106 protein-coding genes, 1 other RNA gene, 1 pseudogene and 1 riboswitch (2 of these 109 cut by a window edge) are annotated in these 115,343 nt (G+C 38.9%); of the genes and pseudogenes, 40 read left to right on the top strand and 68 right to left on the bottom strand.

Annotated elements, in window-relative coordinates; genetic code table 11:
• The 7 genes from QH639_RS13940 to QH639_RS13910 all read right to left on the bottom strand — a co-directional run.
• Window positions 1–2,545, bottom strand: the 5' portion of a protein-coding gene (locus tag QH639_RS13940; protein WP_131519741.1) for a M14 family metallopeptidase. Its footprint begins 281 nt before the window's first position; only the first 2,545 of its 2,826 coding nucleotides appear in the window; the start codon lies at window positions 2,543–2,545; its stop codon lies off the left edge, out of view.
• Between the two features lie 8 nt (window positions 2,546–2,553).
• Entirely contained in the window at window positions 2,554–3,456 is a 903-nt protein-coding gene (locus tag QH639_RS13935) for an ABC transporter permease (protein ID WP_016991918.1), read from the bottom strand.
• Window positions 3,456–4,388, bottom strand: a complete 933-nt coding sequence (gene nikB, locus QH639_RS13930; RefSeq protein WP_066037685.1) for a nickel ABC transporter permease — start codon at window positions 4,386–4,388, stop codon at window positions 3,456–3,458. Before nikB ends, QH639_RS13935 begins: the two co-directional genes overlap by 1 nt.
• Before the next feature lie 67 nt (window positions 4,389–4,455).
• Window positions 4,456–6,036, bottom strand: a complete 1,581-nt coding sequence (locus QH639_RS13925; protein ID WP_066037684.1) for an ABC transporter substrate-binding protein — start codon at window positions 6,034–6,036, stop codon at window positions 4,456–4,458.
• A gap of 32 nt (window positions 6,037–6,068) precedes the next feature.
• On the bottom strand, window positions 6,069–6,860 hold the full coding sequence (locus QH639_RS13920; protein WP_066037683.1) for an IclR family transcriptional regulator: 792 nt from the start codon (window positions 6,858–6,860) through the stop codon (window positions 6,069–6,071).
• Complete coding sequence (locus QH639_RS13915; protein ID WP_066037682.1) at window positions 6,857–7,834, bottom strand: ABC transporter ATP-binding protein; 978 nt, start codon at window positions 7,832–7,834, stop codon at window positions 6,857–6,859. Before QH639_RS13915 ends, QH639_RS13920 begins: the two co-directional genes overlap by 4 nt.
• Window positions 7,809–8,822, bottom strand: coding sequence for an ABC transporter ATP-binding protein (locus QH639_RS13910; protein ID WP_193767300.1), 1,014 nt, complete (start codon window positions 8,820–8,822; stop codon window positions 7,809–7,811). Before QH639_RS13910 ends, QH639_RS13915 begins: the two co-directional genes overlap by 26 nt.
• A gap of 483 nt (window positions 8,823–9,305) precedes the next feature.
• On the opposite strand from QH639_RS13910, the gene QH639_RS13905 reads away from it, so the two are divergent.
• From QH639_RS13905 to QH639_RS13890, 4 genes are all read left to right on the top strand, one after another.
• Window positions 9,306–9,767, top strand: coding sequence for a chemotaxis protein CheX (locus QH639_RS13905; RefSeq protein WP_004269332.1), 462 nt, complete (start codon window positions 9,306–9,308; stop codon window positions 9,765–9,767).
• A gap of 332 nt (window positions 9,768–10,099) precedes the next feature.
• Window positions 10,100–10,222 (top strand): hypothetical protein, encoded by a 123-nt coding sequence (locus QH639_RS13900; RefSeq protein ID WP_009370491.1) that lies wholly within the window; start codon window positions 10,100–10,102, stop codon window positions 10,220–10,222.
• A 24-nt stretch (window positions 10,223–10,246) separates the two neighbouring features.
• Window positions 10,247–10,738: a cupredoxin domain-containing protein gene (locus tag QH639_RS13895; protein ID WP_004269330.1), complete on the top strand. Its 492-nt coding sequence runs from the start codon at window positions 10,247–10,249 to the stop codon at window positions 10,736–10,738.
• Window positions 10,725–12,386: a b(o/a)3-type cytochrome-c oxidase subunit 1 gene (locus QH639_RS13890; protein WP_066037680.1), complete on the top strand. Its 1,662-nt coding sequence runs from the start codon at window positions 10,725–10,727 to the stop codon at window positions 12,384–12,386. Before QH639_RS13895 ends, QH639_RS13890 begins: the two co-directional genes overlap by 14 nt.
• Before the next feature lie 174 nt (window positions 12,387–12,560).
• Here the strand turns inward: QH639_RS13890 and QH639_RS13885 are convergent, their stop codons facing one another.
• The 28 genes and pseudogenes from QH639_RS13885 to QH639_RS13750 form a co-directional block, all read right to left on the bottom strand.
• On the bottom strand, window positions 12,561–12,827 hold the full coding sequence (locus QH639_RS13885; protein WP_066037679.1) for a hypothetical protein: 267 nt from the start codon (window positions 12,825–12,827) through the stop codon (window positions 12,561–12,563).
• A 361-nt stretch (window positions 12,828–13,188) separates the two neighbouring features.
• Entirely contained in the window at window positions 13,189–14,685 is a 1,497-nt protein-coding gene (locus QH639_RS13880) for a carboxypeptidase M32 (protein WP_281114683.1), read from the bottom strand.
• 76 nt (window positions 14,686–14,761) lie between these two features.
• Window positions 14,762–15,855, bottom strand: a pseudogene (locus QH639_RS13875) (helix-turn-helix domain-containing protein).
• 268 nt (window positions 15,856–16,123) lie between these two features.
• Window positions 16,124–17,071: a malate dehydrogenase gene (gene mdh / locus QH639_RS13870; RefSeq protein WP_016991928.1), complete on the bottom strand. Its 948-nt coding sequence runs from the start codon at window positions 17,069–17,071 to the stop codon at window positions 16,124–16,126.
• Window positions 17,071–17,439, bottom strand: coding sequence for a BMC domain-containing protein (locus QH639_RS13865; RefSeq protein ID WP_016991930.1), 369 nt, complete (start codon window positions 17,437–17,439; stop codon window positions 17,071–17,073). Before QH639_RS13865 ends, mdh begins: the two co-directional genes overlap by 1 nt.
• The gene (locus tag QH639_RS13860) at window positions 17,432–17,716 is read right to left on the bottom strand and encodes a EutN/CcmL family microcompartment protein (protein WP_004269324.1); all 285 of its coding nucleotides are present in this window, start codon (window positions 17,714–17,716) and stop codon (window positions 17,432–17,434) included. The genes QH639_RS13865 and QH639_RS13860 overlap by 8 nt, the downstream gene beginning before the upstream one ends.
• A 36-nt stretch (window positions 17,717–17,752) precedes the next feature.
• Window positions 17,753–18,622 carry a phosphate propanoyltransferase gene (locus tag QH639_RS13855; protein WP_009370493.1) on the bottom strand — a complete coding sequence of 290 codons (870 nt, stop codon included), beginning with the start codon at window positions 18,620–18,622 and terminating at the stop codon, window positions 17,753–17,755.
• Window positions 18,623–18,634: 12 nt separating this feature from the next.
• Window positions 18,635–19,225, bottom strand: coding sequence for a phosphate propanoyltransferase (locus QH639_RS13850; RefSeq protein WP_281114682.1), 591 nt, complete (start codon window positions 19,223–19,225; stop codon window positions 18,635–18,637).
• Window positions 19,226–19,353: 128 nt separating this feature from the next.
• The gene (locus tag QH639_RS13845) at window positions 19,354–19,632 is read right to left on the bottom strand and encodes a BMC domain-containing protein (protein WP_004269321.1); all 279 of its coding nucleotides are present in this window, start codon (window positions 19,630–19,632) and stop codon (window positions 19,354–19,356) included.
• 20 nt (window positions 19,633–19,652) lie between these two features.
• Complete coding sequence (locus QH639_RS13840; RefSeq protein WP_009370494.1) at window positions 19,653–21,143, bottom strand: aldehyde dehydrogenase family protein; 1,491 nt, start codon at window positions 21,141–21,143, stop codon at window positions 19,653–19,655.
• Window positions 21,144–21,158: 15 nt separating this feature from the next.
• Window positions 21,159–21,809 carry an ethanolamine utilization microcompartment protein EutL gene (gene eutL / locus QH639_RS13835; protein ID WP_036077522.1) on the bottom strand — a complete coding sequence of 217 codons (651 nt, stop codon included), beginning with the start codon at window positions 21,807–21,809 and terminating at the stop codon, window positions 21,159–21,161.
• An 11-nt stretch (window positions 21,810–21,820) separates the two neighbouring features.
• Window positions 21,821–22,831 (bottom strand): ethanolamine ammonia-lyase subunit EutC, encoded by a 1,011-nt coding sequence (eutC, locus tag QH639_RS13830; RefSeq protein ID WP_281114680.1) that lies wholly within the window; start codon window positions 22,829–22,831, stop codon window positions 21,821–21,823.
• A gap of 9 nt (window positions 22,832–22,840) precedes the next feature.
• Window positions 22,841–24,205 carry an ethanolamine ammonia-lyase subunit EutB gene (locus QH639_RS13825; protein ID WP_004269317.1) on the bottom strand — a complete coding sequence of 455 codons (1,365 nt, stop codon included), beginning with the start codon at window positions 24,203–24,205 and terminating at the stop codon, window positions 22,841–22,843.
• A gap of 11 nt (window positions 24,206–24,216) precedes the next feature.
• Window positions 24,217–25,638: an ethanolamine ammonia-lyase reactivating factor EutA gene (locus tag QH639_RS13820; RefSeq protein ID WP_281114679.1), complete on the bottom strand. Its 1,422-nt coding sequence runs from the start codon at window positions 25,636–25,638 to the stop codon at window positions 24,217–24,219.
• A gap of 17 nt (window positions 25,639–25,655) precedes the next feature.
• A complete protein-coding gene (locus tag QH639_RS13815; RefSeq protein ID WP_004269315.1) occupies window positions 25,656–26,156 on the bottom strand; it encodes a EutP/PduV family microcompartment system protein in 501 nt (166 codons plus the stop codon).
• Between the two features lie 10 nt (window positions 26,157–26,166).
• Window positions 26,167–26,508 (bottom strand): ethanolamine utilization microcompartment protein EutS, encoded by a 342-nt coding sequence (eutS, locus tag QH639_RS13810; protein ID WP_004269314.1) that lies wholly within the window; start codon window positions 26,506–26,508, stop codon window positions 26,167–26,169.
• 26 nt (window positions 26,509–26,534) lie between these two features.
• The gene (eutH, locus tag QH639_RS13805; protein ID WP_048389995.1) at window positions 26,535–27,779 is read right to left on the bottom strand and encodes an ethanolamine utilization protein EutH; all 1,245 of its coding nucleotides are present in this window, start codon (window positions 27,777–27,779) and stop codon (window positions 26,535–26,537) included.
• Window positions 27,780–27,862: 83 nt separating this feature from the next.
• Window positions 27,863–28,441 carry an ANTAR domain-containing response regulator gene (locus QH639_RS13800; RefSeq protein WP_004269312.1) on the bottom strand — a complete coding sequence of 193 codons (579 nt, stop codon included), beginning with the start codon at window positions 28,439–28,441 and terminating at the stop codon, window positions 27,863–27,865.
• Window positions 28,434–29,894, bottom strand: coding sequence for a sensor histidine kinase (locus QH639_RS13795; protein WP_026023345.1), 1,461 nt, complete (start codon window positions 29,892–29,894; stop codon window positions 28,434–28,436). Before QH639_RS13795 ends, QH639_RS13800 begins: the two co-directional genes overlap by 8 nt.
• Window positions 29,895–30,121: 227 nt before the next feature.
• Window positions 30,122–32,029 (bottom strand): ATP-dependent DNA helicase, encoded by a 1,908-nt coding sequence (locus QH639_RS13790; RefSeq protein ID WP_237900171.1) that lies wholly within the window; start codon window positions 32,027–32,029, stop codon window positions 30,122–30,124.
• Between the two features lie 85 nt (window positions 32,030–32,114).
• Window positions 32,115–33,251 (bottom strand): THUMP domain-containing class I SAM-dependent RNA methyltransferase, encoded by a 1,137-nt coding sequence (locus tag QH639_RS13785; protein ID WP_048389991.1) that lies wholly within the window; start codon window positions 33,249–33,251, stop codon window positions 32,115–32,117.
• A 3-nt stretch (window positions 33,252–33,254) separates the two neighbouring features.
• Window positions 33,255–35,000: a GGDEF domain-containing phosphodiesterase gene (locus QH639_RS13780; RefSeq protein WP_237900169.1), complete on the bottom strand. Its 1,746-nt coding sequence runs from the start codon at window positions 34,998–35,000 to the stop codon at window positions 33,255–33,257.
• A gap of 486 nt (window positions 35,001–35,486) precedes the next feature.
• Window positions 35,487–35,867, bottom strand: an RNA gene (gene rnpB, locus QH639_RS13775) — RNase P RNA component class B.
• A 60-nt stretch (window positions 35,868–35,927) separates the two neighbouring features.
• The gene (gpsB, locus tag QH639_RS13770) at window positions 35,928–36,224 is read right to left on the bottom strand and encodes a cell division regulator GpsB (RefSeq protein ID WP_004269307.1); all 297 of its coding nucleotides are present in this window, start codon (window positions 36,222–36,224) and stop codon (window positions 35,928–35,930) included.
• Between the two features lie 121 nt (window positions 36,225–36,345).
• Complete coding sequence (locus tag QH639_RS13765) at window positions 36,346–37,593, bottom strand: ribonuclease H-like domain-containing protein (RefSeq protein ID WP_281114678.1); 1,248 nt, start codon at window positions 37,591–37,593, stop codon at window positions 36,346–36,348.
• Between the two features lie 159 nt (window positions 37,594–37,752).
• A complete protein-coding gene (locus QH639_RS13760; RefSeq protein WP_281114677.1) occupies window positions 37,753–40,020 on the bottom strand; it encodes a DEAD/DEAH box helicase in 2,268 nt (755 codons plus the stop codon).
• Window positions 39,995–40,378: a YppE family protein gene (locus QH639_RS13755; protein ID WP_237900165.1), complete on the bottom strand. Its 384-nt coding sequence runs from the start codon at window positions 40,376–40,378 to the stop codon at window positions 39,995–39,997. The genes QH639_RS13760 and QH639_RS13755 overlap by 26 nt, the downstream gene beginning before the upstream one ends.
• 207 nt (window positions 40,379–40,585) lie before the next feature.
• Complete coding sequence (locus tag QH639_RS13750) at window positions 40,586–40,783, bottom strand: hypothetical protein (protein WP_004225568.1); 198 nt, start codon at window positions 40,781–40,783, stop codon at window positions 40,586–40,588.
• A gap of 379 nt (window positions 40,784–41,162) precedes the next feature.
• Here QH639_RS13750 and recU point away from each other — a divergent pair, with 379 nt between their 5' ends.
• The gene (gene recU, locus QH639_RS13745) at window positions 41,163–41,807 is read left to right on the top strand and encodes a Holliday junction resolvase RecU (protein ID WP_004225567.1); all 645 of its coding nucleotides are present in this window, start codon (window positions 41,163–41,165) and stop codon (window positions 41,805–41,807) included.
• 2 nt (window positions 41,808–41,809) lie between these two features.
• On the top strand, window positions 41,810–44,473 hold the full coding sequence (locus QH639_RS13740) for a penicillin-binding protein 1A (RefSeq protein ID WP_281114676.1): 2,664 nt from the start codon (window positions 41,810–41,812) through the stop codon (window positions 44,471–44,473).
• 183 nt (window positions 44,474–44,656) lie between these two features.
• Here the strand turns inward: QH639_RS13740 and QH639_RS13735 are convergent, their stop codons facing one another.
• From QH639_RS13735 to QH639_RS13705, 7 genes are all read right to left on the bottom strand, one after another.
• Complete coding sequence (locus tag QH639_RS13735; RefSeq protein ID WP_112117716.1) at window positions 44,657–44,971, bottom strand: YpoC family protein; 315 nt, start codon at window positions 44,969–44,971, stop codon at window positions 44,657–44,659.
• Window positions 44,968–45,630, bottom strand: coding sequence for an endonuclease III (gene nth / locus QH639_RS13730; protein ID WP_237900160.1), 663 nt, complete (start codon window positions 45,628–45,630; stop codon window positions 44,968–44,970). The genes QH639_RS13735 and nth overlap by 4 nt, the downstream gene beginning before the upstream one ends.
• 12 nt (window positions 45,631–45,642) lie before the next feature.
• The gene (locus QH639_RS13725) at window positions 45,643–46,371 is read right to left on the bottom strand and encodes a DnaD domain-containing protein (protein ID WP_237900158.1); all 729 of its coding nucleotides are present in this window, start codon (window positions 46,369–46,371) and stop codon (window positions 45,643–45,645) included.
• A gap of 77 nt (window positions 46,372–46,448) precedes the next feature.
• Complete coding sequence (asnS, locus tag QH639_RS13720) at window positions 46,449–47,744, bottom strand: asparagine--tRNA ligase (protein ID WP_281114675.1); 1,296 nt, start codon at window positions 47,742–47,744, stop codon at window positions 46,449–46,451.
• A gap of 28 nt (window positions 47,745–47,772) precedes the next feature.
• On the bottom strand, window positions 47,773–48,966 hold the full coding sequence (locus tag QH639_RS13715) for a pyridoxal phosphate-dependent aminotransferase (protein ID WP_048389971.1): 1,194 nt from the start codon (window positions 48,964–48,966) through the stop codon (window positions 47,773–47,775).
• Window positions 48,967–48,982: 16 nt separating this feature from the next.
• Window positions 48,983–49,465 (bottom strand): cell wall elongation regulator TseB-like domain-containing protein, encoded by a 483-nt coding sequence (locus QH639_RS13710; protein ID WP_259419155.1) that lies wholly within the window; start codon window positions 49,463–49,465, stop codon window positions 48,983–48,985.
• A 318-nt stretch (window positions 49,466–49,783) separates the two neighbouring features.
• Complete coding sequence (locus QH639_RS13705) at window positions 49,784–51,208, bottom strand: tetratricopeptide repeat-containing diguanylate cyclase (protein WP_131519729.1); 1,425 nt, start codon at window positions 51,206–51,208, stop codon at window positions 49,784–49,786.
• 316 nt (window positions 51,209–51,524) lie between these two features.
• On the opposite strand from QH639_RS13705, the gene QH639_RS13700 reads away from it, so the two are divergent.
• A complete protein-coding gene (locus tag QH639_RS13700; RefSeq protein WP_481817302.1) occupies window positions 51,525–53,378 on the top strand; it encodes a multicopper oxidase family protein in 1,854 nt (617 codons plus the stop codon).
• Between the two features lie 61 nt (window positions 53,379–53,439).
• Here QH639_RS13700 and QH639_RS13695 read toward each other — a convergent pair whose 3' ends face one another.
• Together QH639_RS13695 and QH639_RS13690 are read right to left on the bottom strand one after the other, a co-directional pair.
• Window positions 53,440–54,690, bottom strand: coding sequence for an MFS transporter (locus QH639_RS13695; protein ID WP_281114674.1), 1,251 nt, complete (start codon window positions 54,688–54,690; stop codon window positions 53,440–53,442).
• 193 nt (window positions 54,691–54,883) lie between these two features.
• Window positions 54,884–55,765, bottom strand: a complete 882-nt coding sequence (locus tag QH639_RS13690; RefSeq protein ID WP_131519727.1) for a LysR family transcriptional regulator — start codon at window positions 55,763–55,765, stop codon at window positions 54,884–54,886.
• 129 nt (window positions 55,766–55,894) lie between these two features.
• Here QH639_RS13690 and QH639_RS13685 point away from each other — a divergent pair, with 129 nt between their 5' ends.
• On the top strand, window positions 55,895–57,097 hold the full coding sequence (locus QH639_RS13685) for an MFS transporter (RefSeq protein WP_237900154.1): 1,203 nt from the start codon (window positions 55,895–55,897) through the stop codon (window positions 57,095–57,097).
• A 108-nt stretch (window positions 57,098–57,205) separates the two neighbouring features.
• On the opposite strand, the gene QH639_RS13680 is transcribed toward QH639_RS13685, so the two are convergent.
• The 8 genes from QH639_RS13680 to QH639_RS13645 all read right to left on the bottom strand — a co-directional run bounded on the left by QH639_RS13680 (window position 57,206) and on the right by QH639_RS13645 (window position 66,038).
• Window positions 57,206–58,441: a Zn-dependent hydrolase gene (locus QH639_RS13680; protein WP_131519725.1), complete on the bottom strand. Its 1,236-nt coding sequence runs from the start codon at window positions 58,439–58,441 to the stop codon at window positions 57,206–57,208.
• A 169-nt stretch (window positions 58,442–58,610) separates the two neighbouring features.
• Window positions 58,611–59,069 carry a nucleoside deaminase gene (locus tag QH639_RS13675; RefSeq protein WP_054550759.1) on the bottom strand — a complete coding sequence of 153 codons (459 nt, stop codon included), beginning with the start codon at window positions 59,067–59,069 and terminating at the stop codon, window positions 58,611–58,613.
• A gap of 13 nt (window positions 59,070–59,082) precedes the next feature.
• Window positions 59,083–60,033, bottom strand: coding sequence for a carbamate kinase (gene arcC, locus QH639_RS13670; protein ID WP_048389956.1), 951 nt, complete (start codon window positions 60,031–60,033; stop codon window positions 59,083–59,085).
• A 2-nt stretch (window positions 60,034–60,035) separates the two neighbouring features.
• Window positions 60,036–61,514, bottom strand: coding sequence for a cytosine permease (locus QH639_RS13665; RefSeq protein ID WP_281114673.1), 1,479 nt, complete (start codon window positions 61,512–61,514; stop codon window positions 60,036–60,038).
• A 31-nt stretch (window positions 61,515–61,545) separates the two neighbouring features.
• Entirely contained in the window at window positions 61,546–62,973 is a 1,428-nt protein-coding gene (locus QH639_RS13660) for a YlbE family protein (RefSeq protein ID WP_281114672.1), read from the bottom strand.
• Window positions 62,966–64,519: an acyl-CoA synthetase FdrA gene (fdrA, locus tag QH639_RS13655; protein WP_281116201.1), complete on the bottom strand. Its 1,554-nt coding sequence runs from the start codon at window positions 64,517–64,519 to the stop codon at window positions 62,966–62,968. Before fdrA ends, QH639_RS13660 begins: the two co-directional genes overlap by 8 nt.
• Window positions 64,520–64,521: 2 nt before the next feature.
• Window positions 64,522–65,397: an oxamate carbamoyltransferase subunit AllH family protein gene (locus tag QH639_RS13650; RefSeq protein ID WP_131519721.1), complete on the bottom strand. Its 876-nt coding sequence runs from the start codon at window positions 65,395–65,397 to the stop codon at window positions 64,522–64,524.
• A 32-nt stretch (window positions 65,398–65,429) separates the two neighbouring features.
• Window positions 65,430–66,038, bottom strand: a complete 609-nt coding sequence (locus tag QH639_RS13645) for an ankyrin repeat domain-containing protein (RefSeq protein WP_081011059.1) — start codon at window positions 66,036–66,038, stop codon at window positions 65,430–65,432.
• 214 nt (window positions 66,039–66,252) lie between these two features.
• Here QH639_RS13645 and QH639_RS13640 point away from each other — a divergent pair, with 214 nt between their 5' ends.
• The 4 genes from QH639_RS13640 to QH639_RS13625 all read left to right on the top strand — a co-directional run bounded on the left by QH639_RS13640 (window position 66,253) and on the right by QH639_RS13625 (window position 71,622).
• Window positions 66,253–67,971 (top strand): PucR family transcriptional regulator, encoded by a 1,719-nt coding sequence (locus QH639_RS13640; RefSeq protein ID WP_281114671.1) that lies wholly within the window; start codon window positions 66,253–66,255, stop codon window positions 67,969–67,971.
• 131 nt (window positions 67,972–68,102) lie between these two features.
• Window positions 68,103–69,860, top strand: a complete 1,758-nt coding sequence (locus QH639_RS13635; protein ID WP_237900148.1) for an ABC transporter ATP-binding protein — start codon at window positions 68,103–68,105, stop codon at window positions 69,858–69,860.
• A gap of 14 nt (window positions 69,861–69,874) precedes the next feature.
• Window positions 69,875–70,552 carry a response regulator transcription factor gene (locus QH639_RS13630; protein ID WP_237900145.1) on the top strand — a complete coding sequence of 226 codons (678 nt, stop codon included), beginning with the start codon at window positions 69,875–69,877 and terminating at the stop codon, window positions 70,550–70,552.
• A complete protein-coding gene (locus tag QH639_RS13625; protein WP_281114670.1) occupies window positions 70,549–71,622 on the top strand; it encodes a sensor histidine kinase in 1,074 nt (357 codons plus the stop codon). Before QH639_RS13630 ends, QH639_RS13625 begins: the two co-directional genes overlap by 4 nt.
• Before the next feature lie 24 nt (window positions 71,623–71,646).
• On the opposite strand, the gene QH639_RS13620 is transcribed toward QH639_RS13625, so the two are convergent.
• Window positions 71,647–72,234 carry an NAD(P)H-dependent oxidoreductase gene (locus QH639_RS13620; protein WP_054550751.1) on the bottom strand — a complete coding sequence of 196 codons (588 nt, stop codon included), beginning with the start codon at window positions 72,232–72,234 and terminating at the stop codon, window positions 71,647–71,649.
• 121 nt (window positions 72,235–72,355) lie between these two features.
• On the opposite strand from QH639_RS13620, the gene QH639_RS13615 reads away from it, so the two are divergent.
• Both QH639_RS13615 and QH639_RS13610 read left to right on the top strand, forming a co-directional pair.
• Window positions 72,356–72,793, top strand: a complete 438-nt coding sequence (locus QH639_RS13615; RefSeq protein WP_131519717.1) for a MarR family winged helix-turn-helix transcriptional regulator — start codon at window positions 72,356–72,358, stop codon at window positions 72,791–72,793.
• Window positions 72,794–73,317: 524 nt separating this feature from the next.
• Window positions 73,318–74,124: a YqcI/YcgG family protein gene (locus tag QH639_RS13610; protein ID WP_131519716.1), complete on the top strand. Its 807-nt coding sequence runs from the start codon at window positions 73,318–73,320 to the stop codon at window positions 74,122–74,124.
• On the opposite strand, the gene QH639_RS13605 is transcribed toward QH639_RS13610, so the two are convergent.
• Window positions 74,071–75,384, bottom strand: a complete 1,314-nt coding sequence (locus QH639_RS13605) for an amino acid permease (RefSeq protein WP_131519715.1) — start codon at window positions 75,382–75,384, stop codon at window positions 74,071–74,073. The two genes, QH639_RS13610 and QH639_RS13605, sit on opposite strands and share 54 nt — an antisense overlap.
• Window positions 75,385–75,401: 17 nt before the next feature.
• Entirely contained in the window at window positions 75,402–76,337 is a 936-nt protein-coding gene (locus QH639_RS13600; RefSeq protein WP_131519714.1) for an arginine deiminase family protein, read from the bottom strand.
• Between the two features lie 187 nt (window positions 76,338–76,524).
• Between QH639_RS13600 and QH639_RS13595 the strand changes: the two genes are divergently transcribed.
• Window positions 76,525–76,653, top strand: coding sequence for an NUDIX domain-containing protein (locus QH639_RS13595; protein WP_227744828.1), 129 nt, complete (start codon window positions 76,525–76,527; stop codon window positions 76,651–76,653).
• 281 nt (window positions 76,654–76,934) lie between these two features.
• Here the strand turns inward: QH639_RS13595 and splB are convergent, their stop codons facing one another.
• A complete protein-coding gene (gene splB / locus QH639_RS13590; protein ID WP_131519713.1) occupies window positions 76,935–77,963 on the bottom strand; it encodes a spore photoproduct lyase in 1,029 nt (342 codons plus the stop codon).
• A 12-nt stretch (window positions 77,964–77,975) separates the two neighbouring features.
• A complete protein-coding gene (locus QH639_RS13585) occupies window positions 77,976–78,164 on the bottom strand; it encodes a transcriptional regulator SplA domain-containing protein (RefSeq protein ID WP_281116200.1) in 189 nt (62 codons plus the stop codon).
• 213 nt (window positions 78,165–78,377) lie between these two features.
• Between QH639_RS13585 and QH639_RS13580 the strand changes: the two genes are divergently transcribed.
• On the top strand, window positions 78,378–79,766 hold the full coding sequence (locus QH639_RS13580; protein ID WP_237900139.1) for a TldD/PmbA family protein: 1,389 nt from the start codon (window positions 78,378–78,380) through the stop codon (window positions 79,764–79,766).
• 3 nt (window positions 79,767–79,769) lie between these two features.
• A complete protein-coding gene (locus QH639_RS13575; protein WP_281114669.1) occupies window positions 79,770–81,113 on the top strand; it encodes a TldD/PmbA family protein in 1,344 nt (447 codons plus the stop codon).
• A 130-nt stretch (window positions 81,114–81,243) separates the two neighbouring features.
• Here the strand turns inward: QH639_RS13575 and QH639_RS13570 are convergent, their stop codons facing one another.
• The 3 genes from QH639_RS13570 to QH639_RS13560 form a co-directional block, all read right to left on the bottom strand.
• On the bottom strand, window positions 81,244–82,089 hold the full coding sequence (locus QH639_RS13570) for a GNAT family N-acetyltransferase (protein WP_281114668.1): 846 nt from the start codon (window positions 82,087–82,089) through the stop codon (window positions 81,244–81,246).
• 13 nt (window positions 82,090–82,102) lie between these two features.
• Window positions 82,103–82,651, bottom strand: coding sequence for a histidine phosphatase family protein (locus QH639_RS13565; RefSeq protein WP_281114667.1), 549 nt, complete (start codon window positions 82,649–82,651; stop codon window positions 82,103–82,105).
• Between the two features lie 98 nt (window positions 82,652–82,749).
• Window positions 82,750–84,057: an ATP-binding protein gene (locus tag QH639_RS13560; protein ID WP_103117740.1), complete on the bottom strand. Its 1,308-nt coding sequence runs from the start codon at window positions 84,055–84,057 to the stop codon at window positions 82,750–82,752.
• Window positions 84,047–84,220: riboswitch (cobalamin riboswitch) on the top strand. It overlaps the preceding gene by 11 nt.
• Window positions 84,221–84,250: 30 nt before the next feature.
• Here QH639_RS13560 and QH639_RS13555 point away from each other — a divergent pair.
• From QH639_RS13555 to QH639_RS13525, 7 genes are all read left to right on the top strand, one after another.
• Entirely contained in the window at window positions 84,251–84,373 is a 123-nt protein-coding gene (locus QH639_RS13555; RefSeq protein WP_281114666.1) for a hypothetical protein, read from the top strand.
• Between the two features lie 62 nt (window positions 84,374–84,435).
• Window positions 84,436–84,603, top strand: coding sequence for a hypothetical protein (locus tag QH639_RS13550; RefSeq protein ID WP_167444835.1), 168 nt, complete (start codon window positions 84,436–84,438; stop codon window positions 84,601–84,603).
• Window positions 84,604–84,772: 169 nt separating this feature from the next.
• Complete coding sequence (locus QH639_RS13545; RefSeq protein WP_237900300.1) at window positions 84,773–86,134, top strand: PepSY-associated TM helix domain-containing protein; 1,362 nt, start codon at window positions 84,773–84,775, stop codon at window positions 86,132–86,134.
• 181 nt (window positions 86,135–86,315) lie between these two features.
• Window positions 86,316–87,794 carry a sensor histidine kinase gene (locus QH639_RS13540; RefSeq protein WP_279494622.1) on the top strand — a complete coding sequence of 493 codons (1,479 nt, stop codon included), beginning with the start codon at window positions 86,316–86,318 and terminating at the stop codon, window positions 87,792–87,794.
• The gene (locus tag QH639_RS13535; protein WP_281114665.1) at window positions 87,772–88,458 is read left to right on the top strand and encodes a response regulator transcription factor; all 687 of its coding nucleotides are present in this window, start codon (window positions 87,772–87,774) and stop codon (window positions 88,456–88,458) included. The genes QH639_RS13540 and QH639_RS13535 overlap by 23 nt, the downstream gene beginning before the upstream one ends.
• Before the next feature lie 115 nt (window positions 88,459–88,573).
• Window positions 88,574–89,284 (top strand): ankyrin repeat domain-containing protein, encoded by a 711-nt coding sequence (locus QH639_RS13530; protein ID WP_281114664.1) that lies wholly within the window; start codon window positions 88,574–88,576, stop codon window positions 89,282–89,284.
• Window positions 89,285–90,001: 717 nt separating this feature from the next.
• Window positions 90,002–91,084 carry a hypothetical protein gene (locus QH639_RS13525; RefSeq protein ID WP_259419101.1) on the top strand — a complete coding sequence of 361 codons (1,083 nt, stop codon included), beginning with the start codon at window positions 90,002–90,004 and terminating at the stop codon, window positions 91,082–91,084.
• Window positions 91,085–91,194: 110 nt separating this feature from the next.
• On the opposite strand, the gene QH639_RS13520 is transcribed toward QH639_RS13525, so the two are convergent.
• From QH639_RS13520 to QH639_RS13505, 4 genes are all read right to left on the bottom strand, one after another.
• A complete protein-coding gene (locus tag QH639_RS13520) occupies window positions 91,195–91,800 on the bottom strand; it encodes a response regulator transcription factor (protein ID WP_004229368.1) in 606 nt (201 codons plus the stop codon).
• A complete protein-coding gene (locus QH639_RS13515; protein ID WP_281114663.1) occupies window positions 91,797–92,909 on the bottom strand; it encodes a sensor histidine kinase in 1,113 nt (370 codons plus the stop codon). The genes QH639_RS13520 and QH639_RS13515 overlap by 4 nt, the downstream gene beginning before the upstream one ends.
• 13 nt (window positions 92,910–92,922) lie before the next feature.
• Complete coding sequence (locus QH639_RS13510) at window positions 92,923–94,050, bottom strand: DUF418 domain-containing protein (protein WP_281114662.1); 1,128 nt, start codon at window positions 94,048–94,050, stop codon at window positions 92,923–92,925.
• Window positions 94,051–94,202: 152 nt separating this feature from the next.
• A complete protein-coding gene (locus tag QH639_RS13505; protein ID WP_237900307.1) occupies window positions 94,203–94,814 on the bottom strand; it encodes a class I SAM-dependent methyltransferase in 612 nt (203 codons plus the stop codon).
• A gap of 230 nt (window positions 94,815–95,044) precedes the next feature.
• Between QH639_RS13505 and QH639_RS13500 the strand changes: the two genes are divergently transcribed.
• Window positions 95,045–95,287 carry a hypothetical protein gene (locus tag QH639_RS13500; protein ID WP_004229360.1) on the top strand — a complete coding sequence of 81 codons (243 nt, stop codon included), beginning with the start codon at window positions 95,045–95,047 and terminating at the stop codon, window positions 95,285–95,287.
• 51 nt (window positions 95,288–95,338) lie between these two features.
• Here QH639_RS13500 and QH639_RS13495 read toward each other — a convergent pair whose 3' ends face one another.
• Window positions 95,339–96,388, bottom strand: coding sequence for an NAD(P)/FAD-dependent oxidoreductase (locus tag QH639_RS13495; protein ID WP_131519845.1), 1,050 nt, complete (start codon window positions 96,386–96,388; stop codon window positions 95,339–95,341).
• A gap of 147 nt (window positions 96,389–96,535) precedes the next feature.
• Here QH639_RS13495 and QH639_RS13490 point away from each other — a divergent pair, with 147 nt between their 5' ends.
• The 10 genes from QH639_RS13490 (at window position 96,536) to QH639_RS13445 (ending at window position 107,268) form a co-directional block, all read left to right on the top strand.
• On the top strand, window positions 96,536–97,324 hold the full coding sequence (locus tag QH639_RS13490) for an ABC transporter ATP-binding protein (protein ID WP_281114661.1): 789 nt from the start codon (window positions 96,536–96,538) through the stop codon (window positions 97,322–97,324).
• Window positions 97,325–97,337: 13 nt separating this feature from the next.
• The gene (locus QH639_RS13485; RefSeq protein WP_281114660.1) at window positions 97,338–98,264 is read left to right on the top strand and encodes an iron-hydroxamate ABC transporter substrate-binding protein; all 927 of its coding nucleotides are present in this window, start codon (window positions 97,338–97,340) and stop codon (window positions 98,262–98,264) included.
• 23 nt (window positions 98,265–98,287) lie between these two features.
• A complete protein-coding gene (locus tag QH639_RS13480) occupies window positions 98,288–99,289 on the top strand; it encodes a FecCD family ABC transporter permease (RefSeq protein WP_048390305.1) in 1,002 nt (333 codons plus the stop codon).
• Window positions 99,282–100,289, top strand: a complete 1,008-nt coding sequence (locus QH639_RS13475; RefSeq protein ID WP_281114659.1) for a FecCD family ABC transporter permease — start codon at window positions 99,282–99,284, stop codon at window positions 100,287–100,289. The genes QH639_RS13480 and QH639_RS13475 overlap by 8 nt, the downstream gene beginning before the upstream one ends.
• A 146-nt stretch (window positions 100,290–100,435) precedes the next feature.
• The gene (locus QH639_RS13470) at window positions 100,436–101,377 is read left to right on the top strand and encodes a nuclease-related domain-containing protein (protein ID WP_281114658.1); all 942 of its coding nucleotides are present in this window, start codon (window positions 100,436–100,438) and stop codon (window positions 101,375–101,377) included.
• Window positions 101,378–101,646: 269 nt separating this feature from the next.
• Window positions 101,647–102,066 (top strand): MarR family winged helix-turn-helix transcriptional regulator, encoded by a 420-nt coding sequence (locus QH639_RS13465; protein WP_259419097.1) that lies wholly within the window; start codon window positions 101,647–101,649, stop codon window positions 102,064–102,066.
• An 11-nt stretch (window positions 102,067–102,077) separates the two neighbouring features.
• Window positions 102,078–103,277 (top strand): MFS transporter, encoded by a 1,200-nt coding sequence (locus tag QH639_RS13460; RefSeq protein ID WP_281114657.1) that lies wholly within the window; start codon window positions 102,078–102,080, stop codon window positions 103,275–103,277.
• Window positions 103,278–103,439: 162 nt separating this feature from the next.
• Window positions 103,440–104,309, top strand: a complete 870-nt coding sequence (efeO, locus tag QH639_RS13455) for an iron uptake system protein EfeO (RefSeq protein WP_281114656.1) — start codon at window positions 103,440–103,442, stop codon at window positions 104,307–104,309.
• Between the two features lie 9 nt (window positions 104,310–104,318).
• The gene (efeB, locus tag QH639_RS13450; protein WP_131519848.1) at window positions 104,319–105,578 is read left to right on the top strand and encodes an iron uptake transporter deferrochelatase/peroxidase subunit; all 1,260 of its coding nucleotides are present in this window, start codon (window positions 104,319–104,321) and stop codon (window positions 105,576–105,578) included.
• A complete protein-coding gene (locus tag QH639_RS13445; protein WP_281114655.1) occupies window positions 105,553–107,268 on the top strand; it encodes an FTR1 family iron permease in 1,716 nt (571 codons plus the stop codon). The genes efeB and QH639_RS13445 overlap by 26 nt, the downstream gene beginning before the upstream one ends.
• Window positions 107,269–107,309: 41 nt before the next feature.
• Here the strand turns inward: QH639_RS13445 and QH639_RS13440 are convergent, their stop codons facing one another.
• Window positions 107,310–108,155, bottom strand: a complete 846-nt coding sequence (locus tag QH639_RS13440) for a pentapeptide repeat-containing protein (protein ID WP_237900315.1) — start codon at window positions 108,153–108,155, stop codon at window positions 107,310–107,312.
• Between the two features lie 138 nt (window positions 108,156–108,293).
• Between QH639_RS13440 and QH639_RS13435 the strand changes: the two genes are divergently transcribed.
• The 4 genes from QH639_RS13435 to QH639_RS13420 all read left to right on the top strand — a co-directional run bounded on the left by QH639_RS13435 (window position 108,294) and on the right by QH639_RS13420 (window position 113,939).
• Complete coding sequence (locus QH639_RS13435; RefSeq protein ID WP_281114654.1) at window positions 108,294–109,898, top strand: PucR family transcriptional regulator; 1,605 nt, start codon at window positions 108,294–108,296, stop codon at window positions 109,896–109,898.
• A 129-nt stretch (window positions 109,899–110,027) separates the two neighbouring features.
• Window positions 110,028–111,296 carry a cytosine permease gene (locus QH639_RS13430; protein ID WP_281114653.1) on the top strand — a complete coding sequence of 423 codons (1,269 nt, stop codon included), beginning with the start codon at window positions 110,028–110,030 and terminating at the stop codon, window positions 111,294–111,296.
• Window positions 111,293–112,396: an S-methyl thiohydantoin desulfurase family protein gene (locus tag QH639_RS13425; protein ID WP_281114652.1), complete on the top strand. Its 1,104-nt coding sequence runs from the start codon at window positions 111,293–111,295 to the stop codon at window positions 112,394–112,396. Before QH639_RS13430 ends, QH639_RS13425 begins: the two co-directional genes overlap by 4 nt.
• Window positions 112,389–113,939: a hydantoinase/oxoprolinase N-terminal domain-containing protein gene (locus tag QH639_RS13420; protein WP_054550891.1), complete on the top strand. Its 1,551-nt coding sequence runs from the start codon at window positions 112,389–112,391 to the stop codon at window positions 113,937–113,939. The genes QH639_RS13425 and QH639_RS13420 overlap by 8 nt, the downstream gene beginning before the upstream one ends.
• A 17-nt stretch (window positions 113,940–113,956) precedes the next feature.
• Here the strand turns inward: QH639_RS13420 and QH639_RS13415 are convergent, their stop codons facing one another.
• Together QH639_RS13415 and QH639_RS13410 are read right to left on the bottom strand one after the other, a co-directional pair.
• The gene (locus QH639_RS13415) at window positions 113,957–114,631 is read right to left on the bottom strand and encodes an HAD family hydrolase (RefSeq protein ID WP_281114651.1); all 675 of its coding nucleotides are present in this window, start codon (window positions 114,629–114,631) and stop codon (window positions 113,957–113,959) included.
• Window positions 114,632–114,637: 6 nt separating this feature from the next.
• Window positions 114,638–114,871, bottom strand: coding sequence for a cyclase (locus QH639_RS13410; RefSeq protein ID WP_281114650.1), 234 nt, complete (start codon window positions 114,869–114,871; stop codon window positions 114,638–114,640).
• A gap of 190 nt (window positions 114,872–115,061) precedes the next feature.
• Between QH639_RS13410 and QH639_RS13405 the strand changes: the two genes are divergently transcribed.
• A protein-coding gene (locus tag QH639_RS13405; protein WP_237900324.1) for a hypothetical protein crosses the window boundary here: on the top strand, window positions 115,062–115,343 show its beginning. 495 nt of this gene lie beyond the right edge of the window; the window shows 282 of its 777 coding nt (coding positions 1–282); its start codon is at window positions 115,062–115,064; the stop codon falls past the right edge of the window.

Here is a 115,343-nt window from a genome sequence, read left to right as displayed (position 1 = left end):
TTTGCGGATCCCACTTTGTGCCATATTTATAGTAGCGTTCACGCCAATAAGTATTTTCTTGGGCAAATATTGTACCCTCAAAAATCATATTCACTTTTTCAGCTACTTGTTCTAGATTTGTAGCCTGGACTTCCCTCGTATCATAATCCGCATAACGACCAATTCCGTAGATCTTGGCACTTGGAAGCGTGTAAGAAACAGGGAAAATAGGTGGACATGCATATCCTGCGAATGGTTGAACCCATTCACGAGCAGGGATACCATGATCATCAATCACTATATCAGGTGCCCATTTTTTTAAGATGAGTGGTAAAACATTTGCTTCACCAAATACACTTTCTTGGAATTTGACATAGGCAAACTCTAAACCTACCGCATTAAATCTTGCAGCATGATGTTTCCATTTTGGATGTTCTTTTGTCAAGCTCTCCATTATTTCATAACCATCTGGATTTGATAGCGGAATAATGATTATATTAATCTTTTTTAAGATTTCAGGATGGTGACAAATAATATCTTCCATAAGCTCTAATATTGCAGGTGTACTAGATACTTCGTTTGGATGATGGCCAGCTTCAAAGACAATCGTATGCTTTTCATCCGATTTTTTAAGTCCTGAATAAAAGTCACTAGTAATAGGCTCAGTTACTTCAAAAAATGGAATGACATTCCCTTTGTAAGATATATCCCCATAATTTAGTTTGACCTCAGAATAATTTTGATACCGAGTGGATAGTTGATAAACATTTTTAATATTGTATTTTAAATTATCATTCATTTCCATTACTTTCAGATAATTACCTAAATACATTTCTACTGTTTCAAATTGCCCCTCTTGGTTAAATAAAATTCTTTTTGTAACTGGAACTAAATTGGTTTTTTCATGCCATTTGTATGCGCGTATTACACTTTTAATAGGCTTATAAATATTTTCCTCTATATGAATAAAGGGAATAATACCACCAGGAGCTTGATAAGGTTGATTAACTAATCGGCGACCGAGCTCATTAAAATAATCAAGCGTGTTAAAATAAAGGTCTTCGTATAACGCTTCAAAGGACGAGTTTGCTTCTTGCTTCACGTTTAGTTCTTCTTCAATTCCAGATGAAGTAAAGTCAATTTCGATGCGATCAAATAAAGGGAACAATTGTCCTTGATCACGATTTGTTACATCAATATTTAATTCTCCTACTATCTGAGGAAGTAACTCATTGATATACGTTTTATAGAAACGCTCGCGATCTGACAATATTGCATTTTCTTGAACCAGTTTTCCATCTTCAAATAACCTATATCCAGCTGTAGTTGGATAGACTTTTCTCTGACCATCAACATAATCCAATTCACTAATCAGCGGATTTAATTCAGCAATTAATAGATCATCAACATAGACACTATAGATGTGCTGCTGTGTGCTTGAAAGCTCAAATTGTACATGTTCTTTCGGTATACCATATTGCATTTCAATCAATTCATCCACAGGGTAAAGTTCCATAATCCAGCGATTATGTTGTTCTAACCCATTTTTATTAACCCCATCTTTACATATTATTTTTACTTGTTCAAAATGACCCGAAATAGATGGAAGTACTTCCTCTAATATCCAGTATAACCCTGTTTTAAATGCAGAGCGAACTGTAATTGTTTTTAAATTTGAAAATTTCTTATACAAATCTACACTATATTCATCTCGATTTTTTTTAGAAGCTGTAAGATAGATTTCAGCATCAAGCATTTTATTTGGTTCATCTTGCAAAGCATTTAAAATATACGATGCTTCCGATTCATCTTCCCATGTTGTTTCATACAATAAATCTGCTATATTCACTTGTTTTTCGTTTAGCTCCCAAACACCAAATAAGCCACCTTCAGACACATGCTTTTCTTTTGCTATGGAATGTAGGACAGTCGGTAAGCAATCTTTTGTACCACAAATTTGAATAACGTTTCTAGAACTTAACTCCATTAAATTTGCAGTTCCTTGCTTGATATCAATCGTGAAATGTCGATGTTCTTCTGTAACAACTGGTAAAGAAACAGAGGTAGCATACAGTCCTAAACGTAATGCAAGATAGCAAACTTCTTTTATAATGGCGTTTGACATTATTTCTTGTTGTAAATTAATTTTCACACTTAAATGCTGTTGTGGATGTGCCTCGTCCTTCTCACCAGTTCCATAGGCTGACCACAGATGACTTAAACTTTCATAATAAGAGGATGGAATATCCGTATGGGTTTCGGCCACTCCTTCACTTGCTATCGTACTTAACAACGTTGACAGCGAAGACTCAGTCTCATAATAGAGTGTAAAGATAGACCCATTCTGTGAAATAAATGTACTACTATGTTGTAAAAATTCCATTGAGTACTGCTGATTAGACGCTTGAAATAAATCAAAATCTATTTCATTTGACTCTAAGCCTAACCTCGCACAAAAATTAATCAATCCGATTGGAACAAGATTTTTAGGTAAGTTTATAAATAAAGAAGGTTTTTTTATGGTTTCATTCTTATTAAATAAAATTGAAAATATTTTAGAGTTCACAATATCACCTAAACTTTCATATTTGGATCTAAGCGATCTCGTAGCCAATCTCCTAGTAAATTAAAGCCTAGTACAGTTAACATAATTGCAATACCTGGAAATACGGAAATCCACCAAGCTGACGTCATATAATTCCGACTGTCTGCTAACATTCCGCCCCACGAAGGTACTGTCGGTTCAACACCTAACCCTAAAAATGTTAGTGAAGCCTCTAATAAAATAAACTCTGCGATACACATCGTTGCTAACACTAAAATCGAAGAAGCAACATTTGGTAAAATGTGCTTAAGGATAATTTTAAAATGTGTGCCTCCGATTGCCTTTGCAGCCTGTATATATTCTTGTTCCTTTAGAGCTAAAATCTCCCCTCGAATTAGCCTAGCAAAACTAACCCAATATGTAAGTCCAAGAATAATAATGATTTTTTCAATCCCTGTTCCAAATACACTCATAATGACAATTGCTAGTAAAATAAATGGCAGACCTAATTGAACTTCAGCTAACCTCATAATTAAATCGTCCATCCATTTCCCAAAATACCCTGACACAATTCCAAGAAATGTTCCAAGGACTAACGAAATGAGCACACCACAAATACCTACCAAAAGGGAAATACGAGCACCATATATAATCCTACTGAGTAAATCCCGTCCCACTTGGTCTCCCCCCAGTAAATATTGTGATTTACCAGTATCATCTAACCATTTAGGCAAATCTAGACGATGTCCTAAGCTAGCTGCTCCTGGATCATGTGGAGCAATATAAGGGGCAAATATCGCACATAGAATAGTCGTGACAACTAATAATAGACCGATTATCCCAGTTGGATTATTTTTAATAAACTTTAAAATACTTATTATTCTACTAACCTTTTTTATTTCGACTGTTTCTGCTTCCATTATCTGTGTCATTAATTGTCACCTCTTCCAGTGCGTATTTTTGGGTTAATTAATGAATAACATAAATCAACAATTAGATTGACAGCAATCATGATAAGAGCTAGGAGAATTACCCCACCCTGTACGACTGGATAATCTCGTTGATTAATAGAATCAACAATTAATCTTCCGATTCCTGGCCAAGAAAATACTTGCTCTACAATAACAGCCCCCCCTAAGAGTCCACCGAACTGTAACCCAACAAACGTCACAGTTGGCAATAAGGCATTGCGAAAGGCATGTCGAATAATGACAAGCCATTCTCTAATTCCTTTTGCTCGAGCAGTTGTCACATATTGCATTTTAAGCACTTCAAGCATAGAGGTACGAATTAATCGAACTAAAATACCAGATAAAATCAGACCCAATGCAATGGATGGAAGGATCAATGAGCTAAACCCATCAAAGCCCGATACAGGTAACCATTTTAACTGAACAGCAAAGATCAAGATTAGCATAAACGCTAACCAAAAATTAGGGAAAGAGATACCTAATAAAGAAAAAATACGACCAAAAATATCAATGGACTTGCCTTTATAAACTGCAGATAGGATACCGATAGGAATAGCGATTAACAATGCTACAGTCATCCCCCCTAAAGCAAGTGCTAGTGTTGGCCATGCTCGTTCTAACAACATTTCCAAAACAGGACTATTCGAACGATACGATGTACCAAAATCAAGCGTTACTAAATCTTTCATGAATATGATATATTGCTCCCAAATAGGTTTATCTAAACCCAACTTTGCTGTCAGTTCCTCTACTGCTTGTTGTGAAGGTTCCCCAGCACCGAACATGATGCTTACGGGATCCCCCGTTAAACGAATGGCGAAAAATATAATTAATGAGACAGCTATTATCACCAACACTGTATGCGATATACGTCGTAGTATATAGGAAAGCATAATTCCATCCTCCTAATTTGAAATGAAAGAGATAGTATGACAAGCATACTATCTCATAATTTTTTACTTACTCGACAGTGACACCTTCAAATCTAAAGCGGCCATCATGAGGTGGTTGGAAATCTTTTATTCGTTTATTCACTGCGTATATTTCAACCTCAGAATATAAATTAACTTCTGTAGCATCTTCATATAACACTTCTGTCAGCTCTTTAAAGATTTTTTGACGCTCCTCATTATTAATCGTTGCTCGCTCTGCCGTTAATAATTGTTCAACTTTTTCATTTTTATAGGATGGATTCCAGAATTCCCCTTCGTGATACATTAAATAAGCTGTATTATCAAAATCTAAAGTCCAACCACCCCAGCCATTTTTATACATTTGACCAGCTTTCCCTTGTGGTATTAACTCTGATTGGAATGTAGTATTTTCCACACTATTAATAGAAACTTTTAATCCCACTTCTTGTAAATAAAATGCTACTGCTTGGGCTATTTCTTTAAAAGTTCCATCCGTACCTGGAATAAAGAATTCAAGAGTAGTACCTTCAGGAACCTTAGCTTCGGCAAGTAATTTTTTTGCTTTTTCTGGATCATATGGATATGGCTCTAAATCTTTGTTATAGCCAAAAGATAGATTACTTTGGAACGAACTAATGAGGTTGCCATAGCCACCTAAAATTTCTTTCACTATTGTTTCCTTATCAATGGCATAGTTAATCGCTTGACGAACACGTACATCATCTACAGGCTTTTGTGCTGTATCAAAACGAATTGAATACGCTGTAGGAGTGGACACATCCTTTAATTCAATGAAATCAGTTCCTTCTGCTGTTGCTGCTTGCGAAACCTCTAAACGTGTCATAATATCAATATTTCCTGTTTGTAATTCTGCCAGTGCCGTCGCTGTTTCTGGAATCACTTTAAATGTTACTTTATCTAGTTTAATAGCATCTTTATTCCAATAATCTTCATATCGCTCAATAACTACTTGTTTATCACGTTGATAATCAGTCATTTTAAATGGACCCGTACCAACCGGCTTCATGTCAAAATTCTCTGCACCCTGTTCTTGGATATATTTAGGTGGTACGATGACAGCACCATATCCTGAAAGTTTAGTCAATAATACTGGGTCAATGGCATTTAGGTGCATAGTGACTTCATAGTCACCTGTCACTTCAACATTGTCAATCGACGTATAGTTTGAATATTGCGGTCCTTGTTGACCTTCTTCTCCTAGTAGACGATCAAATGTAAATTTAACTGCTTCCGCATTAAACGGTTCGCCATTATGGAAGGTAACACCTTGTCGTAATTTAAACACAATCGTTTTATCATCTATATATTCCCATGATTCCGCTAACCCTGGTTGAATTTCTAAATCTAAAGAACGACTTACTAATCCTTCAAATATCGATGTTGCTACTGTACTCCAAGCAAGTAAAAATGTATCAATTGGGTCCCAGTTTTGTGGGTCTCCTGCCACACGAATAACTAATTCATTTCCACGTGTTGCTGCTGGATTATCACCAGATGATTTGCTACTATTTTTACTTTCGTCTTTTGATGATGTACCGCCACTACATGCTGTTAAAACAACCATCATACAAACAAGTAATAGCGCAATCCATTTTTGTTTCTTCATACATTGTTCATCCCCTTTTGTATTTGTGCTATCTATACGCCATAAGGATATGGCATCGAATAACCTAGTTCAGCAGATATTGAAGCTGCCGTTTCCCACAGACCTTCTAAAAATGCATTTATTTTTTCTTTTGGTATGAGTGTCTCTATGCCCGCTATACTAATCGAGTATTCTACTTTGCGTTCGCTATTGAAAATCGGTACGGCTATTGATACAGTGCCTTCTTCCAATTCTGACACGCTGTAGGCATAGCCATTTTTTTTTCCAAATTCAATTAGTTCGAATATCTCTTCATCAGTAACAGGTGTTCCACTAGCATATTTTTTACGAGTTTTTTGAAGTACCTCACTAATTTTTTCTTCTGATTGAAAGGATAAAAGTATTCGTGAACAAGCGCCTGCATAAAGAGGTGCTCTTCTCCCCACCCGTGTATATAATAAAACTGGTTTTAAACTTTCGATTTTTTCGATATAAAGACCATCTGTTTCATCCAGTATGCTTAGTTGAACAGCCAAGTCAAACTTCTGTTGCAACATCTTCATATATGGTATAGCCAAAGAACGAATTTCAATTGAATTTGCAGCAATTGCACCTAATTCAATGAGTTTATTCCCAAGTAGATAATGATCACTCAATACTAACTGTCCACCGCTTTGAACGTAAGGACGTTTTAATACGCCTAAATCTGTAAATGTTTTTAAAAACCTATGTAAAGTCGGTTTAGGAATATCTGTTTCGATCGCTAGCTCGTCTAACCGCCAAGAAGGTTTTTCTTCAGTAAATAACGTTAAAATATTAATACCTTTTTCCAATGTTTTGCTCATGTTAATCGCTCCATTTGCTCTTCATAAAGTAAACAGGAAACTTCATGCTTATCGCCAATTTTTTTTAATTTTGGAGGTGTCACTTTACATATTTCCATGCAGTTTGGGCATCGTGTATGGAATGTACAGCCCGATGGTGGATTAGCAGGATTGGGAACATCTCCACTTAGCACAATTCGCTCCTTTATTTTTGAAGGATGAGATTTTGGTAATGCCGATAGTAAAGCTTTTGTGTATGGATGTTTAGGATTATTAAATAATTCGTGTTTATCTGCCATTTCCACTAACTTACCTAAGTACATTACCCCTATGCGGTCACAAAAATGATGCACTACACTTAAATCATGTGATATGAAAATGTAGGTAAGGTTCATTTCCTTTTTTAAATCTTTCATAATATTTAATACTTGAGATTGAATGGAAACATCCAGAGCAGATACTGGTTCATCTGCAACAATCAATTTTGGATTGGACACTAATGCTCTAGCAATTCCAATCCGTTGTCTTTGACCACCCGAAAATTCATGTGGAAAACGTTCTAACTGCTTTTGTGTAAGTCCAACCTGTTTGGCTACTTCATAAACGCGTTGTTTTCTCTCTTCCTTTGTACCTATTCCAAAATTCACCAAAGGTTCTTCGATTATTTTAAACACCTTCATACGAGGATTAAGGGAAGAAAAAGGATCTTGAAAGATGATTTGCATATCACGGCGCTTTTGACGTACCTCTTTTGGGCTAAGAGTGGCAATATTTTCTCCATTCAGTAAAATTTCACCCTCAGTAGGTGTTAGAAGTTGAATTAATGTTTTACCCATAGTGGACTTCCCGCACCCAGACTCTCCGACAATTCCTAAAACCTCACCCTCATTTACAAAAAATGAAACATCATCTACTGCTTTTAAATGACCTGAACGTGATCCTTTAACTGAAAAATATTTCTTTAAATGTTTAACTTCTAACAATGGACTGCCCATTGACAATTCCCCCTCCTACTTCGTTCTCTTCGTACAGCCAACATCTAACTTTGGTACCCATAGAGGTTGTATATAGATCAGGCTTCTTTTTACATTGATCTGTTGCAAATTCGCAGCGATCGAAAAATCTACAACCTGAAGGCATATCGGATGGTGATGGCACCACCCCTTCAATTGATGGAAGGTACTCTTGTTCTGATTCAATGTCAGGCAATGAATTTAATAACCCCTTTGTATATGGATGCAGCGGATAATTAAACAAATCTAGCACTGTTGCCTCTTCAACAATTTCACCAGCATACATCACAATTACTTTCTCACATATTTCTGCTACTACACCAAGATCATGGGTAATTAAAATGATGGACATATTTAATTTTTCTTGTATGTCTCTCATTAAATCTAAAATCTGAGCCTGGATTGTCACATCTAATGCTGTAGTAGGCTCATCTGCAATTAATATTTCTGGTCCACAAGCCAATGCCATGGCGATCATAACCCTTTGTCGCATTCCTCCTGATAATTGATGAGGATATTCATTTACTACTTTATCTGGTCGAGGAATACCTACGAGACGAAGCATATCAACGGCACGTTCATGAGCTTCTTTCCTTGAAATTTTTTCATGACTATGAATCATTTCCATAATTTGTGAACCAACCTTATATACTGGATTGAGCGAACTCATTGGTTCTTGAAAAATCATAGAAATTTTTTTCCCACGAATCTTTCGCCATTCCTTATTCGATTTTTTATTAATTTGTTTTTGATCTATGTAAACTTCTCCACCTTGCCAGTTAACCCCAGCAGGTAACAATCCCATAAGTGAAAGTGATGTCATGCTTTTTCCACACCCTGATTCCCCTACAATCCCCAAAGTTTTTCCTTTTTCAAGTTGAAATGATACTCCATTCACAATGGCAATATCTTTTTTATTTTGTTGAATACCTATTTTCAAATCGCTTACTTCTAAAATATTCAAACTCATTTCCCCCTCCGTTCCAAAATATGAAACGCGATTCCATTTTTTAAAATCTTAACAGAAAAAACTTAGTTATTTCAATAGTTTTCAGAAAAAAATAAAAATTCCTCTTAATTAAATTATTCTGAAAGAATATTTAATCTAGCGCTGCATTCCTAGAAATACAAAAAAACATGGTCCGAATATTCGGACCATGCCTAAACATGTTTATCAAGTATTAGCTCTTATTTCAAATGTGCAGTTGCCTGGTTCATGACGTATTTTCCAACTCCAATATAGATCACTACAGCTGCTCCAATTAATACGAAAGTCATTGCGAACCGCTCCTTCTTAGTTATTTTTCGTTAAGTTTTCAGACGTTTACATTGAATTTGAAAATCATTCTCATTAATATATTATAAATTTCATGTGAATTCGTCAAGACATACTTTCATCTTACCCTTTTTACATGGTAAGATGTAGAAAAGTCGGAAAAAGGATGCGGTAATGATGAGTAATTCGAAGTACTTTCAAACTATTTTAAACGGGACAATTCACGCTTTAAAAACCATTCTTCCTATGGATATAGAAGTAAAGTCGCCTAGTATTATTTCTGAACCCTTTCAACAGCAACAAATGGGCGTATTAATTGGCTTAATCGGAGATTTAAAGGGACGCGTCATCATTGACTCCTCTCCCGAAGTGTTCAGCGGGATCGGTAGTACCATGTTTGGTATGCCGCTTGAAGGAGAAATGCTAGAATCTTTTACAGGGGAATTTGGTAACATGATTGCAGGAAATTTATGTACAGCTGTTGGGCAAGAAAGCTTAGAAATTGATATCACTCCGCCAACGGTGATGGTGGGCAATACAAAATTATATGGCTTTGAAAAGGCATTTGCACTCCCAGTTTCGGTCCCAAGCGTCGGTGCCCTAACAGTTCTATTAACAATTGAAGAAGAAGCGGAATAGCGCTTAGTAGGTTTTAGTCTGTTACAAATAAGACATTATATGCAAGACATTCAGCATTTATTTGTAAGATTTGCCGTTCGCTCAAAAGGAATAAGAAGGACTGTTCTCCTTCCTTAAAATCTACTATTTTTATTAAAAAAAGTTTATTATAATCATTAAACAAGCCATCTCAATGACTTTTGAGATGGCTTGTTTTTTTTCTCTCTTAAATTCTTCACACTTTTTTCACATAATTCCCCTAGAAGTGTGATTTTTTTCACATCAAAATGTAGGGGATTTTTATATGATGACAGTAAGAAACACAACAATAAAAAAGCGTAGGAGGAGCAAAAATGGCAAATAAAAAGAAGTCAGATGAAAATTTAAAAGGTTCACTCTATGCAGTTTTTGGAGTAGGTATTATCATCATTTTACTTTGGGTGTACTGCTTCGATTTGTTCATTGGACGGTTTTAATCTACGAAGAAGGGACAGAAATATATGCACATACATAAGTATGAGAAATACTGGCTTGTGTTTGGAGTTACCACTTTAGTGGCATTCCTGATCATTCTCGGTATCGGAGCATTTCATCAAGGCTCCCATCCAAACAATGGTAAAAAAACACTAGATTACGAGAAAGTGAAAGAGACAGCGCCTTTTGATAATCCAGGTGTCCATAAGGTTGAAGGTAAAGATTGGGATTACGAAGTGGTAGTAGTTGCTTCTGCATTCAATTATAATCCTCCACAAATTGAGGTTCCACTTGGTGCGAAAGTGAAATTTATCGCGACAAGCGAGGATGTTATGCATGGTTTTGAGGTTGCAGGTACGAATATCAATATGATGCTTGAGCCTGGCTATATTTCGGAATATGTAACAGAAGTCAATAAGGTCGGCGAGTTTTTAATCGTATGTAATGAGTATTGTGGTACAGGACATACGATGATGCACTCTATGCTAAAGGTGGTGGATTCAAATGAGTCACACTAATTCAATGACAAAAGTGGATCGTCGAGATGCAAAGCTAGCAATGGCACACATTTACGTGGCATTTATCGCATTGTTATTAGGTGGTCTTGCAGGTTTATTACAGGTTTTTGTACGTTCTGGTCAATTTACTTTACCAGCAGGCATTGGTTATTATCAAGTATTAACAGTTCATGGTGTATTACTCGGTCTTATATTAACTACATTCTTTATTTACGGCTTCCAAATTGCAAGTGTAAGTCGAACTTCTGGTACATTCACTGATACTCAGAGAAGACTTGGCTGGATTGGTTTCTGGTTAATGACGATCGGTACAGCTGCTGCCGCAACGATGGTGTTATTGAATAAAGCAACTGTTCTTTATACATTCTATGCACCATTAAAGGCACATTGGATTTTCTATTTAGGTCTTACATTAGTCGTAGTTGGTTCTTGGGTTGGTGGAGCAGGTCAAATTTTACGCTATGTCCAATGGCGCAAAGAAAATAAAGCGAGTGGACAACGCAGCCCGTTACTATCATTTATGGTAGTTGTTAATAATTTAATGTGGTTCGTGGCAACGCTTGGTGTTGCAGCTTCAGTTTTAATTCAATTGTTACCATGGTCCTTAGGTTTAATTGAACGTGTCGATGTGGCATTATCACGTACCCTTTTCTGGTATTTTGGTCATGCACTTGTATACTTCTGGTTATTACCTGCCTATATGGTTTGGTACGTGATTATTCCAAAAGTAATTGGCGGAAAAATTTTCTCCGATTCTTTAGCAAGACTTTCGTTTATGCTGTTCTTACTCTTCTCTATTCCTGTTGGGATTCACCATCAGTTAACAGAGCCTGGTATTGATGGTACATGGAAGTTCATTCAAGTTGTTTTAACATTTGCTGTAATCGTGCCTTCTCTCATGACAGCCTTCTCGATGTTTGCAATGTTCGAGTTACGTGGACGTGAATTAGGTGGCAAAGGACTATTTGGTTGGTTTAAAAAATTACCTTGGAAGGATGCTCGTTTCTTCGTACCATTTATCGGTATGGTGTCATTTATTCCAGGTGGTGCTGGCGGTATTGTCAATGCCTCTTATCAAATGAACCAATTAATTCATAATACCATTTGGGTTACAGGGCATTTCCATTTAACGATTGCAACAGCTGTTGTGTTAACTTACTTCGGTGCGGCGTTCTGGTTAATTCCACATTTAACAGGTCGTACACTTTCGAAGTCTTTAAATAATCTTAGTAATTTCGCTGGTATCTTATGGGCTACTGGTATGACGATTATGTCTTCTGCAATGCATATTGCTGGTCTGTTCGGCGCACCTCGTCGTTCAGATTACTCCGAATATGGTGGCGCTCAGCAGGCTTATGATTGGATTCCTTATCAAATCGCGCAAGCTGTGGGGGGAACAATCCTCTTTATCGCCATCCTAGTGATCATTTATATCGTCGTGAAATTAGCTTGGTTCGCACCTAAAGGTGACGAAGAATTCCCTGTAGGTGATGTACATGAGCTTAGCGGTCCAACACCAGCTATTTTAGAAAACTTTAAAATCTGGCTTGTTATTTTAGTAGCCTTAATTTTATTCGCTTACACAGTACCAATTATCGATATTATTTCAAACTCACCAGCCGGCTCTAAAGGCTATCAATTGTGGTAAGCATCCAAACGCATCTTCCTATAAAAAAGCGATTTCTCTGTAACGAGAAATCGCTTTTTTCACTTTATAATCAAAGCTTGTTCTTATTGAATGGCATCGATTAAATTTCTAAAGTTCGATAATTTTTGAAACTCTTGTTTTACAAAGCACCTCGTTAACTCAATTAGTAATACATTATTTAACCAACGTTTGAAGACTTATTAACACGGGGGCATACACAATTAGTGGAATAAGCAAAATGACTGCACCAATTTTTCTATTCCCCTTTTGTAATAATAAAATAGTAGTCAAGAAAAATAATGGATAAATAATAAATGTAATTATTAATACACCATCAACTACTTGATATAATTTTCCTGTAAATGCACTTATGAATGGAATTGAAATCCATTCTAGTACGCAAAATGCAATAACCAATATCCACAACCATTTAAGTGTCATCATAATCACCCCTAAATTTTTGATTGGTCAAAAAAGTAAAAACTATATACGGTTCATCATACATAAGCTACACAAGTAAATATTTACTCAACAATCTGGCCAGATTGTTTAACACCATAGTTCACTTTAAAAATGACGCTTTATAATGTTGCACATTATATAAAAAATATTGATGTAACATGAAATGTAGCTTACTTTAAATCTTGACTTGTAATTTTAGTAGCCTTATTATATTCGCTTACACCATTCCAATCTTCGAAATTATTTCAAATTCACCAGGGGGCTCAAAGGCTTTAAGCTTTGGTAAGAATATTTTCAAAGCAACAAGCGATTTCTCATGTTAGAGAAATCGCTTGTTTTTCTATAGCTGATATAGTTTTGTATATTTTTCTTGTAAATAGTCTGCTAAATACTTAGCATTTAAGCCTTCCCCTGTCGCTTCTTTCAGCAATTCAAATGGCTTTTTCAATGCTCCATACTGATGAACTTTATCAGTTAGCCACTCTCGAATTGGCAGTAGCTCTCCCTTTTCTAGTAGCTCATCAAAGTTTGGAATATCCTTGTCCATCGCATGCTTCCACTGTGCTGCATAAATCATCCCCAATGCATAGGATGGGAAATAGCCAAACATACCACCTGACCAATGCATATCTTGTAGAACACCTTGTGCATCAGTCTCAGGGCGAATGCCTAAATACTCCTCATATTTATCATTCCATACTTGCGGCAGATCTTTCGCTTGTAAATCCCCATTGAATAAGTCACGTTCAATTTCATAGCGAATCATGATATGTAGTGGATATGTTAGTTCGTCCGCTTCAATACGAATGAAAGATGGTTCAACCATATTAATAGCACGTAAGAAATCAGCTAATGCCACATCTCCAAACTGTGCAGGTGAAAAATGCTGAAGACGTCCGTAGTTATGCTCCCAGAACTTTTCATTTCTGCCGACAAAGTTTTCATAAAATAATGATTGTGATTCATGAATCCCCATCGATGTACCAGTCGCTAATGGCAGTCCTGCAAGCTTCTCATCAATATTTTGCTCATACATCGCATGACCGCACTCATGAATTGTGCCAAAAATAGCTGAACGGAAATCATTTTCATCATATTTCGTCGTAATACGCGCATCACCATAGTTTAAGCCAATCATGAATGGATGGACACTTTCATCCAAGCGACCAGCATCGAAGTCATAGCCGAGCTGAGCAAGCAATTCTAACGATAATTCACGCTGTGCCTCACGCGGGAAATGCTTAAATAACATGGTAGTATAGGGTTTATTCGATGAATGAGCAATTTTTTGAACAAGCGTCACAATAGACTCTCGTAATTCACCAAATACTTGATCTACGACATCTGTTGTCATATCTGGCTCGTATAAATCTAGTAATGTGTTGTATGGAGATCCATTTTTAATGCCCCAATATTGAATGAATTTTTTCTGCCATTGTATGATTTCTTCGAGGTATGGTAGGAATAGAGCAAAATTATTCGTCGCCTTCGCTTCTTCCCAAGCCGTTTCTGCCTTCGATTGAAGAATGACGAATTCTTTATATTCATTCGCAGGAATTTTTTTATTTTGATCGTAATTCTTTCTTACTTCTTCTACTAAACGTAGTGTTACATAGTCAAGATCAGCTTTTTGTGCCTCTAATGCTGCTAAAAGCTCTCCTAGTTCTTCACTCGTCTGCATATCAAATAAGGAGGCTGATAATGTACCAATTACCTCAGAACGTTGTGCTAACCCCTTTTTCGGTGCACCCGTCCGCATATCCCAATAAATCACATTGAGCGCTTCCTCATAATGCTGCATTTTCTTCACATAGTCTGTAAATTGTTGAACAGTCATGCATTCATCCTCCTTTTCACGTTATAAGTTTATCATATTTTCGAAAATTTTGTATATTGCGGACTTTCTAGGATAATTATTCAGAATATTCCTTTTTTATCTTCTCTATTATTTTGATGTATTGTCTATCCCCGAATCCATAGTGTGGAAATAGGGAAAACAATTGCTTTAACAGGTCATTTTGAGATAGATTGAGGTGTTTTTTTATATACGTAGTGATCTCATTCTCTTCAATTAAATAGCTGAAAAATAATTGAATGCCCTGATACATGACAGGTATAAGCGTTGTCTTGGGTAGACGATGGTGCATTAAGACCTCTTGATAGACCTCCCCATACGGTCCAAGTTCTATCTCTGTTTCTTCCACATCATAGGTCATTTCCTTGACCATATAATAATAGACTTTGCCTTGATACCTTTGTTGCTCTAGGAAAGCAAGGACGGTCAATAAATTCATCTGACAATACATATCATCTCCAAACCATAAAACAATACATTTATAGTCATTTGTTAACAATGGCTTCAACGGCTTCAATGTCACCTGCTCATATTGCTGTAAAGACACCTCATGCCCTATAGCACGCAGTTTATTAAATTCTTCACTGAAAATCGGACTAATCGTTGGATTCGTACACATCGCTTCATTGAAAGGAACGTAATCACTGTTGCCCATTAATTGTTGTTTTGCGAACTCCTCATACATCATTTGACCATTTAATACATTCAATAGCTCTTGATCGTAATGCACATTCATCTTCTCTTGTAATGCTTCAATTTTTAATTTCTGAGAAATATCCATCGTCAACCATCCTCCATCATCCTGTAATCTCAACTTTACAAAGGTTTGTAAAGGTTGAGGAGACTTTCTGTAATCATTCGGACTTATACCAAAATACCTTTTAAAAGCTCTAGAAAAGGATTCCTGCGATGAAAAGCCGTAGTGAAAGGCGATGTCGATTATTTTCTTTTGGGGATCTTTTAATGCAATAGTAGAAAGATAAATTTTACGTAGTGATCTATATTTTTTAATCGTCATCCCTGTCGTCTGATGGAATTTAAAAGAACAGTAATAAGGAGAATAACTATATCCTTTCCTAATTGCTCTAATGAAAATCCTTCTAATAGATGAAGCTCAATCCAATCAATCATCTCCTGTACAATGTTGTTCATCCACATCCCTCCTAATTTCATTATAGTAGAGGCGATAATTTTTTTTATGATATAAGTTGTGAATAAAAAAACTGCAGCAAACTTTACAGAGTCTGCTACAGTTTCTGCTCCCATAACTAGAGGAGAGCTTTCTATATAATTGGGGATTTATACTAGCCTTCAAGTCATGTTCGGTTTCCAATCAAACATTTTTTGAGCTATCATGAAGTTTTATTGGAAAGAAAGTTGGGGATCCTTTCGATCCATTGAAAAATAGAGTCTGTTTACTCTATTCAATGTTTTGGCAAATAGCAATTACCTGTTTCACAGCCTCTGCAGAGTGCTGAAGGGCTGTTTGTTCTTCATTTGTTAGGTGCAATTCGATGACAGATTCGATGCCATTGCCACCTAAAATAGTTGGTACCCCTAAAAAGAGATCGTGGTACCCATATTCTCCTTCTAATAGGGCAATAGAAGGGATAATTTTTCGTTGATCTTTGATAATAATTTCAACCATTTGGGCACACGCTGCGGCTGGTGCATAGTAGGCACTACCATTACCTAGTAAGCCAACAATTTCACCACCGCCTTTACGCGTACGCTCCACGATTTGCTGTAGTCGTTCCTGAGGAATTAGTTTCTCTAATGGAATGCCGCCTGCATAGGAATAACGGATTAATGGAACCATTTCATCGCCATGTCCTCCTAGGACGAAGCCTGATACATCCTCTGGTGCAATGTGAAGCTCCTGCGCCACAAACGTGTTGAAGCGAGCTGTATCTAACACACCAGATTGACCGATGATACGATTTTTGGCAAAGCCTGTTTCCTTATGACACACATACGTCATGGCATCAACAGGATTACTCAACACAACAACAATACTATTTGGAGCATAGTGTTTAATTTGTCTTGAAACCTGTTGAATAATTTTAGCATTTGTTGTGACTAAGTCATCCCGACTCATTCCTGGTTTACGTGGAATACCTGCTGTAATGACAACAATATCCGCGCCAGCGATATCTTCATATTGACTCGTGCCTTTAATGGACACATTGAATTTTTCGATGGGACCTGTTTGTAGCAAATCCAAAGCTTTCCCTTTTGTCGGGTTCTCGGCCTCTGGAATATCAACAAGCACTACATCGCCTAATTCTTTCTGTGCTAAAAATAAACTCAGTGTGGAACCAGTGTGGCCTGCTCCAATAACAGCGATTTTATTTTTACGAAATGCCATTATGCCTCACCTCGATTATCTGTCGCCGATGTTGTTTCTGTTGTTTTTTTAGCACGGGTTGCTGCTGGTGCAGAGACAGCCTTTTTCTTTGGTGCCTCTGGTCCTTTAATCATTTTAAAGACATCTTCATCAGGTCTCGGAATGACGTGAGCGCCTAATAATTCACCAACACGCATAGCTGCTGCTTTTCCAGCCTCTACTGCAGCTTGTACAGAACCTACGTCACCCTTCACGACAATCGTCACGATGCCACCATCCACAAATTCTTGTTTGACGATTGTGACATCGGACGCTTTAATCATCGCATCAGCGGCTTCATAAGAACCAACTAATCCTTTTGTTTCGATCATTCCAATTGCGCTACTCATTGTCCTCACCTCTCATTACTTCTGTAGAATCAATAATACCAATGACAACTGCATCAATCGGTAACGGATTATCTTTCATAATATAGCGAGATGACCCACCACTTGTAATCAGGACATCATCACCAATACCCGCTCCTATACGATCAGCTGCAACCATTTCTGTGCGAATCGGCTGTTGATTGGAATCAATGGGTTGAATGATTAGTAGCTTTAAACCATTCAGTCCCTCTTCCTTGCGTGTTGCCCATACACTGCCTATCACTCTTCCCATTTGCATGAACTTCACCCTCTTTATGCGACACAGATTGTCTTACTACTCTGAACGAATCGTTAATGTTTTATTTAACTCTCGTAGCTTATCATAAGCCAATGCTGTCACAATGGTTTTCTTTGGAACGACAATTTCTTGTGCATCGATATCGAGCACTTCTATTTGTGAAAGTAGCTTTTTGTCATAATGATAGACGGATGGTTGCTCTACTTTCTGTACGACTGGCGACTGCTCTTTCACAGTGATCATAGGTTCACTTACTTGATGATGCACGATTTCTGCAAGCGTTCCTTGCTGAATTAACCCTGCATTTGCTTCATCTGTATCAATATGCATTTCTAAGCGATAACGCTCTGAAACACGGATAACCACATTCGATAAAATAATCGGGCGAATACCTTCTACCTTAATTTGGACGGATTGCCCATCTACGACTTGGAATCTTGCACTATCCGCTGGGGACATATGAATATGTGCCTGTGCAATAATGAGTCCTTCATTTAACACAACACTCCCCTTTGGACCAATCAATGTAACAGGACTGGAACCTTGAATATCACCAGATATTCTTAATGGTGGCTTCAGACCCAATTTCATAGCATCTGTCCAGCTTACTTCCACTTGCGATAAGGAACGAGCGGGGCCAAGAATACGTACTCGTTCAATTGACCCTTTTGGACCTGCAATTACTACAGTTTCCTCCGCAGCGAATTGTCCTGGCTGTGAAAGCTCAAATTTCGGTGTGAGCTGATAATTTTCACCAAAGAGCTGTTCAACTTCTGCTTGTGCAAGATGGACATGACGGGCAGATACACCAATCGGAATTTTACCGTCATGTGGAGGGGAAGATTGATTTTTTAAGACTTGTTGCAGAACTTCTTCCACAATTTTTTGTACTAAATTTTCTTGCATCTTGCCTCCTCCTTACGATGATACTTTTATTAATTTACCCTGTGCCTGCTGTTCGATAAAACCAGCATTTGCTTCATCCGTATCAATGTGCATTTCCAGACTAAAATCATTGGAAACACGGACAACGACACCTCGGAAAGTGACAGGTCGATCACTTACAACTTCTACTGAAACTAATTCATTATTGCGTACTTCCAATGCTTTGGCATCTTCCTCAGTCATATGAATATGCGCTTGCGCAATGATGACTCCCTGCTCGATCTCTATTTCTTTGTCTTGAGAAAGTATTTTAATACCCGCAGAATTGTCAATATCACCTGATTGACGTAAAGGTGGTGTCACTCCTAGCTTCATGGCATCAGTGCGGCTTACCTCTACTTGGGTTGCTGGTCTTACAGGTCCAAGGACACGGACATTATGAATAACGCCTTTAGGTCCCTCAATAGAGACGCGCTCTTTTGCAGCAAATTGCCCTGGCTGTGATAAGTCGAAATCTTTCGTTAGGGTTGCATTTGGACCAAAAAGTGCTTGTAAATCCGCTTCACTTAGATGGATATGACGAGCCGAAATGGCCACTGGAAAAGTTTTTGTTGCTGTTGTCATGTTAGCCACCTCTTTATTTTGTTGATTATTTTATCAGGACAAGGTGAGAGCTGTTCTAGAGTTAGATCCAGCTCTCTTCTATAAATGGTAGTTATTTTTCCATCTATAGCGTTTGAAAGAACATGAAATTATGCTTCTGCTTTTGGTAAAATCATTTCTAATTCGTGGTGTGGACGTGGAATTACATGGACAGATAATAGCTCTCCTACACGTTGTGCTGCTGCTGCCCCTGCATCTGTTGCTGCTTTTACTGCACCTACATCACCACGTACAAGAACTGTTACGATCCCGCCACCTACATGTACTTTGCCTACTAAATTAACGCTTGCTGCCTTTACCATTGCGTCTGCTGCTTCAATTGCTCCTACTAAACCTTTTGTTTCTACCATTCCTAATGCTGTACTCATTTGTCATTCCTCCAAATAATTTATTTATTTTGTAATGTGATTTGTTTTAATACTTGATCGACAATTTGTTGAACCATCGTTGTATCAAGGGTAGGTTCTTGTGAAACTACCGATTCAACAACGGACTGTACTTCGAATTCTGGTTTTGGCACTTCGACATCTTTAATGCCATACGCCATACGTTTGATATTTAATAAATGTCTTGCTGTAATGTTGTCTGACGTAATATTGCCGCCAAATGTCCCACAGCCTAATGTAAAGGATGGGGCTAAGCCCGTTGTGCCACCTACTGCACCAATTGAGGATAATGTATTAACCACAATTCGTGATACTGGTAATTCGACAGAAAATTGCTCTGCTAATGCTGCATTTTCAGTGTGAATTGAGCATGTATGTCCGCGTCCTCCAATATTGAGCAGGTCAATCATCACCTGCTTGGCTTCTGTACTGTTTTCAACAACATAAAGCGCAAAGATTGGTGATAGTTTTTCAAGAGAAAACGGAATATTTTTACCAATCATTGTTTCGAAGCCCACAAGAACTTTTGTATCGTCTGGTACCGTTATACCGACAGAATCTGCTAGGCAAGTAGCTGATTTACCGACAATCTGGGGATTGACTTTCCCAGGAACTGGTGAGATCAGTTTTTCCATTTTAGCTTTTTCTTCGGCATTTAATAGATAGGCACCATTTTTCTTTAATTCTGTTTGCACTTGCTCTGCGATCACCTTATCCACAATAATGGCTTGCTCTGTTGCACAGATTGTGCCATTATCGAACGATTTACTTTGCACCAATTGACGTACAGACTTTTGAATATTAGCCGATTTTTCAATATAAGCTGGTACATTTCCTGGCCCAACCCCATAGGCAGGTTTGCCAGAGCTATAGGCCGCCTTGACCAATGCACCACCACCCGTAGCTAAAATTAAATGGATATTTGGGTGCTTCATTAGCTGCTGTGTTGCCTCCATGGAGGACATTGTTAAACATTGTAGTAATCCTTCTGGCGCACCTGCTTTTTCAGCAGCTACTCGACAAATATCTAAGGCCTCTTTTGTACATTTCACTGCATATGGGTGTGGACTAAGCACTAAACCATTTCTCGTTTTTAAAGAAATAAGTGTCTTAAAGATCGCTGTAGAGGTTGGATTTGTTGTTGGCACGATACCAGCTATGACACCGAAAGGACTTGCAATTTCAGCTACTTTTTTCATCCGATCATAGCCCACAATACCAACTGTTTTTAATTCTTTAATATCTTCATAGACATCTCGTGAAGCTACTTCATTTTTCATCTTTTTATGGTTAGGAATACCCATTCCTGTTTCTTGCACAGCCATTTTTGCTAAACGCTCTGCTTCCTTAAAGGCAGCATCCGCGACAGCCTTTACAATATTGTCTACTTGTTGCTGAGAAAATTGCATATAGGCAGCCTGTGCTGTATTAGCATGTTTAACGGCATCTCTCATTTCCTGAATCGCTAATAAGTCTTTGTCTAATGTGGCCATAAAGCCGCCTCCTTTCTAAATCACTGGGTTTCTAGCTATATTTTCAATAGCTTCTCTGAATGCATGTGCCGCAGCCTCGCATGAAGATTGGCTGCCAGTTAATAAGCCGCCCCCAAAGTTAGTTTCAGATGGAGGACCAAAGAAAACCTTTAGCTCAACATCTGCAGCCTTTAATGCTGCATCTAATCCAACAACCGCTTCAAGCGGCGGAGCAATTAAATAAGCAAGTGGGGTGCCAACCTTTACATCTGCAAGCTCTGCAAGATACGTCCCACAGCTTGCCACGGTATGGGCAAACAAGGCATGATTGTCATTATTATTAATGGCTTCAAAATACGTATCAAATTCAATTTTTTGTTGAATGGCATCAAGACCACTACGAATTTCATCAGGTGAGCTTCCAGCAATAATGCCAATCACTTCACCTGACAATGGACCAGATGCATGTGCCGCTCCAGCATAAAAGCTTTTTGCATAAACAACATCGACATCTGCCTTTTTCGTCGCCTCATCTAAGGCAACATAGCCAACATCGTCGATTGTCAGTGTGACAAGCCCAATGCTATGATGATGTGGCTTTAAATCTAACTGCTCTGCTAGTTCACTGTTGACTCTTGGAATGGTTTGCATCGCCAAGATTTGCGCCATAATTTTTTGAGGATACATATTTCAGCCTCCTAACCTTCTTTTGCGACAAGCTCTACGCCACTTGCCTGATAACGCAGGATTTTTTCTACGACTGTGCCAAGATAAGCGCCCGCTTCTAATGGTGGGATACCACCCTTATGGATATTTGAAATTACCATACGTTCCGCTTCCACTGTCCCAATTCTTGGCTTGTAGCATAAATATGCACTCATCGATTCTGCCGATACGAGCCCCGGACGCTCACCAATTAGATAAACAATAACCTCTGCCTGTAGCAGCTCACCAATCTCATCCATTAAAGCAACACGCCCTTTATCGATATAGAACGTAGTACCCATGTCAATATTTAAATTGCTAAGACTTTGCTGAAGGGCTAAGTAAACATCTTGAACATTCTCCTCAATCGCACTTGCACTCAAGCCATTCGAGATAATAATCTGTACCTTTGGCTGTGGTTTACATTTTTGCTGAATCAATGCCTTTGATTCTTCTGATAAACGACGCCCTAAGTCAGGTCTTGTAATGTATTCCTCTTTATCTGTGACTTTCGTTGTGACCTGAAAGACATCAAGCTTTTGTAAAAGATCTTCTGTCACTTCGCCATATACAGCATCTACCGCAGCAGCATGATCAAGTCGGAATTTTAACCAGGTTTTCGTTTTCGGTCTTGTCCCTGCTCTTCCTACACCAATACGAGCAGGTGTATGTTTCTTAGCAGCCTGCACACTTTCACTTAACGAGCCCGCCTCAAACTGAAAGGGCTTGATCGGCACAGCGGCATTTACTGGTTGTTCGAAAGTAGCAGAAGTAACCGTCGTTACTTGCTGTGGAGCTCCATGCTGATACAGCTGAATTAATGGCTCCTGTGATGCTGCTATAGTTTCTGTTGTTCCTGAAGAACGATTTTCTACTGTATCATAAAATTTAATAAGTGGTTGTTCTGTTGGAGTAGCTGCTATTTCAGGTGTTTGGCTACCTGTACTTTTCTCCATCTTCTCCATGACAAGCTGTGTAATCATAGAAACTAATTGATCATTCACTTGACTCACCTACCTTTCAAAAATGGATAAATCGCCAGCTCTTGCTGACAGTCGACCATTTTCATAAATGCCCATTTTCTCTAACCATGCTAAATACTCTGGTGCTGGTTTTTTACCAAATGTTTGGAGTAATGTAGCCACATCATGGAAGCTCATCGATTGATAGTTGAGCATCACGTCATCGCCCATTGGCGCAGCAATAATAAAGTTAACACCAGCAGCTGTCAGCAATACACTCAAATCTTCCACATCATTTTGGTCTGCCTTAATATGGTTGGTATAACAAATATCTACCCCCATAGGAATACCATGCATTTTGCCCATGAAATGATCTTCGAGACCTGCTCGAATTACTTGTTTATTGTTGTATAAATACTCTGGGCCAATAAAGCCAACTACAGTGTTCACAATATAAGGATTAAAATGTCTAGCAAATCCATAATTGCGCGATTCCAGTGTTACTTGGTCAATACCCATATGTGCCTCTGCCGATAGCTCTGAGCCTTGACCTGTTTCAAAGTAGAATAAATTTGGACCAGTACCTGTTCCTTGTTTTTTTATGAGCTCCTCTGCTTCTCGTATTAAATCAGCAGAAATACCGAACGAACGGTTAGCAATTTCTGTCCCTGCGATACTTTGGAAAATCATATCTGCTGGGGCGCCTTGTTTAATTGCCTTCATCTGTGTTGTAATATGAGCTAATACACAGTTTTGCGTAGGAATGGACCAATCATTGATGAATTCCTTTGTAGCTGTAAGCACTTTTTTAACACTTTCAACTGAATCATCTACAGGATTAATGCCGATAACAGCATCCCCAATACCATAGGACAGTCCTTCTTTTAGAGAAGCAATGATGCCATCAATATTATCTGTCGGATGATTTGGCTGTAGACGAGATGACAGCGTCCCTTTTTGACCAATCGTAATATTACACGTTGAAAGTATTTCAACTTTATTGGCTGCATGTACAAGATCTAAATTGGACATTAGTTTTGTAACAGCGGCAATAATCTCGGAATTCATCCCTTTACTTAAACGCTTTAATTCACGATCACCCGTGTCATTTGATAAAATGTATTCACGCAGCTGCTCGATGCTCCAGTTTTTGATTTCTCCATATATTTGCTCATTAATATCGCCCTCAATAATGCGTGAAACCTCATCATTTTCTTGTGGCACTAATGGGTTTTCGCGGATATCTTTAACTAAAAGCTCACTTAATACTGCCTTTGCTGCGATCCGTTGTTGAACCGTCTCAGCGGCAATACCTGCTAGCTGATCGCCTGATTTTTCTTCATTGGCCTTAGCCATAACATCTTTTAATGATTTAAAATTATATTTTTCTCCACCAAATATCACCGATAAGTTCATATTCATCCTCCTTACTTTGAATGGAAGGCAAGGGTCTTCACCACAACAGGAACGACGCCAGATGGCAGAACCTCTCCAATGTCGATGTAATCGCCCGTTTCCACTTTAATTTGATCGATGCAAATAATTGGTACTGTCGCATTTATGGCTTGTATGGTCTGTCCAATAATCTTTGCATAATCTGATTGAATGACTATGATAATTGGTATGTCCTTAGAGCATCTTGTCGCCAAATGTAGCAAAATGGCCTGACACAATGCATGTACATCCTGAAAGCTTAAATATGGCAATTCGCTAAAATAGAGGGCAAATGGCGAACGATTGTCCTGTATAGAAAATAGATCATTTGCTCTCTCTACTGCTGTCTTCACCGTCGAGTTAAAGTCTGTTAAAGGATCTATATGACAATTGAAGACAGGTACATTTTTTAGTGGTAACACCTGTGCATCCACCTGAATGGTTGCCCCACTGATTTCAGTGGTTTGTGTACCAGCACCAGTCACTGTTGCACGTGCTGTTTCCTCTGGTCGTAACCATAAAAATGATTGTAGCTGTTCATGCTGAAGTAGCATTTTCGCTAATTTTTCACCAATATCATCATATTGACGCTGAGTACATTCATTTTCATAAATACAAGAGGCCACACCACCCGTAAAAACGATGGCATCCACAGGTTTATGCCAGTTTGGTAAATGCCCTAGTAATAATGGATGCTTTTCATCTCTGCATTGCCCATGAAGAATCATGGCAAGTGTTTGCACCATTTCTTCAATACAATGTGTCACTCGAATATCTTCGGCCGCATCACCGACCCCTAACGGATTAGCCCATCGTTCCATCAATCGCATGAGTGGCGGAGAAATTGATTGAATCTTGCCATCCTTAAACTCAATCAATCTACCACCAACATGTAAGGTACATGTACCAATGACCTCTCCAAATTGCATAACAGCAATATTCGCTGTCCCTCCACCAATATCGATATTGGCGATGACTTTGGATGAATTCTTTGATTGCTGTAAAGTACCTGCCCCTTTGGCAGCAATGATGCCCTCTAAATCAGGACCTGCGGTAGCAACTAAAAAATGACCTGCGCCATCTGCAATGGTATGGACAACCTCACTTGCATTTTCCTTCGTGGCTGATTCACCAGTAATGATGATGGCCCCAGTTGCAATATCAGATGGAGCAATTTGTGCCAATTGATACTGTTGAGAAATAAATTCCTCTATCTTTTTCATATCAATGATGTCTTTATTGATAAAAGGGGTTCTAATAATTGGACTTTGATGTAACACCGTTTTCTCAATAATTTCAATCCTTGGCACATGTGTTACGCCAGCCACATTCTTTAACAGAAAACTACTGACAACCATTTTTGTGGTACTTGTCCCAATATCAATGCCTGCACTAAATATTTTTTCAGTTTTCACCCTACACCTCCCTCTCGCTACTGTGAGCAATACATGAGATACGGACTATCGCTTTCCTTAACAAATTGTCGAATTTCTTCATTTGTCTTGAGTTGAATCAATGGTTCAATCAATTCAATGCCAAGCTTTTGCCATGAAGAGGTTTTCACGATAGGGCCCTGCGTCATAACATTTTTTAATAAGGCGGTAGCCCTTTCTACATCTGCATCAGGGGCATCAATCTTGGTAATAACCCCTATTTGTATTTTGGGAATCCCTAAGCTGAATTGCGGAGGGAATACACTCCTAGCTGATGTGGCATCCTGCAAGTAAATCACATGTGTTACTTCCAAAGATGTTGCCATAATATTTCTGTAATACATTGGATTTTCAACATATTCACCTGGTGTATCAACAATCCAGTCATCATAAACGAGTGCTTGTGTTTTGTTGGCACTGCTTTCTTTGCCCAACAATGTATTCATCAATGTTGACTTTCCTGCTTGCACACCGCCTATTATCATTACTCGATTTTTCATATGACACATCCTATGATTTTGTTATTTTTGATGGTGTATAACCTAATACCTCGGATAAAAAACGATTGATTTCTAACATCGCCATTTCTACCTCTGACACACTACCAACAATAACGAGACTACCTGTAAAACGATCTAAAAATCCTAGTTTGACATTGGCAGCCTTTGTTGCTAAGTCTCCTGCAATAATTACCGTTTCACTTGGCGTACAAGTCATAATGCCAAGGGCACCTGCTTCTTGGATACCTAGCTTTTGAAACATTTCTGGATCAGGATTGGCAATAAGGTGACTCAATGTTAGCTGTTTACCCGGCACAAACTCCTGAATAAATCGTTTTTTCTCTTCACTCACACGTCATCACCTCACTTTTTAATCAATTAAGATTGTTGATCTGTTAAATACTCGCCTTCTTTGATAATGCCAGCCTTGCGATCTTCAATTTCCAACCTTAATGCAGTTGGTACTGAAAGCTTATAGGCTAAAATTATCGCAATAACTCCCGCTAAAAACTTCCCTGCAATAACAGGTAAAATAATGGTTGGCTGGAAGTTCGCCGTGAATGATAAGTGATCACCTAATAAAAAGGCGGAACATACACCAAATGCAATGTTAATTACTTTGTCTTTTGGTGGCATATGGCGAATTAGTGTAAACATCGCTAAAATATTCGCAATCGTTGCTAAAATCCCAGCACTTCCTACAGAGGATAAGCCTAATTTTTTACCAGCTGCTTCAAGTGGCTTGGAAGCATACTTTCGGATTAGATACACCATTGGGAAGGCACCCGCTAGCATAATCCCGATATAACCGGCTGTTTCTAATGCTCGGAACTGATCGATTTCATCAGCCATGATTGGATCGAAGCCCCACGCGCCAAAAATCTTTGTAAAAATACCTGTAAAAATCTCAACAATAGAGAACACTAACACTAGTTTAATTCCCGCATCCATTACACGACCGAATACCATGAAGCCAGTAATCATGCCGTTTGGAATAAGCTTTAAGCCTAGTGCGATTAAGATAACGAAAATGAATAAAGGTAGTAAGTTAATTAATATTTGTAAAACAGAAATGGCAAATACATATGTAGGAGCCTCTGTTGTACTAATGACTTCACGTACTTCTGTGTTGAATAGTACAATCATGATCGAAGAAATAAATGCACCAATCGGAATTGTTAAAACGCCAGCCATAATACCTAGCGCCATGTATTTATGATCACGCTTATCCAACATCGCAAGGCCCATTGGAATCGAGAATACGATAGTAGCACCTGACATAAAACCAACAACAAGAGCCATTACCCATCCCTCATAAGACTCCTTTAACGCATTGGCTAATTGGTAACCACCCATGTCCGAAGCTAAAATCGTCGTCGCTGCAATCGCAGGATCTGCACCAATTAACTCAAAAATCGGACTAATAAAATGACTAATAAACCATGTTAAGTAAGGTATAGCTGCCATGATCCCTGCTGCTGGGACAAAAATATGACCAACCGTATGGATCCCATTCATAAATTCTTTCCCAATTCCATACTCAGCATCTCGGATAGCGCCGATTGCCCCTAAAACAGCACAAATCATAATAATATAAACGATAATCGTTCCTATCATTGCCATCTTACTCATCACCCCTTTTTTATTTATAAATTTATATAAAAAAAGGCACTTTAAAGAAGAAATCTCTTTAAAGCGCCTTTGCTTCAACTATTGACTTGTAAGTTGTTAATAATTTGCTGTGCAATATGCACCATTTCCTGTTGTGTTTGCATGCTTTCATTGCGAATCTTACGGTAAGCCTCGTCCTCGCTTATATTTTCAGCCTGCATCAGCAAGCCCTTCGCTCGTTCAATGACTTTTCGCTTATCTAATTGTGTTTGCTTATGTAAGATCTCCCCATTGAGACGGTTGAATTTATCAATTTGATGAAAAGCAACCTCAAGCACAGGCAACACATTTTTTTCAGAAAACGGTTTCATTACATATCCTAATATATTATCCTGCTTCATGTATAGCAACAATTCCTTTTCACTATATGCCGAGATGAAAAGAACGGGTATACCAAGCTGTTGTTCAATAATTTTACTTGCCTTTAAACCGTCTAATTTAGGCATTTTAATGTCCATTAAGATTAACTGTGGTTTATGTAAAAAGGCTAATTCAATGGCTGTTTCCCCATTGTTCGCTTGAGCTACAACTTCGTAGCCGTTATCTTCTAACATAAACTTCAAATCAATTGCAATCAGTGATTCATCTTCGACAATCATAACTTTCCTAGTCATTTACGATAAATACCTCCTCACTTACAGGGAACTGAATTTGAGTATGTGTACCTTCATTACTAGGGATAATTGAAAATGAGCCAGCTAAATCATATTCTACAAGCCTTGTGATAATCTCCATACCAAAAGATGCCTTCACCTCTTGCATTCCAACGCCGTTGTCAGAAATATGAAGCGAAATTGTAGAATCTTCCTGAATGAATTGAATATCGATAACTCCTTCATCACGTCCGATAAACGCATACTTTAATGCATTTTGCAGTAGCTCACAAATAATGAGTGCTAAAGAGACTGCCTTTTTTGAATGACAGAACAGCTGCAAATTTTCATGATGAAAGGCTAGTTGAATAGTTGCTGTATTAGACGTACCAATCATTTTATGACCAATTTTTTTAGCTAATGCAATAACGTCTACTCTTTCTTCAGCGTTATCTTCATTTTCTAAAATCAGCTCATACACTGATGAAATACTATAGATTCGATTTAATGCCTCTTGAAACGCACTTGCATTTGAAGCAGACAGATCATTGCGCATTTGCAAACGTAATAGGCTTGTCACTGTCTGAAGATTGTTTTTCACGCGATGGTGAATTTCTCGTATCGCAAATGTTTTCATCATTAGCTCATTTTCTTTCAGCTTAAGCTCTGTTAGATCATGAATAATGAGTAGTGTGACTTTCTCGTTATGACTGCGAATAGGAATCTTTTTCACAATAAAGGACTTACGATCAATCGTAATTTCTAGGAAAAAGACATCGTCGCCTTTATCATAGACCTCCTGTAAAAAAGGTAAGATTTTATCCAACGCTATATTGTCAAAATTTTCTAATCCAGATAACTCCGAAATAAAATGATAGCCTGCTGGATTACTATAGATCACTTTATTTTCGTGATTTGTGAGAATAATCGACTCTACGAGTAAATCAGAAACAACTGGAATTGGTTGAGAATTTGGTTCAACAATATGCTCAATTAATGCAAAGGGCATATTCTGAAAATCATCCTTCGGTGTCGTTTGCATCTTCACCATTTTTTCCTGAATCAACACAGCAATTACTTGCTGCTGCTCATTAAAAATGGGAATGACATTTTGCTCCACCGTTATGCCTTCCTGCGTAATTGCTCTGGAAATGGATGATTTTTCTTTATGTTTAAACGCAGCAAATACAGCTGGTTCAAAACTTTCAAATACGAATTTTCCGATAACTGATTTTTCGTATAAACCAATCTCTTTCTTTGGGAATGCCTCTGCCACAACAATTGCATGTGGTAAATTCTCCAACAAGCAATCTATGAACATGTAACAATCAGTCAACTCAGCATAATACGTTAGCGTAGCCTCTATTTCTATTAACTTGTCAATATCCGTTGCCGATAGATTTGTATATTTTCTACACAATGATTGAATGTTCGACAGGTTTAAGCCCCCTATCAAGGAATAGTCAGCAAGCAATTTGACTACTCTTAAAAATCTTTGTCATTATTATAAACCTTTTGTGAAATTATTTTCAATATAAAAAATATATTCTTTCACAAGATTTCGTTGCATTACAAAGAACTATATAGCTTAAAAGAGAAATATTCAACAGTTTTTTAAAGATCCATAATTTAACTACACACATAATGTTATTTCGGTATAACAAAAAACGAGCTTACCTTTTTGGTAAACTCGCCTTCTTTCTATTTTATTTCTGGTACAACTGCTACAATATTTTCAAAGGCTGCACGCTGCTTTTGTTCATCTTCATTTAATAAAATGTGAATATCACCATGGTCATTCGATGTACGAATTAAGCGCCCCATCCCTTGCTGCAAGCGTAATTGCATGAAAGGTAGTTCCACTTCCTCAAATGGGTTTTCAGCAAATGTACGTTTCGCATCAAATAATGGGTCCTGTGGAGGAAACGGTAAATCATAAATAATCACACGCGTTAATGCTTCCTCAGGTAAATCTAACCCCTCCCATAAATGATATGAACATAATGTTTTAACTGTTCCTTGCTGGAAGTCTCGAACAATGGCTGATAGCTCTCGATCTCCTTCAAATGCTACATACATACGTTCCATTAGTGGTAATTCTGCCTTGAAATTTAGCATAGCTTGCTTCGATTTAAATAAAATCAACGTTTGCTCGCCATCTCGCAGCAACTGCTGAACACGCGCTGTTTTGTCTCGTTGTGTAAGCTCATGTAAATAGATTTTCATAACCTCATCATAGTCGAATGGGGAAGGCACAGAAAATGATTGGTAATCTCGAATTCCCAAACTATAGGCAATATAAGAAAAGTCTTTATTGACCGATAGAGTGGCAGAAGAAAAGACGATTGGAAGCTTTTTAGAGAATAATTTTTCTGCTAAAACTTCTGTGATTAAACGAGGCATAATGACGAGCGTTTCTTCACCATCTGTTTCCTCTAACCAATCTACTGCATCTCCCTGTGCGATGAAAATACGCAACGAAGCCTCATATTGTTCTAAATATTCTTCCGCCATATTTAGCTCATATTCAGGTATCATGTACATTTCTGATTCAAAAACGAATTCTTCCATCAATGTTTCTACATCATCTATTAATTGCTTCCCGTAAGCAAGCAATGTTTTTGATTTGTTTATGCGTTTGCGATCTTCATTAGAAGCGACGATATCATCACGAAGCTGATCAAAAAATAGTTCATGATCATCCTGTAATTTCTCCATTGCATACAGTGTGCGCTCGCGTACACCATCTACCATCAAGCGCTCCAATAATTGCACGATAGTCGTCGCCTGTACTTTATAGGTCATCGCTTTTTGCGCAGCATACTCCAATAAATGTCCTTCATCCAGCACCATCATTGATACCTCAGGCAGTAATGCTAGCTGACCTTCACGCTCACGAGATTCCTTTGTAGCCAAATGCTCCATTAGAAAATCTTGTGAACAAATAACAAGATCGGTTGATTTTCGATAATGAGAGCGATGCAATGTTTGCCCACAGCGATTACGAAGGTCACAAACCGAACATTGCATAATCGAATTGTAATTAACCTTTTGCCAATCCTCATCACTGACTGTTGGATAATCACTGCGTTCCCCATATGGATGAACAGCAATCATCGAACCTTGTGCATAAACACCATCAGGGATAGAAAAGGAAATATCATCAATCCATTCATCCGACTCCACTTTCTCTGCTTCCTCAAAGCGTTTTAAGCATAAATACTGATCTCTCGATTTTGCAAGTCGAACATCAATATCAAGTCCTAACGTTTTTTGGAGTTTATAAATATCGCCCCCCTCTTTTACAAGTTGGTCGATTAATGTTTCATCTGCACAAGCAATCAACGCAGGTTTCCCTGTGTAACGTGCATAGGAAATAGCTGGAAGCAAATAAGCGATCGTTTTGCCAGTTCCCACTCCTGCCTCTGCAAAGAGAACATTTTTTTCTTTTAGTGCTTGTTCTATTTGATAAGCCATAAAGATTTGCTCATCACGGCATTCAAAGCCCTTTTCTGGTAATTCATCATAAAGAACATCGCCCATCCAGTCACCTAATGAATCGAAAAATGAACGGTCCTTTGATAATGCAAACGGTAAAGATTTACGCAATTAATGTTCCCCCTCTAACTATCTGGTGCTATTATACGCGACGAAACGGAAGATAAGAAAAAATCTTATCTTCCGTTACTATTCGTTAATCTCTTTTAGACTTTTGACCCCAGAACTGATAATAATTTGTTTCAATAAAACCATTAAATAATTTACGTTTTTTCGTCGCTTGGCGTCCATATAATTCTTCAAAATTCTTCATGGAGGATAGCATATATACAGACCAAGTTGGATAGTTTTTCATGACCTTCCCAACATCGCGAATCACCTGTTCCACGACTTCCACATCACCAATACGCTCTCCGTACGGCGGGTTCCCAATCATGACACCATCCGTTAACTGTGTTGTAAAATCACGTGCTTGCATTTGCTTAAACGTGATTAACTCTCCAAAGCCTGCTTCCATTGCGTTTTCTTGCGCAATGCTGACCATACGGTGATCAATATCGGAACCAATAATTTCTAAAGGCTGATCATAGTTCGCTAAACTATCTGCTTCATCACGAACCGTATCCCAGATGGCAGCTTTCATCCATGGCCATTCCTCAGAAATAAATTCTCGGTTATAGCCTGGAGCTATATTTTGTCCAAACATCGCCGCTTCCAATGCAATAGTACCAGAGCCACAGAATGGGTCAACAAACGGGCGATTTGGATTCCATTTTGAAATTTGTACAAGTGCAGCTGCTAATGTTTCTTTTAATGGTGCCTCACCTTGAGCCTGACGATAGCCACGCTTATGTAGGCCAGCACCAGATGTATCAATCGTTAGTGTCGCCACATCTTTTAAAATTGAAACCTCAATTTTGTAAGTCGCTCCAGATTCATCTAAAAAGCCAAGTCGCTTATAATGCTGTTTCATTCGCTCAACGATTGCTTTTTTGGTAATGGCTTGACAATCAGGTACACTAAATAATTTCGATTTTACGGACTTTCCTGAAACAGGAAAAGCAGCGTCCACTGGTAAATACTTCTCCCAAGGGAGTGCCTTCACACTTTCAAATAATTGTTCAAACGATTTTGCTGGGAATTGTCCAACGACAATCTTTACACGATCCGCTACACGTAGCCATAAATTGGTACGCGCAATCGCCGTTTCATCGCCTTCAAAATATACTTTGCCATTGTCAACGGTTGTTTCATAGCCAAGTGCTTTTACTTCTTGTGCCACAATAGCTTCTAAGCCCATTGCTGACGTAGCTACTAATTGATAGTTTGCCATAGATTATTTCCTTCCTTGATGCTCAATTTCCCAATACTCCATAAACTCCATCAATTCGTTTAACGGGAGTGGTTTGCTGTAATAATAGCCTTGGATAATATCACAGTTCATTTTACGTAGTATATCCACTTGTTGTGCTTGTTCTACACCTTCAGCAACAACTTTCATTTTTAAGCGATGGGACATTTGAATAATCGCATCTACTACTGCCTGTTTTTCATCGAGTGATCCAATATGCTGGATAAAGCTACGATCAATTTTTAAACAATCTAATGGGAAGCGAACTAAATAGCTTAAGGATGAATAGCCAGTCCCAAAATCATCGATTGAGATTTTAAAGCCTAATTGTTTTAAACGAACCAATTTACTAACTGTCTCATTGGCACTGTTCATCACCGTTCGCTCTGTCACTTCTATTTCAAAATTGTTAGCTGGCATATTATAGCGCTCTAATATTGTTTGTATCGACTCCAAAAAATTCTGCTGTTTAAAGTGAATGCTCGAGATATTAATGGCGACAGGTGTTTTCCAACCAAATTGTCGCATTTGAATGACTGCCTCACATGCTTTTTCGATAATGAGCTCACTTAATGGGATGATTAGACCTGTATCCTCCGCATAAGTGATAAACTCAGCAGGCGAAACAAAGCCTAGCCTCTCGCTATTCCAGCGGACTAGTGCTTCTAAACCTTGAATCTGCTCATTTTCCATAGAAATCTTTGGCTGAAAATGTAGCTCAAATTCACGGTTTTCTATTGCTCTTCTTAACTCAGAATCTAGCAATAGCACTCGTTGTGCGTCGGTTTGCAGTTCATCAAAATAGAAGGAATAGCCGTTTAATTCATTCTTTTTTGAATAAGTCATCGCTCTATCTGCACAATTGATCAGTTCTTCTGTGTTTTTACTATCAACTGGATAAACGCTAATACCAATACTTGTAGAAATAAAAACTTCCTGATCATTTATCATCATTGGCTGTTCAATACTACTAATAATTTGTTCAGCAAATTTTGCAGCCTCTTTCACATTTTTCACATTGGTTAATGTAATGACGAATTCATCTCCGCCATATCTTGCAATAATATCTTTATTTTTCAGTAATTTTTTTAGTCGATTTGCTACTTCTATTAAAATTGAATCTCCAACAGCATGGCCTAATGTATCATTAATTTGCTTAAACCGATCCAAATCTAAGAAATAGATCGCATGCTGCACTGAATGAGAAATAGCAGAAGTTGATTCCAAGAGATTATCCATTCTTTCGATATAGGCAAAACGATTGGATACATCTGTTAATGAATCCGTGAGCAAACGCTTTTCTAATTCATTTTCTACTATTTTTCTTTCAGACAAATCTGTGAAAATACCACAGTAATTTGTAACCTCACCCTCATCGTTGGTTACACAAACAATTGTTAACCATTCAGGATATACGTCTCCAGTTTTACGACGGTTCCATATCTCACCTTGCCAAATGCCTTCTTGTCGTATCTGCTCCCACATCTCTAAATAGAACGGCAATTCATGTACACCAGATTGTAAAACGGCTGGCGTTTTTCCAACCACATCATCACATGTATAGCCTGTCACAAATTCAAAGGCAGGATTAACCATTACTATTTTTTTGTATTTATCAGTAATCATGATACCTTCAGATACATTTTCGAAGATTTTAAGTATTAAGGTAGTCGGATATTTAGATATCAGTTTCAGTTTATCCGTACTTTCCCAATTGTTTACTCCGTTCATGTTTCCGCTCCATCCTATCTCTCTATACTCCCTCTCAGAAGGGCATTTACGTCAGGCCAACCACTATGTAATTATTACGCTCGGTGTAATTGTCACTGACGCTTCTCTTTTGTGCAATGAATGCGTCCAGATTTTTCGAATTTGCTCGAAAAGCGCCTCAAGTAAATCTATGACAATCGCCGAAGGCATTCTCTTGATAAGCAGGTAACCCCATACATCTTAAACAAATAAACCACTTAAAGAGGTAGTTGCTATACCTGGCGTTTGCTTACAATACAAAATATGTGAGCAGTCAAGATCAATACATCACATTGATGCGATAACCGTTTTCAGATGTTGTGACTTAGAAGCGGTAGCGATACTTCTCAAACGTATAGCGCATACCAAGACTTGATTAACAAGGTTACTTTTTCCTCATGAATTCAAAATAAAAGCTCTCCACCGAATTGGAGAGCGCTTGTTATTTCGTAGATAAGCATCAAAAAATTCCATAAGCCATGTTTTGTTCCCGAGTACTCAAACAGCTTGCGCCTCGTACGATCAGGTGGTAATCATCTATCTACAGAGCAAACTCTGTCCCTCTATCCGTTCAATTCCTTCTAGAGAGTGCCCCTACCATAATTTGGGTTTCTCACTCGTGGGGTTTACCTCGTTCCACCTTGCAAGTTTCCAAGCAAGCTTCGTCACTGTGGCACTTTCAGGAAGTGTCAACCATATCCAGAGGACTTAGGTTTTCCTTCCGCCGTCAGCCTTAATAGCTGCCTTACCTTATTTTTTCAGTAAGCACGAACACTACGGTCATCTCAGAACCGTGCGAGCATGGACTTTCCTCTACGACGTCTAGCGCCGCAGCGATTACCAGAATTTCGTGATGATACGAAAGATTATACTAGAGTTTTATGTTAAATACAATATAATTGACTAAATTTATTCGTACAGCTTGCTACCAAATACATGTTTTTCTAAATTAGAAAGACGTTTTAAAATATCAAAATTCGTTGTACCAGCTGCCGCTGAAGCAACAGGTTGTCTCTTAGGTGTGCTTTCAATTTCTTCTTTTAACTGTCTATTTTCTTCACGTAGTTGGGCCACCACTTTTTCAAACGTTTCATAGTCTTGAATAATTTCATCAAGAAAAGAATCTACTTCTTCTACATTGTAGCCTTTAAAGTTCTTTTTAAATTCCTTTTCAAGGATCATTTTTGACGTTAATTTAATGTCCATTCACATCGCCCTTCCTCACACTACATACACGAATACATTATAGCATACTTCATCACATTATATCGTCTGAAAATACTAATTGTAAGGCTAAACTTGTCGTTTCACGCGCTTACCCACGAATTTATTTCTTATTTCCTAATCTGTGTAGTCTCTTTTCCCAAGAAATTTCCCATTTTTGTTTTTGTTCTGCTCTCCATTGCCCATTATTTCGAATGAGACGTATGCCTTCTTGCGTATAATAAAGGGCCTGCTCATAATCCTTCATTTGGTGCTCATAAAGTATGGCTAGCTGCTCAAGGGCATGTAACTTTGTTCTTGCTTCAACAAAATGAAGGGAGGCCACGAATGAGTCAATAGCTTCACTATAGCGTTTATTCTTCTTGTGCTGTAAAGCTAAATAATATTGAGCATTGCCCGCTTCTAGCGCATCAAATTTTGATGTCACCTTTTCAAAAATCCTCACACTTTGTGTGCTTTCTCTTAAATCACCATACCATTTCCCAATGTTGGTGAAAGTTTTTGCCGATTCTTCATGGTCCTGCTCGAACAATAAATACGTAGAATGACTATACAGTGTGATAAGTGATAGTAAATCCCACTCATTATGATGCAAAACCTTTATAAGAGCATCTGGAATGCCACTTTTTACTGCATCCAAATAAATAATAGGTGCGAGATGGCCTGGAATATCCCCTTTACGCGAAAAACCAAGCTTTTCTTCCTCGACAGATTTTAATTTTAAGCGCTCCATATCATTTTTCCATAAACGCTTCGAACTATGCAACAAATCGATCTGTCGCTGAGAGCGTAATTTTGGTAAGGTTTTTTGATGCAATGTCCATCGTGTTTCAAGCTGTGGCCAATCAAAGCTTTTCCCATTATAGGTAATCACAGTAGCTGACTTTTGCCAAAGCTTGGATTCAAATAAGAAGGCTGCTTCATGTGCAGGATCTGCCATAATATATTGTGTGAGGATAAAGGATTCTTCAGCTACCTCTAAAAATCCAAGCAAAAAAATATGGGTCCCAACACCCTTTAAACCTGTTGTTTCCGTGTCAAAAAATAAGACGGACTCTTCCATATCGAGCGCATAAGGATGATCAAACTCAGCATCTTGCCATTTTTTCAGGGCTTCAAAGAACGATTGTAGTTGATAATGTCCATGCTGATAGCTAAACGGATAGCTTACTTGACGCTTAAATACGATACCGTAATCATTTTCCACAACCGTTAGTCCCGCCTGTTTCCATTGCTCTGTATAGCTTGGCCTAGCAGGCTTTTGGAACGCTGATTCTTCAACTTTTTTAGCGGACATCGGTTTTTTTCCCAGCATTTTTTTCATTTGTAATATTTTATTTTCGTAAGACATGAATTTCACTCATTTTCTGCTTATTGTATAAGACATCTCTCTTGAAAGAGTAACATGATTGTTAACCTCATTCAAAATATTCTTCGTTGAAAATTGACTTACCTTGAATACAAACAAAGAGGGTGAAAGAACAAATTGACGTTCCTCACCCTCAGTTTACTATGCCATTAATTGTTGCAGTAATTTAGCTACCTTTCCTTTTGTTTGAAGCAATGATTCTTGTGCCCCAATACAGGAAGGACAGCCCGATTCGCATGCACAATTTGTAACATGCTCATATGTTTTCATGATTAGCTCTTCCCATAGTTCATATACCTTTTCACTTAAGCCGATGCCACCTGGATACTTATCATAGACAAAAAACGTTGGCCGCTCATTATGTGTGGCCTTCACCTGTGGTACAACGGCCACATCACTACTATCACATTGAATAAACAAAGGAATGAAGGCATTCATCGCGTAGGCTACCCCAGTCATAGCATCTGTTAGCTCTTCCTCTGTCCATTTATCTGGTGCTGTAAACGATAGCCACGAAGCACTTGTATGCATTTCATCAGGTGGTAAATGTATAGGTCCTGAGCCAATATTGTCATGTGTGCCAAAGCGTATTTTCTTGAAAATCGTCGCTTGTGCAACTAAGCCAACATCGCCAAAGCAGATTGTACCACCTGCGTATGAACGGTTACGATCTTCCTCTAAAACTTTCATTTCAACTGCTAGATTGGCATCTGTATAGTAATCAACATCTACTTCACGTACGTAGGCTTTCTTTTCCTCCCAGTCAAGCTTCTCTACTTGGAACTGAATGCCTTGGTGCAAGTAAATGGCTTCTTCATGCAAGAGTGTCATGGCACTATGACGATCCATTTCACCAATCACCTTTGTCTGTGCAGGAATGGTAAGATCAATAATGACTACATTTTCTTGTGACGCTGAACGTAAGCTAATATCATGCGCCGGGAAACGATCACTCATCCAATGCCATTTATCACTCGTCTTAAAAACTACCCCTTCTTCTGCTAAATACTCCAGCAATTCTTGTATGTCATATTCTCCATACGTATCGCCTGTTGAAAAAGGTAGCTCGAAGGCAGCACATTTCAAATGATCCATTAAAATCAGCATATTTTCTGGATAAATACGTGCTTCCTCTGGGGTACTGCCTAGTAAAAATAGTGGATGATTGACTACATACTGGTCCAATGCGGAAGATTGCGCAACATAAATAATCAATGCCTCATCCTGACGTCTCCCTGCACGTCCTGCTTGCTGCCAAGCACTCGCAATATTTCCTGGGTAACCTGTCATAATACATGCTTGTAATTGACCAATATCGACACCTAATTCTAATGCATTGGTGCTAACTACTGTTTGGATTGTCCCATCACGTAAGCCTTTTTCGATGACACGTCGTTCAGATGGCAGATACCCACCTCGATAGCCACGTACAGATTCATCGAGCAGCTTATTACGTGTAAGTTCCTTTAAATAGGTTACAATCATTTCTACTCGTACCCTACTTTTGGCAAAAATAATGGATTGAATGCCAGCCGTGTACAACCTCTTAGCTAAATCACTTACCTCTAATACAGCACTTCTACGCACGCCAAATGTTTTATGAATAATCGGCGGATTGTAAAAAAGAAAGGTTTTCTTACCAACTGGAGCACCCGAATCAGCAATGAGCATGTGTGATTCATTCGTTAGTAGCTCAGCAAGCTCTTTAGGATTTTTTATGGTAGCCGATGTACAAATAAACACTGGTTTACTCCCATAAAATTCACAAATTCTTTTTAATCTCCGAATAACATGCGCCACATGGGAACCAAACACACCTTTGTATGTATGCAATTCATCAATCACAATATATTGTAGATTCTCAAAAAGTGAAACCCATTTTGTATGATGCGGCAAAATCCCCGAATGAAGCATATCAGGATTCGTCATCACGATATGCCCTGCCTTACGAACCTTTTGGCGAATGCCTGGAGCCGTATCTCCATCATAGGTATAGCTTAAAATCTCCTCACCGCTTTGCTCAATGAGCTCATTCAAATCATTTTTCTGGTCCTGTGCCAGTGCCTTTGTTGGAAATAAATAAATGGCACGTGCATTTTTATCCTCCATTATTTTTTGTAGCACTGGCAGATGATAGCAATAGGATTTACCTGAAGCAGTTGGCGTAACCGCTGTAAAAGATGTACCACTCTGTGCCAAATCAAATGCCTCTCGCTGATGTGTATAAAGCTGCTCAATCCCTCTTGTCTGTAAGGCTTTCACTAAAGAAGGATGCAAATTCCTAGGAAATGGTGCATAGTTAGCTGGACGCCCCTCTAATGTTTGCCAATGCAGGACACGCTCTTTAAGTTCTTCATCATATCTCCACTCATGTAAAAGCTCACTAATCGTTCGTTTCTTCGATAACATCCTTTTCTCCCTCCTTAACTAATCGTTCAAATATTTTCAAAGTATAGGAAGTAGAATGTATGGCATCTAAAAAGCGTTTTTTACTTGTTTCTTTATAAAAAGATTGCACAACAAATTGCTCCATCGATTCAACGACTGAAGCAATTTGTTGCGTATGCATGTATTTCGGTCGATTTTTTTGAATCCATTTATTGGCTTCTTGCTGCCATTCCTTCAAAAGTTGATGGATTTCATCTGCATGTGGCTTTACCTCTTGAAAAAAATCAGGTGTTCGATCTTCCTCACGCATTTGCCAAAAACGTGAAACGCACTGATCACATTCATCTATTAATTTGGATGTTTGCTGGATAACTAACAATTTTGCACCTCATCTCTCAACAATTACACATAGCAAATATATTTCGGAGTGACGGCATATACATGGAAAGTATGTCTTGTCCAGTACGTCAGCTATGGAAATATCACTGTTTATGACAGCTATTTACCACACCTTTGTGGAAAATAATGTATCAATCTTCATGCTATTGCGTTAGTTCAATTGCTTATGAGATAAGTGTACCAAAGTCTATGATTTTTCACTACTAATAGGCGAACAAGCATTCTTTACTTGCCAGTTCTTTTCTGCTAAGCTTACTTTCTGGCTAACCGCTTTAAGTTGCATAAAAAAATGCAAACTATGAGCATTGTTTTCCAGTGACACTCTCGTGAAAAGTAATTGATTGACCAGATCTAACTGCGCAACTAATTGTTCTAACTTGTTCAAAATAACGCCTCCTTTGCTTTACTTTAGTATTCCTCGTATGTATAGAATTACCTTCATGCGTGACAAAATAAGCGTAAGTTAGCTGAAAGAAGAAGATTTTCGATAAATTTTTAATAGTGAACCTCTGACAAAAAAAATCGTCATGAATGAAAGGTCACTGTGTGAGTATATTTTCATCCCAATGACCTATTTAAATTTATCAGTTATTTTGACGATTCTAGTAATAATAAAGCTGGCGATTTTTCGACGCAAATTATTCATACTTACCATTTGTTTTCTACTATTCTAGTAACAATTTCATGAATGATGGAGGTAGAGAACAGCTATTAAAACATGGTAAACTAGGGATAGAAAAGCAGTAAGGTAAAGGGTGAGCTTAATGACAATTCGTTATCCAAACGGGAAATTGTATACCCCAAATGCTTCTGTACAGAAAACAGAAAAAAAGAGCAAAAACAAAGATTTATCTTTTAGTAATCGGGGGAAGACGCTAGAAGATGAAATTAATGAAGCAAACGACTATTATATAAAAAGGCGACTTGCTATCATTCACAAGAAACCTGTTCCTGTGCAAATCGTCAAAGTAGAGTACCCTTCACGAAGTGCTGCTGTCATTCGTGAAGCTTATTTTCGAACACCCTCTACAACCGACTACAATGGTGTTTGGAAAGGGCATTATATCGATTTTGATGCAAAGGAAACGGCTTCCAAAACAAGTTTCCCCTTAAAAAATATTCATGAGCATCAAATGACACATATGCAGCAAGTGACGGAACAAAATGGTGTGGCTTTTATTATCGTTCGTTTTTCGGCTTTTGAACGATATTTTATTGTGCCATACAAAGTTTTACAAAAGGCCTGGCAAGCAATGGAAAATGGCAATCGTAAATCGATACCCTTTTCGATCATCGAAGAAGAGGCATATGAAATTCCTACGAGCTATTATCCGCGTATCGATTATTTACCCATCATCCAACAATTGATTGATGCAAAATGCTACGGGTCTGAAAGTGAGGAGAAATAAGAATGACTGAACGTCGTCGAACACGTGGAGAGCATCAAAAAGCTCTCGCTGAAAAAAATAAAAATAAAAAAACCAAACCAGCCTCATCCGCTAAGTCATGGTTTAAACGCATTTTCTTAACAATCTTAGCCACCGGTGTAGCTGGCTTAATTGGAGGAGCTGCATTATTTGCCTTCTATGCAAGCACGGCTCCAGAGCTCGATGAAGAATTACTGAAAGATCCTGTTTCTTCAGAGTTCTACGATAAAAACGGTGAATTATTTGCAACAATCGGTGCTGAAAACCGTAAATATATAAAATATGAAGATATACCTGAAGATATGATCAATGCTATTCTGGCTACAGAAGATGTACGCTTTTTTGAGCATCATGGTATGGATTTTTATCGTCTAGGTGGTGCAATCCTAGCAAACTTCCGTGATGGCTTTGGTGCGCAAGGTGCATCGACTTTAACACAGCAAGTAGTCAAAAACTCATTTTTACAAAACGAGAAGAAATTAAAGCGTAAAGCACAGGAAGCATGGCTTGCCTTCCAATTAGAGCGTAAGTATACGAAAGAAGAAATTTTTGAAATGTACTTCAACAAAATGCTTATGTCAGGTCGTATCTATGGCTTCGGCACAGCCTCACAATACTTCTATGGTAAAGAATTAAAAGATTTAACTTTAGATGAAGAAGCACTATTAGCAGGGCTAGTGCAACGACCAAATGCATATAATCCATTAAAAAACCCTGAGCTTGCAAAAAAACGACGTAATACCGTTTTAGGATTAATGTATCAACACGGAAAAATTTCTAAAGCCGAAATGGAAGAAGCCAAAAAAGCAGAAGTTCAATCAGGTTTAGCGGATGATGCAACACGCCAATCATTTGCAGGTTCCAAATATGATGCCTTCCTGGATATTGTTATTAATGAATTAGAAAATAATGGTGACGGTTCGGCAATGGCAGAAGGAATCAAAGTCTATACGACGCTTGATCCAAATGCTCAACAAGTTGTAGAAAATGTGATGAATGATGATAGTAATTTCCCAACTGAAGATATTCAGTCAGGTGTGGCGGTCGTTGATACAAAAACAGGTGCCATTCAAGCCGTTGGTGGCGGTCGTAAATATGGTGCAGAACGTGGCTGGAATTATGCCGAGGACTTAACAAATAATCAACCAGGTTCCACAATGAAACCGTTAGTTGACTATGGGCCAGCAATTGAATATTTAAAATGGTCTACAGGTCAAACACTTGTCGACGAACCAATGAACTATACAGGTACAAAGCAAACAATCACAAACTGGGATGGCAGATATATGGGTGCCATGACTGCACGTAAAGCATTATATGCTTCACGGAACGTCCCAGCTGTCAAAGCATTACAGGAGGTTGGCACAGAAAAAGCCAAGGAATTTGTTGGACGTTTAGGAATTGAAACAGAAAACCTCTATGAGTCCGATGCAATTGGCGGTGGTGCTATTACTATCTCTCCTATTCAAATGGCAGCTTCCTATGCTGCTTTCGGTAATAACGGGGTCTATACAGATCCACATTCGATTACAAAAATTGTCTATCGAGATGGTAAAACGTCTAAAAACTATACACCTGAGTCTAAAGTGGCTATGAATGATTATACGGCTTACATGGTAACAGACATGCTACGTGATGTAGTCGGCAATAAGCCTGATGCCTCAGGAACTGCAGCCAATGTGCCTGGCTTAGATATCGCAGGTAAAACAGGTACAACTAACTATTCAGCAGAAGACTTTAATAAATATAATTTACCGAATACGAGTGTGCCAGATTCATGGTTTGCTGGTTACACAACTAACTATTCCATCGCTATATGGAGTGGCTATGAAAAACACTTTGATCCAATTACAACGTGGGAAGAACGTCGATTACCACAAAACTTATTTAAGACGATTATGCAAGAAATTTCAGCGAATGTTGAGACAGCTAGCTTCAAAAAGCCAAGTACTGTTGTAGAAGCAACGGTGGAAGTAGGCTCTAAACCTTTAAGATTGGCAAGTGACTATACACCTAGCGAACTACGTCAAACAGAGTTATTCGTTCGCGGGACTGAACCAACAGAGGTTTCTGAGGTCTATGAGGCGCCAGAGCTATCTACACCTTATAATGTTTCAGCAAACTTAGATTTAGGAGCACAGTCGATCAATATTTCTTGGGAACATGATGCCATCCTAAATCCAGAAACCGATGAACCATTACCAACTTCATTTGAAGTTTCTGCCACACGTGAAGGTGGAGAAACGGTTGTCCTTGGCACAGCAGACACGAAAGGCCTAACTGTTACTAACACACTTGAAGATGGTAACTATACAATCTCTGTCGTAGCCATTGTAGATGGCACACGCAGTGAGCCTGGGACAACTACCTTCCAGATCACAAGTACCCCTGAGGAAGATTTGGAAACGGAAGATCCAGATGAACCAGATATTGATTTACCGATTGATCCTGGTCAAGAGGATAATGATCAAGGTAATAACAATAATGGCAATGGTGACAACGGTAATAACAATAATAATAATGGTAATAACGGGCATGGAAATGGCAATGGCAATGGTGGAAACAATGGCAATAATGATGGAAATCAGCAGCCAACACCTCCTACCGAGCCTACCAACCCAAATGAAGAAGACCAAAGCTCAGAATAAAGAAAAAACCGAGAAGCAGTTCATTCACTGCTTCTCGGTTTTTTTATTGATGAAGGGCTCTGAAGAGGCTATCCGTCAGTTTTGACGGTCTATCCTTCACTCTACAAGGTCTATCCGCCACTTTTCGCGGTCTATCCTTCACTTTACATGTCCTATCCACTTTTTATACTCTATCCATCCACTCTAACTTTTACTAGCTTGAATCCGTAGTCGTGCTGTGCGCTTTTTCGTTTCTTTAAATAGCTCATCTAGTTGACGATAGCATGCATATTGACCTGGCTTAGCTTTAATAAAGGCTAATCGCTCAATCCCATTAATCGGTAGCACTTCATCGCCTGCAGCTTGCACAAGTTGTTCAAATAGCTCGATGGCATCTTCCATTAGCCCTTTTGCCAGTCCATTTCTTGCATCATGTGCTGTATGGATAGCGGCTTGTAGTGAAGTCCATTGGGCAAACCAAGCATCTACTTTTTCTTTTGCAATGGCTTCACTATTCATGCTTCCTTCACCATGCCTTTCTTTAAACGCTTTTGCCCTTCACGACAATCGTCGAGTAAAGGGCAGGTACGGCATCCAGGATTTTGGGCCTTACAATGATAACGTCCAAAGAAAATTAATTGGTGATGCGTTTTTGACCATTTGTCCATTGGCGTTTTCTTCATAATCGTTTCTTCCACTTCAAGCACCGAATCTTTCCATCGACAGAGCCCTAGGCGTTTGGATACTCGCTCCACATGGGTATCCACTGCAAGTGCTGGAATATCGAAGGCTACTGAAAGCACAACATTGGCCGTTTTTCGTCCTACACCTGGTAATGTCACCAATGCTTCACGTGTTGCAGGGATTTCGCCACCGTACTCATCTAGTAAACGTTGACATAGAGCCTGAATATTCTTCGCCTTATTGCGATAAAGGCCAATAGAGCGAATATCCTGTTGCAATTCCTCTATAGAAACAGCTAAATAATCTTCTGGTGTTTTATATTTTTGAAATAAGGTTTTCGTTACTTTATTGACTAGTACATCTGTACATTGTGCAGATAATAATGTGGCAATCGTTAGCTCAAAAGCATTATCATGGACGAGCTCACAATGTGCGTCGGGAAACATTCGATCCATTTCTTCTAGACAATGCTCCCACTGTTTTTTCGTTAACAAACTGGATGCCCCCTATTCTCTTTCTTCCAACCAATTATAAAAAGGAACTCTACCCGTTGACTGCGTTTCTTGTTGAATTGTTCGAGCTGGTGCTCTGTTAAATGTCTGTTTCTCACGGAACTGTTCACTTTGCTTTTGTGCGGCTTGTGGTGTCGTAATATTTTTCTTTTTCCATTCTAATAAAATGCGATCAATATAGCGAATACTCAATTTCCCAGCAAAGACAGCCTCCTTTAGCGCCTCTTTGATGAGTGCGGGACTATGCTTGTCCTCATCAAGCCAGCATCCAATTTTTTCAAGTTCTAAAGGAGATAAAAGACGCCCCATTTCCTCTTCAAAAAGACGGAATATCTCCCCTTCTTCTTGCTGAAGTGTCACTGCCGTTTGTTGCTGCTCTTTCATATCAATCATCTGTAAAATGCGCTCCCATAGCGGGTATACGGAATACTTTTCATATAGCTTACCACCCGCGTCGACATCTCGTGTAATTTCAAGAAAACCCTTCTGCATTAATCGCTGTAAACGGGATGTGATGTCATTATCAGACATTGTGAGACGATTTTTTAGATCATTAGGTGTTGGGAAGTCATTCTCCTCCATATGAAAGGCCAATAAGTGCATGACAATCAGTGCCTCTTCATCCTCCATGTTTAACTCCTTATAAAACTGAAAAAAAAGCTGTGGAATGGGAATCATTCTCTGCTCAGTCCATGTACGGAGTCGATGATTATTTACGTTCATTATTCTCCAGACTCCTTCTTTAAGTAAGTAGAAAAGCCGCGTAGATAGTTCACTACGCGACTTTTAAATTGATTAGCTTATGGATATAAGCGGTTTAGTAAACGTGGGAATGGAATTGTTTCACGGATATGCTCTGTGCCTGAAATCCATGCTACAGTTCGCTCTAACCCTAGACCAAAACCTGAATGTGGAACAGAGCCATGTTTGCGAAGCTCTAAATACCAAGCATAGGCATCTAATGATAGGTTATGCTCTTCCAGACGTGATTTTAATAAATCGTAGTCATGGATTCGCTCGGAACCACCGATAATTTCTCCGTAACCCTCTGGTGCAATTAAATCAGCACATAATACAACATCATCGCGATCTGGGTGTGGTTGCATATAGAACGGTTTAATGCCTACTGGGTAACAAGTAATAAATACTGGTCTGTCAAATGAATTCGCAATCGCTGTTTCATGAGGCGCACCAAAATCATCGCCCCACTCAATATCGTCGAAGCCTTGTTCGTGTAAAAGCTTAATCGCATCATCATAAGAAATTCGAGGGAATGGCGCTTTAATGTTTTCAAGTGTTGATGTATCACGGCCAAGTCGCTCTAGATCTAATTTGCAGTTTGCAAGTACAGATTGTACGATGTGCGCTACATATTGCTCTTGTACTTCTAAATTTTCTTCAAATTCTACGAATGCCATTTCAGGCTCAATCATCCAAAACTCAATTAAATGACGACGAGTCTTAGATTTTTCAGCACGGAAAGTTGGACCGAATGAGAAGACTTTTCCTAAAGCCATCGCAGCAGCTTCCATGTAAAGCTGACCAGATTGAGATAGATACGCATCTTCATCAAAATATTTTGTATGGAACAGCTCTGAAGTACCTTCAGGCGCAGAACCTGTTAAAATTGGTGGGTCCATTTTTGTAAAACCGTTGTTGTTGAAAAATTCGTATGTAGCGCGAATAATTTCATTACGAATTTTCATAATGGCATGTTGTTTACGAGAGCGCAGCCATAAATGACGGTTATCCATTAAAAATTCTGGACCATGTTCTTTTGGTGTGATTGGGAAATCTGTTGCTGCATGTAGTACCTCGATACCAGTTATAGCAAGCTCACAGCCAAAGCTTGAGCGTTCGTCAGCTTTCACCTCACCAATCACATACATAGAAGTCTCTTGCGTCATCCCTTTTGCCGTAGCAAAAATTTCTTCGCCTACTTCTTCTTTCACTACAACGCCCTGTACAAAGCCAGAGCCATCACGTAGCTGTAGGAACGCGATTTTTCCGCTTGAACGTTTATTGGCTAACCAAGCGCCAATTTTGACTGTTTCACCGATATGCTGTGGCATATCTTTAATCATAATTTTTTTCATAGAAATCCTCCAAAGTTGACTAGAAGGATTAGTCTTGCCATTTTGATTTTACGAATGTATCAATACGACGGACTGCCTCTTCTAATAAGTCTAAAGATGTAGCATAAGATAATCGCATAGTAGTTGGTGTACCGAAGCCAGAGCCTGGAATCACTGCTACGTTTGCTTCTGTTAAAATATCCGCAGCAAATGCATCTACTGAATCATAGCCAGTGTGAGCCATAGCTTCTGCTACGTCTGGTAATAGGTAGAATGCACCCTGTGGCTTTAATACATGGAAGCCAGGAATAGCACTTAACTGTGGGTAAATTTTTTCAAGACGAGATTCAAATGCCTGACGCATTTCCTCTACCGCATCCTGAGAGCCATTATACGCCTCCACAGTTGCATATTGTGCTGTTGTTGTCGCATTAGATGTTGAGTGTGATGCAAGGTCAGTCATTGCTTTAATAATGTCTGTGTCACCTGCAGCATATCCAATACGCCAGCCTGTCATAGAGTGAGATTTTGCCACACCATTAACAACGATTGTACGTGCTTTCACTGCATCAGAAAGTTGTGCAATTGAAAAATGCTCAATACCATTGTATACAAGCTTCTCATAAATTTCATCTGACACGATTAAAATATCTTTTTCTTCTGCAACAGCAGCAAGTTCTGCAAGCTCTTCACGAGAATAAATCATGCCTGATGGGTTGCTAGGAGAATTAATAATCACTGCTTTTGTCTTGTCTGTCACAGCTGCTCTCAGTTGATCCGCTGTAATTTTATAGCTTTGTTCACGTGTACCTTCAACATAAACTGGTACGCCGCCAGCTAATTTCACTTGTTCTGGATAAGACACCCAATAAGGGATTGGAATAATAACCTCGTCGCCTTCATTTAAAATCACTTGGAATAGCGTGTATAAAATATGCTTTGCCCCTACACCAACAATGATTTCATTTGGCTGATAGGTAAGGTTATTATCACGTTGAAGCTTATCAATAATGGCTTTTTTCAGAACTGGAAGTCCGCCAGCGGGTGTATATTTTGTATACCCTTTTTCCATTGAGTCAATGGCAGCATTTAAAATATTTTGAGGTGTATTAAAGTCTGGTTCACCAGCTCCAAGACCAATCACATCAATACCTTGCTCTTTCAATGCTTTTGCTTTTGCAGTAATCGCTAATGTTGAAGATGGTGTTAAAGTTTTTACACGTGTTGCTAATAAATTTTTCATTCGGGATCTACTCCTCTTATAAATTCGTAATGCGCTTCCACCAGTCGCCATCCTTAAACAGAATATAGACATAGTTGAGCTGGTCGTGGTCGTTCAGATATGTAATTTCCCAAACTGCGCCAGGCTCCTCATAGCCTAATTTCATGTGGAGGACTTTTTGTACATTTCCTTCATTTTTAAAAACCGATAATGCTTGCTTTTCCGTAATACCATCTTCTAATATCACTTCCTGAATGGAATCCTTGTCTAGATTCGTCGGAACAAAGACAGCTTTTTTATCACCGTATTCGTCTACCCCGAACACAGTAACATACGAATGTTTGCCATTATATGTGTAGGACTCCGATACAATTGCGAGAGCTTTGGCATCGAGTGCCAACTGTTCAGCCTGCTCTTCAATTGAACGGAACGGAGCCTCGGCTTTCCAGAGTACTAAAATACTAATGACAAGTGACAACGAAACAATAAAGACAGAAATGAAAATTAACCAGTTTTTCATCTATTCACCTTATGTTTCACATCGAGCTGTTTTGGCATAACACATAGCTGATGCATGTGTGTGTCTACAACTGTGTAACCATTCATTTTGCTTTCCATTTTGTCAACCTGCTTTCTTTCCTCATACCACAACATTATACAACAATTTTGTGCTGTCGTGTTTCTTAATTTCATATATTGTACGTTGCTAGAACAACGTTTTCAAATGATGACTACAGTAAATTTCATTTCACCTCATAGAAGCCTCGTTTTGGGCATAAAAAACATGGTCCTATCACAAGAAAAATTCCTATTTAACTATGTAAATAGGAACCTGTCATTATGATAATTCGTATAGCACACAGCTCGCACGGCCATTCGCCTTTGCTTGGTATAAACAGCTATCTGCTTGCTCAAATAGCTCCTTGTATTGATAGTTTTTCTGATTATTCACACAAGCACCCATACTGACTCTTAAGGGATAACTTTGCTGTTCCTGTTCGAGCTTTAGTGAGAGCAAATAGGCATGTGTGTTATGGACCAATGTTTTGATATAGTCCTTCTGAGAATGCCTAAAACAAAGGATGAATTCATCTCCGCCATAACGAATAATTTCTACATCTTCATCCTGTAAAAAATCCTTCAAGCTGTTAGCTAAAAGCTGTAAAATCATATCTCCAAATAAATGACCATGCGTGTCGTTAAATAGTTTAAAATAATCGACATCCAAAACCGTAATACATACATAGGATTGCGTTATTTCGGCTGCATTGAGCCATTCCTGTAGCTCATAGTCTAAAAAATGTCGATTTAAAACGCCTGTTAATGGATCATAATGTGCTTTTTTCTCAAGCTTTTCCTTTTGACGCTTAAATTCCAAGTTCATTACTTGTTGTAATAAATTTGCAACACTCATTTTTTCCGAGAGATCAATATATTCACGCTGTACATCAAAAATTTCATCTCGCCAATCCAATTGATACAATACATTTAACAGTAAGCGCATCACTTTTTTTGTAATTGGCTTATCTCCATAAGATCGGGCAAGATCTATGGCTTGTTTATAATAAAATACAGCTTCTTCAAGCTTTTGCTGTTTTTCAAATAAAAAACCGTAGCCAAACAATGCCGCTACTTTTTCTCGTTTATGATGATGAATAATAGTAGAGGATAACGTACTGTCCAGCAATGCCTTCCCCTCTTTAAAATCCCCTTCTAAAATATATACATCTGCTAAATTATTATTAATACGAATATCATGTAATTTTGCTAGATCAGGCATTGTTCTAGCAAGAGATTTATTATATTCCCTAGCTAATAGCCCTGCTTGAAGTGCTTCCTTTGTACAGCCCTTCTCTACCTCTAAATAGCACAGATTATTATGACAGCGAACAAGCATGACAGGATCTTGTAGCTCCTGTGCATAGGCGATAGATTTTTTCGTCATCTCCACCGTTTTTTCACGGATGCCAACTAAATCATAGATTAATGACATTACTAAATGATAATGCATTAAATCTTTTGTCGTACCATAATTTTGACAAATGGCCTCATAATCATGTATAAGATTAACCATGCTTAATGTGTCACCTAAAGAATGATGAACTAATATTTTTTGATAGTACAAATCCATGACATATGGATAGTTATTGCTCTCTAATGCGACTAAAAGACCTTGATCAGCAAGCTTTAGTGCTTTCGTTAAATACCCCTTTGTGCGCATCTCCATTATCGTTTTATTTAATTCTTCTAATGTTAATTCCACCGTTTCACCACTTCTCCATACCCCATATCATCCAGTTTACTTTGTGCTTTCTCAATTATAAGACATATGTATTCACTTCGTCCGCCTTTTTCGTATGATACCAACTATTACCTACAACGCAAAAATCTTTTGTGATGATTGTTTTAAAATCTTACATCTGTTTGCTTGAAAGTGAATCATCTTATCCCATCATAATATGTAGGTAAATTTTTTATGTCTTTACACATTTTTCTCCATTTTTGTCCTCGTTACCTGTTGTTTTTACCCATATGATGAGTTAATTAGCTTTTTTAGTATTGAAAAGGGACGTGATGTTGTGAGTATGCAAATTAACCCTTCTGATCCAGCAACGATTCCAAAATTTGTAGATGAACTTCCAAAACCAATGATTGCTAAACCAAAATACAGCAGAGGGCAACAGAAGAATGATTATTACGAATTGGTCATGATGGAGGGCCAGCATCGTTTTCATAAGCATTTTCCAAACTCATTAATTTGGGGCTACAATGGGCTTTACCCAGGGCCAACCATAGAAGCTTCTAAAGATAAAACTATCTATGTGAAATACAAAAACCAGCTGCCCTTACAGCACTTTTTACCAGTAGATTTTACGCTTCATGCTGCAAACGATTCACAAGAAGTAAGAACAGTTACGCACTTACATGGTGCCAATGTGGATTGGCAGAGTGATGGCCATCCTGAAGCATGGTACACAAGAGACTATCGGCATACTGGTCCAAAATTTAATAAGGAAATACATGAATATACGAATCATCAACCTGGCACTACCATGTGGTATCATGACCATGCCATGGCTTTAACGCGTTTAAATGTATATGCAGGATTAGCAGGCTTTTATTTACTGAGGGATGCCCTTGAGGAACGCTCTAATTTACCCTGTGGAGACTATGAATATCCGATTTTAATTCAAGATAAAACGTTTAATGAGGATGGCTCATTGTTTTATCCTGACGAACCACCCTTTCCCGTGCCTGTTCATCCCTCTATCACACCAGGCTTTGTTGGCAATACGATAGTGGTTAACGGAAAACTATGGCCTTTTTTAGATGTTGAGCCACGTAAATATAGATTTCGTTTACTAAATGGCTCTAATCGACGAGGCTATGTCATCAGTCTTTCCAATGATCAACCAATGTTTCAAATTGGTACAGATGGCGGTTTCTTATCAGCACCACAACTTATCCAATCTGTCGAGTTGCTGCCAGCTGAACGCACGGATGTCATTATCGATTTTTCAAGCTGTGCTGGACAGGAGATTACCTTACTTAATACTGATACCGATTTCAGTGATGAACACACAAACGTGATTATGCAGTTTCGAGTAACTTTACCTTTGAAATGTGAAGATACAAGTGAGATTCCAGAAAGACTTGCCGTTTCTATGGATTTACATCCACACCATGCACATATTGAAAGACAACTACCATTGACGGCGACTACAGATGAGTTTGGTCGACCTATGTTGCTGTTAAATGATCGTATGTACCATGATCCAGCAACTGAAAAACCTTCTTTAGATAGTGTGGAAATCTGGAGCTTTATTAATGCTACACCCTTTATCCATCCTATTCACCTGCACCTCATTCAATTTAAAATTCTGGAACGAAGGCCGTTTGATTTAGAAATCTATCAAAATGAAGGCATCGTACAATTTACAGGGCCGCCTGAAGAACCAAGAGACTATGAGCGAGGTTGGAAAGACACGGTGAAGGCTGACGCTGGAAAGGTAACAAAAATTATTATGCATTGGAAAGATCATGTCGGGAATTATATGTGGCATTGTCATTTCCTTGAGCATGAGGATCATGATATGATGCGACCCATTCTCGTTATGAAAGACGTCCATGCTGTTCAGCAGCCTCATGCAGCAGTAGAACATCCTGGAACACATCAAGAATCAACAGCTCCCACAAATCCTACAAATCCTACAAGTACTACCCATCATAGTGAATCTTCAGCACCACTATTCAATGAGGTAGAACACTCACAACTTGAGGAAGAAAAGGTAGTCTCACCTCAAGAAGAAGAATCCATTACTATTCATATAGGAGATAATACACAACATATGCCAACGCTACTGTTTCCATCCCTTCCTACCAATACTCCTACGAGCAGGCATAGGCCTCGTCAAAGAATCCGAAGATTTTAGCTAAGTATCGCTTTACAAAGAAAACTACCAATGAAAAGGTGGTTTTCTTTGTTCTAGCAATTTATTTGACCTCCAATTGCCATATTCTTTTCGTTACGAAAGCTAATAATAATACACATACAGAGATTATAAAGACTGGTATATAGATGTTGGCTTGAAAGAACTCAAATAGCAACCCATACCCCATCTGCCCAAGTGGTGCCATACACTGTGATACTGCCATCATAATTGCCATAACCTTCCCTAATTGTTCATTTGGTGTTTCTTTTTGCACAAGGGTCATTACGTAAATGGAGATAATCGTCATCATCATCGCAATGATAAGAGCACAACCAATAAATAAGCTATACGATGGATAATAGCCAATTTGAAAGGCGCGAGGGAGCACAGACATAGCCATGGGAATTACCAAAAAGGCTGACATCAATACCCAAATATAGAGGGTGTGAATACGCAGCTTTTTTGCAAAGTACCCCATCGTTAACGCGCCTAAAATCGTCGCAAAATCAATAATCCCCATTCCTATTCCATACAATGTATCACTACTTTTCATCGTGACACGAAGAATAATAGGCACACCAACGATAAAAAGTGGAGTCAATAGTAAATTCAATAAAGCAGCAAGTAGCGTACATTTTAAAATAAAAGTTTGCTTCACCACATAAGTAAAACCTTCTTTCATGTCTTTGATTAAGGTCGGCATCAAATGACCATCATAGCTACGTTTTACAAATGGGATTGTCATAAACATTTCTATAATAGCCGTAAAGAAAAATAATAAGCCACTTACTATGACGAGAAGTTTGAGGCCGAGCATTCCATATAGTATCCCCCCTAGCACAGGTGCTGTCACCCCCGCTAATGCCTGGACCCCATTGACGACCCCATTAGCCTGCTCAAGCTTTTGTTCGCTAACCAATAGCGGAATACTAGCCATTACAGCTGGCGTGTACATGGCACTAATGAATGAAAGAAGCACCATAACCAACCCAATCCATAGCACAGAATGATTATCTGTTAGTAATACAATAAAAAACATCAATACAATGCCACTATTGACAAAATCAAATAGGACCATTAAATTTCGCCGATTAAAACGATCTGCTATTGCGCCACCAAATGGTGTAAGTAAAACAGGTAGGCTTGAAATAGCAAAAAGTACAGCAAAAAGATCTGCCCGTCCTGTTACATCTAAAACAAAAAGTGAAAGAGCAAATCTTAATAGTGCAGAGCCTAAAATAGAAATAATCTGCCCAGCTACCATAATGATAAAATCTTTCGAAAAGCCTTTTTCTTTGACTAGCATTTTCATATAAAAAACACCCCTCACTATTCTTAGACCGACAGTCGGTCATTTAATATGGTAAAAAATTGTAGGCACAAGTTGAGGCTTTACAAGCTTCTAGGACTTGCCCTACAAATTAGACTGACTGTCGGTTTATAAATAGTATATGTGAACTCCCCAAAAAAAGGAACATATTTTTATATCTTCCTTTTTGTTAACCCTATTTACTTTTAAAGTAATGTTTAATTTGCTCAATCATAGCAGTAGTTGCCTGACTAACATAGCGATCTACACGGAAAATAATGGATAGGCTTCGGCTTGGAGCACCATTTGAAATTCGTATACTACACAAACTAGGATCATTCATTTGTTGGAGCAAAGGATAGGGTTGCACCGTTACACCAATATTGGCTCGAACGAGATTCATAATGGACGTGACAGAGCTTGTTTCAAGAATAGAATGAATGTGAAAACCATGCTTTTTTACAGCCTCTTCTACTATCTCTCTACCAAGAAAACCTCCAGGATACATCACCATAGGAAGGCCCTCTAATTCAGCAATTGGGATCACTGTTTGCTGTGCCAATGGATGCTCCTTTGAAACGGTCAGTACATATTCCTCTCTACATAAAGGAATAATGACCAATCGATCATCTGATTCTACATTCGTCCCAATACCGATATCCACTTCATTTTCGAGAACCTGCCGCATAATATCGATGGAAGCAAGTATCTTTAATTTTACCTTTGGAAATTTTTGATGGAAATCAATAACAAGCTGTGTAATCCGATAATCAAGATCAGATGGCATGATGCCAATACTTATTTGTCCCCCTTGTAGCCCCTGTAAATCTTTAATCGAATCTTTGACATTTTGTAATGTATTAAATACCTCTGTTGTATAGCTAAACAAAAGAGAGCCTGCCTCAGTCACAACAATTTTTTTGCCAATACGATCGAACAATGGCATTCCTAGCTCATCCTCCAGCACACGTATTTGCTGGCTTAACGTTGGCTGAGAGATGCCAAGTTTCTCAGCAGCTTTTGTAAAATGTAGCTCCTCATAGACTGCCATAAAATAATGCAGATGCCGTATTTCCACATAGATCACGCCCTATCATAGTTTCTAACTATCATTGTAATAGTAATAATAGTATTGTTCAATCATTCTAATTCAGATAGACTTCAATTTAGGCTTACTATTTATTTGATAGGACGGAGAGGAAAGACAATGAATATAAAACACAAAATTGTACCAATTATTGCCATTATTTTAGCTTCTTTTAATTTACGGCCTGTCATTACTTCGGTGTCCCCCTTATTAGGAACTATTCGCCAGACTTTACATATGAGCGCAGCTACTGCTAGTTTGCTAACTTCTTTAGCTGTGCTATGTATGGGCTTATTTGCACCTTTCGCAATCAAACTAGCTAATCGTTGGAGCATCGAGCGAACTATCGCTTACGCTCTTATTCTTATTGGATTAGCAACAGCTACCAGATATTTTGCTAATACTGCCTGGATCATGCTAGTAACAGCCTTGTTATCAGGCATTGGCATTGCCATCGTAGGACCACTGTTATCGGGCTATATTAAGGAGAAATTTGCGAACCCTTCCCGTGTAGTTGGGATTTACTCGCTAGCACTTGTAGTAGGAGCTGCACTTGGCTCTGGGCTTTCTATTCCATTAAGCAATTTTTTTCATTCATGGCAAGTTTCTTCTGCCTCCTGGGCTATTCTTGCTTTACTCGCTTTATTCTTTTGGTGGAAGCCAATCGAACAAAAAGCAGTTACTGCTTCAGTCACAGATTTACCTAGTAAGAGCAACAGTGTGAAGCAAATGTTAATGAATCAAAAGGCTTGGCTTTTAACAGGCTTTTTTGGGTTAATGGCCTTCATGTTTTATACCATCATGGCTTGGTTACCTCCCATCGCAGAAAATTTAGGCTATAGCAAACACGACGCTGGAATGATGCTGACACTATTAACAATTGCCCAAATGCCAGCTACATTTTTAGTGCCTATATTAAATAACCGTTTTCAGCATCGAGCCGTATGGCTAGTAGGTAGTTCATCATTAGAATTAATTGGTTTATTGATGCTACTGTTTTCTTATAATCCTTGGCTGAGCAGTATTCTGATTGGCCTTGGTGCAGGTGGGCTTTTCTCATTAGGGCTAACATTACCAATTGATGAGGCCAAAGATATTCACGAGGCTAGCTTCTTAGCTGCTATGACACAATCAGTTGGCTTTGTATTTGCTGCATTGGGCCCCTTCTTTGTCGGTCTTGTTCGAGATTTCACAGGCAATTTTACAACTGCTATTATTGGCATGATCATCATCGTCCTTGTGATGATTCTGATTCAACTAAAAATTGGAAACCAAAAGCAACCGCAAATGCATCATATTCACATGAAAAAGACGACTTTCTAACAAGGAAGGTCGTCTTTTAATGATGGAATCGATTTTGTGCATTTGTTGTATTGCCTTCACGGGATGACACTGGACATACATGTAGCGTCTTCAACTGATGATTGCTAATTAGCTGACTGAAGCATATCTTAGCACAACTGCCTCTAAAACATCGATTCCTATTAATATATCTTCAAGCTCCGTATGTTCATCTGGATGGTGACTTAAACCATCCACCGAAGGAATAAAAATAAGGCCAACTGGTCCGAGCCTTGTCATATTCATAGAATCGTGACCTGCTCCACTTTGCATATATTGATAGGATAGTTTCTTCTCTACACAAATTGTTTCTAAATCTTGCATTAGCTTTGGAGAAAGCAGGACAGGATCCTCTGAGCTAATGACATTGTATGCAATCGCAAGCTGCCTCTTTTGTTGAACGTTTGCAATAACCGTATAAAAATGCTGAAGCACACGTTCTCTCGATTCCACAGAGGATGATCGGATATCTACAGTTAACTCCACTTCACCTGGAACTACGTTCATCGAGCCTGCCACAACCTCTAGTATTCCAACAGTTGCCACAGTGCCAAACTCCTGCTCTGCTATCGCCGCTTTTTCTAATTCTAATGCCAATTCGGAGGCTCCTAAAAGAGCGTCCTTTCTCATATTCATTGGAGTCGTGCCTGAATGGGACGCTTTTCCATTTAACTTCATTAATAAGCGAACTGGTGCTGCTACCCCTGTGACAATACCAATTTTCTTTTCATAGTTAATTAGCAGTGGTCCCTGTTCAATATGCAATTCGAAAAAGGCATGGAATCCTTCCTCTACTCTTGTCGCTTGATCAACACTACTAAAATCAAGTCCACAATGAGCAAAAGCCTGCTCCATCGTCATACCATCTCGATCGACTAAATGGCGATATTTTTCTTTATCAATTAATCCTGCCATTGCTTTACTGCCTACTGTTGACACACCAAATCTTGAAGACTCCTCACAGGCAAAGGCGATAATTTCAATTGGATGCTCTGTCACAATAGATCGCTCGTTTAATCGCTTGATGACCTCTAGGGCAGCGGTTACCCCTACAACGCCATCATATTTACCGCCTTGATAGACAGTATCTAAATGAGATCCCATGACAACAGGCTGCAATCCTGGCACACTGCCTTCTCTTCGAGCAATAAGATTTCCACAATGGTCAATATGAATTTGAAGATTTTCATCTTTACATAAACGAATAAAGGCATGTAAACAAGCCTGTTCTTCATTCGTATAGGCAACTCTCGTAATCCCTTTTTCGCCTGAATTATATTGATTCATTTTATCTAGTAATTGTTGATAACGTTCTTTATAGATCATGTAAACAGCTCCTTTTGAAGAATTACGAAGATGAAAATCAGACCAAATGTACGCTTGTATAGTATCTATTTTACACCTTTTTGGTTGAAAATTAGAAAAGGGATTCTCCATAACGAGATCCCTACTCTAATTCACTGGAAAGACTTAAGCAGTATATGACTGCTCTAATCTATTTACTATTAGCCATTTTGTCATTGAAATGATGGAACAATGCATCACATTCTTCAGTCGTTTCAATTTTTTGCATGTTCAGGACACTTTTATCTTTACCCGTTAAGTAATCACGTAGATGCATATCAGAGAAGCCATGTACATGAGCATCTTCTGCTGTATTACAATAATGAACTTCTTTAATACCCGACCAAATAATAGCGCCCACACACATTGGACATGGTTCGCAAGTAGCGTAGATGACACAATCGGATAAATCCATTGTGCCAAGCTTTTTAGAGGCTTCACGAATGGCTACTATTTCTGCATGTGCAGTGATGTCTGTATCACGCATCATTGTATTGCCAACAACAGCGATGATTTCATCACCTCTTACAATGGTTGCACCAAATGGTCCACCAATATTTTGATCGATGCCTTCTTTTGTTTTGTCAACAGCTAGTTGAATATAATCCATACCGTGTTTCCTCCTAGTTAATAATATGAGTACCAGCCTGATTATTGATCGCTTCTTTCAGGCTTTCAGGGTTTGTAATAATTACTCGATGACCACCATTTTCTAAGAAGCTTAAGCTTGCTTCGATTTTTGGTAGCATACTTCCTGGCGGGAACTGATTATCTTGAACATGCTGCTTTGTTTCCTCAACAGTAATTTCTTCAAGTGCTTGTTGTTCAGGTTTTCCAAAGTTAATAAACACACGCGGAACACCCGTTGTAATAATTAATGAATCCGCATTTACTTGTGCCGCTAATAGACTTGTTGCAAAGTCTTTGTCAATGACTGCATCTACACCCTCATAAACATTGTTTTCTTTTTTCACAACTGGAATTCCACCACCGCCTACAGCGATCACGACATAATCATTATCAATTAATGATTTAATCGCCTCTTTTTCAACGATATCGATTGGTTTTGGTGAAGGCACAACGCGACGGTAGCCACGGCCAGAATCCTCTACCATTTTCCAATCTGGATGCTCTACTAGCATCGCCTCCGCTTGCTCCTTTGTAAAGAATGAACCAACTGGCTTTGTAGGGTTAATAAAGTTGGGATCATGTTCATTGATTTCAACTTGTGTAATCACACTGACTACCTTTTTATTAATTTGACGTTTAGTCAGTTCGTTAATTAATGCTTGTTGAATTAAATAGCCAATTCCACCTTGTGTGTCAGCCACACAGTTTACTAACGGAATTGCTGGCATGCCTGATACTTCATTAGCAATTTCACTTCTTTGTAAAGTGAAACCAACTTGTGGACCATTGCCGTGTGTGACAACCACTTTATAACCTTCCTGAATCATATCCGCGATATGCTCGACAGTTTGAGCAACTGCCTCTTGCTGACTTTGAATAGATTCACTTCCACTATCTTTTACCAACGAGTTACCGCCGATTGCTACAATTACTAATTTATTCACAACTACACCCCTACTTCTTTTTCTACACTATTTTGAACATTTTGCTGATTAAATTTATATAACAGCGTATATAAAATGAATGACACAATCAGTCCGCTAAAGAAAGCAAAGTTATTTAGCTGTACTAAAAACGGCACACTTTTCAGGAAAGCACCTGACATTGGTAAGAGGAAGCTTATTAATAGAACGATACATGCTACGATGTTATAGCCAGATTTATAAGCTCCATTATGACCTTCTTCCACATACATCATAGATAAATCTAAACGTCTTTTACGCTCGATAAAGAAGCTAGACAACATAATACCTGCAATCGGTCCAAACATAGAGCCTATAAAACTATAAAAGAAAAATAACGTTTCTGTACTCGATACTAGTTTCCAAGGCAAAATGACTGTGCCAATAATCGCTGTTAAAATACCTGCTGTTTTGACCGTAAATACTTTAGGGAATAAAGTTGTCATTTGTAATCCAGATGGTAATAAATTACCAAAAACTACAAAAGCTGTTGCGCCTACATTTAAAGCTAAAATTAATACAATTACTGAAAAGGGATTTTGAATTTTATCAATAGCATCTACAATATTAAAAATTGGTTGCCCAAAAGCAATTTCTGTCCCTGCTATTAAACTAATACAAGTAATCGCAAATAATAGATATGAGCCGATCATACCGATGGATAAGCCATAGATCATTGCTTTTGGCGATTTAGCTCTATGCGTAAAATCTGCAATATTTACAATTGGACCAGCCCAGTTAGACACCAATGCGCTAACACATGCAATAAGGACCAATGGACTTTCCATCGTTGTAGAAGGCTTATATGCTAAAATTGGTCCAATTCCTCCAGCAATATTAATTGCCCAAATCGCTGCGCCAATAATGAAAATATAAACAATCGGTGATGAGTATTTACCGAAGACTGTTAGCATATCCATGCCACCTAAAAAAAGTAAAACTGTAATTACCCATAAAATAATATAAGAAATCATAGTCGGAACATCTAAGCCAAAAATAGTGAAGTCTCCACCAATAGACATATAGTTCGGAATGAATCTTGCAAATAATACATTAAGGGATTGAGCGCCCACAACGGTCGTCGTACCAAAGAATACAACCCCAGCAATCAACCCTCGACATAACGCTGGAATAATAGAGCCTTTTACTCCAAATGAATCTCTTAGTAATATGGCAAACGGAATGCCATATTTAGAGGCGGAATATCCATTTAAGCAATAGCCTGCTGAGACGATTACTGCTGAAAGCATAATGGCTAAGAAAACTTGATTAACTGATAATCCTAAGACAAAAAACCCTGCAACCGTCATATAAGACATAATATTGTGAACTGCGCCCATCCACACGGTAATGTAGTTAAAGATTCCCCAGTCTCTTTCCTGAGGACCTTTTGGTAAAAGTTCTTCCGAATAGCCAAGTGCTCTATAATCTTGATTGGACTGTTCAATTTTTGCGTGTTCCATAGAAAGCTCCTCCTACTTATAGGAAGTGGGCTTAAGCCCACTTCTCACTAATTGTAATTAATGCTTTTTCAAAAGCTTCCATTGGAGGATTTGTGATACCAGCACCAATCATACCGATTCCAGCCTCTTTATGTGCGATAGCTGTATTAATAATTGGAAGAATACCTGATTGGATGACTTTGCGAATATCAATACCAGTAGGAATTCCCATGAAGTTTAATAATGGAATGGTAATATTTTGGTTTTCTGTCGTCGTAATTTCTTTCATTTTACGAGAATAACCAATTGCTTCATCCACTGTTCCACCTACTAAAGCAACGATTGCTGGTGCAGTAGCCATTGCGAAACCACCAATACCGTAAGTTTCTGTAATAGCACTATCCCCTATATCAAGACCTGAATCCTCTGGTTTGTAGCCAGCAAACATCGGTCCGATTACTTTTTGTGCTGGGCCAGTAAACCATGTATTACCTGGCATGCCACTAATACGAACACCAAATTCTACACCGTTACGTGCCATTGTTGTCACGACAGTACTATATTCGATTCCATGTGCAGCATCTAATGCACATTTACAGCATGCCATCCATGTAGGACCTGAAAAATAATCACTACTTGCCACGAAATCAAATACTGCTCGCTTCTGTTCAACAGGATAATCTGTTTCTAAGATATATGGTGTCAATGCTTGAATTAATAAGCTTGTACCTGCATTATTACGGTTATGACATTCGTCACCCATGTGGAGCGCTTGTGCAAGCATTAATCGTAGATCGATGCCGTCTTTATTTAATTTCATTGCATCACGTAAAATTGGTCCTAACACATCACGCATCCATATTAATCGCTCGACAACGCTGTCATCGTTGGCACCCATACGCAAGATTTTTGCCATTTGCTCACTTAAATTTGTATAGGCGATATTGCCATACGTTTTATTTTCAACGATGTGCATAAACATCGAGGCAGATGTTACCCCAGCCATTGAACCAACGGCATTATGCTCATGACAAGGTGAGAATGTGATTTCTCCTGAAGCCGCTACCACTGCTGCTTCTTCTAAGTCTTTTGCTAATCCTTCGAATACAAGTGCACCCATAACAGCGCCTTGCATTGGGCCATTCATGTTTTCCCACGTAATGGGTGGTCCTGCGTGTAAAATTGTTTTTTTCGTCATGCCAGGCACAACATTGATGGCTTGATCAAAACCAATCAGCACGGGTTGAGAGTTCACGATTTTTTCCACTGCAAGACGGTTTGCTGCTTCAATTTTTTCAGCAAGTTCTGCTTTATCGATTCTGTTTAATGCTGCAATAATTTCTGGCTTACCTCCACCTGGTGGTGACCACTCTAGATGTGTAGCACTTGCATTTTGTGCTAAAATATCATCCTTAAAAAGTTCAATACCTACGTTAATGACGTTAATTTTACTTGTAAAAAGTTCATTAATCTTACTCATGATTTTCTCCTTTCAACACCATTTCTCTAGCAAGTAATCCAGCATTTGTACTACTGCTTGCATGTGTAACACCTGCATCAATTAATTTTTTCACTTGCTCATCTATGTTTGGCGTATCTAAGTCTGTTCCAAGGACATACCCAATGATCTCTAAATGTCTACCTTCTTTTTCAGCAAATTGTTTAGCTTCAATGATGGCTGGAAGCATAACACCTACTGGGTCTTCATGAGAGCCAAAGCCTAATACGAAGTCCATCACAATGACACCAACTGTCGGATCTTTTGCTTCTTGTAAGAAGCGCTCAATGCGAGAAGACGGATCGATCATTGGATGTGGTTTACCATTTGTAAAATCATCATCACCGAAGTCAATGAATGTATGTTCCTGACTCACATTGATATCTTTCAATAAGAAATCAGGATTTTTCTGGATGTTACTGTAAACGTTATCGATTTTTTCCATTGCTAGATACATAGATTCATCACAAAGCGTACCGCCACAGAATAACCCACGAATGTATTTTTGTTCTGGTGCTAATTTTGCACGGACCTCTTCAACTAATGGAATGTTAAGTGCACGTTTGTTAATGCCTGCTTCATCAATACCTGCTAGTAAGACTGCTTTTAATGCTGCTTCTTTCGATGTTTTAGCAAATTGTCCACCAGCTGCCACTACCGCCTCTTCATTACCACCGATAAAGTAAACCACTACTGGTTTGCTGCATTCTTTGATTTGTGCGAGCACCTTTTTCTCAATACTTGCTTCAGGTGGCTTCGATACTAGAACGATCACTTTTGTCGCTTCATCCGCATCTAGTGCTTTAATGCCATCAAGCATCATAATGCCGCCTACTTCTTTACTTAAATCTCTTCCGCCAGTACCGATCAGTTGTGTGATTCCACCACCGAAGTCATGAATACGAACACTTACCTCTTGGCTACCTGTACCAGATGCTGCTATGATACCGATATTGCCTTTTCTCACAGCGTTGGCAAAGCAAAGACCTGTATTACCAATAATGGCCGTACCACAGTCTGGCCCCATCATTAATAGACCTTTTTCATGTGCTAAAGTTTTTAATTCTACTTCATCTTCAACGCTTACATTATCACTGAACAGCATCACGTGTAGATCATTTTCAAGTGCTTTGCGTGCTTCGCGAACGGCAAATGCCCCATTGACAGAAATGACCGCAAAGTTTGCATCAGGAATTCCTTGTGCAGCTGAATCAATCGTTGCATATTTAATATCACTTTTTGCTTGTGCTTTATCTTTATTTGTTAGTAATTCTTCCACTGCTAGGTAAGCGCTTTCTGTTTGATCCGCATTAGCAGTTTTAACAATAATCATTAAGTCCCCTGCTGTTGCCTCCTCCACTTCTGGCGTCATCAAACCAACGTTACGAATGACTCCTTTGTTCATCTCCGTACCCATACCAATAATTGCTTGCTCGACGCCTTCAATTTGATTCGCTTTTGTAGATAGTGACATCAATGACACTGAATCAAAATATGTGTTGCGCTTAATTACGACTTTAATACTCATCATTATCCTCCTAATTTTATATTGGCTTCTAAGCCACTTATCAGCCCTAAGGCAATATCTGTTCCTGAGGAGGAGCCAATAGCAAGCACCTTTCTCAGAGCCTCAATGGATTCCACTTCTGTGCCATATAAAATGGCGTGTATGAATGAACAGATGGACTCCCTTACTTGTCCATATGCTGCCTTCTTCAATGTTGTAAAGCTAATCTCATTGGTCAAAGGCTGAATCACTTTGATGACGCTTTCACACAAAGGTTTATACATAGAACACGGGCTATTTTGTAAGTGAATGATAGCAAATAAGCCTACTAAAAAATCATCCCCTGATGGTGTTAGCCCTGGCCCCAAGCCTACTAAATCAGCTGCATATGCCTGAAAACGATCCAAACGTTGATTCAATATTTCCTCATAAAGTAAAGTTGTGCGCTGCTGTAATAATCTAGATGTCTCTGCTTCAAATTCACTGACGGGAGAATCATTACGTTTTATGCCGCCGCCTTTCCCATGTAAATCAATGAATTGTTTAACACGAATCATATTCATTTTTAAGCGTGTACAATTTGCTGGATAAATAGGTAGCTGACATTGCCAACGAGAGGCGGTAGGGATCGCTATTATTAATTTTTCTTCTATTAATAGTTGATTATGGCGAACCGATACCCTGTCATGTTGCTGAATGCCCAGGTGATCCAATGTATCAAGATCAATGACAAGTGTATTGGGTGCCCGATCCATTGCCTTCGTAGCAAGTGTAAAAATTTCATCATTACCATCACTCCGTATATTTAAGGCATGTTTAAACACGCTGTGAACCGTTCCCGTAAACGTCTCCACTATTTGCTGCAGGAAATAATCATCACCCAATTTGGCATGTATCATATGTACACCCTCTTTATGTCGTAGGAGTACTACTATTTCGCTCCTGCTTCTAGTAGAATTTTTTCAATTTCAGTAAATCCTTTTTCTTTAGCCATTGTTAATGGTGTCACACCATATTGATCCACTAATTGTGTATCTGCTCCATGTTCTACTAATAGACGAACTATTTCTTGTTGCTTTTCTCCCCCATCATTGAGAAGAATGGCTTCAATCAATGGTGTCCATCCACAAATATTTGTATGGTTGACATTGATGTCTGTAGTCGTTACAAGTTCACGAACTACCTCAACAAAGCCCTTCTCACTTGCTGGATGAATCCCTACACCGCCAAAGCGTGTTAAACGCTCTAAATCTGTGTTTGCTTGTAGCATTATTTTCACAAGCTCTAACTTTCCATTTATACATCCATACAAAAATGGGTTTAAACAAATTTGATCTTGAAGGTCAATATCTGCCCCTTCCTGAATTAAAAATTTTACTGTTTCTAATTGATCATTCATCGCAGCAAGTAAAATTGCTGTACGTTTGCGCTTATTTTGAGAATTAATATCCACACCTTGTTGTAAATAACCTTTCAGAGCGTTATTATCACCTGCTTCAGCTGCAGTTAAAAATTCTGAGACCACATTCATATCTACCAATTTCATTCCTCCATTTCTCTGACCTATTGTTCATTTCAACTAAAAAGAAATAAACCGCGAGAATGTTACTACTTTCACATTTCCGTCTTACAAGCTTTATTTTATTCTCTTATGCCGTAGATATCATTGTTTAGCAAAACCAAAAAGAATGTAGATCATTTAGGCAATATGTACAATGTTTTGTGATAAGATTATGGCGAAGGAGTGAAATCATTTGCTAACAATTAAAGATATATTAGAGATAAAGGCACTTGAAGGAATTAAAATTGTTGCTGGAGAGCAAGGAATTCACAATGAAATTGCACTTGTGAACATTATCGAAAATCCCGATGCATTTGATTGGCTGACACCGAATGAATTACTGTTAACGACTGGTTACATCTTCCAAGATGACGAAGCCTTACAAAATAAAATTATCCAAGAAATCTCTAAAATCAATTGTGCAGGCCTTGTTATTAAAATGAGACGCTATTTACAAAAGACGCCTCAAAACATGATCGATATTGCCAATCAGCATGGATTGCCGTTATTAGAGTTACCTTATAATTACACCCTTTCCAAGGTCATCTCGATTATCAATGAAAAGGCATCTGGCCGTTATGATCTATTAAATAGAAAATCTTTGGACATGCACAATACGCTATTTAAGGTGGCGCTTGAAGGAGGAGGCATCGAATCTATTTCCTCTAAGTTAGCTGAAACAATTAATAACCCGATTATTTTTTTAGATAATGACTGGAATTTACTGCATTATACAGATCTTGATACGAATCCTGTACCCCTTGCCTATGGCATTAATTTAAAGAAGAATCGTCCAACATTTTCAAAGGATTTTATAAATACCATTCCGAATGATCTCAATGAAATGCAAAAATCCATTACACGAATCTATCAATTAGAAGATCTAGCCGTAAAATGTAGAATTCTTCCTGTTGCAGTAGCCAACTATATTTATGGCTATATTGTCATTTGGCAAACTGTACGGGATCTGAATGAGTTTGATTTCATCGTTTTAGAGCAAGCCTCCACGATTGTGGCACTAGAAAGGATAAAACAGAAGGAAATTGAGGTTGTACGTCTAAAGATTAAACAAGAGTTTTTTGATGATTTATTGACTGGAAAAATCACTTCGCTTGAAACGCTACAAACACTATGCGATCTCCACGGCTTAAAGATCAACCATAAATATTATTGCATCGTCATCTCTATTAGCCATGAAAATTTGCAAAATCAGCATGATTTAATTTCTAGAAAATACGAAACCGATAATATTGCAAAAAAATGTATGAATTTAATTTATGAGCACTCTAGCACAATTAATGGGGAAATTACATGCCTTTATCGCAACAATCAAATCATTATATTAGTTGGACAGCAAGACAACAAACAAGATTTCACGATCAATGAAACAAAGCAATACGCAGAAAACATTCTCCAATTATTAGTACAGCAACATACGCAAAGCTCTTTCTTAATGGGAATTGGCAAAGAATATAAACATATACGTTTTGTCCATAAAAGCTTTGCAGAGGCACATGAAGCTCTCCGTCTTATGCACCGCTTCGAAGAGCGTGGGGCAGTGGCTCATTATGCAGATCACTCCATTTATCATTTTTTAGATTCGAATATTAATGAAGTGCAGCTAAAGGACTTTTTCTTAGAAAGCTTGGGTTCTGTCTTTGAGCATGATCTATTACATGGGACAAGCTATCTACTTACATTAGAAAATTACTTTATTAATCATATGAATCTAAGTGAAACAGCCAAGGAAATGTTTATCCATCGCAATACGTTAATTTATCGGATTGAAAAGATTAAAGAAATTTTAAAAACCGATTTAAAAAGCTATGAGGAGCTGTTACAAATCCAGCTAGCCTTAAGAATCTATCGCTTGCTTGGTAAGTCTTTATACCACGATGAATTTGCAGACTAGTATCAAAAGGTGGTGATCGCATCACCTTTTTTGATGACCATTCATTTCATATTCAGTTCATAAACGCATGCTATAGTAAAGCCATAGAAACGAAATACATTGTTTTCAGACAATGAAGGAGGCTTATTTCTTTGCAAGAAACATCAAATGATATGTCTAAACAAAAAGATTGGCGCCGTTTTATACAGTTAGTAAAACGTGCCGAACCACCGATATGGCTACTTGTCATCGCTTTAGTGATGAGTTTAGCAACGACAGGTGTAGGGTTTATTGTTCCATTATTTACAAAACAATTAGTGGATGGCTTTTCGTTAGAATCGCTTAATTATTGGCAAATTATTGTACTAGGTATTGCCTTTATCGCACAGGCTATTGCCAGTGGATTATCCATCTATTATTTAAATCGAGTTGGACATCATGTTGTGGCAAAATTACGTGACCAGCTATGGAGAAAGCTATTGCATTTACCAATCCCCTATTATGATGAACATGATACTGGTGAAACATTGAGCCGTGTTACGAATGACACGGCGGTTGTGAAAGAGCTGATAACAGAGCATTTAGCAAACTGTTTATCTGGCGTTATCTCCATAATAGGTTCTATTATCATTCTTCTATTTTTAGATTGGAAAATGACATTAGTCATGCTGATCGCCGTACCACTGGCAATGGTGATCTTAATGTTGCTAGGGCGACGCATGTTTGTGATTTCAAAAGGGATGCAAGATGAAACAGCGAAATTTACGTCAGTATTAAATCAAGTATTACCTGAAACACGCCTAGTCAAGGCTTCAAACGCTGAGCAAATTGAATATGAGCGTGGAAAAAAGGGCATTACGAATCTCTTTACATTCGGCTTAAAAGAAGCAAAAATCCATGCGCTGATCTCCCCGCTGATTTCATTCGTTCTGATGTCTGTGCTTGTAGCTATTATCGGCTATGGTGGTGTCCGTGTTTCCTCTGGAGAGCTGACGGCTGGCGATATGGTGGCATTTATTTTATATTTAATCCAAATCATTATGCCAATGACGCAATTAACGATGTTCTTTACCCAGCTCCAAAAAGCCATGGGTGCTACAGAACGAATTAGTGCATTGCTTGAATATGAGGAAGAACATATTGATGAAGGCTTAACAGTAGAAAAAGTAGATCAACCCATTTATGTTAAAAATGTTGATTTTTCTTATGGTGAGGAGCCCATTTTATCCAATATTAATTTCACAATTGAGCCAGGCAAAGTAACAGCCATCGTTGGACCAAGTGGTGGTGGTAAAACAACCACATTTTCACTGCTAGAACGATATTATCAGCCAACGAACGGCAGTATCACACTAGGAGATATACCAATCGAAACTTTCTCACTCCACTCTTGGCGCAGTCAAATCGGCTATGTAGCGCAGGAAAGTGCCCTGCTCTCAGGCACAATTCGAGAAAACATTTGCTATGGTATAGACCGTGAAGTACAAGATGATGAGCTAGAAAAAGTGGCTAAAATGGCCTATGCAGATCAATTTATTAACGAGCTTCCAGACAAGTTCGATACTGAAGTTGGAGAACGAGGCATCAAGCTTTCAGGAGGACAACGTCAGCGTATCTCTATCGCAAGAGCGCTCTTACGTAATCCGCAAATATTAATGCTGGATGAGGCAACATCAAGCTTAGATAGTAAATCAGAAATTTATGTACAAAAAGCATTAGACAACTTAATGCAAGGACGCACAACACTAGTCATTGCGCACCGTTTATCGACAGTGGTAGATGCCGATCAAATATTGTTTATGGAGAAAGGGCATATTACAGGCTGTGGTACACACGAAACACTCTTTGAAACACATGCTATGTATCGTGAGTTTGCCATGCAGCAATTACGCATTAAAGATGTTGAATAAAGGGGTTTGTTGAGATGACAAAACTATTAGTCGTGGATGATGATGCACATATTCGCGAATTGGTAAAAGTGTTTCTGCAAAACGAGGGCTTAGAAGTGATAGAGGCTATCGATGGAATAGACGCATTGTCTAAATTAGACAATGAAAAAGTCGATATGGTCGTGATGGATATTATGATGCCCAACATGGATGGCTGGGCATTATGTGAGGAAATACGTTCATTCAATATAGATCTACCAATCCTTATGCTAACAGCTAAAGGAGAAACCTCTCAAAAAATCAAGGGCTTTCATTTAGGGACAGATGATTACCTAGTGAAGCCATTCGAGCCTGCAGAGCTAATCGTACGAGTTAAGTCTATTTTAAAAAGATATCGTATTTCTCTTTCTCAAGTTGTAGAGGCTGGTCATGTCAAATTAAATCGCCATACACATGAAGTGGAAATGAACGGCGAGACGATTCTACTTCGTTTGAAGGAGTTCGAGCTATTATTTACACTTGCAAGCTATATTGGTAAAACCTTTTCCCGTGAACAATTAATCGAAGAAATCTGGGGCTACGACTATGAGGGAGATGAACGAACAGTTGATGTCCATATCAAAAGAATACGAGAACGCTTTCCACAGGAGACGAGTGGCTTTGTCATTCGCACCATTCGGGGCCTTGGTTACCGCTTGGAACTAGGCACATGAGAAAACGAAGATTCTTGTTAAGATTAGCGATGGTCTTTTGCCTGTTTCTGATTGCAAACACCGTTTTCGCTTTTATCTCCTATCATGTAACTTCATGGCTGTTTGGACGGTTAGGAACTGAGCCTCATGGATTTTGGCTACAACTAGCAACAGTGATTGGGGTGTTTGCACTTTTTGCCTGTTCAGCTGCCATTATCTTTTTAATCGGACTAAATCGACAACGTAACTATTGGGATACGATTGTAGATGCATTAAGCCGCATGGCAAAAGGTGATTTTGATGTTCAGCTGGATTTGAGAGCAGATGAGGAGGATCAATTTGGGCAATTGATTCATGGTATTAATCATATGGCTGTTGAGCTAGGTGAACTGGAAAGAATGCGTCAGGAGTTCATTTCCAATGTCTCCCATGAAATTCAATCACCTTTAACGTCTATTAATGGCTTTGCCAAGGCTTTGAAAAATATTAACCTACCTGAAGAAAAACGTCAGCATTATTTAGCTATAATTGAATTAGAAAGTAATCGTTTATCAAAAATTAGCGACAATTTACTCAAGCTAACTTCCTTAGAATCGCAGCATCATCCATTTGAGCCTATAACTTATCGACTCGATAAACAACTACGCAATGTTGTGCTGGCACTAGAACCGAATTGGTTAGCCAAACAGATTGACTTTGATCTCGATCTTGATAACCTGAGCATCACTGCAGATGAGGATTTGATGAATCAAGTCTGGATGAATTTACTGACAAACAGTATTAAGTTTACACCTACCAATGGAACCATCTCATTATCTATGAAAAAGCAGTTCGACACGATAACCGTGATGGTCCAAGATACTGGTATTGGCATAACCGAAGAACAACAAAAGCATATTTTTGAAAGATTTTATAAGGCCGATCAATCGCGAACTGCTGGAGATGGCGGTAGCGGATTAGGGCTAGCCATTGTCAAAAAAATAATTGAGATGCATCATGGAACCATTGCTGTAGAAAGCAAAATAGCAGAATATACAAGATTTTTGATTACTGTCCCCATCGACAGTACGCCAACTCATGCAAACGACTAACCCCGTCTGCATGAGTTATTTTTTCTAGTATGCTACTTTACTAAAGTATCGATATACTTTATTTAGTTTCTGCTGTTGCTTCCCCTTTTTACTTTCCATATTACCAAACTCAAAAAACTTCACTTTTTTCATTCCAACAAATTTAAACAACGCCCTTTTCATTAAAATTTTATGTGCATTGTTCAACCATAAAAATGGATAATTGGTTGGCCCCTTCATCGTGGACACACAGACTACAGATTTCCCTTTTAAAAGACCCTCTGGAAATAACCCCTTTGTATCTCGATAAGCAAAATTTGCTGCAAATAATTGGTCGATATATCCTAACAGCATGGCTGGAGGTCTCCCCCACCAGATCGGATAAACAAATACAATTTGATCTGCCCAAGAGAGCTGTTGGCGGTATTTTTCCATTTTCGGATCCCGATACATATCACGACGTCGTTTATGTTCATGGAAAATTAAGCGTGGATCGAACTCTTCTTCATATAAATCTAGTATCTGAATCTCCTCGATGGTAGGATTCTCTCGACACCCCTTTATCACTTCTTGTAAAAAAGCATAATTTAAACTTTTATGGTTGGGATATGTATAAACAATTAACGTTTTCATTGTGCGCCTCCTCATTACTTATCATTTGATAATAAAATAATAGTTCAGTTCATTTTAGTTGTCAAATGATAATTGTTTTAGGACAAGTTATTTGTTATCTTGACAGTATGAGGTGATCCCATTGAATAAAAGCGCTTTATTTCATCAGTTTGTAGCTTTTACAGCCACAATCCATCAAGTGACACATGATCTCACACAAAATGTTACCGCTGCGAATATCACACCGCTACAATATAAAATTCTTGAATATATTAAAGTAAGCCAACCTGTCACACCAACCGAAATCAGTGAATGTCAGCATATGTCCTTACCCAACACAAGCCGTGAACTTCGGAAATTGCAGGAACGGCAGCTAATCGAAAAATTTAACGACACAGTCGACCGCAGAAAACAGTATGTCCGTTTATCCAAAGAGGGTGAAAAAATGATGGAGGAGGCATTTGCCTGTATCGAAGAACGCTTTTTACAGCTTATTCAACACGCAACCCAGGATGATCTAAAGGACATCCAACATGCTCTAACCATTTTAGAGGAAAAGGTTTTACAGCAAAACGGCTAAGACCATGCTGCTTTTCGGGTGTGGTGATCGCTACTATTGGAGAAGCAGGAGGCGAGATCTTTTTTGACTGAAATTGCTCTTGCTTTGGTTTGAAGTGATCATTTTTTTCAAAACCGATCTTTTCTTTGCTCGAAGTGATTATTTTTTGTTCAAAACCGCTCTTTCCTTTGCTCTAAGTGATCACTTTTCAATCGCTACCGCTCTTTCTTTGGTTTAAAGTGCTCGCTTCTGATTCAAAGCCGCTCTTTTATTGGCTTGAAGCACTCTCTTTTCATGCAAAGCCGCTCTTTCCCTGGTTCGAAGCGCTCTCTTTTACTTCAAATTGCTCATCTCCTTGCTCGAAGTGATCACTTCTAAATCAAAACTGCTCATTCTTCTTTATGGAATGATTCATCTTACACGCAAAAAGGTTAGCCGTAATTTGACTTGAATCATTAAAAATCTTTAGTGTCACGCACCACAGATTCGTAACCACTTTGTCTTTTCTTTAATAGTATAAAGGTGAGTAGAAGGAGGAGTCTCAAGTGGAAGTAGTAGTGTTTGATCGGGAGTGGATTGAAGAACAGTTTGATACACTTCCATTATGGCAACGGTCAGCCTATACAGATTTTGCTGCCACGATTGCGGATGAAGCAAATACGTTTCCGTGTATACCAGCAAGAATGGGCTTTTTATCAAACCATTTGCGATATAGTTTTGTCGGGGATCCACGGGAAGAGCAATCGATTAAAATGTTAGCACAATGCTTAAAGGACTATACGAAAGCATCACGAACTTTCGGGAAGTATACAACTCTTACTGTGTTCTTTCATACCCCTCACGATATGCAAGATAGCTTTGAGGTAGCAGATTATCAGCAGTTATTTTGGTCCATATTAAATAATTTAACCAATTTGGATGAGATGAATTGGCCTGAAGGAATACCAATGGAGCCTACTCAGCATGAATGGGAGTTTTGCTTTCATGGTGAACCCTATTTTATCTCTTGTGCAACACCAGCCCATAAATTGCGAAAAAGTCGTCATTTTTCCACTTTATTAATGGCCATTCAACCCCGTTGGATATTCGATGATATAAACGACACCACAGCCTTTGGGCGAAAAATCAAAAAGCTCATTCGTCAGCGGATTGCAGACTACGACACAGTCCCAGGACATCCAGATTTGAAATGGTATGGGCAAGAAGATAGTTATGAATGGAAGCAGTACTTCTTAAGTGATGATAACCATAGTCCATCCAAATGTCCTTTTTTAAGGATGTCTCAGGAAAACGGTTCATTACGTAATGTTTTTTTGCCTTTTCACAACAATCCAGGTCGCCACACTGATTAAGGCTATAAAGAGCAGGCTCACATAAAAACCGAGTCTGCTTGTTTTTTCACCTAAAGTTCCAGATACCGTCACAGCAATGAGCAACATCCCCATAGCATTCTTTACATGCCCCCACTTAGTTAACTCCATGAGCTTCCAGTAGGTCACTAAAATAAAAAGCCAATTATAGATCAACATTAAACCCGCCGCTGTAATCAAATATTCAAAGATTTTTTCTGGCATCAAAAAACCAATTACAATCGTCATTACTAGCCCACTCGTTAAAAATAAAAAGGCTGGAAAAGGAACTTTCATTTTTCCTTTCTTTGCAAGGACTGCCGGTGCATCATGATCCTCTGCAAGTGTAGTGAGAATGGTGATCACCGCGTAAAGCGAGGCCACCATCGTTGAAAAACCAGCAATGATTAGCACACCATTAAAGATATCTGCCACAAAAGGGATATGGTGTCCTTGAAGCGCTGTAATAAAAGGACTTTCATCAATCGAAAAGTCTTTCCACGAAACGAGTACTAATGCAAGGGCGATGGCCATGATAAAAATAACGGTAATCACGATCAGCATAATTCTCCCCGCTTTTTGCGCCTCTTTTGGATTTTTCAAATCGATGACCATTAAACCCATCACTTCAATTCCTCCGTAGGCATAAAAGGCATAAAGTAATCCGAGCCAAATACCTTTTAGTCCTTGTGAAAAAAATGCTTCATAATTAGTCTGAAGAGAAGCCATTGTAGTAGATGGTGTACCTCTCATGATGATGACCACTGCTACAATAATGAACATAATGATGGCAGCTGCCTTTAAGGCACCGAAGATATTTTGGAAATTTTCAAAGCCCTTCATGCCTGTGAGAATAACGACTAAACCAATAGCAGCATAAATCGATGCAGCAATCCACAGGGGCAGCACCGGAAACCAAAATTTCGTAAAAATGCCGAGCGCCATCAGCTGGCTTCCCATGATTAATAGCTCAGAAATCAAGTACACCCAGCCATTGCTAAATCCTGCCCAGCGTCCAAAGGCTTGCTTGGCATAGGTACGAAAAGAGCCTTTATCTGGATTTTCCACAGACATTTTAACAAGTGCATCATACACGATATACGTACAAATGGCCGCTAATAAAAAAGGAATCAATACCGCAGGCCCACTTTTATGAATGGCCATACTTGTCCCAAGAAAAAAGCCCGTTCCCAAAGTACAACCGATTCCAAGAAGCGAAAGCTGCCACCAGGCCATACTTCCTTTAGCTGATTTTGAAGTCATTTGTTCTCAACCCTTCGTTACGTTCTTACCAATGGCAATGTCATACATCGAATGCCACCACCGCCTTTTTCAAGCTCAGTGACATCAACTTCAAGCAAGTTTTTATTCTTCAGCAGTGGATGCGCCAATAATTGTTGTTGTGTTGCCTGCTTGCTTATCAACAGTGTTTCAGGATTCAGGTTAATAAAGTTGATGTCTGGAATGGTCTTATACGAGTTCAGCCAGTAAACATCCAAACCATGACGCTTTAAAAATGACTCTAGCATATCAAAACGACTGCTTTGAGCTGTTAACACCTGAATAGGAAAATGGCGTACAAAGCTTTTAGCAACAACCAGATTTGCGTTTACAACATTACAATTCATATCTAAATGCAGCGTATCATTGCTTTTCGGTAAATCAATTATGGCAATTTCAGAAAACCCCTCTTGAAAAATGCCTTCCTTTAAGCCTTCGATAGCTTCTATCGATGTTCTCATTCCAAGATTAATAAGCACAGCATCTTTATTTAAAATTAACAAATCTCCACATTCGAAGGAATGAAGCGGCTGCAAATTAGCTTTCCATTGTTGTGGTAACCATTTTTCTAATAGTGAATGTGCAAGAGGGTACTCTGGTTTTCTAAGTGAACTTCCAGCATTTCCAAGTAAAAGCCGATTCCCAATGACACAGGCTAGGTCACGCACAAAATAACGATTGAGGAGCTGCTCACTTAATAGCTGCTGATCGTGGGCTAGTTCTCTTGCATAATCAAGTACATGTACCCCTGCGTTTTCGAATGTTGTCTTTAATGCCATGAAATTATCCATAGCCTTCTGATGGTTGACCGTATCACTCCAACCAACCTGCTCTGCTATTGTTAAATCCGTTACATCTACGAGTGAAGGTGCACAAAGCATCACTACTTTCAGTTCGCCATATTCTGACCAACAATTTAGTTGAAATGAATCCATTCAAGTATTCTCTCCTTCTTCACAACAATCTCTGTTAGCGTTACCATTGACTTTCAGATTATACAAGGACCATAATTAAGAAGAATTTACCAATTAGAATCATTTAGAGAAAGGGGTGTCATTATGGAATACTATAAATTTTTAAGACAGTATGTAGGACACCAACCCATTATTTTTACCTGGTTCGGTGGTTCTCATTCTTAGTACTGAAAACGAAATATTACTACAAAAAAGAGATGATGGTGGTTGGGGGCTTCCTGAAGGATTAATGGAATTAGGCGAGAGCTTAGAGGATACGGCCAAAAGAGAGGTATAAGAAGAGACAGGACTAGCCATCACAGATTTACAGTTACTAGGTGTTTTTTCTGGCCCGGATTGTTACCTAAAGTTTCGAATGGGGACGAATTATACGCCGTTACAGCAGTCTTCTCTACAAGAAATGTGCTTGGTAATTTAGTGATTGATTACAATGAATCAGAGACTATGCAATATTTCTCCCTTTTCCATTTGCCAAACAATTTAAAAGATCGTCGATTTATTGAACCATATATCGCACAATTAATTTAGAGAGAAAACATGCCGTTTTCTCTCTTATTGTCATGTAAAATATTCTAATTTTGCTTGAGGGAAAAACTTCTGCATATAGCCATACAAATGTTCCTTAATGTCTTCTTCTTCCTCTTTTTGATAAATATATTTACCAATTCCATATTTGCCCCATTTATATCGTCTTACCGTCTCGTCGAGCTCTAGCTTCGTCATTGGATAATTTTTTTCAATCACACGCTTTGCAGGCTTTGTAAAGCGATGTTGAATAAATTCAAAGGTGATGTCATCGCGCACATCCTTTGGCAATTCAGCGTCCAATCGCTCAAACATATGATAATAGCCCTCCTGCCAGCCATCATGAAGATAGATTGGCGCAACAATAAATCCGAGTGGGTATCCAGCTCTTGCCACTTTCCCCGCAGCCTCAATGCGCTTTTCCAATGGTGATGTACCTGGCTCAAAGTGCTTAATCACATAATCAGCATTGACACTAAAACGAAACCTTGTACGACCATTATGCTTGGCATCTAATAAATGATCCACATGATGGAATTTCGTTACAAATCGTAACTGACCTAGCTCACTTTGTCCAAAATGCTCAATGGCTCGCTTTAAGGTATGTGTAAGATGATCAATTCCTACAATATCAGAAGTACAGGATGCCTCAAAGCGAGTGATGTCAGGTGCTCGTTCAGCCATATAGTGATCGGCCTGTTCTAGGATTTCATCGACATTGACATAGGTCCTAATATAAGGTTTGCTGCCCATTGTTGTTTGTAAATAGCAATAATGACAATGCCCCATACAGCCAGTCGCAAATGGGATGGCATATTCCGCTGATGGCTTAGATGTATCAAACTTTAATGTTTTTCGAATACCCACTACTAAGGTCGATTTTGCTACCCGATACTTTTGAAAATCATTGTCTCCAGGAAGGTTTCTCACTTGATTATGGGAAGTTGTATAGCGAATTTCAATTCCCATCTGCTCAAACTTATCTTTTAGCTCCTGACCTAATGGATACTGGAGGGCATCTGGCTCAAAATAAACAAGCTGAGGGGTAAATGGCTTCATCATGTGAATCCTCCCTTAATGAAAATACTGGTGATAGGCTTGTTCAGCCGCCATCTCGCTTGCAAAAATCACCATGTCATTTGTGATTGGATAATAGGTTTCAAATAAAAATAGCGCTAGCTCCTCTGGTTTTTCTGGATGATAAACGACTGCCGCTTCCTGTATATTCGTTACATCTTGAATATGTGGATTGCGGTAAAAAATATAACAATATCACCCACATCAAATGGTTGTTGCATCTCTTCACCTTCCTCTGCCTTTCCATTAGTTTGGTGAAAGTGTACAAAAAATATGTCATAAAAAATTTAGTTGGTAATATACATACAGTCGTGCGGTTATTTCATCAGGTATCTAGGAAAATAGCATAATACAGAATTTTTTAATAATTTGGTATAATCAAGAAAAGGAGGAAGATACATGCTTAAACAATCTATTATAGAAAATGTACTTGAAGCGGCTCTTGCAACAGGCGGTGATTTTTCTGAAATCTTCATTGAAGATAAGTACACCAATGAATTCCTATTACAGAGCGAGAAAATTGAACAAAGTATTGCTGGACGTGATTTCGGTATTGGCATCCGAATTTTTTCAGGATTTCAAAGTATATATACCTATACGAATGACTTTTCAGAGGAAGGTTTACTAGCAGCGGCCAAAAGAGCAGCAATAGCGATTAAAGGTGGAGCAACAGGAACTATTCATCCACTCCAAAAAGAGATCATCACACCTATTCATCAAATCCTCCGTATGCCTAATACAGTGGAGCACACAAGTAAAATAGCTATTATGCGTCAAGCAGATTCCATAGCAAGAAATTACGATTCTCGGATTAACCAAGCCAGAGTTCGCTATTTAGACGAACAACAAAACGTTTTAATAGCTAATTCAGAAGGCAAATTTGTGGAGGATACACGTGTTCACAGTAGGCTCAGCATACAAGCAACAGCTACAGAAGGCACTGAAGTCCAAACAGGCTTTTATGGACCTGGTGCACATGCAGGCTTTGAATTTATTGAGCAACTAGATTTAAACCACTATGCAGGAGAAGCTGCACGTATTGCTGTGACGATGCTGCATGCAGATGAATGTCCAAGTGGTAAATTCCCTGTCATTATTGATAATGAATTTGGTGGTGTTATTTTCCACGAAGCTTGTGGTCATGGTTTAGAGGCCACGGCTGTTGCCAAAAACAATTCTGTTTTTGCCAATCGTATTGGTGAAAGAGTAGCTCCTGAAATTGTTACTTATATAGATGATGGCACACTTCCGAATGAATGGGGTTCTCTCAACATTGACGATGAGGGAGAACAAACAAGAAGAAATGTTTTAATTGAAAATGGCATTTTAAAGGGTTACCTAATTGACAAATTTAATGCTCGACGCATGAATGCGCAACCAACAGGCTCTTCACGTCGACAATCTTATCGATTTAATCCAACCTCTCGTATGACGAATACTTACATTGCACCGGGCACATCTACCCCAGCAGACATAATTGCCTCAACTGAGTATGGGATTTATGCAAAATATATGGGTGGGGGACAAGTTTCCCCTGCAACTGGTGATTATAATTTTGCAGTGATGGAAGCCTATATTGTCAAAGATGGCAAAATAGATCGTCCTGTGCGAGGCGCCACGCTCATTGGCAATGGTGCCAAGACATTACAACTAGTAGATCGAGTTGGGAATAATCTCGCTCATGGAGCAGGTATGTGTGGATCACTTAGTGGTAGCCTTCCTGTCAATGTCGGACAGCCGATGATTCGCGTAAGTGAAATAACAGTTGGTGGAACAAAGGGGGAATAGACTATGAGTATCACACAGTTCCAAAATAAACTTTTACAAGAAGCCGCACTGGCTGGGCTAACGGAAGCAGAAGTCTATTATGAACAGAAAACTTCTTTCCAATGCACACTGTATGAGGGTGAATTAGATAGCTATGAAACATCAGAGGATGGTGGACTTAGCCTTCGTGGTGTCTACAATGGTAAGATGGGCTATGCTTATACGGAAAAAGTAGATGAGGATTCCATTTCTTTTTTAATTGACTATGTAAAAGCCAATGCAGATGTATTAGATGAGTATGAAGACCTTTCCATTTTTGAAGGTAGCCTGGAATATGCTGAGCACTCTTTTTACAATGAAGAGCTAGCTACAGTTAGTATTCCTGAAAAAATCGAGTTCTTACGTGCTATCGAACAGAAAATCCGAGCTTACGACCCTCGCATCGTTACACTTGATTATTGTATACTACAATACTATTCGACGGAACGAACATTAGCGAATAGTAAAAAATTGTCTTTATCTCATAAAGAAAATGGCTTAATCCTTTACCTTTCGACAGTGGTCAAAGAAGGCGACGAGCTAAAAACAGGTGATTATTTAAAAACAACAAGGAATTTCCATGCACTTGATGTAGATACTATTGCCAAGAGGGTGGCTGAGGAGGCACTTGCAAACTTAGGTGAACAGTCCATCCCTTCTAGTAAATATCCAATCCTTCTTCGTCATGATGCGGCAGCCTCACTACTTAATACTTTTATGCCCATTTTTTCTGCCGAAAATGCACAAAAAAATCAATCATTATTAAAAGGAAAAGTGGGACAGCAAGTCGCTTCTAAAGGAGTCACACTTCTCAATGTTCCTTATCATCCCGATGCGTTATCTGGTGGGAACTTTGATGGAGAGGGGGTTGCGACAAAACATCAGGCCATTATTACTGAGGGGACATTACAAACACTTTTGCATAATCGGAAAACAGCTGCTAAAGATGGCTGTGAGACAACAGGTCATGCAAAAAGAGAATCCTATAAAGATACCTTGTCCATTGCGCCTCAAAACATATATATTGCACCTGGCCAAGATACACAGGACACATTAATCTCCTCTTTATCAGAAGGAGTACTTGTAACCAATTTATCCGGACTTCATTCTGGTACAAATAGTATTTCAGGCGACTTCTCTGTTGCTGCACAAGGGTTTCATATTCAAGATGGCAAACTTGCATCACCCGTGAGGCAAATGACCATTGCGGGTAATTTCTTTAGTTTGCTTAAAAATATAGAAGCTATTAGCTCTGATCTTTACTTTTTACCAAGTGGTCATGGTTCCCCATCAATCATTGTAAAAGAACTTGCTGTAACCGTTGAATAATCATAGAAAAGCGAGCCTCCAATAAATGGAGGCTCGCTCATTAATTAAAAATTCCTCATCATGTTAGGTTTGATCAAATAGCTTCACATAACTATGCTTTGCTGGATAATTATAAGATGAAAAGCCTGGCTTATAGTTGCTTTGTCATCTGTACCTGCTCTGTTGTCACCTTTAATCCATGCTTTAACAAATAGCTCGTTGCTGGATTGCTCGCTAAGAAATTCACTGTCGTCAAAAGGACTTTATGTGTTGTAATACTTGCTAAAAACTGTGTTATTAACTCTACATTACTTTCCTCTAGTATTACCATTTGATAAAGTAGAATACGCTCCACCTCACCATATTCATTCCACAATGTTTTGTATAGCATATAGCCAAGTGGTTCATTGTTATTATTATAAAACACCTTTGCTTCCCCATGCTTCACGCTCTGCCAGTTACACTGCCAAGGAACATTTTCCCGATAGAAAGATAGATGTGCTAGCTGCTCTGGGCGAATGGTCGCAATATGAAGGGCTACTGTAGATGTTACCTTTGCTTCATACTCGCCGCTTAAAAATAATAATTGATTGGCAACCACATAGCCATATTTTTCATATAAGGCAACGGCTACCTGATTTTCCTTAATGGCTTCTAACGTACCCAATTCTACATTTTCTCGCTTATAGATAGCTAGGGTTTCCTCCATTAATAGGCGCGAGACACCCTTACCACGATATGCTGGAGAAATACCAGTCCCACCATTCCAAGCTGTTTTTTGGCCATCGATGGTACGAAAGCCATTCATCACAATGGCAATCGGTTCCTCTTGATCAAAAACGACAATAGAATGCTCAGGAGATAACCCCTCCCCCACTAGTCGCTGTAAAAACATTTCTGCTGTCATATTAATTTCAATAAAATAACCTTCAAAGCCTTTGTTCCATGCTTTCAATACTTCATCTAATGTACATTGTGCAACTGTTTTAATCTTCATACAATCCCTCTTTTCAAATGGAATCTAATGCTGCTAGATTTTCTAAGGTTAGTTTTCTCACAATCTCATAACCATGTCCTTGACCTTTAGGTTTTATGACAACCGTCCCCATATTCGAAATGATGCCCAGCCCCACATTTCTTGGAAAGCTATGCCCAATGATTATGTTGTTTATGCCCTCGGGTGGGATGATTTCCAGCATCGATGTAGAAATCGTTACTATACTGCTTTGCACTACTGTAGGAAGATTGCCACCTAACATAAAGATTTCAAACAAGAAGGGGTCAATTTGGAGATTGCTGTTTGGAAATGCCAAACGTGCTGTTTCAATGGTCCGACAAAAAGGACTGGTAGTGATGATGGAAAGGATGGGAATTTGCCAATAGCGTAGCATTTGACCATAATAAATTGCCTCCCTACGACCTTGATCGGATAAATTCCGTTGATTTTGACAACTTTGAAATGTACCATATGCTTGATCTACACCAATAGTTGCTGTTCCGTGTCTTGCATATAAAGTTAGCCCACCTTTTCTCAATAACGCTAGGAGACCCTTTTCCATTTTCTTCATCTCCTTCATCATATCACTTTCTACTTTGTAATGTATGTGCTGTACATAGAAAAAAGCTCCCCACAACTTTTTGTAGGAAGCTTTTTTTGTTATTTTATTGGAATTCTGACAATAGCAGTCGTTTCTAAATGTTTTGATGAGTCAATTGAAATATGACCATTATATTTAGTGACAATTTCTTTGACAATAAATAAGCCTTGCCCTCTTAGTCTACCATTCTCATGTTTTTTCGTTGAAAATCCTTGTTTGAATATGTGATCGGGATTCGCAATATTTGGCCCAGTATTGGTAATTTTAAATTCATACTGAGATTCATCTGCTGTACAGCAAATCTTAATCTTACGTTGTTCCTCAGGTAATTCAACAGCAGCATCAATCGCATTATCAATTAAATTGGATAGAATCTTGATTAAATCTGTCGTTTTAATCTTATTAAAGTCATTTTGAGAAAGCGTAAAATCCATATCAATATGATGATTTTGAGCAGTTAACTTCTTCGTTTGCAATAAGATGGACAAACCTGGATGATCAATATTTAATTTTAATGACTTGATCGCCTGAACTTCTTTTGATAGTGAGGATAAATATTGTCTCGCCTGATCTGTTTTTTCTAATTGTAATAAACCATGTAACACTTGGATATGGTTCGTAAAATCATGACGTAGGGACGACACCGAAGTAATCAATGTTTTGATTTCTGCTAGATATGTGTCCTCTGTAGCGCCAACTTCCTTCGCTACCTCTTTTTGATACCATCTTTGTAAAAATAAAAAAGAACCGATGACAATTAAAATAAGTACACCATTAAAAATAAAATTAAATAGGTTGTCTTCAATGACTTTACCCTTAATACCATTTAGCGTATCTGCACTAATGTCAATGCCTAAATACCCGATAATTGTTCCATTATCATCTTTGATGGGTGCACCAACAGATAAATAAGACCCATGTTCAGAATCATGAATTACCTCTGTAACATAGGTTTCACCATTATAGGCCTTTTCAACATGCTTTGCAGGAACAGTACAAACCACGCCAATACCGAAGCCCTCTTTCATTTCTTTTGGCATTCCTGTAATCATGGCTATAGATACTTCAGGATTGTCCACCTTTAAGGTGTAAACAAATAGTGCACCTAATTTTATCCTTGCATCGTTTAAATAATTTCTTACTTTCCAATAATAATCATTTTCCTGTGGATTATTTAAAAATTGCTGATAGGCATCCGTATCTATGGATGCAGCAATAGAATGGGCTGCCTCTAAGCTTTGATTGGCAATCGACTCTTCAACGGTCTTTTTTATTTTTACATAGGATGTAAAGATGTTTAAACTTGTAAACAAACATAATAAAATCGTTGATAGAATTAATATTAGTTTTATTTTTCTATTTTTCATAAAAAACGGTACTTCCTCATCTATAAATATTCTAGAATATTATTGCTGTCCCGCAACTGTAAATGGGAGCACATTTCAAAAGGCCACTGTTACGAGTCGTAATGGGAAGGTGAAAGGTGTGATGAACATAAGCCAGGAGACCTGCCTTTATCTAGTACAGCCAAAAAACCTACGCGGATAGGGGGTGTTGAGTGTGACTAGAGAATTTCTCCTGCATGCTCATAGTACGATGATTGCTAAAAAGGGTGCTTCTATGAATAATAGAAAGCTTCTTTCCATCTGGCAATCATCGTATTATGTCGTGTATTTGTCATAGTAGACATCTTTCTGATGAGGGAAAGATGTTTTTTTATGGAAAAAATTAAAGGAGCGGTCCACATGAATCCACAAGTTGTTGAGTACTATGAAAGCTTATTCAAATTTGAAATTATGCAAGAGCCTAAACCCTTAAAGGAGCTTGTCGAACAATATGTTGGGCATGATGCTTCACATGAGCAATCTATTTTAGCAGCATACGCAAATGTTTTGAAAGAATTAAGAGGATAGAATATGTTTGGCTACTTCGAAAAACGAAGTAGCCATTTTTATGAGTAAATAACATAATACCAATTGGAATACATTTGTTTGTCATAAAACTGCCTTTAGGACTTCATTCATATTTCACTTTTTACTTATATAATTAATCTGCTATAAATAGAGAGATTGGAGATTAAATATGAAAAATTTGCTTTATTCTAGGTTTTGGCGACTGCATTTTTTCGCAGCACTTTTTATTACGCCTTTATTGCTGTCTCTCACATTAAGTGGGATTGGTTATTTGTTTTTTACAGATGTAGAAAATCGATTATATGACGATTATTTCTTTGGTGAGAGCCATAAGGAAGAGGTCTTAACAATTGATGAAGCCGTGGAAAAAGCGGAGGCAGCATTTGCAGGATACTCTACTACAAAAGTGATTATGTTGGAGGAGCCATATAATACGCGTTTAACTTTATCAAATGGCACTAAACAAAAGTACGTATTTTTAGATGATCACAATCAAATGGTTGGTAGTCAGGACGCCGATTATACATTTTCAAATATTATGAGAAATACGCATAGCTCCCTCTTTATTGGTGGTACCTTTGTAAACTATTTAGTAGAGCTAGCAGCTTGTTGGACGATCTTTTTATTACTGTCAGGTCTTTATATGACATTCAAGGGAAATCTCCTAAAGAAGGGCAAGTCAGAGAATAAGAGGCAAAAAAGTAAGAGATTGCATGCACTTGTTGGGACAATCATTACCATTCCAATGGTGATGTTCATTTCGACTGGGCTATTATGGTCTGCTTTTCAAGGTTCCATGCTTGCAGATATAGCGTCAGAAAATCCTACTTTTGGGTATCCATTACTCCAACAAAAGCCACCAACATCTGATGTCTCTGAAATTCCATGGGCCACTCGTCAATTAGAGGCACCGACATCAGAAGGAGAACATGCTCAACATCATGGCGGTGGTGCTGTCCGTTATACGAACGACAGCCAAATGACGATTGCTCAGCTTGAAAAAGAAATCAATTCGATGAACATTGCTAAGCCTTACTCTATAATTTATCCGACAAACGGTGAGGGCGTCTATACAGTGGCGAAGGCTAGTAATTCTGGTGTAACAGGGCTAGATGTAAAACCTACAGCAGAAGCCACAATGTATTTTGATCAGTATAGTGGCAAGTTTATCGATCAAGTGAATTATGACGATTATGGCCCATTAGCTAAATTCTTTACATGGGGAATACCATTACATGAGGGGCATTTATTCGGCTGGCCGAATAAGCTTTTAAACTTAGTGGTTTGTCTAGCCTTTTTAGCCGTAATCGTGTGGGGCATTCGCACTTGGATTTTACGTAGAAAAAAAGGGGAGCTGTCTGCACCACCGCAAATTTCTCATAAAATATCCATGCCATTCATTATTTTCCTTGTCATATTAGGGATTATGATGCCGCTATTTGGTGCGTCATTAATCGCTGTGGTAGTAATTGAATTTATCCTTTTAGGTTGGCAAACAAAGAAGAAGCTAAGAGCACAAGAAACTAAATAAAGCTAAGATGATACGGCACAGCGGGTTTGTGCCGTATCTTTTTTTTTGTTTATTTCATTTATAGGAACGCAATACTATACTGAAGCGGCAAAAATGTTTATAGATTTTTCAGCATGATTTTATAAAGTTTTAAGATTTGTATGGTACATTGCTAGTAGTTTCAGCTTATGGGGGTATGTAGATGTCAATAAAAACAAGGTTTTTGCTATCTTATGTGGGTGTCATCATCATTGCCATCACACTATTACTAGCAGCGGTATTTCTTTTTTCCTTTGCCATTACAGGTGATGTCAAAGCGATTGAGCATTTTTATAAAAAATCTTATGTCCAAAAGCCTTTGACGACAGTAGAGGAAAATGCGTTTCTAGATTTAAAATTACTAGCTAAAAAAAGTCCCCAGCAGCTTTTAGATCTCGAACAGCTTGAACAAATCAATGCGCCTTCGATAGAGATTGTGGTACGAAAAGATCATCAAATCGTGTATTCAACACAGAAAGAGCATAAACAATTATTGCTTCAAAGCTTACCTAGCTTTGAAGCGACCAATATTAATTCTCGTGACACCATCATGATAAATCGAGCCTTTTATACGTATGTTAAATTTGATTTTTATTTTCCAGATCAAACAGAGGGCAGTATTTTCGTATTGAGAGAGGTTAGTTCCCATGCAGAGGTAACGAGGGAACTGCTACCGATTCTTTTAGGTATTTTATTTGTCCTGTTTATGATGATTATTGGCTTTTTAAATTATTTAGTATCAAGAAGTATTATTAAACCGATATCGGCATTAAAGGAAGGGGCAGAACGAATTAAATCGGGCGACTTGGATTTTGAAATTGCGACCCACTCGAAGGATGAAATTGGTCAACTGAATCGGTCATTCGAGGAAATGAGAGTCAAATTAAAAGAATCCATCCAGCTTCAGCTTCAATATGAGGAAAATCGAAAGGAGCTCATCTCCAATATCTCCCATGATTTAAAAACGCCGATGACTTCCATTATCGGCTATGTGGAGGGCATTAAAGATGGTGTGGCAAATACAGAGGAAAAGATGGATAAATATTTAACGACTATCTATACAAAGGCAAAGGATATGGATGTATTAATTGATGAGCTATTCTTATTTTCTAAATTGGATTTGAAAAAGATTCCCTTCCAGTTGGAAAGCATTAATCTCCAGCAATATATGCATGATTATGTAGAGGATGCAAGCTTTGATTTTATTGCACGAGATATTCATTTACAATATCTATCAGCAGGCTCGCCGCTTTTGGCAATGGTGGACCGAGATAAATTAAGACGTGTCCTGACGAACCTTTTAAGTAATAGCGAAAAATATATGGATAAGCCGTATAAGCAAATCATTATTTCCTTGCATGAGCGAGCAGAGGATGCGATTATTCAGGTAACAGATAATGGTGCAGGCATTGATCCTGTCGCATTGCCCTATATTTTTGATCGATTTTACCGTGCGGAGCCTTCACGTAATTCGCAAACAGGAGGCAGTGGCTTAGGGTTAGCCATTGCCAAACAAATCGTTGTTGAAATGGGTGGCGATATTTGGGCAAAGAGTGAATTAGCAAAGGGCACGAGCATATTCATTTCATTGAAAAAGGCTGAGGAGAAGGTGAATCATCATGAAAAAAATTCTGCTAATTGAAGACGAGGTGAGCATAGCTGAGCTTCAACGAGATTATTTAGAGATTAATGGCTTTAGAGTAGATATCCAACATCATGGAGAGGATGGGCTACAGCAGGCACTTAAAGGTAATTATGATTTAATCATTTTGGATATTATGCTACCAGGGATAAGTGGCTTTGACATTTGTAAACAGATTCGAGCGGTACACAATATTCCCATTTTATTTGTTTCAGCTAAAAAGGAGGATATTGATAAAATTCGTGGTCTTGGACTAGGAGCGGATGATTATATTACAAAACCATTTAGTCCGAGTGAATTAGTGGCAAGGGTCAAGGCCCATTTGTCAAGATATGAGCGTCTGGCGAGCCATCAACAAACAAATCATATGATGTCCATTCATGGTATTACAATCGATACTTCGGCTAGAAAGGTGTTTGTTAATGGTGAGGAGATTGCCTTTACAACGAAGGAATTTGATTTACTTGTCTTTTTTGTTAGACACCCCAATCAAGTATTAAGTAAGGAACAGCTATATGAGCGAAACTGGGGCTATGAATCAGCTGCAGACGTTTCGACTGTCACTGTTCATATACGAAAGCTACGTGAAAAAATTGAACGAGAGCCAGCGCATCCCAAGTTTTTGGAAACAGTATGGGGTGCAGGCTATCGCTTCAATGTTTAAGTAAAACTACCTCGTCCTTGTGACGGGGTAGTTTTTTTAGACTTTTTTAAGAATTCGTTAATGGGCAATTTAGCATTACCGCTTACACTGAGGAAGGAAAGGCGGTGTATTAAAATTGAAAAAAAGGCAGGCAGTTATCATTGCATTAACATTTTTACTTCAAGGGTGTGCCTCAATTGATACAGAAACAATACAGCATGATAAAGGTGGGAGTGAAGTGGTGGGAACAGAATGGGCGAGTGAGTTGCTCAAGGCAGCTGAAAGGGGAGATATCGATGGGCTTCAACTTGCTTTGAAACAAAAAGGGGACATCAATGTACAAGATTCAAATAATCGAACAGCTTTGATGATAGCTACCTATAATCAGGATATAGAGGCAGTTAAATTATTAATAGATGCAGGAGCAGATGTTAATATTCAGGATAATCAGCAAAATACGCCATTTCTCTATGCAGGTGCGGAGGGCTATCTGGCTATTTTAAAGATGACCATTCAAGCTGGTGCTGATCCGACTATTTTAAATCGATATGGGGGGACAGCACTCATACCAGCAGCAGAGCATGGTCATGTGGAGGTCATCGAGGAGCTATTGAGCAATACCGATATTGACGTCAATCATGTGAATCATTTAGGCTGGACAGCCCTGATGGAGGCGATTGTCTTAAATAACGGCAATCCAACACAGCAAACCGTAATACAACGACTAATTGAACATGGTGCTGATGTAAATATTCCCGATCAAAATAACGTGACACCTCTGCAACATGCAAAACAACGAGGATTTAAAGCAATCGAACAAATTCTACTTGCAGCAGGCGCAAAGTAACCCAAACTGTAGAGACGGCTCTCTACAGTTTTCTTAGTGTTGAAAAACAAAACAGTCAATTGAAAGGTAGAAATGGATTTCCGTTGCAGGCTACTTGCTTTCCTGTGGGCGAGCGCCGAATCACTTCCTCCGCTACCGCTCCATTTAGAGTTTCGCCTGTCTTGCTATCCCATGGGAGTCAAGCAGCCTTCCACTTCAACCCACTAACTTATTAGCAAAGGTTTTCAAATAAAGTGAAGGTGTTCACTACTCTTTATGAAGAGGTGTTGTCATGCATCACTTCTCCACATTGAAAATAAGAACTTATCCCCTCTAAGAATACAGTTAATGGACGATTTGTTACTATAAAAAAGTAAAGACACTTTGCAGAATGGTTGATTGGAGTGGAGCCAGCGTCACTCCTAGGGGATTTAGCGTCACAGAGGAGACCCTGGAGCGAACGTAAGTGAGTGAAGCGGCTCATCGGACGCCCCCTGGAAAGGACGCTGGCGTAACGGAAATCAACCCCTCGACTTGCAAAGTTGCTTTTTCTGGCGTTGACATCATCTTTTTTCAACAACATGCAAACTGTAGAGACAGCTCTCTACAGTTTTTTGTTCTTAAATTATTTTTCCTATTTTTTAATTCTTTTTTAATAGTTTATTTAGTAGCAGTTTAGATATGGACTTTATGATAAATTTTGTCAACCAAATTACACCATAAAGGAGAGTTCAACAAATGAAATTAAGAAAACGTATTGTCCCAGCAGCATTGGCTTTATCCGTAGTATCAGCAGGTCTAGTAACCATAGGCGAGCCATTAAATGCAGATGCGGCAAGCAATAAAGCAGTAGTAGCGGAAAACGAGCAAGTAGCTAAAATTACAAACATCAAGCCATTAAATACAATGACACTACAAATTACATTTAATCAGCCATTAGCAGCAGCTGATATAGACCTAAATCATTTAGATGCTATAAAAAAACATTTTACGTTTAATGGAGATTTAGAGATTGTCAATGTGCCACGCTTAATGACAGGCTCTAAGCGTACATATATTGTACCAACAACATTCCAAGAAGATGATTTTATCTATACATTGAGCTATAAAGAGCAACGCAATAAAGTTTTTGAGGGCACAGATGAAAAGGTATATGTACGCAATGTGGAGCAAGTCACAAATGATACATTTACATTGGAATCCTTTCAGGAGGATGGCGTAGTAGATTATGCTAATATTATTGAAGCCTATCGCGCAGGCCGTGGAGATTTAGCATTTAGCTTAGATGGTCATAATCGAGATGCTAGCGGCAAACGCTTTGATGTTATTTCTTCCTTACGTGATCGCTATGTGACGGTGAGAACAAGTGAGGGAGAAGAGTTTGTTGCTAATTATGTACCATTTACACAAGCAGCTGATGGCAGACAGGCTCCTCAGTTTAGACTCCCTGCTGGCAAGATTTTAAAACCAGGTGTGACTTACCATGTGTACGCACAATGGGCGGAAATAGATGTAAGGAGCTTTGTAGCGAAAGAAATCGCGCCAATCACTCTGCAAACAGCGAAAGCCATGGATGAAAAATCCTTTGAATTACAATTAAGAAACGATCCGCAATCTGATTTACTTGCTGGCCGAAGTGTAGCATTAAAAGGCAGTGATGGGAGTACATTGCAAGCACAATATCGTTATTCATCACGTAAAGGTGCTGTGGGCATTTTTGATCTAACGAATGGTGGTACGTTGAAGGCAAATGTCAGCTATACCGTAATCCCATTAAACAACTGGGCTATAGCAACAGATATAGTGCTACAAGGAAAATAAACGTTCTTTTGCTTAATAAAATAATGAATCTGTCATTTGAAGCCTAATAAATGGAACGTATTTTATGCTAACATTGTAAAAATCTCGTCACAGCTGTGGCGAGATTTTTTTTATAGCCAGCCTTTTTCACCTGCTACCTGAGCGGCTTGCTGTCTAGATTCAACTTGTAGCTTTTGAATAGAGGTAGATAAATAATTGCGAATCGTGCCCTTCGTTAAAAATAACTGCTTACTGATTTCGTTTGTGGTCAAGCCTTTTTTGACTAGCTGAAGCACCGCAATTTCTCGTTCATTTAAAGGGTTTTGCTCCTTCATAAATAAGGAGGCGGCTAAATCCTTGCTGACCACCTTTTCTCCTTGCATGATTTTTCGAATAGTAGCAATTAAATAATCGATGGGTTCATCTTTCAATAGATAGCCGTGTACCTCGCAATCCATTGCCTTCTGCAAATAACCAGGGCGTGCAAAGGTTGTTACAATCATCACCTTGCAAGGGAGGTTGGCCTGTTTAATTTTTTCAGCAAGCTCAAGCCCTGATAGATGGGGCATTTCAATATCGACTAGGCAAATATCTGGTGGCTCCTGCTGGATCAATTCCCATGCTTGTTGTCCATCTGCCACCTCAGCTATGACCTCAATATCAGGCTCAAACGCTAGTAGCGAAGTTAGGGCACCACGTAACATTTGTTGGTCTTCTGCTAGTAATACACGTATCATCTTAGAGGTTCCTTTCCATCTTGAATTGGTAGAGTGAGGGTGACGCTGGTGCCTACTGGTGTGTCACTTTCAATCAGGGCAAAGCCTTGCAGCATATGCATTCTTTCTTTTATGGAGTGGATGCCATTCCCACGTCCTTGTGACTGTAAACCGATGCCATCGTCTTTCATCACAAGTGTATAGTGTCCAGCACAACATTGAATGGTGAAATGACATTTTTTTGCCTGACTATGCTTGAGAATATTCGTAGTCGTCTCTCGTACACATAGAGCAAGCATCGTTTCCTCCACACTAGAAAGTACGATTTGAGGACATTGATTGTCAAGGGTTGTCGTAATATTCGCGCTTTGTAAAAGCTGTTGGCAATGGATAAGCTCCGTTTGCAAAGAAATAAAATTCATATCAGACACAAGCTCACGTACTTGTTTTAAGGCGGTACGGGTAGTGGCTAATATGTCATGTAGCTCAGGCTTCACGCTTGAAGGATCTCGGTCAATCAGTTTGGTCGTTAGTTCGGTTTTTACTTTAATCATTGTGAGCGTATGGCCAATTGTATCATGAAGGTCTCTAGCGATCCGTTGTCGTTCCTCTTGCTGAACAAGCTGTGTATTTACGTCTGCCAGCTCAGCCTGCAGATTTTTCGACTTTTCCACAAAATAAATGAGAATCGGGAGCACCAGTTGAAACATCATTATCGGTACTAGTACCTGTGATTCCTTTGGTAAAAGGGAATCTGTTGTCATGTACAAAACCGTCAAAAACATGACAGTGATGGCTACAATCCCACAGGCAATATGCCATTTTGATTTTGCACGTCCTAGTAAGTCGGCAAAGGTAAAGCCAAAAATAAGCATAAAAGGATCGACAATTATGCTAAGTAAGGTGATAAGGACAAAGGCTACTAGAGATGCGGAAAGTAGCCGCCAATCTCGATGCCATAAAGCCATGTAGAAGGCTATTAGGTATAAAAGGAGCACTGTTATTTTCATAGCTAAGGGAAGGGAATGAGACCCTAATACTAATGCGAATAGGAAAATGACAGAAGCTGCATCAATGATTAAATAATGCTTAATTTGTTCTCTAGGATATATTTTTATTACTAGCACCATCCTTTGTTGCTGATTACTGTGTCATCGCTTGAAGGGCTTTTTTACGAATCCATTCCATAGGGCCCATTTGAAATTTCTGTAACCAAGCGAACGCTATAACAAGTTGTAAGATTGATAGAGATAGCCAAATACCAATGACAGTGAAGCTATTGACTTGCCCACCTAAGCCAAGCCCCCAGCCATAAAAAATAATCGACGCAAGCACGTTTTGGAGGACATAGCAGCTTAAAGACATTTTACCAACATGAGCAAAGCGCTGCCAAAGCCAGTCTAGCCTCTTATATTCTACCAGTTTACCTAAAATTCCAATATAGCCAATGGATAGAAGAGGGGCACAAAGATAGCGAACAGGTAAATCAAAAAGCCCACCAGGAATAAAAATAAGCAGATTGATAGGAAAGCCAACGAATACACCGATATTAAATAGCTTTTGTCGAGTTTGACGTCCTTTGTCAGTTGGTGAAAATACCTCATTACGCATGAACTTCATACCAAGTAAAAATAAAAAGACATTCATCGGGATAATAAATATAGCTTCTGAGCGATAAAATAAAAAGTTTGTGAGACGATGCTGCACCTGCGCAAACCATGTGCCATGTTCATAGAGCTCAGAAACGGATGCCATACCATTTAATGAAACACCAGCTCCTTGTAAGGTACTGATAAAAATAAGCAGAATCATTAGGATGTGAAAGCCACCAAAAAAATAAAAGGCTCCTGTCATGACCTTATCACCCAAACGTACAATAAAAGCGACGATGAATGCTGTGACAGCATAGCTCATTAAAATATCATACTCCATCACAAGCGTGTAGTGCAGTAGCCCCTCTAACCCTAAGAAGACGATAGTCCACAGGTACACTCCTGGCCAGGCTGTACCTCTCCGTAAGGCTTGCTGATATTTTAATTGCAGACCTACTCCAAACATAATTGTTAACAATCCAAGCAGCTTGCCATTAACGAAAAATAATACAACCATACGTAAAAAATCATTGAAGGACCACCAACCAGAATAATCACTTGTTGTTATATACGATAAATCACCAAGATAAGCAAAAATCCAAATATTTGTGCCAAGCGTTCCTAAGACGGCAAAGCCTCTTAACATATCGATAAAGGGGAGTCTTTGTTGTGTTTGCATAAGTTCGATCACTCTTTCTTTTTTTTCTTACCTTAAGGATAAGAAAATTTCAAGAGAAAACCTATTCACACCAGTCAAAGAATCTAGATGACAGGTGTCATAAAGTATGCTGTGCCAGCACAAAAACCAGCAACGCTTTTGCTGCCGGCTCATTATTTTGTACAGGTATAGATGCGATAGTCTAAAAGGTCTTCGTATTTTTCATTCATGGCAATATGCTGATCCATGATTTTATAGAATTCGGATTCTATATCTTTGGAAACTTGAAATTCAGGCTTGGATGAGATGGATTTGTTTTTTTGTATACGGATATCATAAAAACCAGCCTGTTGCAGTAGTCTTACCCAATCCTTTTTCCTGAGGAGAGACTGAAAGCCGTAAAATTGTTGGAGGTCATCTGCAAGTTCGGTACGAAGTGTTTGAGGAATGGTAAATTCGATAGCAATGAAGCGGCCACCTTTTTTCAATAAACGATAAATTTCCTGCAAAGCCTGCTGCAAATTAACAAAGGCCAGAACCGACTCAGCTAGAATCAAGTCAAATGTCTCGTTCGCTAACGAGGTTTGTTCAATAGAGCCTTGCAAAAGTTTAACAGGTAGACGTGCTTTATGCATACGCTGACGAGCCTTTTCTATCATGATGGGCTGAATATCGAGACCTGTGACGTTTGCTTGATAGGAAGATGCTAAATAAGCAGCCGTTTGCCCTGTACCACATCCCACATCTAAAATATGTGCGTTTCGTTCGATATTCTCTGCTTGCAAAACAGCCTTTGATAGATTAATGCCCCCAGGATGTGCGCCTCCGACCCCGAACTTAGCTAAAAAGGTAAGATAATGAGAGTCTTGTATAGTACCACCTTCTTTTTTCTTATAGTATGACAGGGAAACTAGTATGGTTCCCTTATTATTTTTAACCTCTTCTTCAAAAGTCTAATTCGCTATAAAAATTTTCACATATACTAGTGAGAAGCTTTCAGATAGGGGGTGTATAAATGCCATATTTTCAGCCGAATGCTAGAAGAGGTCCATATCCGCCAAACAATAGGCAGTATTTTGGCCCACCTTTTCGAGGTAGGATGGTGCAACCATACTATTCTCCCAATCAACAACAGCAAGGTCCTAGATTAGGAAATTTACCAGATCATTTAAATACAATTATGGGGCATGCTGGGACGATTACAAATGGAGTAAATATGTTGAGACAGATGGGGGCGTTATTAAGTTTATTTAGATAAAAAACTAGAAACCCTCTTAAGATCAGGCTCTTAAGAGGGTTATATTTAGGTTTAATGGGCTGGTGCAAATTGCTTTTCGATAATAGAGCGATTTTTCTCTTTAAATAGCTCATTATGAGAGGACACCATGCCATGACGATAGGCAGTTGGTTCTAAATACGTTTTAATAGAATTGACTGCATTGGCGGCATCTTGGAATGTGCCAAGTAGCAAATTAATTTTTCCATCAAATGATAAAATATCACCTGCTGCAAAAATACCTGGCTGTGCTGTTTCACCTGTTGCCTTTCCTTCAACATAATAATCATCCTTTTTCGGAATGGCAATGGCCTCATCAAATGCAAGAGACGCCTCACGATTATAGCCATGACTGACGATTACCTCATCGATTTGACGCGTATAACTTTGCTTCGTTATCGTATTCTCACATGTGACTAATTGAATAGCCGTTTTATCAATATTTGCGGAAAGCTTTGTAATCGTTGTATTACACTCAATGCGCACACCTGCATCCAGTGCTTCCTGTACAGTGGCTTCGTGTGCTGATAGATTCTCTTTGCGGTAAACAACCGTTACGCTTTTGGCAATCGGACTTAATTCAACAGCCCAATCGATGGCTGCATTACCACCGCCTGAGATCATGATATCCTTATCGACAAAACGTTTATACGATTGCACAGTGTAATGTAGATTGGACATTTCATATTTTTCAGCACCCTCAAGTGTTAGCTTTTGAGGGCTAATAATGCCGCCACCTACAGCTAACAGTACCGTTTTAGAATAATGCTTTTCACCAGCTGCTGTATGAATGACAAAAATATCATTGTGACGTTCAATTAAATCTACTTTTGTACCTGTCAAAATTGTAGGATCAAATGTTTTGGCTTGCTCGATTAATTGTTTAACAAATTGTTCACCCAAAACGGGAGGATGTCCCCCAATATCCCATATCAGCTTTTCAGGATAAAGTAATACTTTACCGCCAAGCTGTGGTTGACTTTCTAATAATTTTGTTTTTAAACCCCGTAAACCACTATAAAAGGCACTATATAAGCCAGCTGGGCCACCGCCAATAATTGTCACATCATACACATGCTGCATTTTTATTGCCACATCCTTAACAAATAGTAAAAAAGTAATTGACAAAATCTTATCAGGTAACTAGACTAATTCTAGTGATAATGATTATCATTTTTAGCTTTGAATATCATAGCATGGAAAGAAGTAAAAAGAAAGTGAGGGTCCGATTTGCGTTTAGAAGTTGAATCGATTCGTGTTGGTTATGAGAATAAAACGATTGTGCATGACTTATCGCTGCAAATTCCTGATGGCAAAATCACGACAATCATTGGTTCAAATGGTTGTGGAAAATCAACCTTGTTAAAAGCTATCACACGGATTTTAAAGCATGAGAGTGGACAGGTCATATTAGATGGTCAAAATATTTCCAAGTTGAAAACAAAAGAATTAGCAAAAGAACTGGCAATCTTACCACAGAGTCCAGAAAGTGCACATGGTTTAACAGTGGAAGAGCTTGTATCCTACGGTCGATTTCCTTATCAAAAGGGCTTCGGGAATTTATCACAAAAAGATAAAGATGTTATTGGCTGGGCTTTACAGGTAACCAAAACAGAAGAATTCCGTTTACAATCTGTAGATGCTTTATCTGGCGGACAACGTCAGCGCGTATGGATTGCGATGGCCTTGGCCCAAGAAACCGACATTATCTTTTTAGATGAACCGACAACTTATTTAGATATGGCTCATCAGCTAGAAGTTTTAGAGCTACTTTACAGGCTGAATGAAGAACAGGGGCGCACGATTGTCATGGTCCTCCATGATTTAAATCAAGCGGCACGTTTTTCAGATTATATTGTAGCGCTTTCACAAGGTGAGCTTGTAAAATTCGGAACGGCTGAAGAAGTGATGGTTCCAGAAGTATTGAAAAAAGTATTTAATATAGATGCAGTTATTGGCAAAGATCCACGAACGAACAAACCAATGTGCATTACATATGACTTATTACAAACCATTTAAAAGGAGAATAACAATGAAAAAGTGGCTATTACCAATGTTTATGATGCTTGTGCTCGTACTTGCAGCATGTGGCAGTAAGGAAGAAAAAACAGAGAAGGCTGATGAAGGCTCAAAAGAGGAAGCTTCAACAGAAACAATCACATATCAATCAGAGTCAGGCCCTGTAGAAGTACCAGCAAATCCGAAACGTGTTGTTGTACTATCTTCTTTTGTAGGAAGCTTATTACAGCTTGATGTAAATGTGGTTGGTGTGGATGCATGGGCAGCAAAAAATCCCAACTTCGAAGATGCGATTAACGATGCTGTTGTAGTTGAAAATACTGATATTGAAAAAATTCTTGAGCTAGAACCAGATTTAATTATTGGCTTAAATGGTATTGAAAATGCTGATAAATTAGCAGAAATCGCGCCAACTGTATTATTTACGTATGGTAAAGTAGACTATTTACAGCAGTTCATCGAAATCGGTAAAGTGGTAAATAAAGAAAAAGAAGCAACTGCTTGGGTAGAAGATTTTAAAACACGTGCAGCAGAAGCTGGTAAAAAGATTAAAGAAAAAATCGGTGAAGATGCGACTGTAACAGTAGCAGAGAACTTTAATAAACAGTTCTATATTTATGGCGATAACTGGGGTCGTGGAACAGAGATTTTATATCAAGAAATGGGCTTGAAAATGCCTGAGAAAGTAAAAGAAACAGCGTTAGAGCCTGGCTACTATGCTATTTCTCAAGAAGTTTTAGGGGAATATGCAGGTGACTATGTGATCTTCAGTATGTTCCAAGATCAAGATAATTCCTTTACAGATGCAGCATGGTTTAAAGATTTAGAAGCAGTGAAAAATGGTCATTTATTTGAAGTGAATGCAAATGCCTTTTATTTCAATGACCCTATCACATTAGAACATCAACTGAAGTTCTTTGAAGAGAAATTTTTACAATAATTAGTAGAGAGTAGCGAAGGCGAATGACAAAGTTTCGAAAGCTTCCATTTTGGCTTCAGGTATTGCTTGCATTGCTTGTATTAATTGGTACTGCCAGTATCTCGCTGTGCTTAGGGGCAGCGAATACAAGCATTCAAGATGTCTTTCAAGCAATTGTCGGACAAAGTGGAGGTAAACATTACACGATTTTACGTGAAATTCGATTTCCTCGTATCATTGCAGCTATTTTTGTTGGGAGTGCCCTCGCAGTCGCTGGGGCGATTATGCAAGGGGTTACACGGAACCCATTAGCTGATCCAGGGCTGCTTGGTTTAACGGCAGGGGCAAATGCTGCCCTTGCTTTAACAATGGCATTTATCCCTAAATTCTCGTATTATACGTTAATTTTAGCCTGCTTTGTTGGGGCGGGAATCGGTATGATGTTAGTTTATGGGATTGGTGCTTCTACTAAAAAAGGCTTTTCCCCTTTAAAGCTTGTTTTAGCTGGTGCGGCTGTCACAGCCTTATTACAGGCAATCGCTGAAGGGACGGGCATTTTATTTCAAATTTCCAAAGATGTTTCGATGTGGACAAGTGGCGGTTTCATTGGCACAACATGGCAGGCATTATTGATCGTACCCGTTATTATTATTGGCTTACTGCTTTCATTTGCTTTTAGTCGTCAATTAACGATTTTAAGCTTAAATGAAGAAGTAGCAGTGGGTGTCGGACAAAATACTACGCTCGTAAAGGGTGTAATGATGTTCGTTGTGGTTATTCTGGCTGGCTCTGCTGTGGCCCTAGTCGGAAATCTAGCTTTCGTTGGCTTAATGGTACCGCATATTGTCCGCGCGTTTGTTGGGACAGACTATCGTTTTGTCTTACCGATGAGCGCCATTGTTGGTGGCTGGTTTATGGTGTTGGCTGATTTCGCAGGGCGCATGATTAACGCACCTTATGAAACGCCAGTTGTCGCTATTATTTCGATTTTAGGTCTTCCATTCTTCCTATTATTAGTGCGGAAGGGAGGACGTCAATTTGTTTAAAGAAGGTCACAAAAAACAGCGTAAATGGTTACTCATATGGCTTGTGGTAACCTTGTTCATTTTTATTTTAGGGATTTCATTAGGTGCTGCTTCGGTTTCTATTGACCGAATTCTTCCAACCTTACTGGGCGATGGTAGCTTTAAAGAGTCCTTTGTACTCTTTTCAGTCCGTTTACCTAGAATGTTTGTGCTAGCGGCTGCGGGTATGGCATTAGCACTGGCAGGGGCCGTATTACAGGGCGTAACCCGCAATGATTTAGCAGACCCAGGAATTATAGGTATCAGTGCTGGCGCAGGTGTTGGGATTACTGTCTTTTATTTGCTAGTAGATGGCGACCTTCCTCACTTTGCCTATATTTTACCGATTGTCGGCTTTTGTAGTGCCTTAGTGACAGCACTGGGTATTTACTTTTTCTCTTATCAGCGTAATAAGGGTGTCCATCCTGTGCAGTTCATTTTAGTAGGGGTAGGCGTAGCATCAGCCTTATCAGGGGTCATGATGGTATTAATATCCTCTGCTGAGCGGAGCGATGTACAATTTATTGCACAATGGCTAGCCGGAAATGTATGGGGCACAGATTGGCCATTTTTCTGGGCGCTAATGCCTTGGCTTGTACTGGGCATCCCTTACATTTTCTATAAAGCCAACGTTTTAAATGTCTTGGCCATGACGGAGCAAACAGCAGTCGGTCTTGGTATGAACATTGGGCGAGAACGTTTCCGATTATTAATTGTTGCGGTTGCACTAGCGGCTGCCGCGGTATCCGTAACAGGGGGAGTAGCCTTCATCGGTTTGATGGCTCCCCATATTGCAAAACAGCTCGTTGGTCCACGCTACCAATTCTTTTTACCATTGACGCTATTCATTGGCGCAAGCTTGCTAATACTTGCTGATACCATTGGACGTGTTGCTATTGCAAGTGCAACGGTTCCTGCTGGGATTGTTGTTGCATTTATTGGCGCACCTTATTTTCTATATTTATTACGCAAAAATGTATAGAAATGTATTAGTTATTGGTCACAAAACAGTCTTTCAATCTAATAAAAATAATGAAAATAAGATTTTACATCATCTATCTTTCAAGTTTTTGAGAACCTCATTTGTTGAGGTTCTTTTTTTGTATAATCAGAACAGGAGGTGCATACATGATTCTATTAGCACGACAACCATCGGACTTGCAAAAAATACTAGAGGTGGTGCTCCGTAGATTGCCACAGACGCATAATAACTACGCTTATTATGGTGAACGTTTGAGCCGTGTCCAAGCAGGTCTTGCAGGGGAACAACGTGTTGATGCAGAATGGCTCGAAATCGATTTACCAACCCCACATTATTTTCTACATGATTTTCAAACCGCAAATAGCTACGGATCTACCCATCAAATGGATACCATCTTTCTCTGCCCTCATTTTTTACTTATTCTTGAAATCAAAAATATAACAGGAAATCTCTCATATGATGTCCCTTTTGCACAGTTTACACGGATGACATTGGATGGCACTGTGGAAGGAATGACTGATCCGTTTGTTCAGCTGGATCGGCATGACATATGGATGAAAAAGCTTCTACTGCAAGAACGTATCGAATTACCTGTTGTACATGCGGTAGTGCTGGCAACGAAAAATGGCATTTTAACAAAGGGTTTTGAGGGGCAACCGATATTTCATGTGAAAGGGTTACGATTTCATCTACAAAAATGGATAGAGCATTATCAACCTACAGAAAGCGTTGATCTTTTACAATTAGCCAACCTTCTATTGTCCCTGCACACAAAGTTGAAAAAAGAGGTAGAGGTGCCTCTTAAGGAAATGGTGAAGGGTGTGTTATGTCCACAGTGTGTTAACGGGCAGCGATTATTGTATCACTATAAAAAATGGACGTGCCCACGCTGTGGATTGGTGGACGATGATGCATTGGTTCGAACATTAGAGGACTACAGGTTACTAGTCGGGCAGCAGGTAACCAATCGAAGCTTCCGCGAATTCTTTGGCATTGACTCTCCCGATTTAGCGTACAAGTTGATGCAACAACTCCCTTTGAAAGCAGAGGGTGTCAAAAAGCATCGGAAATATTGGATTAAGGAATAGCGAACTAAGCGTTACAATTCAAGCGGTCTGAATTGTCGCTTTTAGTGCTGTAGAGAGAAAGGGCGCTTGAAGTAAGTGGATAGAGTGCTGAAAGTGACGGATAGAACAACGAAAGTAGCGGATAGAACGCGCAAAGTGATGGATAGCGCAATAAAAGTGAAGGATACCACTCATCCCCAAGAGAAATGTTTCGCTTATTTCCTACTAGACAAATAGAGTTTTTAGGTATATAGTTAGCTAGGCTAACTAATATAAAAGGAAGTGGTAGTGTGACAATTGAACAGGAATTTTTTAATCAGTACCGCTTAATGTATCGGCCGTTTATTAATCAGCTGAATGTGCAGCTTGAACCCTATCAGTTATATAGCTCACAGTGGGCAGTGCTTCGTTTCTTGAATGATAAGGGTCCACATTCATTTGTAGATATCGCGAATTTCATGTCTATAGAGAAGCCAAGTGTCACGAAGCTTGTACATAAACTTGTGGAGCTAGGCTATGTGGAAACGATGACGGGCAAGGATAAGCGTGAAAAGCTGGTACACCTATCAAAGCATGGGGAAGAGCTTGTGCTTGAAATAAAATCGCATCTACATCCATTTTTTGAGCAGGCTTTGGCAGGCGTGCCAAAACAAGATATTGACATTGCGACACAGGTTTTAGCAAGAATTTGTATGAATATTAATCAATAGGAGAGAGCAACGTGGAAGCAACCAGAAAGAAACTATGGACAAAAGATTTTTTAATTGTCTCACTTATTAATTTTACCATTACGTTAATCTTTTATTTATTAATGGTTACGATAGCAGCATATGCGGTGGAGCATTTTAATGCCTCTACAAGTACAGCGGGGCTTGTATCGAGTATTTTTATTATCGGAACACTATTAGGTCGTCTTGGGACAGGGCGTATTATTGGAGACTGGGGTAGCAAAAAAACATTATTTTGTGGACTATTATTATTTATGTTATCAACAATGTCTTATTTTATAGCAGGCAATTTACCGCTGCTGATGATCAATCGTTTAGTACAGGGGATTGCACTAGGGATTGCCAGTACAGCAACAGGTACCATTATTGCACAAATTTTACCAGCTGAGCGTCGTGGAGAAGGGATTGGTTATTATAGCTTAAGCGCTATTCTAGCCACAGCCATTGGCCCATTTATTGGAATATTATTAACACAGCTATTTGCAGATTATCGTATGATTTTTGCAGTAGATTCTGTGTTAGCGATTATTTGTTTCTTTATGTATTACATTGTGACCGTGCCAGATGCACCGAAAAAAGCAAAGGATACAGCTGTAAAGGCTGGGTTTAAAGTGACGAACTTTATTGAAATGCGTGCAGTACCGATTGCCTTTGTGGCACTTGTGATTGGCTTTGCTTATTCAGGTGTGATGTCGTTTATGACGTTTTATGCAAAGGAGCTAGATTTAGTATCAGCAGGTAGCTACTTCTTTATTATCTATGCTATTGTCATTTTGGCTACACGTCCATTTACAGGGAAATTGCTTGATACAAGAGGGGCAAATATCATTATCTATCCATGCTTAGTGTTGTTTGCAATAGGCATGTATGCCTTTAGCTCAGCAACAACTACGATTGCCTTTTTAATCGCTGCCGCTTGTATCGGGATTGGCTATGGAAACTTCAACTCGATGGCACAGGCAATTGCCATCAAAGTAACACCAAATGAGCGTTTAGGACTTGCGACATCTACGTATTTTATTTTTTATGATTTAGGCTTAGGTGTCGGGCCTTATTTCTTAGGCTTATTTGTACCATCTATGGGCTACAGCTCGATTTTCTTCTCGATGGTCTTTGTTATTTTAGTGTCGATTGTGCTTTATTACCTTTTACATGGAAAACATGAAAATTTGAAACAAGCAAAAATTTTGTAGATTAGAATCATTATATTGTAGAAAAAACGTCTTTTTTCTAGTTGTTCGTAAAGAATAACTGAAAAATGACGTTTTTTTCTATTTACAAAAATAGTTGTTGCAATAGATGATGATAATCATTATCATCACAATATAAAACAAATTCGGAAGTAGGTACGAAGTATGAAAAACAAATCATTTTTGTCGGTATTAGTAGCAGGAGGCATTTTAATGGCTGGCTGTGGCAATACAGAAGAAGTAAAAAAAGAAGATAAGCCAGCAACAGAACAGGCGGAGCAAGCTACAAAAGAGGTGGATTTATCTTCTGAATTATCAGCCTATCAACAATTTGCGTTAGAGCAAATGGATCAATTTTTACTAGATACAGAGAAATTTGTGAACCAATTCAAAGCAGGCGATATTGAAGGGGCAAAGGCAGCGTATGCGCCAGCACGTATGTATTTTGAACGCTCTGAGCCAATTGCGGAAAGCTTCGGTGATCTTGACCCTCGCATCGATGGACGTTTAGCAGATATTCAAGAAGAAGGTAAGGGTGAGGAAGAATGGTCAGGCTACCATAAGCTTGAGTATGCGCTTTGGGAAGAAAATACAACAAAAGGTTATGAGGCTGTAGCAGATCAGCTTCTTGCAGATGCGAAGGAATTGCATGCACTTGTGCAAACAGTGGAAGTGACACCTGACTTAATGATTACAGGTGCAGTAGATTTATTAAATGAAGTATCAACATCTAAAATTACAGGTGAGGAAGAAATTTACTCTCATACAGACCTTTATGATTTTAAAGCGAATATTGAAGGCGCAGAAAAAATCTTTGAGATTTTACGCTCAAAATTAGAAGCAAAAGATTCTACATTAGTGGCAACACTTGATGAAAAATTCAAAGCAGTAGACGATTTATTAGCACAGCATACAACGGCTGATGGTGGCTATATATCTTACGAAGAATTAACGGAGGAAAACACAAAAGCACTGGCAGCAGCGGTGAATCAGCTTGGAGAACCATTAAGTCAAATGGGTATCATTTTGGAGTGAACATAAACAATGACAACGTCAAACGAGGAAAAATTTATAAATAAAAAAATTTCTAGACGTGATATGTTAAAGCTAACAGGTATCGGTGTGGCAGGTGTTGCCATCGGTGCCTCTGGCTTGGGTGGTGTCATGAAAGCAATGGGCTATGATGTCTTTGAGCCAGTAGCAGATAGCACGACGGCTAGCAATAAGGTCAATTTCTATGGCAAGCATCAGTCAGGTATTGTGACACCTGTACAGACGAATATTTATTTTGCTTCTTTAGATGTATTAGTGACATCAAAGAAGGAACTACAAGCATTGTTCCAGCAATGGACACCCCTTGTAGTGCGTTTAATGAATGGTGAAGTCATGGTCGATGTTTCGACAAATACAAGAGTGCCAACTGGCGATACTGGAGAGGCAGAGGGCTTAGATGCATCTAATCTATCCATTACTATTGGTGTCGGGCCTTCATTATTTGATAAACTGGGCATCCAGCATTTAAAACCAGCGGAGCTAAAGGATTTACCACATTTCCCTAAAGATCAGCTACAGAAAGAGTACACAGGTGGTGATTTGTGTATTCAGGCTTGTGCAGATGATCCGCAGGTAGCCTTCCATGCTGTTCGTAATCTAGTACGAGCTGCTTCAGGTAAAGTAGCAATAAAATGGTCACAGGCGGGCTTTAACTCGTTTCCAGCTAGTGGAGGGACACCACGAAACCTCTTCGCCTTTAAGGACGGTACTGTAAATCCAGCCATTACGGATGAAAAAGACTTAAATGAGGTCGTGTGGGTGGATAAAGGCTGGTTAAAGGGTGGCTCTTATTTAATTGCGCGTAAAGTTCAAATGCATCTTGAAACTTGGGATCGTACATCATTGAAAGATCAAGAGGCAACATTTGGCCGTTACCGCGACAGTGGGGCACCTTTTGGCAAAACAAAGGAATTCGATGATTTTGATGTAGAGGCAAAGGATGATAAGGGCAATTATATAATGCCTGATACATCACATGTCCATTTGGCGCGGAAATCAGGTGCGCGTATTTTGCGACGCTCTTATTCCTATGCGTCAGGCGTGATGTCGAATACAGGGACCCATGATGCGGGGCTAATCTTTATCTCTTTTCAAAAAGACCCAGCCCAATTTACAACCATCCAAAATAGCTTAGGGCGTATGGATAAAATGAATGAGTACATTACCCATCGAGGCAGTGCCGTGTTTGCTTGCTTCCCTGGTGTACAAAAGGGGAGTTATTTAGGTGAAGCACTTTTTAACGCGCTGTAGTATCGTGTTTGCCCTTATGCTGACTTTAGCTTTACCTGTGCAAGCTGCGCAGTCCTATAGTCATCTCTATATTGCGATTAGTGATGCACTGATGAATACAAAGCAGGATAAAGAGGCGGAGGCCAAGCAGGCACTTGAACAATTTGCTATTGATTGGGCGAAAGTATCTTCAGAGCAGAAAGAGGCAAAAGCAAAGGTTGATGAAATCCTTGCACAGGCTACTGAGGCAACGTCCAAGGATGAACGTTTAGAGGCGCTATCCGCACTATCCAATGCATTGCGTGCATTAGAAAAGCTTGAAAATCCCGTGGATGAAGCGGCACAGCGAGCAGAGTTTGGACAAAAATTTAAGCCGATAATGGCAGACTTTGAAAAAGCTTTAGCAAGTGGTGATATTCAGGCCATTGATGAAGCCTACAAAGATTTTAATAGTAAATGGAATAAAAATGAGCGACCTGTGCGTGAACAAAGTATCGCAATGTACGGGCAAATCGAAACACAAATGGCATTTCTTCGTATCTCTATTTCGGCTGAGGAGCCTGATGTAGCGCTTATGCAATCTCAATTTGCTGCTTTAAAGCAAACGATTGAGGATTTTGTAGCTGGTAAAGAAACAGCCGAAGTGGTAGAGGGGGAGTATTCATTAGCGACATTAATTGCCTATATAGATGAGGCCAATGATTTTGTCAATGCTGGTGATTACCAGGCAGCTTCAAATAAAATACGTGAGTTTATTACCATTTGGCCAAGCGTAGAAATTGAAATCTCCACACGTAATGGTAGTCTTTACACGAAAATTGAAAGTGATATGCCGATTATCGCGAGTGATTTATTAAAATCCAACGTCGATCAGCAAGCTATTACCAAACAATTAAATACATTCCGTACTGAAATTGAGCTAATTCAAGGGGATACCGATTACACAATTTGGGACGCTGCGTTAATTTTATTACGCGAAGGACTAGAGGCATTACTGATTATTTTAGCCTTAGTGTCATTCCTTAATAAATCAGGACAAAACAAGATGCGCAAATGGATTTATGTCGGAGCGTTTGTCGGCGTTCTATTATCCGCCGTAGCTGCCATCCTTATGTCGACAATTTTAAATTCGGCAACGATTGATACGAATCGCGAGTTAATGGAAGGCTATGTAGGGTTAATTGCTGCAGCGATGATGATCGGTGTTGGTATTTGGCTGCATAGTAAATCAAGCGTGGTCAGTTGGAATCGCTATATTTCCAAACAAATGGGTCACGCCATTTCGAGTGGCTCTATTTTTGCGATGGCTATGATTAGCTTTTTATCGGTCTTCCGTGAAGGTGCAGAAACACTAGTCTTTTATGCGGGGATTGCACCGAAAATGGAAACGTCGCAGTTTATTCTTGGAATTGTGGTGGCACTGCTCATTCTTGCTGTACTTGCAGTTGTGTTATTTAAAGCAAGTGGCAAAATTCCAATTCACAAATTTTTTGCAGTAGCAACTATTTTAATTTATGTGCTAGCCTTTAAAATTATTGGTGTCAGTCTGCATACTTTGCAGCTGACAGATAATCTGTCCACAACGATTGTTGATGGCTTACCTGTTATTAGCTTGATTGGCTTCTATCCAACGGTGGAAACAATCATAGGACAGTCTATTTTACTTGTGTTAGTGGCGGCTACTGTGCTTTATAAAAAGAAACAAGCCTAATGAAAAAGGGTAGATGAGCGTAAAACGCCATCTACCTTTTTTTATTGCCAATGAGCAGGTCGTTTTATATAGGAAGGTAATTTAGTCGAACGATCCCCCTGTGCCGCGTTGATTTGCATTTGGGTTAAAAACAGACTTGTTGAAAGATCAGCACCGCGTAAATTGGTATCTCGCAAATCAGCCCCGATGAAATCTACTCCCTGTAAATTCGCATCTTGAAGATTAGCTGCTATTAAATAACTCCCCCTTAGATCAGTCGCTCGTAAATCCTTGCCTTTTAAATTTTTGCCCATCCAATCAGCCCCACGCTGATTCAAGTTTCTAGAAGCCTTTCCCTTCACAATGTGCTGGCGAATTTGTTCGCTAGTTTGGAGCAATAGTGCATTGATCGGCATACGAATAGCTACCATATCCAATGCTAATAAGGTATCTGCATCCTGAGCTATTGTCTGCTGTAGGTGCTTCAATTGAGCAATTAGCTGTTCATAAAGCATATTATCCACCTGATAGGACAAAGCCTCCGCCACATATGCAATCATTTCGTAAAGCTGTTCCATAATAGGAAAAACACGAAACATCTTGTCAGCATGCTCACGAGATTGTCGCCAATCCTGTCCATGAAATGTCACCTGTGAAACCTGTTGACCTGCGCCTAGGCAATCAAAAACGGTACAGCCCTTAAAACCTGTCTCTCGTAGCTGACTATGTATGTGACAGCTATAGTTATCCTGCAAATTAGGACATGGCGTGCCTGCAGGTTTATTGATCGCAAAATCACTAGAAGCCACAATATTTAAAGCGGTACAGCACAAGCCAAAACAGCTTTGACAATCTGCCTGTAGACTGTGTCTGATTTTTGTACCAATGGTTTTTGTCTGATTAGACATCCTCATTTTCCTCTCTGATCTTATCCATTTAGTTACTATTTTAACACTAACAAGCTACCAGTAAAAATAGAGAGCAAACTGTATTTTGAAAGATAGTAGGGGATATGGTATTCTTCTTCAAAAGAGTTGTAAAGAAAAGTGGTGGTGGAACATGGGGTAACGGTCAATGAATTATTACAATTGCCATCTTTTCGAGGGGCAGAGGTGTTAACAGGGCGAGATAACTTACACCGTACTGTATCATCTCTATCTGTGTTAGAGGTATCGAATGTTGATTTTTATTCGAAAATTATTAACCGTGTACAGGAGGAATGGTATGCAGAGGAGCTTGTCATTAGCTCCTTTTACTCCATTCGAGATAGTGTGGAGCAGCAATGTGAAACGATTCAGCATTTACATGATTTAGGAGAGCTGGGGCTTATTTTATATTATGTCGGCATTGTATTGCCTGATATTCCAGAAGAAGTGCTTGCGTTAGCGGAGGCACAAGGCTTTATTATCATTTGTATGCCGCGAAATGATTATTCACTGCGCTATAACGAGGTTATCTATGAGGTTATGGAAGCGATTGTTAGTAATCAAGGCGTTAATGATCATTTTGTCAAAGAGACATTAGAAAAGGTATCGTTACTACCTGAGCATTTAAGAAGTGTTGAAATTACACTGAAAATGCTTTCAGATCGTTTAAAGGCTAATATTGTGCTCACCAATAGTCATTTTGACATTGTGAACCAAGTGATGTGGCCACGAAATTCATCATTAGATGTAGCGAATGTCATTGAAAAATGCTCCCAATCCAATTTTCAGAGGGAAGCAGGCAAGCTTGAGTTGCTAAAAAGTGATGTTGCCTGTGTCGTAGACTATAAAAGAGTACATCAAAAAAATGGCGAACCGCTATTTTTATTTCTGATTAAAGAAAATACAAAATTACCTGCTAAGACAATTGAAAAAGTAAGTGAGGTTGTGCAAGTAGCCATAAATTTATGGGGAGACAAGCATGATGAGGTTAGTGAATATGCCTTAGTTAAAGCTATTATCAATGACGAGGGGGAAAAAATGAGAAGATTAGCCAATCTTCTTCATATTGATGTTTCCGCCATTCAAATGATGTGGCTTGTCTACATGCATGATTTAGCAGACGAAAAAAGAATTCGCGATGAATTAGAAGAGCAACTGTCCAAATATTATCAAACAAGAGTCATCCAATGCATTGACCATTGTATGATTGTACTGGTAGGCAATTGCTTTTATAAGCATCATGAGTTTGAAATTGCCATTGAATATAGTGAAACGACTCAGTATGATGCCCAAATCGCAGAAATTGTTTATGCACCTAAAATGAGAAATACAAAGTCTGTTCGTCAAATGTATCAATTGGTCAATCAGGTGGGGGACAAAGCCCATACGATTTATCCGATGCGAAAATTGTTTACTGCAGCGGAAGTGCGCTCCATGAAAAGGGCAATTGATGTCAGTAAGCAGGGCGAGGAAATGATTGAAGAATATTTATCTGTAATTGAACCCATTTTACGTGACCATGATTCCTTGCAGACATTGATAACCTTTTTATTAGATGCAAATGCTAGTGTGGAGCGCTGTGCAGAGCTCCTCTATATCCATAAAAACACGGTGAAATACCGCATCAAAAAAATTAGTGAGCTGATTGGCATAGATGTTACCGTATATTCGGAATTTTATGATGCCTACATGGCTTGCATGCTATATCGATTGATTAATGATTAGAATAATCTGAAATTTTGTCATTTTGAACAAAATTTCAGATTATTTTTTTCATTTGCGCAAAAGACTCGACACTCACCTGTCTTCTATAATTAAAAACATTAATCCATCACCAAATAAGGAGGGAGTCACATGCAAAATGAAAATAAAGGTCAATCTTGGTATAGCTTAGGCATTATTTGGGCTGGTGCCATGATTTGTATTCCCAGTTTATTAGTCGGTAACGCACTGATTACCAATATGAGCTTATCAAAGGCACTGGCTGTTGCTTTTGTAGGCTATGCTATTGTCGTGATCATCATGATCTTGCAAGGCATGCAAAGCAGTGATTTAGGAAAGCCCACTGTCCATATAGCAGGACAGGTGTTTGGTAAAAAGGGCTCTCGTACAATTTTATCCATTATCTTAGCCATTGCTTGCTTAGGGTGGTTTGGCATTCAGGCCAATGTGTGTGGCGTAGCCTTAGCAAACTTATTAGCAATCTATCATTTGAATATACCCATTCCAATCGCTTCCTTCATTAGTGGTATGGTCATGGTCGTATCCGCACTTTATGGGATGAAGGTGTTGCGTATTTTAAGCTATATCGCCGTACCATTGCTCGTCCTCATTTGTCTGTATGGTTTAGGTCAAATATTAACTGGTGAGCAACTACAGCTCGTTCGGGATTATCAGCCGCAGGGCAATATGAGCTTTATGGATGGTTTAGCTGTAACGATTGGGTCCTTTGCATTAGGGGCTGTTATAGCGGGTGATTATTCGCAATTTTCAAAAAAGCGTTCAGACGTTTTCAAAGCCGCTACATTAGGGATTATTCCTGCAGGGGTGCTAATGATTGCTGTGGGAGCTGTCTTAACGATTGCCTATCAAACAAGTGATATTACAGCAGTCTTTCTGCATATCGCAACACCCTTTATTGGTGGAGTGGGTCTGATTTTAGCAACATGGAAAACCAATTTGGTCAATGCAATTTCAGGTGGTATTGCCTTAATTAATGTATTTGATGTTGCTAAAAACAAAGAACGATTAGCCATAGGTGTGGCGGGTACAATTGGCACAATCTTAGCCGTTGTAGGGATTTTAAATTATTTTACACCTATCATGTCAATTTTATCGGCGATGATTCCGCCTGTTGCAGGGGTGATGATTGCTTCCTACTGGGTCATTCATAAAGGCAAAACAGATAGCTGGCAGGAAGTTGAAGGGGTCAATCGATTAGGTGTATTTTCTTGGCTAGTAGGTGCTGTAATTGCCTGTATGCCAGTGGTATTTTCCTTATTCCCAGCATTGCCAGCGCTATCAAACCAACCGATGATTGGCATCATTATTTCATTCGTGATTTATTATGTTGGGTATCGTGTATCTGTACAAAAAACGGTCATATTGGAGGAACATAGATGAGATATTTAGATCAGGCAGCTATTGAACATATTGCCATAGGGGCGGCATTTTTAGGAACAGGTGGGGGAGGAGATCCCTATATTGGAAAATTAATGGCGCTTTCTGCTATCGAAAAAAATGGCCCTGTAAAGTTGTATTCAGTGGATGAAATTGCGGATGATGATTTTTTCATTCCAGCCGCAATGATGGGGGCACCATCAGTTTTAGTAGAAAAATTCCCACGTGGCGATGAGTTTGTTAAGGTTTTCCAAAAGCTCGCCCAATATTTGGGGAAAGAAAAAATTGCAGGCACCTATCCAATGGAAGCAGGTGGGGTCAATTCGATGATTCCTATTGTAGTAGCAGCACAGCTTGGCTTACCATTGATTGATTGTGATGGCATGGGGCGTGCATTTCCGGAATTACAAATGGTGACATTCCACTTAGATGGGATTTCGGCAACGCCAATGGCCATCACTGATGAAAAAGGGAATATTGGTATTTTTGAAACGATTGATAATAAATGGACCGAGCGTATCGCTCGAACAGCAACAGTAGAAATGGGCGCTAGTTCTTTAGTGAGCCTCTACCCAACAACGGGTGCGCAAATTAAACAAAGCGGTGTTCATCATATAGTGACGCTTTCTGAAAAAATCGGTGAAATTATTGCCTCGAAAGATCAAGAGGTGAACGATAAGCTACAAAGCCTTTTAAAGCTTGCGGAAGGATATGAGCTTTTCCAAGGAAAAATAGTGGATGTTATTCGTGAAACGAAGGGCGGCTTTAACCTAGGTAAAATGAATCTTGAAGGTATTGAATCTTTTAAAAATGATCAAATGAAGGTTCATTTCCAAAATGAAAACTTATTAGCTGAGAAAAACGGGCAGGTTATAGCGATGACACCAGACTTAATTTGTTTGGTGGATTATGAAACTTTACTGCCTGTTACAACAGAGAGCTTAAAATATGGTAAACGTGTGCGTGTGATTGGCTTACCAGCACATGAAAAATGGCGTACAGCAAAAGGTATTGAAACAGCTGGACCCAAATACTTTGGCTATGAATATGAGTATACGCCAATTGAGGAATTGGTGAAAAAGGAGGTAGCAGAGCATGTATAAAATTGGAATCGATGTAGGTGGAACAAACACAGATGCCATCCTTTTAGACCATAATAGCCAGCTTATTTACAGTGTGAAATCACCAACAAGCTTAGATATTAAAACAGGGATTGAAAAGTCACTGCAACAATTACTAGAGGGTGCAAATATTGACAAAACAAAAATTACTCATGCGATGTTAGGGACAACACAATGCACCAATGCCATTGTTGAACGTAAAAAGCTAGCAAAGGTTGGTGTCATTCGACTAGGTTATCCAGCGACGGCTTCCGTACTCCCTTATACAGCTTGGCCAGCGGATATGATTGATAAATTATCTGGTAATTATGCCATTGCCCATGGTGGTTATGAATATGACGGCCAATTATTGAGTGCGCTTGATCAACAGGAAATTACAAAACTACTAGAGGAATGGCGTGGTCAAGTAGAATCCATTGCGATTGTTGGTGTCTTTTCCTCTATTAAAAATGATCAAGAATTGCAGGTTCGTGAATGGATTCAAGAAGTCTATGGCGAGGAATTTCCAATTTCCTGCTCCTCATTAATAGGTTCAGTCGGGTTAATAGAACGTGAAAATGCTACGATTCTAAATGCTGCATTATGTAAGGTGATTGAGACAACAACACAGGGCTTTGTACAGGCGTTACAAGCGGAAGGCATTTTTGATGTAGAGGTTTATTTATGCCAGAATGACGGTACATTAATGTCTATCGACTACGCCAAGCAATTCCCAATTTTAACAATTGCCTGTGGACCAACAAATAGTATCCGTGGAGCATCGTATTTATCTCAAATTCAAAACACGATGGTATTGGATGTTGGGGGTACCACTTCAGATATCGGTGTATTACAGGATGGTTTCCCGCGAGAATCCTCGGTCGCAGTTGAAGTGGGAGACATTCGGACAAACTTTAGGATGCCAGATATTATTTCAGTCGGACTTGGCGGGGGAAGTATTGTTCGTGTGAACGGCAACAAAATTACAGTCGGGCCGGATAGTGTAGGCTATAAAATCAGTGAGGAGGCCCTTGTTTTCGGTGGCTCGACCTTAACGACAACAGATATCGCTGTCCGTTTAGGCTTAGCAGATGTAGGTGATTCCACGTTAGTGGCACATATTGATGAAGCCTTTGCCAAAGCCGTTCAAGAAGAAATTTCTTCGTTACTAGAACAGGCGATTGATAAGATGAAAACTTCCTCAGAGGATGTGTCACTAGTCTTAGTAGGGGGTGGTGGTATCATTGTGCCAGAAAAGATTCGGGGCGTTTCCACAATTGTAAAATCTGAATACGGTGGTGTTGCGAATGCCATCGGAGCCTCGATTGCACAAATTAGTGGTCAATATGAGCAAATTTATATTTATTCCAAAGAACCGCGTGAGGAATCCTTGAAGGATGCACAAAACAAGGCTGTGAAACAAGCCGTATTAGCAGGTGCTCTTGAGGATACCATTGAGCTAGTGGAAGTAGAAGAAACACCTCTCGCGTATCATCCAGAAAATGCAACAAGATTAAAGGTAAAAGTAGTAGGGAAAATGGTGTAACAGTCAAAGGAAGAGTCCTAGTTAAACAGGGCTCTTCCTTTTATTAATTGCTCGAATGAATGAATCACTGCATCAGGTTTAATGTCAGTAGGATTCGTGAGCCGATGAGGATTGTACCATATGCCCTTCATCCTTGCTCGCTGACAACCAGCAATATCTTTTGCTAAGTCATCCCCAACGAATAAGGCTTCATTTGGCTGAACTTGGAGCTGATGTAGAGCTAATTCAAATATGCGTTTGTCAGGCTTAGTTAAGCCTACTTCCTCCGAAATAAGGATAACATCAAAATAGCTAGCTAAACCTGTATGTGTGATTTTAGCCTTTTGTCGCTGTGTAGAGCCGTTTGTGATAATGCCAACTTGTACTTGCTTCTTCATCGTTTGGAGAACCTTCAACACATGTTGATCAATAGAAAAGCAATATGGAAACTGCTGATCCCAAAAATCTTGCATGTCATGGCGAGGCAATTGAAAGGTTGATGGAAACGCATTAAAAAACGATGATAAAACATTGGTTTTATCGGCAATCCCATAGTCTCTTTTATCGTATTCCTTAAATTTTTCCAGCATGTCCTTTTTGAGCATACCCTGAATAACACCATAGTATTTTTCCAAAATAATATAAAACAGGTTATCGACAGCATGATTTCGATTAAGTAAGGTATCATCTAAATCAAATAGTATCGCTTTCAACGAGCTTCATGTCCTTTCTTGCTCATCAAAAGGTTTTCGTTTATGTTTTTCATCAATAATTTTTTTGTTTAGGATCGTTACCTTGCCAACCATGAGCAACCTCATATCTTCCACAATATACTTAGCTAGCTCTTCGTCCGATATGTCATCTCCATCAATATCAAGGCGAAAATCCTGCCCTTGTATGCCACCACCATTGGTAAATTCAATTTCAAAATCAAAGACAACTCTTTTATCCATTCAAGTACCACCTTACGCTTAGTGTTAGAGTGCTATCCATATATTCTGTGTTTAATAGGTGAATACCTTCTTTGAGCATAAGCGTAATTGTTGAGTAAACAAAATTTCCTTTTTCTTGTATTTGCCACTTGCCAACAAAAAAGTCATAGTGTAATATGTAACTAGTACACTATGACACGAGGTGTTGTGATTGAAAAGCTTTACAGGACTTTTAAAAAAAGAATGGGTACTTTATCGCTCATGGTTTCTAGTAGGGATATTTATGGGACTTATGCTATCTTGGATCGTTCCCTATATCTTACATCAGTATGTCGATCTCTTTGCACATGAGCATCAGCTAGCATTTGCATTTACAATGCTCGTCCTTTTTCTAGGTGGATTCTATTCTATCTTACAATTTTTAGCATCGATGCGATTGGATATTAAAGCAAAGGAGAGCTGGCTCCATTCAACAAGCTCTATCACAAAGCTT

Source organism: Lysinibacillus sp. 1 U-2021 (genome assembly GCF_029916965.1).
Classification (GTDB): Bacteria; Bacillota; Bacilli; order Bacillales_A; family Planococcaceae; genus Lysinibacillus; species Lysinibacillus capsici.
This window is presented reverse-complemented; position numbering and strand designations above follow the sequence as displayed.

What these genes read in the sequence shown, in the direction of transcription:
- QH639_RS13860 (WP_004269324.1), bottom strand. Translation starts at nt 17,716, where the DNA reads ATGCAAATGGGAAGAGTGATAGGCAGTGTATGGGCAACACGCAAGGAA.
- QH639_RS13760 (WP_281114677.1), bottom strand. Translation starts at nt 40,020, where the DNA reads ATGTTATCGAAGAAACGAACGATTAGTGAGCTTTTACATGAGTGGAGA.
- QH639_RS13710 (WP_259419155.1), bottom strand. Translation starts at nt 49,465, where the DNA reads ATGAAAAACTGGTTAATTTTCATTTCTGTCTTTATTGTTTCGTTGTCA.
- QH639_RS13560 (WP_103117740.1), bottom strand. Translation starts at nt 84,057, where the DNA reads ATGAAAAATAGAAAAATAAAACTAATATTAATTCTATCAACGATTTTA.
- QH639_RS13660 (WP_281114672.1), bottom strand. Translation starts at nt 62,973, where the DNA reads ATGAGTAAGATTAATGAACTTTTTACAAGTAAAATTAACGTCATTAAC.
- QH639_RS13620 (WP_054550751.1), bottom strand. Translation starts at nt 72,234, where the DNA reads ATGAAAACGTTAATTGTTTATACATATCCCAACCATAAAAGTTTAAAT.
- eutH (WP_048389995.1), bottom strand. Translation starts at nt 27,779, where the DNA reads ATGGCAATGATAGGAACGATTATCGTTTATATTATTATGATTTGTGCT.
- QH639_RS13910 (WP_193767300.1), bottom strand. Translation starts at nt 8,822, where the DNA reads ATGAGTTTGAATATTTTAGAAGTAAGCGATTTGAAAATAGGTATTCAA.
- QH639_RS13600 (WP_131519714.1), bottom strand. Translation starts at nt 76,337, where the DNA reads ATGGATTCATTTCAACTAAATTGTTGGTCAGAATATGGCGAACTGAAA.
- QH639_RS13780 (WP_237900169.1), bottom strand. Translation starts at nt 35,000, where the DNA reads ATGAACGGAGTAAACAATTGGGAAAGTACGGATAAACTGAAACTGATA.
- recU (WP_004225567.1), top strand. Translation starts at nt 41,163, where the DNA reads ATGACAATTCGTTATCCAAACGGGAAATTGTATACCCCAAATGCTTCT.
- QH639_RS13850 (WP_281114682.1), bottom strand. Translation starts at nt 19,225, where the DNA reads ATGACAACAGCAACAAAAACTTTTCCAGTGGCCATTTCGGCTCGTCAT.
- QH639_RS13880 (WP_281114683.1), bottom strand. Translation starts at nt 14,685, where the DNA reads ATGACTGTTCAACAATTTACAGACTATGTGAAGAAAATGCAGCATTAT.
- QH639_RS13740 (WP_281114676.1), top strand. Translation starts at nt 41,810, where the DNA reads ATGACTGAACGTCGTCGAACACGTGGAGAGCATCAAAAAGCTCTCGCT.
- QH639_RS13845 (WP_004269321.1), bottom strand. Translation starts at nt 19,632, where the DNA reads ATGAGTACAGCATTAGGAATGGTAGAAACAAAAGGTTTAGTAGGAGCA.
- QH639_RS13470 (WP_281114658.1), top strand. Translation starts at nt 100,436, where the DNA reads ATGATTCTATTAGCACGACAACCATCGGACTTGCAAAAAATACTAGAG.
- QH639_RS13725 (WP_237900158.1), bottom strand. Translation starts at nt 46,371, where the DNA reads ATGAACGTAAATAATCATCGACTCCGTACATGGACTGAGCAGAGAATG.
- QH639_RS13855 (WP_009370493.1), bottom strand. Translation starts at nt 18,622, where the DNA reads ATGCAAGAAAATTTAGTACAAAAAATTGTGGAAGAAGTTCTGCAACAA.
- QH639_RS13605 (WP_131519715.1), bottom strand. Translation starts at nt 75,384, where the DNA reads ATGACTTCAAAATCAGCTAAAGGAAGTATGGCCTGGTGGCAGCTTTCG.
- QH639_RS13535 (WP_281114665.1), top strand. Translation starts at nt 87,772, where the DNA reads ATGAAAAAAATTCTGCTAATTGAAGACGAGGTGAGCATAGCTGAGCTT.
- QH639_RS13545 (WP_237900300.1), top strand. Translation starts at nt 84,773, where the DNA reads ATGAAAAATTTGCTTTATTCTAGGTTTTGGCGACTGCATTTTTTCGCA.
- QH639_RS13500 (WP_004229360.1), top strand. Translation starts at nt 95,045, where the DNA reads ATGCCATATTTTCAGCCGAATGCTAGAAGAGGTCCATATCCGCCAAAC.
- QH639_RS13825 (WP_004269317.1), bottom strand. Translation starts at nt 24,205, where the DNA reads ATGAACTTATCGGTGATATTTGGTGGAGAAAAATATAATTTTAAATCA.
- QH639_RS13580 (WP_237900139.1), top strand. Translation starts at nt 78,378, where the DNA reads ATGCTTAAACAATCTATTATAGAAAATGTACTTGAAGCGGCTCTTGCA.
- QH639_RS13425 (WP_281114652.1), top strand. Translation starts at nt 111,293, where the DNA reads ATGAGATATTTAGATCAGGCAGCTATTGAACATATTGCCATAGGGGCG.
- mdh (WP_016991928.1), bottom strand. Translation starts at nt 17,071, where the DNA reads ATGGCATTTCGTAAAAATAAAATCGCTGTTATTGGAGCAGGCCACACT.
- QH639_RS13915 (WP_066037682.1), bottom strand. Translation starts at nt 7,834, where the DNA reads ATGGGCAGTCCATTGTTAGAAGTTAAACATTTAAAGAAATATTTTTCA.
- QH639_RS13765 (WP_281114678.1), bottom strand. Translation starts at nt 37,593, where the DNA reads ATGTCTTACGAAAATAAAATATTACAAATGAAAAAAATGCTGGGAAAA.
- QH639_RS13485 (WP_281114660.1), top strand. Translation starts at nt 97,338, where the DNA reads ATGAAAAAGTGGCTATTACCAATGTTTATGATGCTTGTGCTCGTACTT.
- QH639_RS13895 (WP_004269330.1), top strand. Translation starts at nt 10,247, where the DNA reads ATGCACATACATAAGTATGAGAAATACTGGCTTGTGTTTGGAGTTACC.
- QH639_RS13625 (WP_281114670.1), top strand. Translation starts at nt 70,549, where the DNA reads ATGAGAAAACGAAGATTCTTGTTAAGATTAGCGATGGTCTTTTGCCTG.
- QH639_RS13630 (WP_237900145.1), top strand. Translation starts at nt 69,875, where the DNA reads ATGACAAAACTATTAGTCGTGGATGATGATGCACATATTCGCGAATTG.
- QH639_RS13675 (WP_054550759.1), bottom strand. Translation starts at nt 59,069, where the DNA reads ATGGATTATATTCAACTAGCTGTTGACAAAACAAAAGAAGGCATCGAT.
- QH639_RS13905 (WP_004269332.1), top strand. Translation starts at nt 9,306, where the DNA reads ATGAGTAATTCGAAGTACTTTCAAACTATTTTAAACGGGACAATTCAC.
- QH639_RS13865 (WP_016991930.1), bottom strand. Translation starts at nt 17,439, where the DNA reads ATGAGTAGCGCAATTGGAATGATCGAAACAAAAGGATTAGTTGGTTCT.
- QH639_RS13650 (WP_131519721.1), bottom strand. Translation starts at nt 65,397, where the DNA reads ATGATACATGCCAAATTGGGTGATGATTATTTCCTGCAGCAAATAGTG.
- QH639_RS13920 (WP_066037683.1), bottom strand. Translation starts at nt 6,860, where the DNA reads ATGAGCAAAACATTGGAAAAAGGTATTAATATTTTAACGTTATTTACT.
- efeB (WP_131519848.1), top strand. Translation starts at nt 104,319, where the DNA reads ATGACAACGTCAAACGAGGAAAAATTTATAAATAAAAAAATTTCTAGA.
- gpsB (WP_004269307.1), bottom strand. Translation starts at nt 36,224, where the DNA reads ATGGACATTAAATTAACGTCAAAAATGATCCTTGAAAAGGAATTTAAA.
- QH639_RS13735 (WP_112117716.1), bottom strand. Translation starts at nt 44,971, where the DNA reads ATGAATAGTGAAGCCATTGCAAAAGAAAAAGTAGATGCTTGGTTTGCC.
- QH639_RS13695 (WP_281114674.1), bottom strand. Translation starts at nt 54,690, where the DNA reads ATGAAAATGCTAGTCAAAGAAAAAGGCTTTTCGAAAGATTTTATCATT.
- QH639_RS13925 (WP_066037684.1), bottom strand. Translation starts at nt 6,036, where the DNA reads ATGAAGAAACAAAAATGGATTGCGCTATTACTTGTTTGTATGATGGTT.
- QH639_RS13520 (WP_004229368.1), bottom strand. Translation starts at nt 91,800, where the DNA reads ATGATACGTGTATTACTAGCAGAAGACCAACAAATGTTACGTGGTGCC.
- QH639_RS13715 (WP_048389971.1), bottom strand. Translation starts at nt 48,966, where the DNA reads ATGAAAAATTTATTAGCAACACGTGTAAAAACTTTAACACCATCTTCA.
- QH639_RS13515 (WP_281114663.1), bottom strand. Translation starts at nt 92,909, where the DNA reads ATGGTGCTAGTAATAAAAATATATCCTAGAGAACAAATTAAGCATTAT.
- QH639_RS13540 (WP_279494622.1), top strand. Translation starts at nt 86,316, where the DNA reads ATGTCAATAAAAACAAGGTTTTTGCTATCTTATGTGGGTGTCATCATC.
- splB (WP_131519713.1), bottom strand. Translation starts at nt 77,963, where the DNA reads ATGATGAAGCCATTTACCCCTCAGCTTGTTTATTTTGAGCCAGATGCC.
- QH639_RS13565 (WP_281114667.1), bottom strand. Translation starts at nt 82,651, where the DNA reads ATGGAAAAGGGTCTCCTAGCGTTATTGAGAAAAGGTGGGCTAACTTTA.
- QH639_RS13440 (WP_237900315.1), bottom strand. Translation starts at nt 108,155, where the DNA reads ATGTCTAATCAGACAAAAACCATTGGTACAAAAATCAGACACAGTCTA.
- QH639_RS13815 (WP_004269315.1), bottom strand. Translation starts at nt 26,156, where the DNA reads ATGAAAAATCGAGTAATGATAATAGGCGGTGTGCAAGCAGGAAAGTCA.
- QH639_RS13570 (WP_281114668.1), bottom strand. Translation starts at nt 82,089, where the DNA reads ATGAAGATTAAAACAGTTGCACAATGTACATTAGATGAAGTATTGAAA.
- QH639_RS13885 (WP_066037679.1), bottom strand. Translation starts at nt 12,827, where the DNA reads ATGACACTTAAATGGTTGTGGATATTGGTTATTGCATTTTGCGTACTA.
- QH639_RS13840 (WP_009370494.1), bottom strand. Translation starts at nt 21,143, where the DNA reads ATGGCCACATTAGACAAAGACTTATTAGCGATTCAGGAAATGAGAGAT.
- QH639_RS13550 (WP_167444835.1), top strand. Translation starts at nt 84,436, where the DNA reads ATGAATCCACAAGTTGTTGAGTACTATGAAAGCTTATTCAAATTTGAA.
- QH639_RS13680 (WP_131519725.1), bottom strand. Translation starts at nt 58,441, where the DNA reads ATGATCTATAAAGAACGTTATCAACAATTACTAGATAAAATGAATCAA.
- QH639_RS13510 (WP_281114662.1), bottom strand. Translation starts at nt 94,050, where the DNA reads ATGCAAACACAACAAAGACTCCCCTTTATCGATATGTTAAGAGGCTTT.
- efeO (WP_281114656.1), top strand. Translation starts at nt 103,440, where the DNA reads ATGAAAAACAAATCATTTTTGTCGGTATTAGTAGCAGGAGGCATTTTA.
- QH639_RS13525 (WP_259419101.1), top strand. Translation starts at nt 90,002, where the DNA reads ATGAAATTAAGAAAACGTATTGTCCCAGCAGCATTGGCTTTATCCGTA.
- QH639_RS13800 (WP_004269312.1), bottom strand. Translation starts at nt 28,441, where the DNA reads ATGACTAGGAAAGTTATGATTGTCGAAGATGAATCACTGATTGCAATT.
- QH639_RS13495 (WP_131519845.1), bottom strand. Translation starts at nt 96,388, where the DNA reads ATGCAGCATGTGTATGATGTGACAATTATTGGCGGTGGCCCAGCTGGC.
- QH639_RS13890 (WP_066037680.1), top strand. Translation starts at nt 10,725, where the DNA reads ATGAGTCACACTAATTCAATGACAAAAGTGGATCGTCGAGATGCAAAG.
- QH639_RS13420 (WP_054550891.1), top strand. Translation starts at nt 112,389, where the DNA reads ATGTATAAAATTGGAATCGATGTAGGTGGAACAAACACAGATGCCATC.
- QH639_RS13900 (WP_009370491.1), top strand. Translation starts at nt 10,100, where the DNA reads ATGGCAAATAAAAAGAAGTCAGATGAAAATTTAAAAGGTTCACTCTAT.
- QH639_RS13410 (WP_281114650.1), bottom strand. Translation starts at nt 114,871, where the DNA reads ATGGATAAAAGAGTTGTCTTTGATTTTGAAATTGAATTTACCAATGGT.
- QH639_RS13785 (WP_048389991.1), bottom strand. Translation starts at nt 33,251, where the DNA reads ATGGCAAACTATCAATTAGTAGCTACGTCAGCAATGGGCTTAGAAGCT.
- QH639_RS13430 (WP_281114653.1), top strand. Translation starts at nt 110,028, where the DNA reads ATGCAAAATGAAAATAAAGGTCAATCTTGGTATAGCTTAGGCATTATT.
- asnS (WP_281114675.1), bottom strand. Translation starts at nt 47,744, where the DNA reads ATGAAAAAAATTATGATTAAAGATATGCCACAGCATATCGGTGAAACA.
- QH639_RS13665 (WP_281114673.1), bottom strand. Translation starts at nt 61,514, where the DNA reads ATGGAACACGCAAAAATTGAACAGTCCAATCAAGATTATAGAGCACTT.
- QH639_RS13935 (WP_016991918.1), bottom strand. Translation starts at nt 3,456, where the DNA reads ATGACACAGATAATGGAAGCAGAAACAGTCGAAATAAAAAAGGTTAGT.
- fdrA (WP_281116201.1), bottom strand. Translation starts at nt 64,519, where the DNA reads ATGAGTATTAAAGTCGTAATTAAGCGCAACACATATTTTGATTCAGTG.
- nikB (WP_066037685.1), bottom strand. Translation starts at nt 4,388, where the DNA reads ATGCTTTCCTATATACTACGACGTATATCGCATACAGTGTTGGTGATA.
- QH639_RS13685 (WP_237900154.1), top strand. Translation starts at nt 55,895, where the DNA reads ATGAATATAAAACACAAAATTGTACCAATTATTGCCATTATTTTAGCT.
- QH639_RS13480 (WP_048390305.1), top strand. Translation starts at nt 98,288, where the DNA reads ATGACAAAGTTTCGAAAGCTTCCATTTTGGCTTCAGGTATTGCTTGCA.
- QH639_RS13575 (WP_281114669.1), top strand. Translation starts at nt 79,770, where the DNA reads ATGAGTATCACACAGTTCCAAAATAAACTTTTACAAGAAGCCGCACTG.
- eutL (WP_036077522.1), bottom strand. Translation starts at nt 21,809, where the DNA reads ATGTATCCTCAAAAAATTATGGCGCAAATCTTGGCGATGCAAACCATT.